Source organism: Roseibium sp. LAB1 (assembly GCF_054658235.1).
The window spans coordinates 56,865-172,207 of record NZ_BAAGIB010000001.1 but is presented as its reverse complement, the minus strand read 5'-3'; the positions used below and the strand labels follow the sequence as shown (position 1 = coordinate 172,207).

Here is a 115,343-nt window from a genome sequence, read left to right as displayed (position 1 = left end):
CTATTCCTGGTTGCCATTGGGGTTGAAGGTCCTGCGCAAGATCGAGCGGATCGTCGAAGAAGAGCAGGCCAGAGCAGGTGCAATCCAGTTGCTGATGCCGACGATCCAGTCTGCGGACCTGTGGCGGGAAAGCGGACGCTACGATGCTTATGGCAAGGAGATGCTGCGCATCACCGACCGTCACGAGCGGGACATGCTGTTCGGGCCGACCAACGAGGAAATGATCACCGACATCTTCCGCGGGTACGTGCGTTCCTACAAGGATCTGCCCCTGAACCTCTATCACATCCAGTGGAAGTTCCGCGACGAGGTGCGCCCGCGCTTCGGCGTCATGCGTGGCCGTGAGTTTTTGATGAAGGATGCCTATTCCTTCGATCTCGACAAGGAATCGGCTCGCCACGCCTATAATCGGATGTTCGTGGCCTACCTGCGCACCTTTGCCCGTATGGGCCTGAAGGCGATCCCGATGAAAGCCGATACGGGGCCGATCGGTGGCGATATGAGCCACGAATTTATCATTCTGGCTGAAACCGGCGAAAGCGAAGTGTTCTGCGACAAGTCGCTGCTGGAGCTGCCGACGCCAGCGGAAGACACCGATTTCTTCTCCGATCTGACACCAGTCGTGACCGAGTGGACGACGCCCTATGCGGCGACGGACGAAATGCATGACGAAGCCGCGTTCAGCGCGCTTCCGGACGAAACCCGTGTGTCGGCGCGTGGTATCGAAGTTGGCCATATCTTCTATTTCGGAACGAAATATTCCGAAGCGATGGGAGCCAAGGTCGCGACTGCAGAGGGCACGGAAGTGCCTGTTCACATGGGCTCTTACGGCGTTGGCGTTTCGCGCCTTCTTGGTGCCTTGATCGAAGCCAATCATGACGAAAATGGAATCATATGGCCGAAATCCGTTGCGCCGTTCCATGTCGGTCTGGTCAATTTGAAGCCGGGCGACGAACTGACGGATCCGGTGTGTGAAGATCTCTATGCCAAGTTTGAAGCTGCCGGCATCGAGGTTCTTTACGACGACACGGACACACGGGCCGGGGCTAAATTCGCCACAATGGATCTGATCGGGTTGCCGTTCCAGGTCGTGGCCGGGCCGCGCGGTCTGAAGGACGGATTGCTGGAGGTCAAGGACCGGGCAACTGGGGAAAAGGAAATGCTTTCCCCGGAAGCCACCTTGAACAAGCTGACCGCGGCATTGACGGACTAATCAAGTCCGGTGATCCTCTGTGTGGGGATTCGGCTGCGGCGACCGGCTGCAGCCAGCCGGTCTGCCGGAAATACTTCGGCCTGAAGGCTGTGCTGAATTTGGGGCTGTGCTGAACTGGATGGACAATGACAGCGGTAGATACGGCGGACATTGACGACGGTCGCAAACCGGCAGCCCCAACGCGCGCATTTTCCGCATTTGAATGGATGATCGCAGGGCGATACCTGCGATCCAGACGGCGCGAAACCTTCATATCCGTCATCGCAGGCTTTTCCTTCGCCGGCATTATGCTCGGTGTTGCGACGCTTATTATCGTGATGGCTGTTATGAACGGCTTCCGGACGGAGCTTCTCGGCAAGATCCTCGGCATCAACGGTCATATGCTGGTTCAACCTATCGACCAGCCCCTGACAGACTATGACGCGGTTTCTGCCCGGCTTCAGGGTGTGCCGGATGTGATCAGTGCGATGCCGTTCGTGGAAGGGCAGGCACTGGTTTCCGGCCCCGCAGGCAACTTTGGGGCCCTGGTGCGTGGTCTTTACGAGAGCGATCTGCGCCGTGTACCGCTGATCGCGAACAATGTCCGGGCCGGGACGCTGGACGGGTTCGATGAAGGCGAGGGCGTTGCCATCGGGTCTCGCATGGCACAACAGCTCGGGATCACACTCGGCGACAATGTCACAATCATCTCGCCACGCGGCAGTGTCACCCCCATGGGGGTTACCCCGCGGCTGAAAGCCTATCCGGTCACCGCAATCTTCGAAATCGGCATGAGCGAATACGACGCGACGTTCCTGTTCATGCCGCTGGAAGAGGCGCAGGCCTATTTCAACATGGATACCAAGGCGACCGGTATCGAAGTCTACGTGATGGACCCGGACAAGGTGGGCATCATGAAGGACACGATCGAGGAAGCCGCAGACCGGCCGACATTCGTGACTGACTGGCGCCAGCGAAATGTCACTTTCTTTTCGGCACTGGAAGTCGAGCGGAACGTGATGTTCATTATCCTGACGCTGATCGTCCTTGTGGCGGCGCTCAACATCATTTCCGGCATGATCATGCTGGTGAAGGACAAGGGCAAGGACATCGCGATCTTGAGGACAATGGGTGCAACGCGCGGGTCGATCATGCGGATCTTCCTGATCACGGGCGCCAGCATCGGCTGTGTCGGCACGCTTGCCGGGTTCGCCCTCGGACTGGTGGTCTGCCTCAACATCGAAAGCATTCGCCAATTCGTTTCCTGGCTGACGCGAACTGACCTGTTTTCGAAGGAACTCTACTTCCTGTCGCAACTGCCGGCAGACATCGACAGCGGTGAAACCATGACGGTTCTCGTCATGGCGCTTGTGCTGTCACTACTTGCGACGGTCTATCCGGCCTGGCGGGCCGCTCGGCTCGATCCCGTCGAAGCCCTCAGATATGAATAGGGAGACGGGAGATGAATATGGCCGTTGACCCGAACCAGGCACCCGGACTGGCGCCAGCCGCCCTGCAACTGTCGGGTATTACCCGCAGTTTCGATGAGGGAAACCGCGAACTTCATATTCTGAACGGTGCAGAGTTGCGCATCGAGGCCGGCGAGATGGTCGCGCTTGTTGCGCCATCCGGGACCGGCAAATCGACCCTGCTGCATATCGCCGGTCTGCTGGAACGTCCGGACGAGGGCGATGTGTTTCTGGGGCCAGTCAATTGCTCGGATCTGTCGGATGACGAGCGAACAGCCATTCGGCGCAACGACATCGGTTTCGTCTATCAATTTCATCACCTGTTGCCGGAATTTACCGCCCAGGAAAACGTGATGATGCCGCAGATGATCCGCGGCCTGCCGCGCAAGATGGCGGCAGAGCGCGCGGACGAGCTTCTGAAATACATGCGTCTTGGTGAACGCGGCAGCCACCGTCCGTCCGAGCTGTCCGGCGGGGAACAGCAGCGGGTCGCCGTGGCACGTGCCGTGGCGAATGCACCGCGTATCCTGCTTCTTGACGAGCCAACCGGGAATCTTGACCCCAATACCGCCGGCTACGTTTTCGACGCTCTGCAGGCTTTGGTAAGGGCGTCCGGCGTTGCCACGCTGTTTGCCACCCATAACCTGGAGCTGGCGGGACGCATGGACAGGGCAATCACGCTCTCCGAAGGCCTGGTCAAGGATCTGTAAGAGGTCTGGCACAGAGATTCCAAGACAAAATCTTTTGTGTTCCCCCTGAAACGGGGAGGCTGTTTTCGACTCCTACAAAACTCTAGAACAAAGCAAAAACCCAAAGTTTTCAGCAAATTTGATTTGCTTGGTGACAAGGGGAACAAAAAGGGCTTGCAATGGGAACAAAAATGGAACATTCTTCAATTACGCAATGAGCAAAGGTTGGAGGGTGTGATGATCCATATCGCTCGTGATTTTGCCGCTTTCGGTGCAATGGTTTGTTTCTGCACGACGCTTGCCGTCTGGGGTGATGTGCTCTTGTCCGTCGGCTGATCATTCCAGCTGACAGGTTGTTGCACCGGCTGGAGAAACCGGTGCGCTGTTTTCGGCGTTCTATCCTATGACCGGCACCCGGCTGCTGACGACGCAGGGTTAGCGCGGACCTCAAAGAACAGCGGGAACAACTCTTTCGGCGTCTCGACAGACTTTCCCGAACGCGCTTCACTTGAGCGCTGATTCTGGAAGATGCTAAGAGAGCGCCATGTCTGGTACAGATCCCAATATTTCTCAGTCTTCCGGCTCAGCCGAGGGTGTCGGTAACGGGGCCGATGGGCCTGGCTATATCCACCTTCGGGTTCATTCCGCCTTGTCGCTGCTGGAAGGCGCCTTGCCAATCAAGAAGCTTCTTGATCTTGCCAAGGCCGACGACCAGCCTGCGTTGGCGATTGCCGATACCAACAATCTGTTCGGCGCTCAGGAATTTGCGACCAAGGCATGGGGTGCCGGTATTCAGCCGATTGCCGCGTGTCAGCTGTCAGTCTTTTTCGACGACGGGTTGGACAGCGGCCGGCGAGGTGAACCTGCGCTCGCCGATGTTGTGCTGCTTGCCATGACGGAAGCCGGCTACGGCAATCTGATGGAGCTAAGCTCACGCGCCTTCCTTGATACGGAAACCGGCCTGAGACCGCATGTTTCCTCCGGGTATCTTTTTTCAAAGTCGGAAGGGGTTATCGTTCTGACCGGTGGCGTCGGCGGGCCGATTGGCGCAGCGCTGCTTGCCGGACGCAAGGACCTCGCAAAAAGCCGGTTGCAGACCCTGGCCGACCGGTTTTCCGGCAGATGTTACATGGAGATCCAGCGCCACGGCATGGAAGCCGAGCGCAAGACAGAAGATGCGTTTCTGGATCTGGCCTACGAATTCGGGCTGCCACTGGTTGCCACCAACGAAGCTTTCTTTCCCAAACGCGAAGACTACGAAGCTCATGATGCCTTGATCTGCATCTCCGAGGGCAGAGTGCTGATTGAGGATGACCGCAGACGTCTGACGCCGGAACATTACTTCAAGAGCCGTGCTGAAATGTGCGCGCTCTTTGCCGATTTGCCGGAAGCGCTGGCCTCGACGGTGGAGATCGCCCGCCGCTGCAGCTTCCGCCCGTTGAAGCGCGCGCCGATCCTGCCTCGTTTTGCCGGGGCGGATGCGGATCCGGAAGAAGCGGAAAAGGCCGAGGCCGAAGAGCTGATCCGTCAGGCCCGTGAAGGATTGCGAGCTCGCCTGGATGTGCACGGACTGGCGCCTGGACTGGAGGAAAAGGATTACTGGGATCGTCTCGATTACGAGACCGGCATCATCGAGCGCATGAAGTTCCCGGGATACTTCCTGATCGTTGCGGATTTCATCAAATGGGCCAAGGGGCAGGGCATTCCGGTCGGGCCGGGCCGTGGTTCCGGTGCAGGGTCGCTGGTCGCCTGGTCCTTGACCATCACTGACCTCGATCCCATGCGGTTTTCGCTGCTGTTCGAACGCTTCCTCAATCCCGAACGTGTGTCGATGCCTGACTTCGACATCGACTTCTGCCAGACCCGGCGTGAAGAAGTGATCCGCTATGTGCAGGAGAAATACGGTCGTCAACAGGTTGCCCAGATCATCACCTTCGGATCGCTACAGGCCCGCGCGGTGTTGCGCGATGTCGGGCGCGTTCTGCAAATGCCCTATGGCCAGGTCGACCGCCTCTGCAAGCTCGTGCCTGCCAACCCTGCAAATCCTGTAACCCTCGGTCAGGCGATCGAGGAAGAACCGCGTCTGCGCGAGGCGGCGAAGGAAGAGGAAATCGTTGAGCGCCTGCTGGGCATGGCCCAGAAGCTCGAGGGGCTTTACCGGCACGCCTCGACGCACGCCGCGGGCGTCGTCATTGGCGACAGGCCGCTGGAACAGCTAGTGCCGCTTTACCGAGACCCGCGGTCCGACATGCCGGTCGCCCAGTTCAACATGAAGATGGTGGAAGACGCCGGGCTTGTTAAGTTCGACTTTCTCGGCCTGAAGACGCTGACGGTTATCGACACTGCAGTGAAGCTGATCGAACGGCGCGGCATTGACGTCGATGTGGCGGCGTTGCCGATTGACGACGAAAAAACCTACCAGCTCCTGGCGCGCGGTGAAACGTTCGGCGTGTTCCAGCTGGAAAGTCAGGGCATGCGCCGCGCAATTGCCGGCATGAAACCGGACCGGTTTGAAGATATCATTGCCCTCGTGGCTCTGTATCGTCCCGGGCCGATGGAGAACATTCCAGTCTACAACGCGGTGAAGCACGGCGAACAGGACCCGGACTGCCTGCATCCGCTGCTCGAACCTATCCTGATGGAGACGAACGGCATTATCGTCTACCAGGAGCAGGTGATGCAGATCGCGCAGGTCCTGTCCGGTTACTCTCTCGGTGAAGCTGACCTTCTGCGCCGCGCCATGGGTAAGAAGATCGCCGCGGAAATGGAAGTCCAGCGGGCGCGCTTTGTCAACGGCGCAGTGGAGCGGGGCATCAACAAGAGCCACGCCGGCACGATCTTTGACCTTGTGGCGAAGTTCGCCAACTACGGCTTCAACAAGTCGCACGCGGCAGCTTATGCGCTGGTTTCCTATCATACCGCCTGGTTGAAGGCGAACCACCCGGTCGAGTTCATGGCGGCGTCGATGACGCTGGATCTCGGCAATACGGAAAAGCTGGGCGATTACCGTCAGGAAGCCCGGCGCATGAAAATCGAGATCGAGCCGCCTTCAATCAACCGGGGGCAAGTCTACTTCGACGTGGCCGACGGCAAGATCCTTTATGCGATGGGCGCCATCAAGGGGGTCGGAGAGCAGGCGGTTGAGCATATCGTTGAAGTTCGCGGTGACAAGCCGTTCAAGAGCCTTGGCGACTTTGCCCGGCGGATCTCGCCCAAGGCGCTGAACAAGCGCACTCTCGAAAACCTAGTGGCCGCCGGCGCATTCGATGAACTTGAGCCCAACCGGGCGCGGGTTTTTGAAGGTCTTGACCGGATCATGGGGCTGGCGCAGCGGACCGAGGAAAACAAGACGCTCGGTCAGGACGAGTTGTTCGGTGGCAGCGATAGCGAAGAACCCTTGCAGCTGGACGATGTCCATGGCTGGACGAACGAAGAAAAGCTTCAACGCGAACACTCCGCGATCGGCTTTTATCTGTCTGCACACCCGATTGACGAATATGCATCTGTCCTCGAGAAAATGCGGGTACAGCCGTGGAGCCAGTTTTCTGAGGCGGTGAAGAAGGGGGCCTCCCATGGCCGCCTTGCCGGCACCGTGGTCTCCATGCAGGAACGCAAGACCAAAACCGGAAATCGCATGGGGATCGCCCGTCTTTCCGATGCAACGGGCCAGTATGAAGCGCTGCTCTTTCGCGAGAAACTCGAACAGTTCCGTGATGCCCTGCAGGCGGGGCGGTCCGTGGTAGTGCTTGTCGGTGCCGACATGCGCGACGATGAACCGTCCCTCAGGATCGAGCAAGTCGATCCGATCGATCAGATGGCAGCCCGTCTGCAGAAAAGCATGCGGGTGTTTGTTCGCGACGAACGTCCGATCCCGAGCCTTGCAAAGCAGCTGCAGGTCCGTGGGGAAGGCGATGTGACGGTGATCGTGCTTCTGGAAAACGGTGCACGGGAAGTGGAAGTCAAGCTTCCGGGCCGTTTCCGGCTGTCCCCGGAAATTGCCGGTGCGCTCAAGGCCGTGCCGGGCGTGACCGACGTACAGGTGGCATGAGGGTAGAACCGCGCCAAAGGCGTCCTGTCGTGCCGGGAGGACCGGTGCGTGACGGATTCCAGGGTGCCGAAATCAGCCGACCTTTCAACCGCCGACCCGGGCGCTATGATAGTCCTTGAGCGCGGTTGCCAGCTGCAACGCAAATCGCGCCGAGGCAACGGGAAGCGTGCGCCCGCGCATCTGGCCCAGGATCAGGTTCCCGGGCGGCAGATCCTTGCTTGAGATCGGCTTGAAAACCAGCGAGCCGTCATCCAGTTCCCTGAGCCCCAGAGGGATCTGGAAACCGATCAGTTTTTCACAAAGGACGTAGTGCCGGATCAGGTCGAAGCTTTCGGTTTCGACAGCGGGGGATACGCGCCGGCTGCCGCGTCTGGCCGCGAAGTCCAGCAGATGCCGGACGCCGTATTTGGTGGTCGCGCCGATAGCGGGCAATCTGCTCCGGCAGGAAATAGGGAACCATCGCCTGGGAACAGGCAATGGAGACATGTCCTCTGCGTTCTCCGGCAAGATCCGCAACCTGGCTCTGCACACGCGCAAGGTCTGAAAGGCTCGCGCGGTAATGATGCAGTAGCAGCTCTCCGGCCGGGTTGAGACGAACGCCTTTCGGCAGGCGTTCGAAGAGCCGTGCCCCAAACTCCTGCTCGAACCTCTGCAGCCGGCGCGTGAGCGCAGATGCCGTCAGGTTCATGTCTTCAGCCGCTTTTCTGATCGAACCGGCCCGGGCAACGGCCTCAATGAGCTGAAATGTGTATAAGTGTCTCAATTCAAACGACTTTGCTCAAAGCGTTGCATTTTTTTCATCGCATCTGTGAATTTATAGCATTTTTCGGAAACAGAAAACACCTGCAAGGTTCGGGAAGCCAATCGCACAGCGGAGTTTCCGAACATGTCCCTACACAGACGCGAATTCCTCAAAGCTGGAGCCGCCGTGGTCGGCGCTCTCCCGTTTTCCCGGTCCCTGTCTGCCTTCGCTGCAAGCGATACCCTGGTGGCGGTAACCGGCCAGACCATCAACAGTCTGGATCTGCACCGCACCGGAACGAACAGGGCGAGCTATCAGGTTGCCATCAACTGTTATGACCGGTTGATTACGTTCGGCAGCAAGACGCTGGACGATGGCAGCGTCTCGTTCGACTATTCGAAGCTCGAACCTGAGCTCGCGGAAAGCTGGACGATCTCCGATGACGGTTTGACCATCACGTTCAAGCTGAAACCGAACGCCGTCTTCTGGGACGGCAGCAAGGTGACGGCGGAGGATGTCAAATGGTCATTCGACAGGGCCGTGTCCGTTGGCGGGTTTCCAAGCACGCAGATGAAGGCCGGTGGTCTTGTGCGGCCGGATCAGTTCGAAGCGGTGGACGAGGCGACCTTCGTCGTCAAGCTCGACAAGCCTTCCAAGCTCTCCTTGCCGGATCTTGCCGTCCCGGTGCCATTTGTCATCAACTCGAAAGTCGCAAAGGCACAGGCGACCGCCGATGATCCCTGGGCGACCGAATATCTTCACACGACGCCGGCAGGGTCCGGGGCCTATAAGGTTGCCCGTTGGGACTCCGGCCAGCAGATCGTTTACGAGCGCTTCGACGAATGGGCCGGCGGCCCCTTGCCCAAGGTCCGCAGAATCATCGTTCGTGAAGTGCCGAGCCCGGCAACGCGCAGGGCCCTCATCGAACGGGGCGATGTGCAGGTATCCTTCGACATTCCGGACAAGGATGCTGCAGAGCTGGCTGAAAAGGTGAAGGTCTATTCCACGCCGATTGCCAACACCATGCATGTGGTCGGTCTGAACTACACCTTCGAGCCGTTCCAGGATCCGAATGTGCGCAAGGCTATCGCCTATGCGATTCCCTACAAGGATATCTTTGAAACGGCAGCCTACGGCCGCGGCGCGCCGCTTTGGGGTGGCGGCGAGACTATCGATGATACTTCCTGGCCACGCAAATCGCCCTACAGCCAGGACATGGACAAGGCCAAGGCGCTGCTTGCGGCATCGGCCTATCCCGATGGCTTTGAAGTTCCGTTGTCGATCAGCACCGACCTGTCGTCCTGGATGGAGCCAACTGCGCTGCTGATCCAGGAGAGCCTCGGCAAGCTGGGAATCAAAACGGAGATCGAGAAGATCCCCGGGGCCAACTGGCGCACGGCCGTGCTCGTGGAAAAGCGCCTGCCGCTGCATCTGGAGAACTTCGGCGGCTGGCTGGATACACCCGACTACTATTTCTTCTGGGCGTATCAGGAAGGCAACCTCTTCAATTCCTCAAACTACCGGAACGAAGAAATCGAGACGCTGACCTCCGAAACCCTTCATATGGCTCAGGACGATCCGGACTATGCACCGAAGATCAAGCGGATGTTCGAGATTGCCATGGAAGACCTGCCGAGGATCCCGCTTTATCAGCCTGCGCTCAACGTCGCGGTCAACAGTGCTGATGGCTATGAGTTCTGGTTCCATCGTCAGCTCGACGTCCGTTCCCTGACGAACGTGGAGAGCTAGGCCATGGCGCGCCGCAGCTCGGCTACATTCAACCGTATCCTGCAGGCAATTCCGGTGCTGATAGGCGTTGTGGTGATCAGTTTCATCCTTACTCGCGCCTTGCCCGGCGACCCTGCAGTGCAATTTGCGGGAGCTGCGGCAACGCCGGAATCCATCGAGGAGGTTCGCCGGTCTCTGGGGCTCGACAAACCACTGCCGGAACAGTTCCTGATCTATGTCGGCGATCTGCTGCGAGGGGATCTGGGGCAGTCGGTTTCGACCGGCCGCCCCGTTGCCACGGAACTTGCGTCCCGCCTGCCGGCGTCGCTTGAATTGACGCTGTCGGCGCTGGTGCTGTCCTGCCTGATTGCCGTTCCCCTCGGTGTTCTGGCAGCGACGCGGCCCGGAACCTGGGTTGACCAGTTGTGCCGCATACTTGTCACGGCAGGTGTATCGCTTCCGACATTCTTTACCGGCATCGTTCTCATCTACGTCTTCTATTACCTTCTGGGTATCGCTCCATCGCCTCTGGGCAGGCTCGATTTCATCTATATCGATCCGCCGAGGGTTACCGGGTTTTTCCTGATTGATGCGGCTCTTGCCGGTGATTGGGAAACCTGGACCGGAGCGCTGAAGCAACTTGTCCTGCCGGCAACGACGCTAGCTCTTTTCACGCTGGCACCGATCGCGCGCATGACACGGGCGGCGATGCTGTCCGCGCTGGCAGCCGACTATGTCAGAACAGCACGCGCTGCGGGTCTCGGTCCGGGGATGGTTCTTTACGGCTATGCGTTTCGCAATGCGCTTCTTCCCGTGGTGACCACTCTGGGTATGGTGTTTTCTTTCGTTCTCGGCGCCAACGTTCTGGTCGAAAAGGTCTTCGCGTGGCCGGGCATTGGGTCCTATGCGGTCGAGGCACTTGTGGTCTCCGATTACGCAGCGGTTCAAGGCTTTGTGCTGGCGATGGCACTACTGTTCGTTGTTCTCAACCTGCTGATCGATCTGTCCTATTCGCTGATTGATCCACGCTTCGGGACATCTTCGAAATGAGTGATACGACCCTGCCACCCGATGTCACCGGTGCCAAACGGAAGACTGACTCCGGAGCCCTGAGCCATACGATCTACGTCCTTCGGGAAAATCCGGTGACGGCACTTTCCTTCGCCATGTTCGCGTTTTTCATTGGGTCGGCAGTGCTTGGGCCTGCTCTGGCTCCCTACGATCCACTGCAGACGAATGCCGCAAGCGCGCTGCAGGCCCCCAGCTGGTCTCATTGGTTCGGAACCGACAGTCTTGGCCGGGATGTCTTTTCAAGAGTGATCGTGGCAACGCGCCTCGATCTGATCATCTCGGTGTTCGCTGTTGCACTCTCCTTCGTGTTCGGGTCGTTTCTGGGCGCAGTGGCCGGTTACCGCGGGGGCTGGCTGGATGTGGTGCTCAACCGGTTGCTGGACACCATCATGGCCTTTCCTTTGTTTGTTCTTGCCATGGGCATCGTTGCGGCGCTCGGAAATTCGATTTCCAACATCATCATCGCCACGGCGATCATCAATATCCCGTTTTACGCGCGGCTGGTCCGCGCCGAGGTGAACATCAGGCGTGAGGCTGGGTTCACGCTTGCCGCCAAGCTCGCCGGCAATTCGGATACCCGAGTGCTCGCGTTTCATATCTTCCCGAACGCCCTGCCACCGATGATGGTGCAGGTTTCACTCAACCTTGGCTGGGCCATCCTGAACGCGGCGGGGCTTTCCTTTATCGGTCTTGGGGTCCGCCCGCCCACACCGGAATGGGGCATCATGGTTGCCGAGGGCGCGAATTTCATCGTGTCCGGCGAGTGGTGGCTAGCGCTGTTCCCTGGGCTTTGGCTGATGCTGGCCGTCTTTACTTTCAACCTGATGGGAGACGGTCTTCGCGACATTGTCGACCCGCGGCGCCGGACCTGAGGAGCTTTGCCATGCTGACCATCAAGGATCTGAAAGTTGCCTTCAAAACACGCCGCGGCGACGTTCACGCCGTCAAGGGCATCAGCTTCGTCCTGGCCAAGGGCGAGCGTCTGGGCATCGTCGGGGAAAGCGGTTCGGGAAAATCCGTCACCTCTTATGCGCTGATGCGCATTCTGGATGCGGGGGGCATGATCAAGTCCGGTGAGGCGGTTTACGACGGCATCGACCTGAAGCAGGCGGCGGAGCGTGACATGCGTGAAATCCGGGGACGGGAGATTTCAATGATCTTTCAGAACCCGCGTGCCGCGCTCAATCCCATCCGGAAGGTTGGGCACCAGCTTGAGGACGTCCTTCGCCAGCATGGCCGGGCGACCAGGCAAAATGCGAAAGCAAAAGCAATCGAGGCGTTGGTGGCCGTCAAGATCAACGAGGCAGCCGAACGCTATGAAGCCTATCCGTTCGAACTGTCGGGCGGCATGTGCCAGCGCATCGTGATTGCGATCGCCCTTGCCTGCGACCCCAAGCTTCTCATTGCGGACGAGCCTACCACAGGCCTCGATATCACCACGCAGAAAGCTGTCATGGACCTTGTCGATGATCTCGTTCGGGCGCGAGAAATGTCGTCAATTCTAATTACGCACGATCTAGGTCTCGCATCCGAATATTGCGACCGCATCGTGGTGATGAAAGACGGTGTCATTGTGGAGGAGGGCAGGCCGTCGAACCTGTTTTCAAATCCCCGTCACGCCTACACAAGGAAACTGGTTGACGCAACGCCGCGGCGCGGGGCCAGCATTCGCTCACTGCTACCGGAAGACCAGCGCGCGCCGTTGGCCGCACGGACAATTGGCAATTCACCGATGATGGAAGTGGTCAACCTGACCAAGACCTACCAGGGCAAATCCGGCCCGGTGCACGCGGTCAAGGGCATCAGCTTCACCATTCGCGAGGGGGAAAGCGTGGGACTTGTCGGCGAATCCGGCTGCGGGAAGTCGACGACGTCCTCCATGATCGTGCGGTTGCTTGATCCGACATCGGGTCACCTGCTGTTCAGGGGCGAGGATATTGCCAGACTCCCGTCGGAAAACTTCGCCCGGCATCCGTTGAGGCAGAAAATTCAGATGGTCTTCCAGGATGCGACGGACAGTCTCAATCCCAGACACACCGCGCGCCAGTCGATTGCCGAACCCTTGAAACGTCTGACAGGGCTGAAAGGTTCGGCCTTGCGCGACCGGGTGGAAGAACTGGCCGATTTGACTGGCTTGCCGAGCCATCTTCTCGACCGGTTCCCTCACCAGCTGTCAGGGGGGCAAAAGGCGCGTGTCGGTATTGCCAGGGCGATCGCTCCGGATCCGGATTTGCTGATTCTGGACGAGCCGACTGCTGCTCTGGATGTTTCCATCCAGGCCATTGTTTTGAACCTGCTTGCGGATCTGCGAGCCAGGCTTGGCATGAGCTACCTGTTTGTCAGCCATGACCTCAATGTCGTGCGTCTGCTGTGCGATCATGTCGTCGTCATGAAGGACGGAAAGGTCGTTGAGGCAGGGGCTGTCGAGACGGTGATGGACACCCCCCGGAACCCATATACTCGTGAATTGCTCACGGCTGCACCCCAGGCGCCGGCGCGAAAAACTGCCGCATAAGACATATTTTGGAAGGACTAGACATGATCCGCGAACTTCCTTTCACGCTTGCCGCGCTCCGGCAGGCCTATGCCGAAGGCTTGCCGGTAGAAGCTGTGATCGAAGAAGCTTTCAGGCGGCTTGATGCTACCGGCGATCCGGGTATTTTCATCCATCAGGCACGAGAAGCTGCACTCGCGGAAGCCCGTAGCCTTGGCGCGCCCGATGGCCGTCCTCTTTGGGGAATTCCCTATGTGGCCAAGGACAATATCGACGTTGCCAACATGCCGACGACTGCGGCGTGCCCGGATTTCGAGTATATGGCCGACTGCGATGCCTTCGTCATTGGACGCCTCCGGCAGGCAGGGGCGATTTGCCTGGGAAAAACCAATCTTGACCAGTTCGCAACCGGGCTGGTCGGGGTGCGCACGCCATATCCCGTGCCGCTGAACGCGGTCGACCCGAAAATTGTCCCCGGAGGGTCCTCGTCCGGTTCTGCTGTTGCTGTTGCCCATGGCATCGCCAGTTTCTCGCTGGGAACCGACACGGCAGGGTCCGGCCGTGTACCGGCAGCGCTCAACGGCATTGTCGGCCTCAAACCGAGCCTGGGTGCATTGTCCGGCTCCGGCCTGGTTCCTGCCTGCCGAACCCTCGATACGATTTCGATATTCGCAATGTCAGTTGCCGATGCGTGGACCGTCTTCGAGGCCGCAGCCAGTTACGATCCGGCTGATGCCTATTCCAGGCGTCTCCCGGCACAGCGCCTGTCCGCCACTCCTGGCACTGTCCGGATTGCCATTCCGGACGAGACATCCCTGAAAACCTTTGGCGACAAGGCACAGGAAGATCATTTCCGGGCAACGGTCGCATCGCTGCGCACTCAGGGAGCTGTTGTGCAGGAGATCGATTTTCAGCCGTTTTACGACGTTGCGAGCCTGCTTTATGAGGGAGCCTGGGTCGCGGAACGGACGGCTGCCGTTGGCAAGCGCCTGACGGACGCGCCGGAGACGCTCCACCCGACGACGCGCGCGATTATCGAGCCAGGCCTTTCGTTGACTGCTATCGATGCCTTCCGAGGACTGTACAGGCTGCAGGACCTTCGCCGACAGTGTGAAGAGCTATTGGCAGAAACTGACTTTCTCTGCGTTCCGACAATCCCGACATTCGTCTCGGTAGAAGAAATTACCGCTGACCCCATTGGCCCGAATTCGGGCCTTGGCACCTACACGAATTTCGTCAACCTTCTCGATCTTTGCGGTATTGCGGTTCCAACAGGTTTGCGACAGGACGGCCGGCCTGGAAGCCTGACCGTTCTGGCCCGCTGCGGTCAGGATGCAGCCGCCGCCGCGCTTGCCGCTACAGTGGAAGCGGGGCCGCTTGGAGCAACCACCTGGGCTCGGCAAAAACCTGCGCTGACCACAAGCGAAATCGCCGTCGATGAAATAGCTGTTGCGGTCTGCGGCGCCCACATGTCGGGGCTACCGCTGAACAAGGAGTTGATTGCTCATGGCGCGCGTTTTGTAAAAGCCTGCAAGACCGCGCCGAAATACCGATTCTTCGCACTGGCAGGCGGACCACCGAAGCGGCCGGGTCTCGTGCATGTCGAAAATGGCTCAGGTGCGTCGATCAATGTCGAGGTCTGGGCAATGCCATTGGAAACCTTCGGCGGTTTCATGGTCGGCATTCCTGCACCGTTGTGTATCGGCACAGTCACTCTGGAAGACGGAACCAGCGTAAAAGGGTTCCTGTGCGAAGGGCATGCGGTTGAAAATGCCGTCGAAATTACGGAGTTGAGGTCGTGGCGGACCTATCTCTCGTCCGCTGCTGCCGCACGTCAGCCTGACATCCCGAACGAGGAATTGGCGGCACAGGCAAGCTGATCGTCGCTCCGTGCCGGATATGAATTACAATCGACGTATCGCGGATACTGAAATGTTGCCTGAGTCAGCAAACTTTCTGCTGCTCCTCGAGTTCAGCCGCAACCAGTGAACCAAGTCGCGCAATGGCGGCTTCCGTTGCGTCCGACCAGACGTCGCCACAACTGAGGCGAAGGCAATTGGCGTAAAGGCCTGACGCGGTGAACAGCCTGCCGGGTGCAAAGCAGATTTTTTCCTTTAAGGATTTTGTATAAAGATTTGTTGTGTCGATGATTTTATTAAGTTCCAGCCAAAGTACAAAGCCTCCGTCTGGACGTGTGGCCCTTGTGCCCATCGGAAAGGACTGTGCGATGGCCCGGCGCGCGCGCTCCACATTTGTTTCCATGACCCGGGCCATGCGGGAGACGTGACGCTCGAAGTCCCGGGATGCCAGAAACTCTGCCAAAGCCAGTTGCGGTGCCGTCGGGTTGCAGATGGAAGCGGCGAATTTGGCTTTGGTTAGCTGGTCTACACGGCCGGGAGCGCGGACCCAGCCGGTTCGATAACCGGGAGCAAGGGTTTTCGAGAAAGAGCTGCAATAAAAGATCTCGATGTCGTGCGGCAGGCTGAAAAACGGTGCCGGACGGCATCCGCCGAACCCGAGGCCGCCATAGGTGTCGTCTTCGATCAAGGGTGTCTTGTGCTGGTCCAGAAGTTTCAGAACCGCCCGTTTGACTGGTTCCGGCATCATTGTGCCGAGCGGGTTGGTGAAGCTGGACGACAAGGCAACGGCGGTGACTGTTCCGGAGTTGAGGGCCTGTTCGAGTGCCGCCGGATCGATACCGTCCCGTGACGTCGGCAGCTCCCAGGCTTTCAGTTTCAGGCGTTCGAGCACCTGAAGCAGTCCGAAATAGGCGGGCGATTCGACGGCGATCGTATCGCCTGGCTGTGTGAGCGTCTGCAGCGCGAGTCCGAGAGCTTCAGTACAGCCGCTCGTGACGACAATCTCATCCTGCGAAACCGTGCTGCCATGCAGGGACATAAGCTTTGCGATTTCTCTTCTGAGATCCGGTAAACCCTGAGCAGAACCATAGGTGTTGAGCTGCTGTCCTTTCGAGCGCAGGAGGCGCGCCTGCAAGGCGTTCAGCGGTTCCGCGGCCAGAAGAGACGGGGCGGGGATGGCGCAACCGAGCGGCACATAGGCCGGGTTGGAGGCATGTTCGAGCATCTCCAGATAGGGGGCCCGAAACAGGACGTTGCGGCTGCTCTCGGGCGGCGTGGTCTTATCGGGTTCGACCAGCCTGCAGCTTGCCGGACGGGTGACGAAATAGCCGGATTTCGCCTGTGCCCGGATATAGCCTTTGTCCTCCAGTTGGGCATAGGCCTGGTTGGCTGTCGACAGGCTCACGGAATAACTGCGCATGGTCCGCCGCAGGGAAGGGAACCTCTCGCCAGGCTTCAAGGTGCCATTGTCGATCAGTTCAGCCAGGGTCTGGGCAATGGACTGGTATTTGAACGAAACCATCTAAACTGTATCTGTTGGTTTTTGAGTTTTTGTATCTGTTTTGATTTCGGGAGAGATGTCAAACCGGGCTGGACATTTCATCAGTCAGGAGTGCCGGACATGGCAATGGAACATCCGATCCGTTTCACGGAAAAATTTGCAAGGCTCGAAGGGCTCTGGTCGCCTCGTGTTGTTGCGGAAATGAACGACTACCAGTTCAAGATCGTCCGTATTCAGGGAGATTTCGTCTGGCATGATCATCCTGAAACGGATGAAACCTTCATTGTGCTCAAGGGAGAGATCCGCATCGATTTTCGCGATCGCGCCGTTGTTCTGGGCGAGGGGGAAATGTACGTCGTGCCGAAGGGTATCGAGCACAAGCCTTACGCTGAATCGGAAGCCGAGCTTCTGCTGATCGAGCCGAAGGGGATTCTCAATACCGGCCATGCGGGGGGAGACAAGACCCAGGAAAACGATCTTTGGATCTGACAAGGTTGTTCGGGCCGGGACTTTTTGTGCGTTCCGGCCCAGCTGACAAGGCAATTCCCGAGGCGCTGTTACTGGCCTGAGGGCCAGATAAATTCAACGCGGATACCACCGGGTTCAGCCAGCATCATGTGCTTGCGCGGGCCTTCGCCAAGAAGCTCCGGCATAAATTCGATCTGAATACCAGGCCACGCCTTCACCTTTTCGGCAATTTCCAGCAGGTCTTCTTCACTTGAGACTTCCAGGGCCAGATGGTGGAGGCCGATATTGGATTTCCTGTCGAAGTCTGTCACAGGCCTTGAGCGGTCTGCCTGCCAAAGTGTCAGGCGGGCGGTACCATCAGAAACGGTTGTTCGCGGATAGTTGTCATCGCGTGCAAGCAGTTTCCAGCCGAGCAGCTCGGTGAAAAAGGCGGTGGTCTGGTCCAGATCCTGGACTGTGAGGCCTAGGTGGTTGATGCCTTTGGTGGTCAAGACGAGATTCCATGAAAAGTGGCGGGGCCATATCCATACACGGTCAGGGTGATTCCGTCCTGCCTGTCAGAGCAACACGATGATTGCAGTTCCGACGATCACTGCGAAAGCGCCAAGAGTGGCAGCAGGCTTTGGCGCTTGTTTTTCTTTCAGCCAGAGAATCGGCAGCACAAGGATTGGAGAAAGCGATCCCAGGATAGCAGCCAGGCCGGCATGGAAATTATTGAAGGCATAAAGCAGCAGTGACGTCGAAACGATGTAGCCAATGACACCGGGCAGGATCGTCTGCCCGAGAAGCGGGACGGTCAGTCGGGTTTTTGGTCGAAAAGCCCGGGCGGGCCACAGTGAGATCACAGATATGATGAAGGCGGCACCAAGCAGCCGGACCGCGGAAACGGCGAGGGGGCTCATGCCTTCTGCCATAGCGGGCTTCACCGCCAGAAAGCCGAAACCCTGACACAGCACCGAAATAAGACCCAGCAGGACAACGGTCCAGATGTGGCCGTTGAGTCTGTCGCAGTCCGATTTTTCATTGCCACCATACTGGATCGCCAGCAGCAGACCGGAAAGGATAACAAAACAGCCAATCACATCCCAGGAGCCAAGGGTTTCGCCGAACCAGAAGAAAGCCATCACGGCAACGATCGGACCTTTCAGCGACAACATCATTTCCGTTCTCCGTGGTCCTCCTCTGCGAAGGCATTCGATCATGGCCAGGTTTCCGGCGAGGATGCCGAAAATCGTGCTCAGAACGAAGGCGGGCCAATGGTGCCAGGGAATGGACGACCAGTATCCCAAGATGGCGCAGAGCAAAGAGACAAGTGCTGCGCAGGCGGTCAATTGGATGCGCGTGAATTCGAACGCGCCAAGACGACAGGCGGGCTTCTGGGCAAGGACGATGCCTGTTGCCCAACCTGTTGAAGCACCGACGGCGGCTGCTATCGGCAGAAGCAGCATGACAGGTGATCCTTATTTTGCTACATATTTTGTAGCAACTTATCAGTGCTACATAAATGATAGCAAGGAAATTTCATGGCAACCTCACTACCCAGGCCCGGGACCCCTGTGCGTGGATCAAAGTCCGGCAAACCCATCATGGCGTTGTTCGATCTGCTTGGGCGTAGCTGGGCACTGGGAATCATCTGGCAGCTCTCGGAGGGCAACCTCACGTTCCGCCAGTTGCAGGAGCACTGCGAAGGTGTTTCGCCGACAGTTCTGAACAAGCGTCTGAAAGAATTAAGAGAATGCGCACTCATCGATCATGAAGGCAGTGGCTATCTTCTGACCGATCTTGGACGGGAACTATTCGGACTACTGGTCCCATTCGGCGGATGGTCGCAGAAGTGGTCGCAGACAGTCTTTCAGAAGACCGAAGACGGGAAATAGGGTGGAACCGGACAAAGTAGGCCGACGATACAGGCAAAGGTCTGCAAAGCTGCGAAACCGGCAAGAAAACCGGTCCTTAGGCCTTGAAATTAAATTTCTTCCCAACTATAAGGCGCGCATTCCACACGCAAGGGGCGGAAACCGAGCTTATCGGGGTCCTTCCGGTGGCCGAAGGGAAATCTCTCCGGTCCACATCCTCTTGCGGAGGTTAAACCGGAAAAACTCAGGAGATAAGGGCCATGGCATTGCCCGATTTCACCATGCGTCAGCTGCTGGAAGCTGGCGTTCACTTTGGTCACCAGAAACACCGTTGGAACCCACGCATGGGTCAGTACATCTTTGGTGTACGCAACGATGTTCACATCATGGATCTGTCCCAGACCGTTCCGCTGTTTCACCAGGCGCTCAAGGCTGTGTCCGACACGGTTGCCGGTGGTGGCCGCGTTCTGATCGTCGGCACCAAGCGCCAGGCACAGGAAGCAGTTGCTTCTGCAGCACGTAACTCCGCTCAGTATTATGTCAACGCTCGTTGGCTCGGCGGCATGCTGACGAACTGGAAAACAATTTCCCAGTCCATTCAGCGCCTGCGCAAGCTGGAAGAAACCCTGTCTTCCGACGCTGCCAACGCTCTGACCAAGAAAGAGCGTCTGTTCATGGACCGCGAGCGTGAAAAGCTCGAGCGGAACCTTGGTGGTATCAAGGACATGGGCGGCATCCCGGACCTGATCTTCGTGATCGACACCAACCGTGAAGCCATTGCCATCCAGGAAGCTCGCCGTCTGGGTATCCCGGTCGCAGCAATCCTCGATTCCAACTCCAACCCGGAAGGCATCACCTATCCGGTGCCGGGCAACGACGACGCCGGTCGCGCTCTGTCGCTTTACTGCGACCTGATCGCACGCGCTGCCATCGACGGTATCTCCCGTGCACAAGGCGCTTCCGGCATGGATATCGGCGAATCGGAAGAAGCTCCGGTTGAAGAAGTTCTTGCTGAAGCTTCCGAAGAAGCTCCGGCTGAAGCAGCAGCTGCTGAGGCTTAAGCCTCTCCTGCCGCGGCGTGCCGCGACAGAAACTGTTGAAATTCGCTAGGCGGGCTGCACTTTGTTGCAGCCCCGTCATAAAGGCGCGGAAAGCCATCGGCTAAACCGTGTCTCATCCGAAACCCCCATGCACGAGGCAATCGATGAGCATTACCGCTGCGATGGTAAAAGAGCTCCGCGAGAAATCCGGCGCTGGCATGATGGACTGCAAGACCGCCCTCACTGAAGCAGGCGGCGATATGGAAGCGGCTGTTGACTGGCTGCGCACCAAGGGCCTGGCCAAGGCCGCCAAGAAGGCGGGCCGTGTGGCCGCCGAAGGTCTGGTCGGTGTTGCTGCTGACGGCAACAAGGCTGCAGTGATCGAGCTGAACTCCGAAACCGACTTCGTTGCTCGCAACGAAGGGTTCCAGGAGCTGGTTTCCAACGTTGCCAAGGTTGCTGTCGGCACCGATGGCTCCGTTGAGGCCGTTTCCGCTGCAAACCTCGGCGGCAAGCCGGTTGCAGATGCGATCACCGATGCAATCGCCACCATCGGCGAAAACATGACCCTGCGCCGCACCGCGGTTCTCGCCGTGAACGCAGGCGTCGTTGCGACCTATGTTCACAGCGCCGTTTCCGACGGCCTGGGCAAGATCGGCGTTCTGGTGGCTTTGGAATCCGCTGGCGACAAGGACAAGCTGAATGGCCTCGGCCGTCAGATTGCCATGCACGTTGCGGCAACCAGCCCGCTGGCTCTGAACACCGACGAACTGGACCCGACCGTTGTCGAGCGTGAGAAGTCCGTCTTCTCCGAACAGGCACGCGAATCCGGCAAGCCGGAAAACATCATTGAAAAAATGGTGGAAGGCCGTTTGCGCAAATTCTACGAGGAAGTTACCCTCGTGAAGCAGGCCTTCGTGATCAACCCGGACCAGACGGTTGAACAGGCTGTAGAGGCGCTCGCGAAAGAAATCGGCGCCGAAGTCAAACTTACCGGTTTCGTCCGCTTCGCCCTCGGCGAAGGGATCGAGAAGGAAGAGCAAGACTTCGCCGCAGAGGTGGCAGCAGCCACCGGGCAGTAAGCTCAAGGAAAAGCGCCGGCAAGTCCGGCGCTTTTTTTTTAGAAAGACAATTTCAAAAAGGGTGCACCCATGACGAATTCCTTGCGCTGGAAACGGATCCTTCTGAAACTCTCCGGCGAGGCCCTGATGGGATCGCAGGCTTTTGGAATTGACCCGGCCATCGTGCAAAGGATCGCCAAGGAAATCGCCGACGCGGTGGCTCTCGGAGCCCAGGTCGGTGTTGTCGTGGGTGGCGGCAACATCTTCCGTGGCGTTGCAGTGGCCGCCAAGGGTGGCAACCGTGTGACCGGTGACCACATGGGTATGCTGGCCACTATCATGAACAGCCTGACGCTGGCCGATGCCCTGCGCCGCCTGAAGGTCAATGCCCGTGTCCTGTCGGCCGTTTCTGTTCCGTCGATCTGCGAGACGTTTTCGCAGCGTGTTGCCGACCGCTACATGGAAGACGGCGATGTGATCGTATTCGCGGGCGGTACCGGCAACCCCTTCTTCACCACGGACAGCGGTGCGGCATTGCGGGCCGCCGAAATGAAGTGCGACGCCTTCCTGAAGGGCACCCAGGTGGATGGCGTTTATTCAGAAGACCCGAAGGTCAATCCGAATGCGGAGCGTTACGAGACGCTTGGTTATGACGAAATCATAACCCGGAACCTGAAAGTCATGGACACCACCGCCATTGCCCTGGCGCGAGACAATTCCATTCCCGTCATTGTGTTTTCCATTCATTCGCCCGGCGCCCTCGTTAGCGTGCTTCAGGAAACAGGCACCTACACCGTCGTGGGTGACTAAAAGTTTTCAGAACCAATCCCGGTTCAAGCTCTTGTGTTTCGGTGCGTTTATGCCATGTTGGCGCGCGCCGAGACTCTATTAAGCCAAGCACAAAACAACAGTGAGGATAAAATGTCGGTAGAAGGTGTGGACCTTGATGATCTGAAGCGCCGCATGCAAGGAGCCCTTTCGGTTCTGAAAACAGAATTTGCCGGTCTGCGTACCGGCCGTGCGTCTTCTTCCATGATGGATCCAATTACTGTTGATGCCTATGGCCAGTCCATGCCGATCAACCAGGTAGCCACCGTCTCCGTTCCCGAGCCTCGTATGCTTGCAGTCCAGGTTTGGGACAAGAGCATGGTGTCAGCGGTTGAAAAGGCGATCCGCGAATCCAATCTTGGTCTGAACCCGGTTGTAGACGGCATGTTGCTTCGCCTGCCGATTCCCGAGCTGAACCAGGAACGCCGCCAGGAACTGATCAAGGTGGCCCACAAATATGCCGAACAGGCCAAAGTTGCGATCCGTCACGTCCGCCGCGATGGCATGGACACCGCCAAGAAGGCGGAAAAGGACGGTGATATCTCCCAGGACGACAGCCGTGTCGCTTCCGATGAGGTGCAGAAGCTGACCGATCAGATGATCGCGGAAGTCGACAGCATGCTGGAGAAAAAAGAGCAGGAAATTGCCCAGGTCTGATTGACCTGGGTAGTGTGAGTTGGGGGAGCATATGAGCGTCAGCCCGGACCGCAACCTGCATGCAACTGCTGCAGATGAAACCGGTGCGAAAATGCCGCGCCACGTTGCCTTCATCATGGATGGCAACGGGCGATGGGCAACCGCGCGCGGTTTGCCGCGGACGGAAGGGCATCGTCAGGGCCTGGCTGCCCTGCGCAAGGTTATCCACCACGCCGGCCGCGTGGGTATTGAAACCATCACGATCTACAGCTTCTCCTCGGAGAACTGGAACCGTCCCCAGGCTGAAGTTTCCTTTCTGATGGGACTGTTGCGGCGCTTCGTTCAGCGCGACCTCAGCGAGCTTCACGAAGCCAATGTCCGCATCCGGATCATTGGCGGACGCAATGATCTTGAGCCGGGAATATTGGCGCTTCTCAAGGAAGCCGAGGACCTGACCCGTCACAACACCGGTCTCAATCTTGTCGTCGCCTTCAACTATGGTGCGCGGTCCGAAATCGTGCGTGCGGCTCAGGAGCTTGCGAAAAAGGTTCAGGCAGGGGAAATGAAACCGGCCGACATAACCGAAGATGCTATCACCGAGGCGCTGGACACATCCGGTCTGCCGGATCCCGACCTTATCATACGCACCAGCGGTGAAATGCGTTTGTCAAACTTCCTGCTCTGGCAGGCGGCCTATTCGGAATTCTATTTCTGTGATCTTAACTGGCCGGACTTCGACGAGTCGGCCTTCGACAAGGCTTTGAGTTGCTTCAGCAGCCGCGAGCGCCGGTATGGCGGCCTTGACGCCAAGGCCAACTGACCTCCGGCTTGAGCAATGGCAGAACCAGATCAGCACCCGAAAAAACTTTCCGACCTTCGCCTCAGATTCATATCGGCTCTTGTTCTGGGTCCTCTTGTTCTTCTGATCACCTATCTTGGCGATTTACCCTTTGCCGCGCTGATGCTGGCCGCGTCCGGGCTGTTCCTCTGGGAATGGTTTTCGATAACCGGGACACCGGCAAGGTCCGCAAGTGCGCTTGCCGGGTTCATCACGCTAGCGTCAATCGGTATCCTGAGCATTGCCGGGCATCCGGGTCTTGGTCTTGCAGCCATGGTCTTGGGAGCTTTCGGTGCTTATGCAGTCGGCGGCTTTTCCAAGGCCGGCAGGTGGGCGATCGAGGGGATAGTCTACAGCGGACTGGCCCTGTTTTCCCTGCTTGCGCTTCGCCAGGGGAGTGACGGGCTGCTGGTCTCGTTTTTCCTGCTTTTTGTAGTGTGGGCAACCGACATATTCGCCTATTTCACCGGGCGGGCGCTTGGTGGCCCCAAGCTCTGGCCTCGTGTTTCACCAAAAAAGACCTGGTCCGGTGCCGTTGGCGGGCTCGTGCTTGCCACGATGTTTGGCACGGGGGTCGCCTTTGTCGCGAACGCGCAGGACCTTGTTCTGTGGGCATTGCTGGCTGCTGGTCTGTCGATTGTCTCACAGGCCGGAGATCTTCTGGAATCGGCCATCAAGCGGCGGTTTGACGTCAAGGATTCCAGCAAGCTTATTCCCGGACATGGCGGCATCATGGATCGTATCGACGGGCTGGTTGCGGCTGCAATTTTCGCTGTTCTGATCGGCCTTGCTGCCGGCGGTACCCTTGGGGACCCGATTGCCGGTCTCGGTCTGACCTGAGTTTGGAGTAACTGGCATGGCAGCTGCCACTGCGGCACGCGACCCTGGCGCGAAAATCCGGATCACCGTTCTGGGCGCCACCGGGTCTATCGGTCAGAGCCTTGCGGACCTCATTGAGAGAAATCCTGAACGTTATGAGGTCGTGGCGCTGGTCGCGAACCGGAATGCGGCAGGCCTTGCGGATATGGCTCAAAAGCTGCGAGCCGGTTCGGCTATCCTTGCAGAGGAAACCTGCTATCCGGAGCTCAAGAACCGGCTGGCAGGCAGCGGCATTTCGACGGGGGCCGGGGAGGCGGCCGTTCTGGAAGCGGTCGATCGGGACACCGACATCGTTGTTGGAGCAATCGTCGGTGCGGCAGGACTGAAGCCGACAATGGCGGCAATCAGGCCCGGGCGCCGGATTGCACTTGCCAACAAGGAATGCCTTGTTTGTGCGGGCGATCTTTTCATGGCGCAAATCCGGTCAACCGGTGCTGAACTGCTTCCGGTCGACAGCGAGCACAATGCCATCTTTCAGGTGTTTGAAACCGACAAGGCCGACATGGTCGAGAAGGTTATTCTGACTGCATCGGGCGGCCCTTTCAGGACGGCCACGAAGGCGGATATGGTGCGCGTTACACCGCAGCAGGCGCTCAGGCATCCAAACTGGGACATGGGCGCACGCATTACCATCGACAGCGCGACCATGATGAACAAGGGTTTCGAGGTCATTGAGGCCTCGCATCTCTTTCCGGTTTCGCACGACCAGCTTGGAGTGCTTGTTCATCCGCAATCGACTGTGCATGGCCTGGTTCAATACAAGGATGGTTCACTGCTGGCCCAGCTTGGCAGTCCGGACATGCGCACTCCGATCGCCCATTGTCTTGCCTTTCCGCACCGGATGAGCGTTCCCGTGAAACGACTGGATCTCGCAGAACTCGGGACGCTGACTTTCGAAGCTCCGGATCTCGACCGGTTCCCGGCGTTGCGTCTGGCGCTGGAGTCCATGCGGTCAGGGGGCATGGCGCCTGCGGCACTGAATGCGGCGGACGAGATTGCCGTGGATGCATTCTTGAACGGACGTATCGGGTTCATGGATATTCCTGCTGCCATAGAAGAGGTGCTTGATGCCATGGCTGCAGGAGGTTTGCTGAGGGAAGCGGCCAGCGTCGAAGACGTTCTGGCCCTCGATGCCGAAGCCCGACAGAAAACATCAGATTGGATCGGGACGCGGACCTTGGGGTGTTGAAGGCCCTGAAAATTTGGTCACCGACCATTAACACGCCGTAATTTTCCTTTTAGTACAATCCTTCAAAACAATCCTAGCTGCGCAGGATCGGACACATTTCATGGATCTTCTCGCCTCCGCCTATTCACTGATAGTCGGCACCATCGTTCCCTTTCTTTTTGTTCTGACGATTGTCGTCTTCTTCCACGAACTGGGCCATTTTGCGGTGGCCCGCTGGTGCAATGTGAAGGTGGATGCTTTTTCCGTCGGCTTCGGGCGGGAGCTTTTCGGCTTCAACGACCGAAAGGGGACCCGCTGGAAACTCTGCTGGATTCCTCTTGGTGGCTACGTCAAGTTTGCTGGCGATGAAAACGCTGCAAGTGTTCCCAGCCGCGAAGCAATCGAACAGATGAGTGAAGAGGACCGTAAAACCGCGTTTGTCGCCAAACCGGTCTGGCAGCGCATGGCCGTTGTCGCGGCGGGGCCGATTGCAAACTTCCTTCTCGCGATCGTGATCTTCACGGCCCTGTTCGTCACCTCCGGCAAGCAGGGTTTCGAGCCTGTTGTCCAACAGGTCTTTGCAGGCGGTGCTGCTGAGCGCGACGGTCTCCTGGCAGGCGATCTCGTCAAGGAGATCGATGGCCGGCCGATCCAGACCTTCGGTGAAATGCGCCAGATCGTTCTCATGAGTGCGAACACGCCTCTCGTTTTCGAAGTCGAGCGGGATGGCAAAGACGTCACTTTGACCGTGACGCCTGATGCGAAGGAAAAAGAAGTCTTTTTCGGCGAAAAACAGGTGGCGGGCGATATAAGTCTGCGCGGTGTTTCCGATCCGTCCCATCTCGTGCATATCAAGTACGGGCTTGGGGAAGCTGCCCTGGAAGGCACGGCGGAAACCTGGCGCATCATCGAGGGAACGGTCAACTACATCTGGGGCATCATTTCCCAGCGGCAGTCAGCCGATCAGCTCGGTGGACCAATCCGGGTCGCGCAGATTTCCGGTCAGGTCGCAGATCTCGGATTCCTGCCGTTGATCTCTCTTGCAGCTGTGCTTTCTGTCAGTATTGGTCTGATCAACCTGGCACCGGTGCCGATTCTGGACGGAGGACACCTTGTCTACTTTGCTGCCGAAGCCTTGCGTGGCAAGCCGCTCAGCGAAAGGGTGCAGGACGTTGGATTCCGGATTGGACTGGGGCTCGTTCTCATGCTGATGGTGTTCGTCACATGGAAAGATATCATGCGGCTTGTGGGCACCAATTCATGACACCCGTGACATTGACGCAACGTCTTCAGATTAAATCGCTTTCAGCCCGGAAGGGCGGTTGCGTTATCGGGAAAAACCTATAAAACACTCGTCGGTTCCGAGAATCTGCTGGGGTGAGTGCGGATTCTCGGGAGGGGTATTAAAAACAAAGGCATAGCGCAATAATGCAGCGATTGCAGAGACTTACACGGGCCGTACTGTTGGCGGTGGCCGTATTTTCGATCGGGACGGTTTTGCCGAAAGCTTTCGGGCCGGTGTCCCTGGTTTCACAGGCACAGGCAGCGGTGGCCAGAAGCATTGACGTGCGTGGCAACACCCGTGTCGAGGACGAAACCGTTGTCAGTTACATGACCATCGTTCCCGGGCGCTCCTACAGTGCGTTCGATGTCGATGAGTCTCTGAAGGCGCTCTACGCAACCGGCCTTTTTGCAACGGTTGACATCACCCCGCGTGGCAGCGTTGTCGTCGTGACGGTTACCGAGAACCCGATCATCAATCGGGTGTCCTTCGAAGGGAACCGGAAGATCAAGGACACAGCGCTGGAAACGGCAGTGCGGTCTCAGCCGCGCTCGATGCTGTCCCGCGCCAAGGTTCAGGCTGACGTTCAGAACATTCTTGAAGCTTACCGCCGCTCCGGCCGCTATGGCGCGTCCGTCGAGCCGCAGATCATCGACCGTGGTCAGAACCGCGTCGATCTCGTATTCGAGATCAACGAAGGTGCCAAGACCGGCGTCGAGCGGATCAGCTTCATCGGCAACTCTGCATTCAGCGACGGTCGTCTGCGGGATGTCATTCGTACACGCGAAAGTGGCCTTCTGAGCTGGCTGCGCAGCACCGATACCTACGATCCGGACCGTCTGGCCGCGGATGAGGAGCTGCTGCGCCAGTACTACAACAAGAAGGGCTATGCGGATTTCCGTATCGTCTCCACCAGTGCGGATCTCGATCGCGAGCAGAACATCTTCTACGTGACGTTCACTGTTGAAGAAGGCGAGAAATACGAGGTCGGCGACGTCGAGATCGTCTCCACGATTGCTGATGTCGATCCTGAGGATCTTCGTCGCCTGATCCGCACCAAGAGTGGTCAGACCTTCAACTCCCTGCGCGTTGAACAGTCCGTCGAAGACATCACGCTGCGCGTATCGGAAGAAGGGTATGCATTTGCCCGTGTCCGTCCGCGTGGTGCTCGTGACTACGACAACAACACGATTTCCCTGATCTATTACATCGAAGAAGGCCCGCGTGCCTACATCGAGCGGATCAACGTGATCGGCAACGACCGTACTCGCGAGTATGTCATTCGCCGCGAGTTCGACATTGCCGAAGGCGACGCGTTCAACCGTGCGCTTGTCGACAAGGCCGAACGGCGTCTGCGCAACCTCGGATTCTTCGAGAAGGTATCGATCACCACGCAGCAGGGCAGTGCGCCCGATCGTGTGGTCGTGAACGTTCGCGTCGAAGAAAAGCCGACCGGTGAAATCTCCTTCGGTGTCGGTTACTCGACGGTTGACGGTGTCATCGGCGACATTTCCCTGACCGAGAAGAACTTCCTGGGTCGTGGCCAGTTCGTGAAGCTTGCTGTCGGCGGCGGTACGGACACCCAGTCCTACGAGTTCCGTTTCGTCGAGCCGTTCTTCATGGGGCGCCGCGTTGCTCTTGATCTGGATCTCTACCGCAAGGTTGATGACGCCAACGACTACCGTTCCTTCGATCAGGAAAAAACCGGTGGCGGGTTTGGCTTCACGTTGCCTCTGCGGGAAGATGAACTGACAGTCCGTCTGTTCTACAACATCTTCCAGGAGCAGAACTCCGATCCGGACAACAACTCGACCAACATCAACAACTGCGATACCGCGAGTCTTTCGCTGGCAGTGTGTGACTCCCTCGGTACCTACCTGACATCGCTTGTCGGTTACGAGCTACGCTACAACACACTCGACCGGATCTCGGACCCGTCGGATGGTATCTATGCCTCCTTCGGTCAGGAAATCGCCGGTCTGGGCGGCGACAGCTTCTACATCAAGACCGAAGCTCAGGCTCGTGCCTACAAGGAAATCCTGGCTGACTACGGCCTGATCGGTAGCTTGTCGGTTCGCGGTGGTAACATCATGGCCCTCGGCGATGAGCGTCTGCGGGTGTCCGAACAGTTCATGCTGGGTGGCAATCTCGTCCGCGGTTTCGAAAACCAGGGTATTGGTCCTCGTGATGCGACGACCGACGATGCCATCGGTGGTCGGTTCTACTTCGCGGCAACTGCCGAAACCCGGTTCCCGTTCCCGGTCATTCCGAAGGAATTCGGCCTGAGCGGTGCGGTGTTCGCCGACGCGGGTTCTCTGTGGGATGCCGACAGCAGCCTGGTGAACCTCGTGGATAACAATGGTGGCCAGATCGACTCGAACGACTTCAACGTCCGTGCGTCGGTTGGTGCAGGTATCCGCTGGAACTCTCCGTTCGGACCTCTGCGGGCAGACTTTGCTTACCCGCTGGTCAAGGATGACTCCGACAAAACGCAGATTTTCCGGTTGAGCGGCGGTACGCGCTTCTAAACTGCGGTCACATAGGATAAAAAACGGCCGCCGATCCGATCGGCGGCCGTTTTTGTTGGCTGGCAAGAAGGATAACATCATGTCCGAGCCAAAATTTTTCGATTCTCCGGCTCCGGTCTCACTTTCCGAAATCGCCTCCTGGGCGGAAGCCGAGATCGTTCGGGGCGAACCCACCCTGGAAATCGTGGGTGTTGCGCCACTGGAAGATGCCACACCAGGTGCCTTGGTTTTCTTTGACAACACCGCTTATCTGAAACAACTGGATGGCACGACGGCAGCTGCTTGTCTGGTCAACAGGAAGCACAAGGACAAGGTTCCGGAAGGTGTCGCCGTTCTCGTATGCGCAGATGCCTATCGTTCCTGGGCAAAGGTGCTCGCCAAGCTCTATCCTGCAGCGATGGTTCCGATCGAAGCCGGCGCTGCTTGGATTTCGGAGCGGGCAGTAATTGATCCGGCTGCATCCCTTGAAGACAATGTTACCGTTGAACCAGGTGTCGTCATTGGTGCCGGGGCGGAGATTGGTGCCGGCACGGTCATCCGGGCCAACGCTGTCATAGGGCAGGGCGTCAAGATCGGCCGGGACTGCGTTATCGGTCCCAATTGTACGGTTCAGCATGCTGCACTTGGCAACCGTGTCTACATGCATCCGGGCGTTTGCTGCGGCCAGGATGGCTTCGGGTATGCAATGGGCCCCATGGGGCACCTCAAGGTTCCGCAGGTCGGTCGTGTGATCATTCAGGACGATGTTGAGATAGGCGCCAACACAACCATCGACCGCGGAGCAAACAGGGACACGATTATTGGTGAAGGCACCAAAATCGATAACCAGGTTCAGATCGGTCACAATGTGGTTGTTGGCCGCCACTGTGTAATCGTTTCTCAGGTCGGTTTGTCCGGTAGTTGCACTCTCGAGGACTTTGTCGCCATCGGCGGGCAAACCGGCGTACGTGGCCATGTGACAATCGGAATGGGATCCCAGGTGGCGGCGGTCAGCGTTGTCAACGACGATCTGCCAGCCGGAGGACGCTACGGGGGCACGCCTGCAAAGCCGGTAAAGCAGTGGTTCCGTGAAGTCGCGGCCGTTAGAAAGCTTGCAGAGCGCGGCGGCGGATCGTAAACGGATTACAAACAGAACTTTGCGGCGGCCATTCGCCAAGGGGTATTATATGGAAGACGCAGAAAACAAAACACTTGCCAGCGCAGACATCATGAGAATCATGAAGCTTCTGCCGCACAGGTATCCTTTTCTACTGATCGACAAGATCATCGAAATGGATGGCGACGACAGCTGCATCGGCATCAAGAACGTCACCATTAACGAGCCGCATTTCACGGGACATTTCCCGGAAAGACCCGTTTTCCCAGGTGTGCTTCTGATCGAAGCGATGGCACAGACGGCCGGGGCGCTTTGTGTCCATGCCCGTGGCGTCGATGCGCCGCCGCAGCTTGTTTATTTCATGACGATCGACAAGGCGAAGTTCCGCCGTCCGGTAGAACCCGGCGATCAGGTTCATTTCCACGTCAAGAAAATCAAGCAACGATCAAACATCTGGAAATTCGACGCTGTCGCGAAGGTCGACGGCAACAAGGTTGCAGAAGCAGAAGTCAGCGCCATGCTGATAGATGCGTGAGGACATATGACTGACATCCATCCAACGGCCATAGTCGAAGACGGGGCCGTGATCGGCGAGGGGGTTCACATCGGGGCATATTCGATGGTTGGCCCGAATGTGAAACTCGCTGACGGAGTTATCCTGGAATCGCATGTCGTCGTTACAGGCCACACGAGTGTGGGCGCAAAGACGCACATATTTCCTTTCGCGAGCATTGGCCACAAACCGCAAGACCTCAAGTTTTCAGGCGAAGTCAGTTTCCTTGAAATTGGCGCCAACAACCAGATCCGTGAACATGTCACCATGAGTCCGGGAACTGAGGGTGGCGGGGGCTATACCAGGGTGGGCGACAATTGTCTGTTCATGATGAGCTCGCACGTCGGCCACGACTGCCTGGTCGGCAATCACGCCATTCTTGCGAACAACGCCACGCTTGCAGGGCATGTTGAACTTGCCGATTTCGTGATTCTGGGTGGCTTGAGTGCCGTCCGGCAATGGTCGCGTATTGGAACGGGTGCGATCGTGGGCGGCATGACCGGTGTCGAATTCGATGTGATTCCCTACGGCTCAGTGATCGGTGATCGTGCTCGTCTTGCCGGGCTCAATCTGGTTGGTCTCAAGCGTAAAGGCTTGCCGCGGGAGCAGATTCACGCCTTGCGTGCGGCGTACCGTGCGCTGTTCGAGAGCAGCGAAGGAACGTTGCGCAGCCGGGCGGAAGCCGTGGCAACGGAAAACGCCGATCAGCCTTTGGTCAAGACGGTCACCGATTTCATCCTTGAAAAGGAAGACCGCCGGTTCTGCACGCCGCGCAGCGAAGGCTGACAAATGGCAGAGGCAGATACGGGTATGGAACCACGCCTCGCCCTGATAGCGGGCAACGGTAGCCTGCCCTGCCAGATTGCCGACGCACTCGCCAGTGCCGGACGCGAGTTCAGGATTATCGCCATCAAGGGCGAGGCGGATGCGCGTACACGTGCTCAGGCGGACACGGAACTCGGCTGGGGCGAAATCGGCCGGCTTTACAAATTTCTAAAAAAGACAGGGTGCCGGGACGTGCTTTTGATTGGAGGCGTGTCCAGCCGCCCCGATTTCACGTCCATTCTTGGCGATTTCGGTACCTTGAAACGATTGCCGACAATCATCCGGGCTCTTGCCGGTGGAGACGACAGTCTGTTGACTAAGGTGATCCGCCTGTTTGAAGTCGAGGGGTATCGGGTCGTGGGGATCAAGGATGTAGCGCCGCAACTGCTCGCTTCAAGCGGCGTGCTTGGCCGGGTGCAGCCGAACCGGGGTGATTGGCTGGACGCCGAGCTGGCGTTAAGGGCGACCGAGAAGCTTGGAGAGCTTGATATCGGCCAGGCGGCCATTGCCGTTGGCGGACGGGTTGTTGCGCTGGAAGGCGCGGAAGGAACCGACGCCATGCTGCAACGCTGTGCCGAGCTCAAGCGCATTGGCCGCATCCGTGCGAAGGGACGTGCCGGTGTCCTGGTCAAGACCGCGAAGCCAAACCAGGACTTGCGAGTGGATCTTCCAACTGTCGGTCCGAAAACCATTGATTTGGCGGTCGCCGCGGGGCTCGCAGGCATTGCTGTTGAAGCCAGCGGAGCGTTGATTGCGGAAAAGGAAGAAACACTCAAAAAGGCAGACGCCGCCGGTCTCTTTGTCATCGGCATAGAGCATGGTTTTGAGTTCGGCGTTGCCACCTCTGCGCATCCGGATGAGCGCAAGTGATTAACGGCAAGATGCCTACCATTTGTATTGTCGCCGGCGAAGAGTCAGGCGACCAGCTTGGCTCAGAGTTGATGAAGGCAATCAACGAACGGCTGGGTCTTGGTGTTCGTTATTGCGGTGTCGGCGGAGAACGTATGACATCTTTGGGCCTCAGAAGCTTCTTCGAGATGTCAGACGTTTCCGTCATGGGGCTGACGGCGGTGCTTGCCAGACTGCCGTTGATTGTCAGGCGCGTTTACCAGACCGTGAACGCCGTGATAGCAGCCGATCCGGATGTTCTGGTTATCGTCGATAGTCCGGATTTCACACACAACGTTGCCAAGCGTGTGCGAAAGCGGGCGCCACATATTCCCATCGTCGGCTATGTGTCACCTTCCGTCTGGGCCTGGCGCCCGGGCCGCGCTCGAAAAATGAGCGTCTATGTGGACGACCTACTGGCTCTGCTGCCGTTTGAACCCGATGTGCACCGAAAGCTCGGTGGTCCGCGCACGCATTATGTCGGCCATCCTCTAAGTGAAAACGCAAGCGAGCTGCGTCCTTCGGAAGGTGAAAGAGCGCCGGTCGACGGCGACGAAAAGTTCCTGCTGGTGCTTCCAGGCAGCCGGCGAAGTGAGATTGACAGGTTGCTGGATGACTTCGGTGCGACTGTTTCACGCGTCAGGGACAAGATCCCCGGCCTGAAGGTAGTGTTGCCAGCCGTGGCACACTTGGAAGACAGGATCCGTCAGGGCACTGCCGGATGGCCGGTTCCGGTTGAGGTTGTCACGGGGCTCGATGCAAAACGGGCCGCGTTCCGAAAGGCGCATGCTGCGTTGGCCGCATCGGGAACGGTATCGCTTGAACTGGCTCTGTCAGGTGTTCCGATGGTTGTTGCCTACAAGGTTGACTGGTTCTTCCGACGGATCAAGGAGCTCAACCAGATCTTCAAATTTTCAAGCGTCGATTCCTTTGTGTTGCCGAACATTATCCTAGGAACCAAAGCAATACCGGAGTTCCTCGATGAGGAAGTGAAACCGGTCGTGCTTGCAGACCATCTTGTCGAGTTGCTCAAGAACAGTCCTGAGCGCCAGCAGCAGATGGAGCATCTGCATAGACTTGACGACGTCATGCGATTGCCGGATGGTCACAGCCAGCGCGGAGCAGCAGCTGATGTGGTGCTTGCTGCTATGAAGACAGACACCTGACGATTTCGTCGTTGCGCGCATAGGCGGCGGGAAAAAGTTTCACGACATCTTCAAAGCCGGGCAGTCGTTCGTAGGCGAGGGCAGGTATGCCGGTTTCCCTCATGGTGATTGTGATTTCCCGGCAATCCTTACGTCCGGTGCGCACCAGAAGAAAATCGCAATGTCCCGAAATCGGCCGGCATTGCGTTTCGTGTGCGATCTGCCTTGCCGTGGTGTCTCTCATGGCGGCTAGACGAGCCGACATTTTCCGGAGCTCTTGATACTTGTCGAACAGTCGTGTCGCCATGGCGGCCTGAACGTGACTTATCAGACTGCTTATGCGTGTCTGGAGAAAATGCTCGGCAGCCGTCTCATGACAGAGAATGTATCCAAGCCCAAGGCCGGCAAGACCGCTCTTCGCGGTACCGCGCAACAGCACCAGATTGGGATATCTCTCCAGAAAGGCGAGACGGTGTTCCGGATCGTTCGCGAAGAGGATGTAAGCCTCGTCCACAAGCACCAATCCCTCTCGTTCTCTTAGGAGGCGCTCCAGTTCGCAAGCTGAAAGATTCAATGAAGTCGGATTGTTCGGTGCACTCAACAGGACCGTGTAATGCGGAGGAGACTTGCTGATGAGCTCGTCCAGTGTCGCAAATCTGGCCTGCGCTATGCCGAGTTTTGTCAGGGTTTTGTCGAACAGAAAGAAATCTCGGCATAGGGTGCAAACGGGATGGTTCTTGGAACGGGTGAGTAACAGCTGTTCCAGGATCTGGATTGCGCTGTGACCAAATATGATCGAGGCAGCGTCTGGTATTGCGAGAGCATTGCGCGCGGTTGTCTCGGCTTTTTCGTGAAGGTCCTGTCCATGATCGGCAAGAACACCGGCGCTGACAGCGCCTGCGATGTATCCGGCCAACGCTTGAATTTCCGGTTCGAGGGACACGGGCCACCTGAAGAGTTCGTGGCGTTCTATCAGAAGATGATCCAGTCTGAAAGGAGCTGAAACATTCGGCTGTTGAAGGCGGTCATTGACCGGGCAAAACTGGTTCATGGTGCAGATACCGTCCGAAGACCGCTTCGCAGTCGCTGAAATATTTTCGCGTGAAAAGAATGTGGGTGTGCCAGAAGATGTCGACCACTTGCGTCGGCTGCAGGGACACATCTGTCGTTGCAGAGCCTGTGTTTTCAAGCATCTGCTGCTGCGCCGACTTCAGGAATGTCCTGTAGGCTTCTTCCACTTGCCGGGCCGAGGATTCAGGCCAATTGTACCCGCCTGCGGCCTCGTCCGCGGTCAGCTTGGTAATGATACATTCAAGGTCCAGATCATCCACGGAATCTGACGCAAGAGTACTTACGGCTAATTGCATCTGCCACTCTCTCTCAACAGACCCGTTCCCCGGGGCAAGGTGAAACTCCACCTTTGGCCCGGGAAACAGGTAAATTCTCTCAGGCGCCTATTTCTTTTCGGCCGATTTGCGGTCGATTGCTTTGCCTTCGGTAGGGGCGTCGATATGGACTACACAATGACCGCCGTAACAAAGGGCCTTGCTTTCAGCCTTGTGGATGTCCTGAGGAAAGCGGTTTGCCTGCTGGTAGAGTTTCAAGAGATTTTTCATGTGATTTAGCCCTTTCAAAGAAAGCGGGATCAGAAAAGGTAATTGTGATGTGGGTGAATAGCGCCGCGCTAGGAAGCCGACATTTCTACGTGGCCCCGGCAGGTGCCATCCGAAAAGGTTCCGCGGAACAGCGCTTCACCTGCAAGACCTGTTGCCCACAGTTCCGCTGATACAGGGGCGGTTTCACCTGCGAAGGTCATCAGATAGGTGTTGTGAAAAGAAACGACGCCCATGTTTTGGGAAACCTCGTTGCTCAGAACCTCGAACGCGTGTCCGTTGTCCGTCACCCGATGCTTGTCGCCCTTGTCAGTGGGGCTGGATTTGTAGCCGTCGCCATAACGCTTGGTGCACACTGACATGTCACCGTCTGACGCGACTGTTGTGACCTTGTCAAAAGTGAGCGTAACTTCGGCCGCAATTGCAGGCAAGCCACTAAAGCAAATAGCAGCCGCAAGTGTAAGTGATCGAATATTACCTGACATCATAATTTTCTCCCTTCATTTCAAATCTTGAAATGACAGGGAAAGCGTAACAGTAATTTTTTTGTAGGCTATATGAATAGAAAGCGAACTTTCGCATAAACTAACTTTAGGTGAATGGTGATTTAATCGATAATATTTTATCGGGTATTTATGGGTATATTATTTTTATTGTTCATTTTGATAAGTGTATGTTTTTCATTCGATAATGGAAAATACCCATAGAAAGAGAAAATCTCAAAAAGCAAAAACTTTGTGCTGAAAATTAAGATTCGTAGCAGGCGCGTGCCCGAATAAATGTCCTGGGGTGACTTTGGGGCGAGACGGAACCTGCCCATCAAAGAAAAACCGGGAGCGAAACGCCCCCGGTTCTTGAAACGCAAATAAGAATTTGGCGCTCGGATCAGGCGTTGGCCACATTGTCCAGGAAGTGTCCGACTTCGCTTTTCAGGATATCGGTCTTCTGGGACAATTCGCTCGATGCACCGAGCACCAGATTGGCATTCTGGCTGGTCTGGGCTACGGCCTGTGACAGGTCCGACATATTGGTCTTGACCGAACCTGTTCCTTCCGCAGCGCGCTGAACGTTGATGGAGATCTCGCTGGTTGCAGAGCCCTGCTGTTCAACGGCAGCGGCAATGGTGGAAGTGTATTCGTTGACTTCTTCCATGGTCTGCGTAATCGCCTCAATGGCGACCACAGCATCCTTGGTCGCGTTCTGGATTTCGGAAATCTGCGAGCTGATTTCCTCCGTTGCCTTGGAAGTCTGGGTAGCCAGTTCCTTCACTTCGGCCGCGACCACCGCAAAGCCCTTGCCGGCTTCACCAGCGCGAGCTGCTTCGATGGTGGCGTTGAGCGCCAGAAGGTTGGTCTGCTCGGCAATTGCCTGAATCAGGCTGACGACTTCACCGATCTTGGTGGCCGCTGTCGACAGGCTTTGAACCTTTTCATTGGTAACCTGTGTGCCCTCGGTTGCCCGGTCGACAACCTGAGTGGTCTGGTTTACCTGACGGGAGATTTCCTGGATTGAGGCGGCCAGTTCCTCGGCGGCACTGGCAACCGTCTGAACGTTCTGGGTTGCTTCGTCGGTCACACCATAGGTGCTGTCGGCCAGGCTGGAGTTCTGGCTGGCGATAGCACTCAAATCCTGGGCAGTGCCATCCAGCGTCTGCGCTGTTTCCGCAACAGAGCCAAGCACTTCGGTCGCTTTTTCTCGGAAGTTGGAAATCAGAGCCTCGATGCGAGCCTGGCGCTCGGCACGCAGCTGCTGGTCTTTCTCTGTTTCAGACTGAAGGCGCAATCTTTCTACCGCATTGTCGCGGAAGACCTGCATGGTACGGCTGATGTCGCCAATTTCATCACCACGCCCGGTACCGTCGATTTCGACATCCGTGTCGCCTTCGGCAAGACGGGACATGGTCGCAGTCGTCCGGCGGAGGGGACGCGTCACTGCGAAATTGAGTGCGACAGCCATGCCGACACCGGCCAGGGCAGCAGTCAGAAGGGCGAGACTGATGACGCTAAGGGCGCTGGAGCTGGAGGCCTGAGCAGCTGCGCTCTGGTTGGCGGAGATAGTCGAGATCTGCGTCTGAACAGTCTGCGACAGCTCCGTCATGGTATCGATCTGACCTGCCAGCTGGAACTGGTTCGAAGCCAGTTCGGAGAATCTTGCCGAGAAGCTGTCGATGGAGCTCTTCACTGCCGGGACGATGTCCGAAATCGCAGGGAAGTCCTTTGCACTGGATTCGAGCCGTGTGGCCAGCTTGTTGAGGCCTTCGATGCCGGTGGTGACGGTTTGCTGCGAGCTATCGCTTGGCGACAGCATGAAATAGAAGGCGGCCGCCTTTACGGCGTTGGCGTCGGCCTCGATCTGCATGACCGTATCTGCAACGCTGTCGACGACATAGAAGCGCTGATTGATTTCGTCTGCCTGGGTATAGACGTTGTCGATCGCCACATTCGCCTGGGAACGGATTTCCTTTACATCGGATACGAGCTGTTCGAAGCCGGCCTTGGCCGCATCAGTCAGATCGAAGATCGCAATGTAGTCCTTGGTCTCGGTCAGTTTTCCAAGTGTTTGCTCAAGTTCGGCTGTTTTCGATGCAAGCTGCTGGAACTTGGCCGGATCGACACCGTCAAAGCTGTTTGCTGCCATCTGCTTGGCGGACGGGACGAGCAGGGCTACGCGATCCTTGATGTCCGCCAGCTGCTTGGCGTTGTTGGCTGCGGCGTTGAACAGGTTCTGAAGAGTGAGAGACTCCTCCTGGAAACCGGCTGCTGCCTGACCAACCTTGTTGGCAAGTACGAGCGTTTTGCGCGCGTTGGTTTCATCCTGACTGACGCCGTCTCGCGCCATCAATGCCTTGCCAAGAATTTCCGAGGAAATCTTTTCAAGGTTTTGCACGGCGCCGTCGAGTTGTTGCTGCTTGTCGGATTGTACCTGAGTCAGACCGACGACCTTTTCAAAGGCTCTACGGAAATTCTCAACGGCTGCGGCGGCTTCGGCAACGGGTGTCTGAGCCTGAGGATCGGACTTGAGCTGGTTCTGGAGCGTTTCCAGCTCTGAACTCAAGACACCAATATCCGAGATGGTGGCTTCTGCGGCCTGAAGGTCCTGTGTAGACAGGAAGCTTTCCTTCTTGCTCGCGAGACTTTGCAGTTGGGCGATTGCCGAGGTCGACTGTTTGGCAACTTCCATGCGTTCCGACAGGGTCATGACGCTGTAAGCGCCGACACCACCGACGATACCTGTAAGAGCAACAACAGCGGCAAAGCTGCCGCCGACTTTCACGCCAAACTTCAGATCAGAAGCGAACTTCAGGAAATTCATGGTAACCCCTCGAGACCCCAGCGTGTTTCACACGTGCTATTTGATGGAGAGGATAAGCAATGATTCCTTATTAATTGTAAAAAGTTCTGATATTACGTCAAATTTAAGAAAAGAATTTGCTTAATACTTGAGAACTATAGAATAAGTAATAAAACTAAAAATTTAGTAGAGAGATGTTTGCGCCAGCGTAGATCATTTTTGTTTCGGTTTGTTTTTGGGAAATAATTCCGGTCGGTATTAGCGAATGAATTATGTTGCATGAAAGCCCTATTTGCATTGGTGGGCATATCGGGAAAAATATTTCTTGTTTTTGTCGTGGTTCCTTTGGGTCAAAAAAGAAAGAGGGCGCCCTGCAACTAAGCAGGACGCCCTTTTTTATGTTCAGTGCGGAGCCGAAACGCAACTGCGACCGGCGTGCTTGCGGGCTCCTCCCAGGCCTTAGCGGCGCTGGTCGATCGGCGTGTAGTCGCGCAGTTTCTCACCTGTGTAGAGCTGACGCGGACGGCCGATGCGCTGGGACGGGTCTTCTACCATTTCCTTCCACTGTGCAATCCAGCCAACGGTACGGGCCAAGGCGAACAGGACGGTGAACATTGTAGTCGGGAAGCCGAGCGCGCGCAGCGTGATGCCCGAATAGAAGTCGATGTTCGGATAGAGCTTCTTCTCGACGAAATACTCGTCGTTGAGAGCGATCTTTTCCAGCTCCATCGCGACGTCCAGCAGCGGATCGTCCTTGATGCCGAGTTCGCCGAGAACCTCGTGCGTGGTTTTTTGCATGATGCGCGCGCGAGGATCGTAGTTCTTGTAAACACGGTGACCGAAGCCCATCAGGCGGAACGGGTCGTTCTTGTCCTTGGCGCGAGCGACGTATTCCGGAATGCGGTCCACGGAGCCAATTTCGGACAGCATGTTGAGGGCTGCTTCGTTGGCGCCGCCATGTGCCGGTCCCCAGAGGCAGGCAATGCCTGCTGCGATGCACGCAAACGGGTTTGCGCCGGAAGAACCCGCCAGGCGTACCGTAGACGTGGACGCGTTCTGTTCGTGGTCCGCGTGAAGTATGAAGATGCGGTCCATGGCGCGAGCCAGGACCGGGTTCACCTTGTATTCCTCACAAGGCACCGCAAAGCACATATGCAGGAAGTTTGCTGCGTAGCTCAGGTCGTTGCGCGGATAAACAAACGGCTGTCCGACATGGTACTTGTAGGCCATTGCGGCAATGGTCGGCATCTTGGCGATCATGCGCAGAGACGCCACCATACGCTGATGCGGATCGGTGATGTCGGTCGAGTCGTGATAGAAAGCGGACAGAGCGCCAACGGTGCCGACCATGACGGCCATCGGGTGGGCGTCGCGGCGGAAGCCGGAGAAGAACCGGTTCATCTGCTCGTGGATCATCGTATGATAGGTCACACGATTGACGAAGTCGTCCTTCTGGGACTTCGTCGGCAACTCGCCATAAAGCAGCAGATAGCAGGATTCCAGGAAGTCGCCGTGGTCGGCGAGTTGCTCGATCGGGTATCCACGGTAAAGCAGCGTGCCTTCGTCACCATCAATATAAGTGATCTTGGACTCGCAGGAGGCGGTGGAGGTGAAGCCCGGGTCGTAGGTGAACATGCCCGTGTCCTTGTACAAGGACGAAATGTTCACAACCGACGGTCCGATGGATCCTTCAAGAACGTCGAATGCGTGGTCGTTACCACCGACATTGAGCTTGGCGTTGTTGTCGGCCATTCAGAAACCCCTTTACGTTAACCGGATGTGCCGTCCTGGTTCGACCCTTCTGGTGATGGGTCCCGTTTCCGGTTGCCGGACCAGCACTGGAGAATTTTTCGCGTCTTGCGTAGCCCATTTACTGCACTGCCGCAAGCTGGCCGATATAACGCTTTGGTCAAAGACGCATTTCGCGTGTCGGGGTGACCGCCGGAAGCTTGGCTTTTGCCTGAATTTGCATCCGGCGGTGCTTAAACTCAGGCCGCCTGATCCTGAATTCTGGCAAGGGATTCTTCCCGGCCCAGAGCAATCAGGACGTCATAAATACCCGGTGATGTGCCGCGGCCCGTCAGTGCGGCGCGTAATGGTTGCGCCACCTTGCCAAGTTTCAACTCCTTGCCTTCTGCATAGGCCTTAACCGCTGTTTCCAGCGGTTCAGCACTCCAATCCGAAGCGGCTGAAAGCACGCCATGCAGATCCTTCAGGATCGTCCGGGCATCGTCATCAAGGATCTTCGTGGCCTTTTCGTCGGTATCCAGCGGGCGTTGACGCCATAGATAGGAAGCGCTTTCCGTCAGTTCGACCAGAGTTTTGGCGCGTTCCTTCAGGCCGGGAAGGGCGGTGAGCGCAGTTGTCTCGTTATTGCCATCAGCGAGCCAGGAGAGAACCTGGTTGCCGCCTTCGGCGTGTGCGAGATAGACCTTCCAATGGCTCAGCAATTCGCTGTCCTCGGTCGCACGCATGTAGTGGCCGTTAAGGTTTTCCAGTTTCTTGAAATCGAAACGTGCAGCCGACTGGCCGACAGCGTCGAAACCGAACCACTTGATCATGTCTTCAAGCGAAATGATTTCCTCGTCACCATGGCTCCAACCCAGACGGGCCAGATAGTTTCGCATGGCTTGAGGCAGATAGCCCATCTCGCGATAGGCTTCTGCCCCGGTCGCACCGTGGCGCTTGGAGAGCTTTGCCCCATCCGGCCCGTGAATGAGCGGAATATGTGCCATTGCCGGCACTTCCCATCCAAGAGCCTGGAAGATGAGCGTCTGTCGGGCCGCGTTGGTCAGATGATCGACACCGCGAATGATGTGCGTGATGCCCATGTCGTGATCGTCCACCACGACAGCATGCATGTATGTCGGCGTACCGTCGGAGCGCATCAGCACAAAATCATCCAGATCCTTGTTCGGGATCACGACGCGGCCCTGGACCAGGTCGTCAACCACAGTCTCGCCTTCCTGGGGGGCCTTGATGCGGATGACCGGATCAATGCCAACAGGGGCTTCGGATGCATCGCGCTCGCGCCAGGTTCCGTCATAGCGGGGCGGCTTGCCCTCGGCGCGGGCTTTCTCGCGCATGGCATCAACTTCTTCCGGCGTGCAATAGCAGCGGTAGGCCGTGCCGTTTGCCAGCATTTCCTCAACCACTTCCTTGTGGCGTTCGACGCGGGAAAACTGGGAGATTGGGTCTCCCTCCCAGTCGAGTCCAAGCCAGGACAGGCCGTCGATAAGTGCGTCCACCGCTTCCTGTGTGGATCGGGCCCGATCCGTGTCTTCGATCCGCAACAGCATCTTGCCGCCATGATGACGGGCAAACAGCCAGTTGAAGAGCGCGGTGCGGGCACCGCCGATATGCAGGAACCCGGTCGGGGACGGGGCGAAGCGCGTGACGATTTTCTGTGCCATGGTGCTTTATGAAAGTCTCTGTCAGTATGACGGCGCGGAGCGCGCCGGATTGGTGGCGCGGTCTTAGCACAGGCTTTGGCGAGGCTAAATAGGGGCGCCTGCCATTTCTTGGACCTAACGGGGAACTGGGGTGACGTCACGGTCCGGACCGCAGGATATCACTGACAGCCGCATGCAAACGGCAACCATTGACAGTGCGCGCGCAGATTTATTGCCCGGCACAACCGGGTCGGATGGACGTGAAGAGCCACGCCCGTGGATGACAGGTGGTCAAACGCGGGCAAATTTAGCTGGCAATTTGACGGCAGAACGTCTTTGGGATTCTCAGGGGCTCCTGTGGTGTGCTTTCGCGTTTGCCGCTGGCATCGGAATTTACGTCTGGTTGCCTGAAGAGCCGTCCTGGATCTTGTTGACGGTTATGGTCTTGATTGCCGGGGCAGTAGCATTGCGACCTGGGCGGCGTGGCGCCTTGGCCATTTCCGCCGTGCTTTGGTTGGCTTTCTCCTCCGGTCTGGCAACTTCAAGTTTCCGCACCGCTCTTGTGTCGACGCCGCGCCTTGCCGAACCGATGAATGCGGAAGTAACTGGCTACGTTGAAGAGCTTGATGTTGGTTCGTCGGGTGTCCGGCTCGTGCTCGCAGTTGCTGCCGTCGATGGGCATCCGGCAGAATTTCTCACGTTTCCGGAAAAGGTGCGCCTGCGCGTTCCTGCAGATAGCAAAGTGCGAGTTGGGGACACAGTTCGTGTCAGCGCACGCCTGTTTCCACCGGCCGGTCCGGTCTTTCCGGGAGGATACGACTATTCCTTCCGGGCCTTCTATCAACGGATCGGTGCTACAGGGTTCAGTTTCGGACCTCCGCAGATCCTCAAGTCTTCGGAAGGTGAACTTGAGCTTCGCCCCGCTGTCGCAGTCGCAAAACTTCGAGGCGATCTTGCCACGCGCATCAGGGCCAGCCTGGGCGAGGGGCCTGAAACTGAACTGATTGTCGCTTTGCTTGTTGGTGACAGGAGCGGAATTGCAGAGGAACAGGAAGACGTTTTGCGTGCGGCCGGGCTGGCTCATATTCTTGCAATTTCCGGCCTCCATATGGCGCTTTTCGCTGGTGGGGCCTATGGGGCGGTTTTGCTGCTGTTTTCGCTGGTGCCAGTCCTGACGTTAAGGTGGCCCGTTCACAAGTGGGCGGCAATCTCAGCCCTTGGTGCCGCGGTCGTCTATCTGCTTCTGTCCGGTGGGGCGGTTGCCACCCAGCGCTCGTTCCTGATGATTGCAATCGTCTTTGTCGGCATTCTGGCGGGCCGGCGAGGGCTGACCCTGCGCAGTGTTGCGCTTGCGGGTCTTGTTCTACTTCTGATCGCGCCGGAGCGCCTGTTTTTTCCGGGCTTCCAGATGTCCTTCGCTGCCGTGATCTGTCTGGTTGCTGTTTATGACCTATGGCGGCAACGCGATCGGACGGGATATTCGGGAGAAAGACCGACCAGTTGGGTTATGGCAACCGGTCTTTTTCTCGGCAAATGGATTGCCGGGCTGTTTGTAACAGCATTGGTCGCGGGTCTGGCAACCGGCATCATCGGAGCGCATCATTTCAGTCGCATCGCGCCATACGGCCTTGTCGGCAACCTATTGGGAATGCCGATTTTCTCGCTGCTGGTAATGCCCATGGGTGTGCTCGCATTCGTCCTGATGCCATTTGGGCTGGCTGCGTTGCCTCTGTGGATCATGTCTTACGGCATCTCGCTGCTCTTGAAGGTTGCTTCCTTCACGGCGGCCCTGGATGCCGGCAGTGGAGCTTCGGGCAGGCTGGATGGAACGGCTGCATTCCTTCTGTTGTCAGCTCTCTTTGCAGGCCTGTTGGTACCAGGCAGGAAACGCCTGCTTGCCGCGGTTCCACTTCTTGCCGGTGTTTTGATTGTCATGACAACCCGGCCACCCGACATCCAGATTGCCGCAAACGGCTCTCGTATTGCCGCTCGGGACGAGGCGGGGGCACTACGTTTCGCCGCAAGGGGCAGAACCTTTGCAACGGATCTCTGGCTGCAGTCGGAAGGTGTTTCTGACAGCGCGATTTTATCGCGCAAGATGAAGTCGCCTCAAAGGAAATGCGATGATGAGGGGTGTGTCGTCAGGGCTTATGGTCGTGTTGATAAGTCTGAAGGAACAGAAGACAGGCCAACATTTCTTGCGGTTGCTCAACCAAGGACAATTGAAGCGTTTCAGATGGATTGTCGATACGCCGATTTGATCGTGACCGATCTAGTCGCCCCAAAGAACTGTGGCGTGGGGCTTGTCCTGGATCAGACGACGCGCGCTCTGCGAGGAGCGATATCCATCTGGTTGTCCAGGACCGACATCTCAGGCAGCACCGTTGGCTCTTCAGGTCATGACAGCGCAGAAAAGCGCTCGCCTGCGGAAAAATGGAAAATAGAAAAACTGAGGTTTGCCATCCCTGACCCACCGCGCCCTTGGCATCGACCGGGGACGGTAACAAGAGAGGGATTGCGGCAGGTTGAACGCGCTTCGAAGGCCGAAGCGCGTGCAGACGAGTGATGCCTCAATACTGGCGGAACAGGGCGACAAGGCGCCCCTGGACGCGAACGCGGCCCGGTCCGAAGATTCTCGTTTCATAAGCCGGGTTCGCCGCTTCAAGCGCAATGGAAGCGCCTTTCTTGCGTAGCCGTTTCAAGGTGGCTTCCTCGTCGTCCACAAGTGCGACGACAATATCGCCACTGTCGGCGCTGTCGGTCCGGCGTATCAATACGGTGTCGCCATCCAGGATACCGGCTTCGATCATGGAATCACCGCGCACTTCCAGAGCATAGTGTTCCCCCCGGCCGATCAGGTCCTGCGGCACAGTGATGGAGTGGCTGTGGGTTTGAATGGCCTCGATCGGCACACCGGCGGCAATCCGGCCCATGACGGGAATTTCCGTGACGCCAATTACAGGTTCCGGTGCCGTTTTCACCGGCTCCGGTTTGCCAAGGGAACCTTCGATGACTTCCGGTGAGAAGCTGCCGCGTGGACGGGGCGCGCCCAGCCCGGGTGCAATTGAGTCCGGAAGACGAACAACCTCCATGGCCCTTGCCCGGTTTGGCAGGCGCCGGATGAAACCTCGTTCCTCAAGAGCCGTGATCAGGCGGTGAATGCCGGACTTGGAGCGCAGGTCGAGCGCATCCTTCATTTCGTCGAAAGAGGGCGGCACACCGGTTTCTTTCAGTCTTTCGTGAATGAACATGAGCAGTTCGTACTGCTTGCGCGTCAGCATGTAGGCGTCCCCTGACCGAGAAAACATCTGGTACAAATCAAGAACATGGTACCTGTTCTCATTGTGTTCTGCAAGGGTAAATGTTCTCTTACTGTTCTTGGCCTCGCGGGAGGCGCGGGGTTCAATTCTTCCGCGGTTTCGCCGTATCCTGGTGTGCTGAGCAGGTTTTGATCAGCAATTCGCAGGTGACCAGCGTCGGCGCGCCGCCGGAAGTGAGAACGCCCTGATGTAGCCCACCATTGAGGTCGACCGCTCGTATGGGAACGCACAGCTTTTGATTTGGCTTCGCGCCTGCGTTCGGACAAAGCAAAATTTCGGATATCAGACCTGTCATCGGGGCGGAGTCGCGAAACGTCGCTCCGGCAAGGCTGCCCAGTCCATGGACTTCGTAGGACGAAGCTTCCAGAAAATGGGAAAGGTCGCGGATGCTGTCAGTCAGGTCGGTAAACGGTGCGAGCGTTGTGATGAGGGCATTTTCGTCGACATGCCGGGAAGGTTCTTCGTCAGGCTGCACACGAAACAGTGTGAATTCTGTCTCCGGGTCCAGCGAGGCAACAAATGCAGCACCTCGCAAACCGTTACCCTTGATAGTGCCTGTCCGGGCCACAATGAGCGTGTGGGGCAACAGGTGCCCAAGATGGTCACTGCCACCCTCGTGCCAATAGGCGTGGACATGGGCAAACCAGTCGCCGTCCTTCTTGCCTACAATGGCAACCGCAGTTTCGAGCGTCGCGCCAGCGGAAGAATGGGTGTCGCTGTACCAGGCCGCATGCCGATCATCCAGCGCACAGGCCGGCTTGACAAAGTCAAACGCTCCGAGCGTCAGCCCTGAAAGGTCGAGCACAGCAGAACTGAGGCCGTTCCGCTCGACATAGTCTCCCAGCACTTTCAGCAAGGGGGCGCGCTCTGTGACTTCAATCTCGACAGGTTCAGCCCGGCATTTGGCGTATGGCAACCGGTTTTCGGCGACGGGGCCTGGATGCCGGATGTCGGCAAGTGTTTTTGGTGGCGGCCGTCTCATAACAGGCCTTTTTCGATCAAGTGCTCCCGCACCAGTTTCTTGGTGATCTTGCCATAAGCGCTTGTCGGCATTGCCGGAATGAAGAGATAACGGGCAGGCATCTTGTAGCGCGCGATCTTTCCGCTGAGGAAATCCGATAGAGACTGAGGGTTGGGCGACTTGTCCGGGGTTGCCACACAAACGGCGAGCCCGACTTCGCCCCATTGCCGATCCGGAACGCCAAGGATTGCGACTTCGGAAATGTCCGGGTGCGTGAGCAGGACTTCCTCGACCTCCTTCGGGTAGACGTTGGAGCCGCCCGAGATGTACATGTCCGAGGCTCGGCCGGTGAGGAAAAGATAACGTTGCTCGTCCATATGGCCGATGTCGCCTGTTCGGAACCAGCCGTTTCTGAAAGACTTTCTGTTGGCCTCGCCGTCTTCCAGATATCCGGCACAGACAGCGGCGCCGATGACGCAGACTTCTCCCGTTTCATTAGGTGGCAGGTGGTTGCCGTCTTCGTCCTGGATCGAGACCTCGATGCCTGTGCGCTCGGTACCGCAGGTGCCACTGCGTGTCTCAGGTCCGTCCTCCAGAAAATGATCCTGCGGCCGCAACACCGTGATGTTGCCGGTGACTTCACCAAGCCCGTAATACTGAACCAGGACGTGACCCAGTTTCTTGAGCGCCAGCTTCTGGTCCTCCCGGTACATGGGAGCCCCGGCATAGATGACGTGGCGAAGGCTCGTATGATCGAAACGATCGACCGAAGGATCTTCCACCAGGCGTTTGACGATGGTGGGGACCGTAAAGAGGTTGCTGACCCTGTGTTTTTCGATCAGCTCGAACGCTGTAGAGGGATTGAAACCGCCTCCAGGCAGAAGGACGTTTGTGGACCCGGCCGAGAGCTGGACAATCAGTTGAAGTCCTGCACCGTGCGACAGAGGTGCTATGACCAGCGAGGCATCCTGTTCCGTGGTGCCGGGCAACAGGTCCGCCATGTAGTTCACGCAAACGAAGCCGATTTGTCCGTGACTGAGTACCACAGCCTTCGGGCGCCCCGTCGAGCCTGAGGTAAAGAACAACCAGCAAGGATCGTTGTAGTCCACGATCTCGTTTGAATGGACTTGCCCCAGGTAACGGGAGACGAGATCCTCATACTCGGTGCCGAATTCGCTTGTGCCTATTGTGATACAGCCCGTCAGCGTTTCAACTGAATTTCGCACGGCTTCCGCTTGCGCGCCGAAATCCGCGTCGCACAGAAATACTTTCGCCTTCGCTTTTTCCGCGGCGTAGGCTGTCTCTCCGGGAGCCTGACGGAAATTGCAGGGCACCCAGACAGCTCCCAGCCGGAAAGCTGCCAGCATGATCTCGATCATCTGATGAGAGTTCTGTGCCTGAACCAGCAAACTGTCGCCCTTGGAAATTCCGAACTCGGATTGGAGCGCTTTGGCAAGGGCTGAGACACGCGAATCGACATCCGACCAGGTCCAGGTGCGGCCATCCTGGACAATCGCTGATCCGGAGGGCCAGCGGGCAGCGTTCCTGGACAGAAAATGCGCCAGATTGGCCACGCGATTGGAACAGCGCTCCACCATCTAAGTTTGCCTCCCGGTTACTGGTTTTTTCAGACGTTAGGTTGATGTCAGTCTGTTTGACAAGTTGAGATTGGCAATCAAGCCGTTCCGCTTTCTAGGTAAATTGTGCAAGGATGCCGGCAACCTGTTTCGATGTTGGTCTGAGGATTTCGTATGAGTGAGATGACGATTACAGATTGGGACGATGCATATTCAAACGCCGCCTATATTCCCGGCGCTGATGATTTTATTGTGCGCTGGGCGAAAGACGCTGAAACCTTCCGGAAAAGCTGGGTCGAGAAGGATCTGGATGTCGTTTATGGCGAGGGAGCCCGTCAAAGGTTTGACGTGTTTCGGCCGGAGAGAAAGTCCAAGGGGCTCGTCGTCTTTGTGCACGGGGGGTACTGGCTAAGATTCGACAAAAGTTACTGGTCGCATTTTTCGAGTGGCTGTCTGGCCAAAGGTTGGACCGTGTGCATGCCATCCTACGACCTGGCACCTGATGCGCGGATTGGAGATATCACCCGGCAAATTTCCGTCGCGATCACGAAAGCGGCGGCCCGTGTTGCGGGACCGATCCGTCTTGCCGGTCATTCCGCCGGCGGGCATCTGGTGACGCGAATGATCTGCGAAGATACCCGGCTGCCGAAAGAGGTTCTGGATCGGATCGAACGGGTCGTTACCATCAGCGGTCTGCACGACCTTCGCCCGCTCAGAAACACCGTGATGAACAAATCCTTCCAGATGAGCGAAGAGGACGCCTCCGCCGAGAGCGCCGCATTGATGCAGCCCGTGGCAGATTGTCCGGTTGTCGCCTGGGTTGGTGGCGCGGAACGTCCGGAATTCCTCAGGCAATCGAAACTTCTTGCCGATGCCTGGCCGACAGCAACCTATCGGGAAGATGCGGACCGCCATCATTTCGATGTCATTGACGGACTGAAAGACCCGTATAGCGAGTTGACCGAAACCCTGCTGGCCACTTGAGCCAATTGCGAGGAAACGCATATGCGTACTGAAAGCGACAGTATCGGTGAGATAGACGTACCGGAGGACAAATACTGGGGCGCGCAGACACAGCGCTCCCTGAGGTATTTCTCCATCGGCAGTGACCTGATGCCGATAGAGCTGATCCACGCCTATGGCATCTTGAAGAAGGCGGCTGCCCTTTCAAACGAGGAGCTGGGGTTGCTGCAGGGAGAGCTCGCGAGTTTGATTGTCAGAGCGGCAGACGAGGTCATCGAGGGTAAGCTGGACGATCATTTTCCGTTGCATGTCTGGATGACCGGTAGCGGTACCCAGACCAACATGAATGTGAATGAGGTAATCTCCAATCGTGCCATCGCACTGGCAGAGGGCGTACTTGGTTCCAAGGACCCAATCCATCCCAACGATCACGTGAATCTGTCCCAGTCCTCCAATGACAGCTTTCCCGCAGCCATGCACATGGCCGCTGCTCTTCAGGTGACGCATCGTCTTCTACCGGGTGTTCAGACACTCTGCAAAAGCCTGCAGGACAAGGCTGCCGCATGGGACGACATCATCAAGATCGGCAGAACGCACATGCAGGACGCCACGCCTTTGACACTTGGGCAGGAGTTTTCCGGATATGCGGAAATGTTGCGGCAGGACATTGGGCGTATCCAGTTTGCACTCAAGGACGTCTATGGTTTGGCGCTGGGTGGAACCGCTGTCGGGACGGGTATCAATGCACATCCACGCTTCGCGGAGTTGTCCGCCACCCGGATCGCGGAATTGACCGGATTGCCGTTCTACAGCGCCCCGAACAAGTTTGCGGTTCAGGGCGCGCATGATGCACTGGTCATGTTGAGCGGCGCCCTGAAGACACTTGCAGTTTCCCTGTTCAAGATCGCAAACGACATCCGCCTTCTATCGTGTGGGCCCCGCTGCGGTTTCTTTGAACTGAAAATACCGGCCAACGAACCCGGGTCCTCGATCATGCCAGGCAAGGTCAACCCGACACAGTGCGAGGCACTGGCGATGGTCGCAGCTCAGGTCATGGGTAACGACGTAGTGGTCGGGATCGGTGGCGCCAGTGGCTACCTGGAGATGAATGTCTACAAACCGCTGATGATCAACGCGATCCTGCAATCGGTGAAGATCATGGGCGATGGCTGTGTCAATTTCACCCGGTTCCTGGTTGAAGGCATGGAACCCAACGAAAAGCGCATCAAGGAATTTCTCGACCAGTCCCTGATGCTGGTGACCGCCCTCAGTCCGGTCATCGGCTATGACAAAGCCAGTCATGCGGCACATCATGCTTTCGAACATGATCTGACCTTGAAGCAGGCGTGCCTTGACCTGGGCTTTGTCAGTGCTGAGGATTTCGACCGGGTCGTCGACCCCGCAAAAATGGTCCAGCCGTCGCTTTGAGCGCAGCGACTGATTTCCTATTCGCTCTTGCACAGCGCGCTGGGCTGATCAGCTGCCAACTACAAGAGGTCACGCTGTGCAAGATTGCGCATTAGGGAGCTGATACCGAAAGTCCATTCCGGGCATTCCGTCGAAAGCCGAACGGTGTTGCAAAGACGGCCAAGGCCAGGGCTTTCGATGGTAACGACGTCGCCCAGTTTGTGGGTAAAGCCTTCTCCGGGAACGTCTCTGTCCTGAGTCGGGGCAAAGAGGGTTCCGAGAAACAGCATGATACCGTCGGGATACTGGTGGTGCCGGCCCAGGGTCTGGCGAACCAGATCCTGAGGGTCCCGACTTATCTCCTTCATTGAAGATCTGCCCTTCAGAACAAAGCCGTCGGTTCCCGTCACGGTCAGGTCCAGTTCTGCCAGACGGACGTCATCCAGCGAAAAGGTCTTGTCGAACAGTCGGATCATCGGTCCGATCGCGCAGGATGCGTTGTTGTCCTTTGCTTTGGACAAGAGCAGGGCCGAGCGGCCCTCCACATCGCGCAGATTGACGTCATTGCCGAGTGTGGCGCCGACAACAACTCCTTTTGAGGAGACGGCCAGAACCACTTCCGGCTCCGGGTTGTTCCAGCTGGAGACGGGGTGCAGTCCGACGTCAGCTCCGGGGCCAACGGACGACAGAACCTGGGCCTTGGAAAAGACCTCAGCGTCCGGGCCGATGCCGACTTCCAGGTATTGGCTCCAGAGGCCTTCGGAAATCAACGCCTGTTTGACTTTGGCAGCTTCTTCCGAACCGGCACGCAGGTTGCGCAGGCTGTCGCCGATGGTTGCGCCAACCCGCGCGCGGATTGCTTCGGCCTTCTGCGGATCGCCTGCCGCTTTCTCTTCAATCACGCGTTCGACCATTGAGTTGGCAAAGGTCACTCCGCAGGCCTTGACTGCCTGCAGGTCGCAAGGTGCAAGGAAATGAAGACTGGAGGGATCGCCACTGGATCCCGCAGCAACCGAGTCGAGAGAACCAAGATCTTCCCCCTCTGCCGTGGCGACATAAACTGCCGGATCCGGCATTTCGCAGATATCCCGAAGGGTGGGGGCTGTTTTTGAGGTGATGTCGATGACGCGGTTTTCGCGCAGTGTAACAACGGCAGGTCCCTCAGCATCGGGGCGCCAGACACGACCCAGAAAAGTGCCGCGGGAAAGTTCGGTCTCTGAATAAAAGTTCATGGCGTTTCCGTATCGGCCGTTTGGCCGTCATTGTTGGTTTTGCCTAATCTGCTAGGAAAAATCTCACTTGTCCAACAAATGTGAAAACGTCGAAGTCACCGGGAGGAAATCCCTTTGCCTCAGGTATTCCGTCGCGCAGGACAGTCTGCCAGACCGTGTTTGTCTGACAGGATCAGGGAAGCGGCGGCGCAGTGATCAGTCCTGAAACGTTGAATCGACGAGTTTGTCCGCCATAGCCTTGTTTTGCACCAGCATGTCTTTCATGCGTCCACGTGCAAGCTCCGCGTCACCGGAATCGATGGCTTCAGCGACGCCGACGTGATTGCGGCGGGCAAGTTTTTCTTCCGGAGGCGTTCTTTGCGACGCCGCGTAGGAAAAAAGCATGACTGCATAAACCAGATTCTGGAGCTGGGAAAGCATCTGATTGCCACTGGCCTGCAGGATCGTGGCATGGAACATGTAGTCGGCGCCGATCATGCTTTCCTGACCGTCCAGCGGATGAATGGCCCGTGCGGCCGCCAGGATCTTGTCGCGTTGTTCGCGGCTCGCATTTACTGCGGCAAGCGCCGCTGCTTCCGGTTCAAAAATCAATCTGAGGTCGGTCGCTTCCGCATAAATTCTTGCGGTTTGAGGGCTCTTCGGGTCATGCCAGCGAATGACGTCCGGATCGAGAAGGTTCCAGTCATCAAAGGGGCAGACTCGCGAGCCATATCTGCGGGCTGTTCGCACAAGCCCCTTGCCGCACAGAACCTTTATGGCTTCCCGGACGACTGTCCTCGAGACGCCGAGACCCTGGACCAATTCATCTTCGCGCGGGAGGATCGCGCCGGTCGGATAGTCTCCCCGTGCAATCTTTTTTCCCAGATGTTCGACTGTGTCTTTGACTGCCCCTGTTGGCAGCGATGTGAGGACCTTGTCCGGAAGTTCGAAGAAGTTACGTTTTTTATTATCCATTCAACAGACTCGGGCAGTCGGGTCCTCCGTTTCGGTCATGAACGGCGAGACCGGCGTTGCGTCCTGCGCATGTTTTACAAGCGAATTTTATAAATTACTAGATTTATTAACCTTCAACGACGTTCAAGGAAGCTAATTCGTCGGATTTAGAACTGTTTTATGTCGGTGTCGCCTGAATTGTTGATCATTCAATCAAGGAACTTGGGACGCTCCTTTCAAATTTGTAGGACAATTACTGGGCGGCTAGCCGTCCAGAGCATAAAGCCTTTGCGCCAGTTTTCTCACGCCGGTGTTCTGGAAATGACGTATACTTGCTGGTGGCACCAGATAAACGACTCCTGCAGCCAGGCCGTTTCGCCAGCGCAACTGTACTTCAGCAACAGTTTTGGGAACCGCGTCGAAGACGTAGAACTCGTCCGGCAGGTCGGTCACCTCGTTCAGCACGAGGCGGATACCGCCATCCGAAATATCCCGGATCGTGCAATCGCAAATAAATTCATTGTCCAGGCTTGCAAGCTTCGCCGGGCGAAGTCTTGTCCGTTGGCGTGGATGAAGGCGTCGTTGAATTGCAGCGGCGATTGAGTCCCGTTTGGCGGAAAGAAATGAAAACATGGCACAACCTCAGTTGTTCGGTCTTGATGGGGCAAGCGGTCTCGCTGGCCTTGGAGGCTCTGGTCTGCCGGGAGCGGGAAGTGCAGGGCGGTAGCTGGGGTCTCCCAGTGTCGACGGGCGGTGGGTGACAGGAGACTGAGCGTTCCGGCACAGACGATACGCAAGATCGTAAAGTCCTCGCCAGCCAGCGGGTGTGCTGCCTAGGTTGTCCAGAACCGCCAGCGCGCCACCGGTCAAGGCACCTCTGCGAGCCCCGCCAGGACCTCGCCAGGCACCGCCAGCAACTGCACCTTCCATTGCTCCGTCGACTATCGGCAGATCCGACTGGTCAGGATTGATATGTGCATCTGCATACGCTTTTGCGTAAGCGTTGCAGTCCGCGAACTGGGCCGAAGCCGGAGGTGTCAGGCAGGTGGCGGACAGAAAAATCACGGCCGGCACAAGTCCGTTTCGAAGAAACCGGACGCGGCGCAAAAGGTCTTCGCAAGTTGGTGCGGGGCGGGCCAAGTGTCCGTCTACTGATATTGCGCAGGTCTGTGGCGTGACCCGTTTCATGCGCTTCTCCCAAATACGGGTTTCAGAACGGGCAGGGGACGCCCGCGCAAGCAATGTATGCACACTGGAGATTGCGCGAACCTTGTGCCGCAGAGACCCTGGCAGCCCGTCTGACGAATGGTTTCGGGCGAACAGTTTCGGGCAAGCTTGGCTGACTATCCCTTGGGCAACCTGAGCCGATAGGAGGTCTTCGATGGAACCCGTGTTCCTGACCAAACTCGTTTCGAATAGCAATGACTGGCTGTCCGTCCGCCAGGCGACCATTGCCGAGAACATTGCCAACGCGAATACGCCAGGCTTCCGCTCCAAGGACCTGGAACCGTTCACCACGGTGATCAGCAAAACCCAGCTTGCCATGACGGCAACCCATGACGGCCATCTGGGCCAGACAATGGAAGCCGCGCGCAAATCCGATGTCGAAAAGGCGGATAGCTGGACCGTCACGCATTCCGGAAATTCCGTCAGTCTGGAGCAGGAACTCATGAAGGCAGGTGAGGTCGCGCGCGATCATTCGTTGAACGCCAGTATCGCGAAGTCATTCCACCGCATGTACCTCTCTGCAGTGAAATCCTAAAGGAAAACAGTCATGTCCGATCCGCTTTCCGCAACCTTGCAGATTTCCGGCGCTGGCCTGCGGGCGCAGTCTGAACGCCTGAGGGTGGTGTCCGAAAATCTCGCCAACGCCCGTTCGACCGGTGAAGCTGCCGGTGATGATCCTTACCGGCGCAAGACGATCACTTTCGAAAGCGAATTCAGCCGTGCCGTTCAGGCCAATCTGGTGTCTGTGAAGGGCATCGGCGAGGACAAGGCCGAGTTCGCAGTGGAATATGATCCCGGTCATCCGGCCGCTGACGAGAACGGCTACGTGAAGATGCCGAACGTCAACACGCTGCTTGAGCTGGCCGACATGCGCGAAACCAATCGCTCTTACGAAGCCAATCTGAAAGTCATGACGCAGGCCCGCGAGATGGTCATGCGCAACATTGACCTGTTGAGGAACTGATCATGATCAATGAAATCTCCGCGCTGACCTCGTCGACCGACGGTGTCCTGAAAGCAGCGTCCACCACACGGTATACGGCAGGCACACCGGACCTGGGCGGCACAGGCGCTGTCGGCGAAACCAGTTTCTCCGATGCGATGGCGAAGGTGTCTACCGACGCGATCGACAAGATCAAGCAGGGCGAGGCGGCATCGATTGCCGGCGTCGACGGCCAGGCTTCGGTTCAGCAGGTGGTCGAGGCCGTTATGGCAGCTGAATCGACCCTCCAGACCGCGATTGCCATCCGCGACAAGGTCGTGAGCGCCTATCAGGAAATCAGCCGCATGTCGATCTGATCGGGGTGAATGCCTCGACAAGTGATTGCAAATACCAGGAGAAATTCCATGAAAGCCCTTGCTATCGCCGCGACCGGCATGAGCGCCCAGCAGACGAATGTCGAAGTGGTTGCCAACAACATCGCCAACATGAACACGACAGCCTTCAAGCGGTCCCAGGCTGAATTCTCGGACCTACTCTATCAGGCTGAACGCTTGCAGGGAGTGCCGAACCGGGGTGGTGAAGATCCGGTGCCGGAAGGTGCTCAGCTCGGTCTGGGTGTTCGCACCGCGGGGATCCGCAAGCTACATGCTCAAGGCTCGCTGACCAACACCGGCAACCAGTTTGATGTTGCACTAGACGGACGGGGCTGGTTCGAAATTACCGGACCTGACGATGAAACGCTGTTTACCCGGGCTGGCTCCTTCAACAAGAACGCGGACGGAAGACTGGTGACCATCGATGGTTATGCGGTTGAGCCGGCGATCATCATTCCGGAAGAAACCATTGAGGTTGTCGTCAATGAATCCGGTCAGGTCTATGCCAAGGTCGACGGTGAAATGACGCCGCGCGAACTCGGGCAGCTGACGCTTTCCAATTTTGCCAACGATGTCGGTCTTGAGCCGGTTGGCGGCAACCTGTTCCGTGAAACCGAGGCCTCCGGCACTCCTGTTGCAGGTGTTGCGGGTGACCCGGGTTTCGGAGTGGTGCGTCAAGGGTATCTGGAAAGCTCCAACGTTGATCCGGTAAAGGAAATCACGGCCTTGATCAGCGCCCAGCGCGGCTATGAAATGAACTCCAAGGTCATGAAAGCCGCGGACGAGATGGCTGGTACAGTCACCAACGGCATTCGCTAACAGGGGTTGAGACGATGTTGATCCGATCCTTGTTCCTGACGTTGGCGCTGGCGTTCGGCACCGCGGCGGTCCATGCCGCCGGAGGTGTCGACCTCCCGGTGCCGCGCCAGACTATTCAGGCAGGAACCGAGATATCCCACCAGGATCTGATCGAACGATCGTTTCCGGGGCGGACGGCACAGCAATTCGCCGTGTCGACCCACAGGGGACAACTGGTTGGCATGGTTGCGAGGCGCACGTTGCTGCCGGGGCAGCCGGTTCCGATCAATTCGGTTGAAAAACCGGTTCTTGTTCGGCGCGGCGAACCGGCGCGGCTGGTCTTCCGGGAGCAGGGACTGGTCATCATCATGCAGGTGGAAGCACTTCAAAACGGCGGTGCCGGCAACTTCGTGCGTGTTCGCAATGTCGACAGCGGCCTGGTGGTTTCCGGACGGGTTCAAGAAGACGGCACCATACGTGTGGAGAACTGATTTAATGACCCGGATACTCGTTTTTGTCCTGGCTGCACTGATGGCCTTGCCGGTCTCGGCAATGTCCATGGTCCGGATCAAGGACATCGCCAATCTGCAGGGTGTGCGTGACAATCAGCTTGTTGGCTATGGCCTCGTGATCGGCCTGAAAGGATCTGGCGATACGTTGCGCAATTCGCCCTTCACGGAGCAATCGCTGCAATCGATGCTTGATAGTCTGGGTGTCAACGTCCGCGACGCACGGTTGAGAACACGTAACGTAGCAGCGGTTGTCGTCACGGCAGAAATGCCGTCCTTCATTGGTCAGGGGTCGACGATCGACGTGAGTGTATCTTCACTTGGCGATGCGACTTCACTTGCCGGTGGCACTCTTATCGCCACACCTTTGCTCGGTGCGGACGGACAGATCTACGCGGTCGCACAGGGACCGGTCGCAGTGTCCGGTTTTGCCGAACTGGGCCAGGCAGAAAGTCTGACACAAGGTATCCCCACAGTTGGACGGGTTCCGAACGGCGGTCTGATCGAAAGAGATTTGCCAGCTAAATTTTCTCAGATTCCCAGTCTTGTCCTGGAGCTTTCCAACCCTGATTTCCGTACGGCGGTGCGCATTACCGATGCAATCAACCGTTACACCCGAGAACGCTATGGCGTTAAGGTAGCCAAGGAGCGCGATTACCGCACGGTGGTGCTCACGCCGCCACAGAACGTCAGTATCACGCGATTCATTGCCGAGATCGAAGCCATCCGGGTCACGCCCGACCAGACGGCGAAAGTTGTCATCGACGAGCGCACCGGCACCGTCGTTATCGGCAAGGATGTTCAGATTTCGACCGTAGCGATTACGCATGGCAACCTAACGGTTCGAATTTCCGAAGCTCCTGAAGTGTCCCAACCATCACCGTTTTCGCAAAACGGTCAAACCGTCGTCGTGCCGAGAACGTATGTCGATGCTCAGGAAAGTGGTGGTCAGCTTGCTGTCGTCGGCGGGACCGACCTGCCAACGCTGGTGCGCGGTCTTAACCGGATCGGTTTGCGTCCCACCGGCATCATCGCGATCCTCCAGGCAATCAAGACGGCCGGCGCACTGCAGGCAGAACTTGTGGTTCAGTAGTGTTTCAAAGTTGATCCTGGCCAAAAATCCGGACTGAATGCCTTTGGCAGATACGACGGACACGTTCCACTTGCCGTGTAACACCAATCCTGAAACGCCGCTTTTCGAAGCGGCGTTTTTTTGCGACAGCCCCACGCAAGCTCGATCTCCGATTGTGCGGTCAAAGAGGTACTGCACAAGGGAAGGCCTAATGCCACGACATTTGGACCGCGGCCGCACATTCACGCTTCTGGTGCTTGCGGCAGTTTCGATCACATTCGGTGGCCAGGCCGTTGCCCAGGCGCCGCGCCAGAAGCCCCAGGCACGGGAAAGTGCCGTTGCGCTCGTGCCACCCCAGGACAGCGAGCTCTATTGCAAGAACATCGCCGAAGCTGCTTCCGATGCGCGCATCAAGTGGCAGACCTGGAAGCTGATCAGTCTGGAAGCAAGCCTGCGGGACAGGATTGAAGAATTGCAGCGCAAGGAGCGCGAATTCGAAAAATGGGTCGAGCGGCGCGAAGACCTTCTCAATGAAGTCGAGGACCAGGTGGTGTCCATTATCGGGCGCATGCGTCCGGAAGCAGCTGCTGCTCAGCTGCAGACGACCGACGAGGAAGCAGCGGTGGGTGTTCTTCTGAAACTGAAGGCCCGTGTTGCCAGCAGCATTCTCGACGAGATGGAACCTTCCCGTGCTGCCCAGCTGACCCAGTCGATGATGGGCCTGACCCATCCCGAAATACAACGGAGTTTCTGATGCGCGCTTTTGTGATCTCCCTAGGAGCTGCGATGCTGACCGGTTGTGCCGGGCAGTTGGAAGACGTTGGCCGCGCGCCGGAGATGTCTCCGGTGGGCTATGGTCTTGCCGTTCAGCAGCCGGCGGCATACCCGCTCAGCACCTTCGGGCAAGGCACCGTCAAGGATTACAACTCCTTGTGGGCCAGTGGCCGCGACAATTTCTTTGCAGATCCGCGCGCCAAGAAAGTTGGCGACGTTCTGACGGTGACCATCCAGATCAACGATCGCGCCAATATGGACAACAGTTCGGATCGCAGACGCACCTCCGATGTCGGGTGGGGTGGTACAATGGATTACGACTGGGACGGTATCGGGCACGGCGGCAGCGGCAATCTTGGCGTTGATTCCGGCTCCGGTTCCGCAGGTTCCGGCTCTATCGACCGGTCGGAAGAAATCCAGCTGTCCGTTGCGGCCGTAGTCACGGATCGTCTGCCGAACGGCAACCTTGTGATATCCGGATCGCAGGAAATGCGTGTGAACTTCGAAATGCGCATTCTGCAGATCGCGGGCATTGTGCGTCCGCGGGATATTCAGGCGAACAACACCATTCCTTACGACAAGATTGCCGAAGCGCGGGTCTCCTATGGTGGCCGCGGCAGGATTACCGAAGTTCAGCAGCCGGCCTGGGGTCAACAGATCTACGACATCGTGACGCCCTTCTGAGCCCTTCCTGAAAGTATCGGAAAGACCCAAATGCCCAATATCATCGAAGTTCCCTTTGAAGGTGCCCAGGAAAGCCAGCGCAGTTCCAGTTTCGTTGCAGCCCTGGTGCTGCTGACACTGATTGGCGGCGGCGCTGGAGCGGGCCTTGCGAAATATGTCGCAGACTTCACGGAAGAAGAAGTTCACGGCCGGCTGCGGCAGCAGCAGAGCTTCACCGAGACACTGCCGTTCTCTCCTTCCACACGCCTGCAGACGCTGGAGCCGCTGGTGACAAATCTGGCGTCACCGGAAGATGCCTGGATACGGCTTCAGGCCTCCATTCTCCTGGAAGAAGATCCCGACGGAGATGTCGGCGTTCTGAAGAAGAAGATCGAGGATGATTTCCTCGGCTACATGCGCACGCTGACCCTGTCTCATCTTGAAGGGGGCATCGGCCTGCAGCACTTGCGCGAAGATCTCACCGAACGTGCCCAGACCCGCACCAAAGGGCAGGTCAACGAAGTCATTCTGGAATCGGTGGTTATTCAATGAGCCGTCTTTTTGTTTCCGGCCTGATACTGGTCGCGATGACGGGGGCGGCTGCAGCCCAGGTGCCGGACCTGTCGGCATTGCTGCCTGCCGGAGAGGCCAGCGCCAGCGGGCGCATCATTCAGATGATCGCGCTGTTGACGGTACTCTCGTTGGCTCCGGGCATCCTGATTATGGTCACAAGCTTCACCCGCTTCGTGATCGCTTTCTCGTTTCTGAGGTCCGGTATCGGCCTTCAGACGACGCCTGGAAACCTGATCCTGATTTCGCTGGCCCTGTTCATGACATTCTATGTGATGGCACCGACCTTCGACAAAGCCTGGGACCAGGGTGTCCAGCCGCTCATGAACAATGAGATTTCCGAGGACGAAGCTTATGTGCGGATCACCACACCGTTTCGGGATTTCATGTTGAGCCAGGTGAGGGAAGAGGATCTCGTCCTCTTCGACGATCTTGCCGCGGGACGGGTCACGGACAACGAAGCGGCGTCTGCCGAGGAAGTCGAACTGCGCGTATTGATCCCGGCTTTCATGATCTCCGAACTTCGCAGGGGTTTTGAAATCGGATTTCTGATCGCGTTGCCTTTTCTCGTGATCGATATGATCGTGGCGACGATTACGATGTCCATGGGCATGATGATGCTGCCACCGACGGTCATATCGTTGCCCTTCAAGGCCTTGTTCTTTGTTTTGATTGACGGATGGAACCTTCTGGTTGGCAGCCTTGTGCGGTCATTCCTGTAACCGACGGGGGCGTCGTGGCTGAAAAGGGCGGGGCAGATAGGCTCCGCTCTTTTCGTATTTCCAACCCTGTCGCATGCGATTAAATCTTGCGACTTTTCTGCTCGGTTTGTCGAAATCGGAAAAAGTTCAAATTGCCCGCATTGACGTAAGCTTCGCGCAAGATTGGGCCGCTAGTGTCAATTTCACAGCAGGTTGAACCACAATCTACCCACGGTTCAAAAGCATGACGCTGTTCCTGTTGTGCCGGTGCAAACCCGGCATGTCCCAATCCAGTATCCACTTACATATTGAAGGGACATATCATGTCTAGCTTGATGACGAACGCTTCCGCAATGACCGCTCTGCAGACCCTGCGGAACACCAGCGCAAACCTGGCCGAGACGCAGAACCGCATCTCTACCGGTTATCGCGTTGCCGGCGCGGAAGACAATGCTGCCTACTGGTCCATCGCAACCACCATGCGTTCCGATAACATGGCTCTTAGCGCCGTTGAAGACTCTCTGGGTCTCGGTGCTGCGACCGTCGACGTCATGTACACTGCTATGGACAGCACCGTTGATGTCATGAACGAAATCAAAGCCAAGCTTGTTGCCGCCCGTACTCCGGGTGTCGACCGCGGCAAGATCCAGTCCGACATCAACGAGCTGCAGAACCAGCTTAAGTCAACTGCCGAATCCGCTGTTTTCAACGGTGAAAACTGGCTGTCTTCCGACGTGACCACCGTTACGTCGAAAGAAATCGTCAGCTCCTTCACCCGCGTCGGTGGTGCGGTTTCCGTTCTGACGACCACGGTCGATATCACCGCTACCCAGCTCTATGACACCACTGGTGGTGGTACCGGTATCCTTGATCGTGCTTTGACGAACGGTAACGTTGTCGACACCATCGATATCTCCGCTCTGACGGACAGTGCTGCCGACCTGACCACTCTGGAAGGCATGATCTCGGACGTCGATGAAGCTCTCGGCCTCATCACAGACTCCGCAACCCTGCTCGGTTCCACCAAGAAGCGCGTTGATCTGCAGAAGGATTTCGTGTCCGCTCTGATCGACTCGATCGACCGTGGTGTCGGCCAGCTCGTGGATGCTGACATGAACAAGGAATCGACCCGCCTCCAGGCTCTGCAGACTCAGCAGCAGCTCGGTATCCAGGCTCTGTCGATCGCCAACCAGGGTTCGCAGAACATTCTGTCCCTGTTCCGTTAATCCAACCAGTTTATCTGACCGGATTTCCAGGCAAGAGGACCGCGCCCTTCGGGGCGCGGTTTTTTTGTGTCCAGAATTCCCGTCTTCAGGCCCGGGTGACAGGCTCGCGCAAGGTCCAGTTCCGATAGTGGGTCAAACAGAACGTTACGTGCATGAAGGGGTTATGCATGCCGGGTCGTGAACACGCCGAAAAACTTTGGGCAAACCTGATGGAACTGGGAGTGCGCAGACTTGTCGCGCTCGCTTTAATCGGACTCGCTACAATCGCGACCGTCGGCGCGGGAGCATATTACTTGAGCCGGCCGGAACAGACCGTCCTCTATACGGGTCTCGACGGTGAAGACGTCACACGCATCGGCTCCGCGCTGCGGGATGCCGGCATTCCTTTCGATATCAATTCGGAGGGGACCGCTGTCATGGTCAGCCACGCGCAGACCGCCAAAGCACGCATGCTTCTGGCTGAAAAAGGCCTGCCGCGCGGTGCCAACTCCGGCTACGAGCTCTTCGATGAGCTGGGCTCGCTCGGACTGACGTCCTTCATGCAGGAGGTAACGAGGGTGCGAGCGCTGGAAGGCGAGCTTGCGCGAACCATTCAGCTCATGAAGGGGATCCGTGCCGCACGCGTTCATATCGTGTTGCCGGAAAAAGGGTCATTCCGGCGTGATCAGCAGCCACCGTCGGCATCTGTCGTCATCCGCTCCGACGTGCCAGATGATGTAAGAACCGCCGATGCCATCCGTCACCTGGTTGCCGCCGGGGTGCCGGGCATGCAAGCTGACAAGGTCACGGTGCTCGATACGTCGGGTGGTATTCTGGCGGCCGGCAAGGATCCAACCAAAGCCTCCGCCGGCCAACTCGCCAGCCTGGAAACGGCTGTCAGCAACCGGATCCAGGAAAACATCCGAAAGACCCTGACACCTTATCTTGGCCTGGACAATTTCGAGGTCAGTGTCGCCGCCGAGCTCAATACGGACCGCAAGACAATTGCGGAGACGATTTTCGATCCGGATTCACGGACAGAACGGTCTATCCGGACCATTCGCGAAAACGAGAACGCTCAGAACTCCAGCGTCTCGGCACCCACAACTGTCGAACAGAACCTTCCTGAAGAGGATGTGTCCGCAGACAACGGTGAGCGCTCAAGTGAAGAAAACGAGCGGCGCGAGGAAACCGTCAACTACGAGATCTCATCCAAACGCATCGAGACGTCTCAGGATGGCTATCGTGTCGACCGTCTGTCCATTGCAGTTCTGGTGGACAAGTCCCGCCTGGCCCAATCTCTCGGTGGCGAGCCTACCCAGGCTCAACTTCAAGAACAGCTGGTTGAGATTGAAGCCCTGGTCGCGTCCTCCGCAGGTATCGAAAAGGAACGGGGAGACCTTGTGAAGGTTGCAGTCGTCGACTTTGTCGATGGCGGCCGCGCCATGGAGCCGATTCCGCCGATCAGCATCACTGAATATCTGATGCGTCAGTCGGGCAACATCATCAATGCGCTCGCCATCCTGACCGTATCGATGCTGGTGATCTGGTTTGGTCTGCGGCCTGCCGTTGCTGCCCTGGTGCCGCAAATGGCCAAACCGCAGGTCGAAATGGCCGAACTCGGCATGCTGCCTGAAACTGCGGAAGGGGCTGCCGAAGCGGTCGACGGCGAGCAGACGTTCCTGTTGCCACCGGATCATTCCGACATGCTTCAGGACCTCAACAGCAGACGCAACAAATCCGCACTCAGGAAGCTGGAATCCTTGCTGGAATTCAACGAGGAACAGTCTGCCGCGATCCTGCGCCAGTGGCTCTATGAATCGGAGCGCATCTAATGACCACATCAATCGCCTCCCATATTCCCGTCCTGGCCGCCTCCCGTTTCAAGTCCTTTGGTGCGTTTGATCCCGCCCTCGTGGATGTTCTGGAACCTTGTGAAGAAAGACCACCCGAACCGAGCCTCGAGGAACAGCTCCTGGCCGAATACGAACGTGGCCTGGCCGAAGGCAGCGAACGGACGATGGTGCATTTTCAGGAGATCCTGGAGCAGGAACGCGAAGAGCACGCACGAAGCCTCAACGATGAGCGTGCTCGGTTCGACATGCGGGAATCGGCCAACGTAAGCGCGTCGATCGAAGGGTTTCTCGATGTGATGGAGCAGCGGATTTCCTATTCGTTGGCCAAGCTTTTGCAGCCCTTCCTGACCGAGAGGATCGTCGATCAGCTGGTGGATGCCTTTGCCGGCAACCTTCGACAGCTGACCGAGGAAACCGACGGGAAGATGATCAGGCTACGCGGACCGGAAACACTGGTCAGTCGTGTGCTGGAGCAGTTGCCCGCCCTGCGTGACCGGATCGACGTGCAGCATGCAGATCAGGTCGAGCTGGTGGCTTTGCTTGACGAAACAACCATCGAAACACGGCTCGGACAATGGCTAGGCCAGCTTGAAGCCTTGAAAGGGGAGGCAGACTGATGTTGGACGGCGTCCCGAATGAAATCGTAATTGTCCGGCGCAAGAACAGCTGGGAAGACGATCAGTTGCCGCACGGCGTCTGGAAGATCGCTTATGCGGATTTCATGACTGCGTTGATGGCGTTTTTCCTGGTGATGTGGCTGATCAATGTGACCGACGACAGCGTGCGTCGCGGCGTTGCGCAGTATTTCAACCCGGTCAAACTTGCTTCCACGGCCCCGAACCGCAAGGGCCTGAACGATCCCGAGATCAACGGTGATACCAACGAAGCCGGTACCAAGCTGTTCACCGGCAAGTTGGGCGGGTCTGATGCACCGGTCGATCAGGATGAGAACTTCGGCGATGGGCTGGACAAGGGGCACAGGCTGGAGGAAGCGGTCGAGATACCGGAGATGGGTGGTGCGCCGGCCTCGGGGCAGTTTACGCAGACCCATTCGGAATCGATCCTGTTCACGGATCCCTATGCCGTTCTCGACACCCTGTCACAGAAAATCCGTGTCGCTGATGCGCGGGAAGACAATCCCAAGGGGATCGGTACCGGGCTGCAGAAGAATGAAGGCGTCCAGGGCGGTCAAGCCTATCGGGATCCCTTTGATCCGATGTTCTGGCAGTTCCGCCCTGGCCGGGGCGTCGCCAGTGCCGAGGCCGCTCCCGACGTAAGCCTGCCGGGCGATGGCTCCGCGCCTTCTTCCCAAGCTCTGGCCGGTGATTTCGCTTTTGCGGCACCGTTCGAAGATGGCACGCAATCAGACACTGGCGTTACCCGTAAGAACGGAAACGCTGCCCCTGGAAATGGGCCGAACAATGGGGACCACATGGCGGAACAATCCGGAACGACGTCTCTTGAATTTGTTGGTACCGGAGCACTTCCCGAAAACGGGGATAGGACGGAGCAGGTCGTCGCTCATGTGCTTGGCAAGTCGCTTGAGGCGTCTTCGACCGAGGTTGTCGTTGAAGTTCAGGCAGAGACCGTCATTGGTACTGGATCCGGAGACGGCGAGGGCACCTACGAAGAAGACTTCACGGAAAGCAGCGCCGAGGTACTGGTAGCCCGTCTTTCAGAGGTTCTCGCCCAGACCGAAGGCACAGTTCTTGAGGAAACCGCCAGCCAGATCACGGTGACGAGAGAAGGTGAAGGTGCCTTGATCAGCCTTACCGACGACCAAAACTTCGGTATGTTCGCCATCGGGTCTGCCGAGCCGCGCCCGGAACTCGTCAAACTGCTTGAGCGGATTGGCAAGGTGGTTGCCGAAACTCCGGGACAGATCGTCATCAAGGGGCATACGGACGCGCGCCCCTTCCGGAGCAAGACTTATGACAACTGGCGTTTGTCGTCGGCACGTGCCCACATGGCTCTGTACATGCTCACTCGCGGTGGGGTCGGCAAGGACAGGTTCAACCGGGTCGAAGGATATGCCGATCAGGATCTGAAAGTCCCGTCCGATCCTCTTGCAGCTTCCAACCGGCGGATCGAGATCTACCTGCTGGAGGTAGCACGGTGATGCACGTGTTGTCCGTCATGAGATCATCTGCATCGGGTTTGTTGCTGGTCTTGCTGGTTGCCGTTGTCTCGGCATCGGCAGGCTGGGCACAGCAGATCGGCAAGCAGACGTCGGATCCGCAGCCCTATGAAATGATCCGGGCACTTCAGTCCCTTCAGGAACAGATCGCCGAGGGCAATAGCCACGCGATGAAGGCGCAGCGGGCGTTGCTGACAAAGATGGACGCAAGGTTCGTCGTGTTGCCGGCTGATGTCTGGCAGGAACCGCGCAATGCTCGCGCCGCCGTCATTCATCTCCTGAGTGGCGGGCATCCCGACGTGATGCGCTATCTGCTGTCACTCGATCCGGCGCCCGCTGTCGATCGCAAGCTCATGGAAGCATCACTTGCCTATGTCGAAGGCCGGGAAGAGGACATGGAGGCGCTTTTGGTGGAGATCGATCCGCTGGAACTGCCGGCCAGTCTTGGCGGCCATGTCGCACTGGTCAAGGCTGCTCCCTACATCCGCTCGGACCCGGCAAAGGCGATGGAACTGCTTCAGGTCGCCAGCCTGTTGATGCCTGGAACACTCGTCGAGGAGGCCGCTCTTCGCCGGGAAGTGTTCGTTGCCGGCATGACCGGCAATGTCGATCGATTTCGGGTTCTCAGTATCCGGTATCTGCGCCGGTTCCGCACGTCCGTATATGCCGGTGATTTCCGCAGGCGGTTTGCCCTGTCCCTGGACACGCTCGGCTTTGTCAAAAGCGAAGACAAGTTCGCGCTCCTGGATAACGTACTGCACGAATTCGATGCCGATAGCAGGCGCGGTCTTTATCTTCGGCTGGCCCGTTCCGCCCTGCTGGCAGGCCATCTGAATGTCGCGCGAAAGGCGACGGGTGAAGCACTGACCCTGACTGTAGACGGAACCAAGGAAAACGAAATCCTGAAGATCTACCTCGCAGCGACCCGTCTCGATCCGGACTTCATTACCGCCAACAGAGACCTCCTGTGGTCGATCGACAAGTCGATCCTGACAGTGCAGGACCTTGCGATGCTCGACGGTGTCTACACCGTGCTCAACTCGGTAAGGCATTTCCCGGAGCCGCCGCCCAACGTGATCGGCGAGTTCAACGTCGCGAGCAACATGGACGCTCCTGAGGACCAAAGCTGGGTAACCGCTGACATGGAACTTGCAGATGTTTTGTTGCGCAGGACGGGAAAGTCCCTCGCACAATTGGGAGAACAGTATGAGCGTTAACACTCAGGCATTCGCTCCGACTGCGCCGAAGTCCGGGAAGTCGATGGACGCTGCACCGGGCGAGCGCGGGCAAGCCTCTTCCAAAGAGGCCGTGGCTGCATTTCAGGCCGTGATGCAGAACATGAAAAAAGGTGATGCGGCTGCGGAGGATGCAACCGGCAATCCTGGCTCCGAAACGGGCAAACAGGCGGACGGAGCAACCGTCGACGAAAGCGGCGCTCGCGGTTCCGGAAAGGAGCAGGCGGGTGGCGCGGTCGCGTTTTCGACAAGCAATCTTGTCGACGCCCTGCGTCAGGCATCCCAAAACGCGCTGTCGCGAAAGGCGAAGGATGGCGAAGGCGTGGATGGAGCAACGGATGGACAATCGGACCCGAAGGCCGAAACCATGCTGCAGACACCGGGAGCACACGTCGGCTTGTCGTTGAACGCCGTCCTGGCTGGAAAGTCTGGACAGGGGGCTTCGGCGCAGGCTCAGGCACAATCGGCAACCGCCCGTATGCCTGCCGTCTTGCAGGGGCAGGCAAACGGTGCGCCAATCGCTGATCCTGATGGACCAGGCCAGACCGGTTCATCTTCACTGTTCGCGCAGTTCGGCGTCGAACCGGAGACGGTCTCCGATGGCGAGGGACGTGGGAAGGTTGGCCGGTCCATGTTGCCGGAAGAAGCCGCTGGTACAGTCAAGGTTCTGCGTCAGGAGACGCACTTTGCGCCGAACATGCGACTGTCGCCGGCTCAGCAGGTCGGTGATCAGATTGCCGCTGCGGTGAGGGACATGGCTTCCAGCTCCGCATCACTTGACGGTGGTATATCTGCCAAGGCGGAAGGCCCAGTTCTGAAAACACTGGATATCCAGCTCACACCACATGAACTGGGCACCGTGAAAGTGTCTCTCAGGATGGTTGGTGATACCGTGGAAGTGTCGCTCGTCACCAGCCGTGCGCAAACTGCTGAACTCCTGAAGCACGACAGGCAACTGCTCGATCAGATGCTCAGGGCGACCGGGTTCAAGGCTGATGCCATCACGATCCAGGCCGGAGACGACCGGATCCAGGTCCAGGCGGGAAGCAACGCTTCAGGCACGCAAGCCCAGAACCAGAACGGCGCAGGCGGCGGCAATCCGTTTGATGGTCAACCGCAGAGCTCAGGCAACGGCGCCGGGCAGCACAATGGACGCCCGGGTCAAAATTCCCGTGAAGACGCGTATCAGGCTTCTGAAACAACGAGAGGAAAAGGTCATGAGGAAGCTTCTGACATCAGCCTTTCTGACGGCATCTATCTTTAGTGCACTCGCCGTTAACGTGCCTGCGGCTGCCGAGACCCAGAACGTTTGCGAACGCGAGATGATCTCGGCAGCGCGAAAGTACAACGTGCCGCTCGGCGTGCTTTATGCGGTCGGGCTGACGGAAACCGGGCGCCGCAATTCGCTGTATCCGTATGCTCTCAATATCGAGGGAAAATCGGTATTTCCGCCCAGCCGCCAAGCCGCGAAGCAGGATGTGATTGATGCGCAGCAGCACGGCAAGAAACTGATCGATATCGGCTGCATGCAGATCAACCATCATTACCACGGCGACCAGTTCCGCTCAGTGGACCAGATGCTGGAACCACGTGCAAATGTGCAATATGCCGCAAGGTTTCTGAAGGACCTGAGGCGGCGCCAGGGATCCTGGACGATGGCTGTTGCCCGGTATCACGCGGGGCCGAATAATGATCCCGCGCAAAAACGGTATGTCTGTACAGTGATCCGGAACATGGTTGCTTCCGGTTTTGGAAATTGGACACAGCAGTCCAAGCAATTCTGCGGCGCCTGATTTCTAAAACGCACCGGACAGCTTGCCCGGTGCCTTCGTTTTGTTTGATAGTTAAAATTTTACATAATTAAGTATCTGAATGGAAAGAATAAATATTTTCTCGCAACAGCTTCGCGCAAGTTAGGTCGGTTTGACTGTCTCCAGTTGAATTGGACACAGGAGACCTGTCATGGGCCTTTTCGGAGTTATGCGCAGTGGCGTTTCCGGCATGAACGCACAGTCGAGCAAGCTCGGCACCGTTGCCGAAAACATTATGAACTCGAGCACGACAGGCTATAAGCGTGCCCAGTCGGAATTTTCCTCACTGGTCGTTTCGCAAGGGGCCGGTTCGTTCAATTCGGGCGGCGTCGAGGCTCACACCCAATACCAGGTTTCCAAGCAGGGAAACATCAGCTTCACCACGTCGAAGCTCGATCTTGCGGTGGATGGCAACGGCTTCTTCGTTGTCGGCAACGAAGCAGGTGAAAGCTTCCTGACCCGTGCCGGTCACTTCGTGCCGGATGGGGATGGCTATCTCCTGAATACGGCCGGCTATTATCTCCAGGGCTATCCGATCACGGGCAACACCGCGCCAACAACCGTTGCCAACGGTCTTGGTGGCCTGGAACGGATCAACATCACCCAGAACCAGCTGGAAGCCACTCCCACAAGCGAAGCGTTCCTGCGCGTGAACGTGAGTGAAGATGCGGCGATTGTGCCGGCGGCGGATCTGCCGTCGGCCAACGCAGCAACCGCGAGCTATTCCCACAAGACGTCCATGATCGTGTACGATAATCTCGGCAACGAGGTGAAGCTGGACGTCTACTACTCCAAGGTCACGGAAACAGCTGCCGACAGTGATTGGGAAGTCACGATCTACAACGCAGCAGATGCCGCACCCGGTGGCGGATTTCCCTATACCGCTCCGGCATTGAACACCCAGACGCTGACTTTCGACGTCACCACAGGCAATCTCACCGGTGCCAGTGCGACCGCAATCAATATCGCGGTTCCGAATGGCGGCACCTTCGACCTCGATCTCGACCAGTCGACCTACCTGAATGCCGATTTCACGGTCACCAACGTTGATGCGGACGGGAACGCCCCCAGTGCGGTGAAGAACGTCGAATTCTCCGACGACGGCACTCTGTTTGCGATCTACACCAACGGTGATCGCCGGGCGATCTACAAGATCCCGCTGGCGGATGTACCGAGCCCGGACAGGCTCTCCAACAAGTCTGGCAACGTCTACAGCACGTCCTTCGATTCCGGTGACGTCCGGGTCGGGTTCGCAGGCGAGGGCGGTCTGGGCAGCATCAAGGTTGGGGGGCTTGAAGACTCTAACGTCGATCTCGGCAACGAGCTTACCTCGATGATCGAATCCCAGCGCACCTACACGGCCAATTCCCAGGTGTTCAAGGCCGGTTCCGACCTGCTTGAGCAGCTTGTGAACCTGGTCCGCTAACACGGCTCCCCCGCCAACCGGAAAGTTATTGTCATGAGTTTGTCTGTAGCCCTCAAAGTCGCCCAATCTGCGCTGGCCGCAAGGCAGACAGAATCCTCCGTGGTTTCGCGAAACATTGCCGGGGCTCAGGATCCCGGCTACTCCCGCAAATCCGTTCTGTTGAGCCAGACCTACACCGACAGCGGTCAGGCCGGAGGCCTCAAGGTCGACGGCATCGGCCGGGTGACAGACAGTGCGCTGTATTCGTCGCTCCTGTCGTCTACCTCCACCGGATCCTCTCAGGAAGCCGTGTTGGCGGGCCTTACCCGTCTCGCTGAAACCACCGGCGATACGCAGAACCATATGTCCGCGGCTGCAAAGCTCGGTGCATTGAAATTGTCGCTTCAGAATTATGCTTCCGATCCGAGCAACGCAATCCAGGCTCAGGATGTGTTGCAGGCTTCCAAGGACATGGTGCAGACGCTCCAGTCAGGAACCGCGCTGGTGCAGGATGTACGCACCAATGCGGATGCGGACATGGCGACATCCGTGCGCGAGATCAACACGCTGTTGAAGCAGCTCGAAGACCTCAACTCGGTCATCGTGCGGGGAACGCAGTCGGGGGCAGACGTGACCGATGCGCATGACAGCCGAGACCAGGTTCTGCTCAAGCTGTCCGAGGAAATTGGTATCACCACGCTGAACCGCAGCAATGGAGATATTGTCGTCTACACGGACAGCGGTGTGACGCTGTTTGAAACCAAGGCCAGAGCGGTCACCTTCGAGCCGACCATTGTCTATGGTGCCGCGACAACCGGTAATTCCGTGATGGTGGATGGCGTTCCCGTGGCGGGGCCGGGCGCACTCATGGAGATCAAGTCTGGCAGGCTGCAAGGTCTTGCGGAACTGCGCGACGAAGTTGCCGTGACCTATCAGAGCCAGCTCGATGAAATCGCGCGTGGTTTGATCGAAGCCTTCGCCGAAAGCGATCAGAGCGGTGGCGGTAACCCGGATCAGGCAGGCCTCTTCACATGGTCCGGAGCACCGGCTGTGCCTGCATCCGGCACACTGATCCCCGGCCTTGCTGCTGAAATCGTCGTCAATGCCAACGCCGATCCGGATCAGGGCGGCGACCTGGACAGGTTGCGCGACGGCGGCATCTCCGATCCGTTCGATCCCAACTACAACTACAACCCGTCCGGCGCTGCCGGGTTTTCTGACCGATTGCAGGAACTGGTTTCCGCCTTTGACACCGACACCGTTTTCGACAGCGGCGTGGAACTGGATCCAACCGACACGTTGTCCGGCTTTGCTGCTTCATCCGTCAGCTGGCTGGAAGCGGGCCGAAAGACCATGACCAGCAATGTCGAGGTGCAGACCGTCATTCTCAGCCGGACGGCTGAAAACCTCAACAACAAGACCGGCGTCAACATCGATGAAGAAATGACGCTGCTTCTGGAAATCGAGCGCTCCTATTCAGCTGCCACGCGGCTCATCAAAGCCGTCGACAGCATGCTGGAAGACCTTCTGGCCGCGGCGAGGTAACCGTCATGAAAACCACCTATATCTCCACGATCACACTCGCCGATGCTTCACGCCGGCAGATCCAGAACCAGTCCAGCCTCGTTCAGAAGCTGAGCATCGAGCTGTCCTCCGGCCGCAAATACGATGTCGGCCTGGATCTTGGAACCAAGACCGGCGAGAGCGTGTCGATTCGCTCCGAGTTCCATTTTCTCAATGGCATCATGGACACCAACGCGCTTACTGCGTCGAGGCTCGATGTCAGCCAGGCGGCGATGGGCGACATTCTGACAGATGCACAGGACTTTCTGGCGACGCTTGTGGCCCTGCGCGAGAACAACGGCAGCTCGGATATTGTCAAGGCAGATGCCGTCGGCAATCTGGAGCTTCTGACGTCCCGTCTGAACACGCAGCTCAACGGCAATTTCGTCTTTGCCGGCATCAATACGGACCAGGAACCCTTCGCGGACTATTCCGACCCGACGTCTCCGAACAAATTGGCCGCCGATGCAGCGTTTCTGACCGAGTTCGGCATCGCGCAATCCAATCCAGGTGTTTCCGGCATTACGCCGGCAGCCATGTCCACGTACCTCAATGGTGCCTTCGACGCGATGTTCCAGGACCCAGCCTGGGGAACGTCCTGGTCGGGCGCATCCAGCAACGTGATGGTCAGCCGCATTTCGGCGAGTGAAACGGTTTCAAGTTCCGTCAGCGCCAACGAACAGGCCTTCAGGGACCTGGCCGCGGCCTACACGATGATGTCCGACCTCGGTAACGAAGACCTTGATCCAGAGACCTGGAAAGTGGTGGTCAACGAGGCGATCGAGAAGCTCGGCACCGGTATTGCCGGTGTCACCAGCCAGATGGGTAAGCTCGGCAATGTGCAGGAGCAGGTCAAGCTGGCGAGTGAACGGTTGAAGGTGCAGACCGACATCCTGAACCGACGCATCAACGACCTTGAAAACGTCAATCTGGAGGAAACGTCGGTGCGTCTCAACACGGCTCTGACGCAGCTTGAGACCACTTATGCGGTCACGGCGCGCATGCAGGGTCTGAGCATCCTCAACTACCTGTGATTTTAGCCGAATGTCTGATTTTTCGTATCAAACCCAACCTTGAGAGGGCCCATGTACAATCTGTCTTACGCTGAGGTTATGGACGATCTTTGCTCTGACCAGCGGCTCAACGAACATGAGGCAATGTCGATCGTGATCGGCAAGCTCAACGTCGCCCAGGAGCGCGGCGTCAAGTCTCCCGAAGCCGTCGACGCGCTGTTCTACACACGGCGCCTGTGGAGCTACTTCCTGGAACACCTGGCGGACGATGCCAACGAGTTGCCGATCGAAACGAGAGCCAATCTGATCTCCGTCGGCATCTGGGTCCTGAAAGAGGTCGAATCCCTGCGCCAGTGGGAGCAGGAGGACTTCTCCGACATCATCCAGATCAATTCCATCATCCGCGACAGCCTGGACGGTTAAACTCATGAAAATCGGTTTGAAAGCGGGCGAACGCCTGTTCATCAACGGTGCGGTGATCAGGGCGGAACGGAAAACCAACATCGAACTGCTGAACGATGCCGTATTTCTGCTTGAAGCCCATGTGCTGCAGCCCGAGGAGGCGACGACGCCGCTTCGCCAGCTCTACTTCATACTCCAGACCATGATCATCGATCCGGCAGCCGCAGGTGCGGTTCAGGACATGTTCCATCTTGTGCTGGGTTCCGTGAAATCGGCGTTCTCGAACAAGGAGGTGCTGATGCATCTCGACAAGGTCGAGGAGCTTGCGAAAACGGATCGGTGGTTCGAGGCAATGAAGGTTGTGCGTGCGCTTTATCCGCTGGAGGCAAGCCTGATGCTGGCCGAAAAGAACCGGCGCGCGCAGGAGACCCGGCAGACCGCAACCCGGCCGGCGCCAAGGGAAAATTTTCAGTACGGCCCCCGGCTGGCCGTTGTTTAAGGAGTGATTAGATGACCAGTGTTGAAGGCGTCAGCGCCACCCAGGGCGTTGCCTCGACTGCATCCGCGCAGAAGCAGCTGACTGTCGACTACGACACCTTTCTGCATCTGATGATGGCTCAGATGCAGAACCAGGATCCGACCAATCCAATGGACGCATCCGAGCAGCTCGCGCAGCTCGCAAGCTTCAGCCAAGTTGAGCAGTCTATTCAGACCAATGCCAAGCTTGGAACGCTTTTGACCAACCTTTCGTTCGGTCAGGTAGATGATCTGATCGGGCGGACAGTAACCGACGCCAACGGTACGACGGGTGTCGTGGAAAAGGTCGAAGTCTATTCCGACGGTACAGTGCTCGCGCTCGACAACGGTCAGGGTGTTCTGCTTGGGCCGGGTGTAACCATTTCCTGAGCGGATGGAATGACATGAATGAAGTTGATGCCCTGGACCTGGTCCGGACTGCCATCTGGACGATCCTCGTTGGATCTGCCCCCGCGATCGTACCGGCGATGATTGTCGGTATCGGAATTGCTTTGCTGCAGGCCCTGACCCAGGTTCAGGAAATCACACTTACCTTCATTCCAAAGATCGTGGCAATTCTGGTCATGATCGTGGTCGCCGGGCCTTTCATCGGCGGCCAGATCTACTCGTTGACGACCTTGATCTACAATCGGATCGAGACCGGGTTCTAACAACCCAACCTTCTGACAATATCGTGTCATCCCGGTTTGCCGCATAAGCGCCAAGACCGGGATCAAGTATTCTCAGTCGTCTGCGTTCTGGAAAGCGGTAGCGCAGGTGGTTACTGGATGCCGGCCGTCGCCGGGATGGCAAGGAAGATGCATTTCTCGCATCTGTTTCGCCTTGAAATGCGACCTGCTTCAAGTACGCGCAATGCTCTCTCCCGATCCTGGAGCAATCATCTTCGGTCGAGACGTACGAAGTTTCCCGAACAAGCCTTCCGATTTTCTTCTCAGAAAAAGCTTCGCGCAAGCTTCAAGGGCGAGGTTGTCAGGTATCAGACCTGCAGCAGAGAGAAGGCATGACAGACACCTCCCTTTCGCCGACTGCCGACGGTACGCCGGACAGCCGCCGCGACGTTGGCTTTGCCATCGGCATCGTCCTCATTCTGGCAGTCCTATTTCTCCCGATTCCGACGTTTCTGATCGACATTGGCCTTGCCATGTCAATCGCGCTGTCGGTGTTGATTCTGATGGTCTCACTCTGGATCCAGCGGCCGCTTGATTTCTCATCCTTTCCGACGATCCTGCTGATCGCAACCATGCTGCGGCTGTCGCTCAACATCTCGACAACGCGCATGATCCTGGCCAATGGTCACGAAGGGCTGAATGCTGCCGGATATGTGATCAACGGCTTTTCGCAATTCGTCATGAGCGGTGACTTCGTCATCGGTCTGATCGTTTTCGCGATCCTGATCATTGTCAACTTCATGGTCATAACCAAAGGCGCGACCCGTATCGCTGAAGTCGGAGCTCGCTTTACCCTGGACGCGATCCCGGGAAAGCAGATGGCGATCGATGCGGATCTTTCCGCCGGTCTTATCGACGACAAGGAAGCACAAAGCCGGCGCAAGGAGCTGGAGGAGGAAAGCTCCTTCTTCGGGGCCATGGACGGGGCTTCCAAATTCGTGCGCGGAGATGCAATTGCCGGCCTCATCATTACGGCCGTCAACGTTCTTGGCGGCATCGTCATTGGCGTCACCCGCTATGACATGACGGTCTCGAACGCGGCGGACGTCTTCACCAAGCTTTCCGTCGGCGATGGTCTTGTTTCGCAGATCCCGGCGCTTATCGTTTCGCTTGCCGCGGGTCTGCTTGTCTCAAAAGGCGGTACCAGGGGCTCGACCGACAAGGCGGTTCTCGGCCAGCTTGGTGGTTATCCGCGCGCCCTTTTCGTGGCGGCGATACTCATGGCGATCTTTGCGTTGATGCCGGGTCTGCCCATGTTGCCGTTCCTTCTGCTGGCCTGCCTGATGGGTTTCATCGGTTACGCAATCCCGAAACGCCTCGCAGCGGCGAAGAAGGTCCAGGACGACAAGAAACGCGCGGCCGATGAGCAGGCCAAGCTTGAGGAGAAGGACTCCGTCAAGGAGACGCTCAAGTCCGCGGAAGTCGAACTGGTTCTCGGCAAGCAGCTGTCTGCGGAACTGTTGACGCGCACCGGAGAACTGTCTCGCCGTGTTGCCAAGATGCGCCGGAAGTTTGCCGAGCAATATGGTTTTGTCGTGCCAGACATCCGTGTCACCGACAGCCTGACACTTGATCCGAAAAGCTATCAGATCAAGATTCACGGCACCATCATCGCGTCACAGCATCTGAAGGTCGGCGAACTGCTGGTCATCCCGAACAATGACGAGGCGCTGCCGGTGCCGGCGGACCAGACGCGCGAGCCGGCATTCGGGATGCCTGCCTACTGGGTTCCTCCCGCTTACAAGGATGAACTCAAGCGCCGCGGCATGACTCCGGCCGAGAACATCACGGTCATCCTGACGCATCTGAGTGAAGTGATCCGCAACAACCTGCCGCAGCTGCTGTCCTACAAGGATATGCGCAAGCTGTTCGACAGGCTGGACCCGGAATACCAGAAGCTTCTCGACGATATCTGTCCGGCGCATACGTCTTTCTCGGGGCTGCAGGCTGTTCTCAAGCTTCTGCTGGCAGAGCGGGTGTCGATCCGGAACCTCAACCTCATCCTGGAGGCCGTTGCCGAGATCGTACCGCATGTGCGCAGGTCGGAGCAGGTGGTGGAACATGTGCGCATGCGCATTGCCCAGCAGATTTGCGGAGACCTGGCCGAAGGTGGACCGCTGAAAGTGCTGCGTCTTGGAAACCGGTGGGATCTTGCATTCCACAACGCCTTGAAGCGGGACGGTAAGGGCGATGTCATCGAATTCGATATCGAGCCGCAGCTGGTGGAGGAATTCGGTACGCAGATGTCTGACGCCGTCAAGAAACACATGAAGGACGGTAGCCGATTTGCCGTAGTCGCAGCCCCGGACGCCCGTCCTTATGTTCGCATGATCGTGGAACGCATGTTCCCAACCTTGCCGGTGCTTTCGCATCTCGAAATCGCCCGCGGTGTCGATGTCGCTGCGCTCGGAAGTGTCTCGTGATTTCCGGCGGCCTCTTTTTCAGCACCTTCAGCTCTTCGCTGCTTCTGGCAGTGTTCCTGCTGTTCTGCCGTATAGGGGCCTGCCTGATGGTGATCCCCGGGTTCGGCAGCAATCGTGTGCCGGTGCATGTTCGTCTCTACATCTCGCTTTCCGTTGCGCTTGCCCTGTCTCCGTTGCTGGCGCCTGGTGTGCAGGCGTCCCTGCCGGACGAACAGCTTGGCACTGTTGCGGGTTTCATTGGAGCGGAATTGCTGACCGGGGCTTTTATCGGCTTTCTCGGCCGGATCTTTCTGGCTGCCTTGGAAACGCTGACGACACTGGTGTCCATGGCCATCGGTCTGTCCAACATGCCGGGAATGCCGATCGACGGCGTGGATTCCCTGCCTCCCGTTGCAAACCTTTTCACGGTTACGGCAACGGCAATGGTGTTCATCACCAATCAGCACTGGGAAATTCTGCGCGGTCTCGCAGCGTCCTACGAGGCGATCCCGCCGGGACAACCTCTGGCGGCGGTGACGGGTCTTGAACAGTTTGCCGAACAGTTGGGCAAGACCTTCATCCTGGCGCTGCGCGTGTGCAGTCCGTTCATTGTCTACACGGTGGTCGTCAACTTCGCCGTCGGCCTTGTCAACAAGCTGACACCGCAGATCCCGGTCTACTTCATCTCCATGCCGTTCGTGATCGCCGGCGGTCTCTACTTTCTCTATCTCGTCATCGCGGAGGCCATCATGATCTTCCTCGACGGCTATTTCACTTGGCTCCAGATAGGTTAGGTCGATCCTGACCGTGAAAGGTTCCTGTTCGATGGCACGAAAAAGTCAGGATATCGAACGTTTGTTCCGGATGCAGAAGCAGATCTTTCTGTTTTCGTCATGGCTTCTGCAGAAACTCGATGCCCAGGTCTATCAGTTAAACGAGAAGGAACGGCGCATCCTGCTGGCCTTGTCGAATGGCGACCTGGCACAGCACGACCGGTTCATCGCCAATGCTGCTGAACGGTTGAGACGGATCATCGAGGAGATGTCACGGCTCAGCGAGGCGCGTGCAAAGGTGAATTCAGAGTACGATCGTCAACGGCTGATGCTGAAACTGATGGCCGAGCGCCTCGCAAAAATGCGTGGTGAGGAACAGCGCGCCGAAGAAGAACGAGATCTGATGGACCTGCTCGACCGCCGCTACGGCTGACAGTCGACTTCGGTGAAATGGACACAATCCGGCACTGCAGACAGGGTCGCGCAAGCCTCCCGCAAGCTGCGCGGGTTACACCTCAGGACGCAAACAAGGTTCGGTATACGTGTATTGCTTGCCTTGCCCTGTCACCTGCCGGGCCTTGTTTGCACCCCACGGTTTTCGAGGAGTTCAGAATGGCGATTTCGCCTCCTTCAGATCTGATCCTGGATGTTTCCAAGGCTGCCGATCCGGTTAGCCTTGCCGACGCCACTAATCGCCTCAGATCCATTTCCGCGGGTGGACCGGGGGACGGCTTTGCGCTTGCCTATGCCGGTGCAACAAACCGGGCAGGGGCGTCAGAGGGTAGTTTCCGGACCGCCGGTTACGGAGGACCGGCTGCAAAGTCCCCGGCCGAAAAATTCGAGGCCATGATCCTCAGCCAGTTTGTCGAAACCATGCTTCCGGACAACTCGGAAGCGGTGTTCGGTTCGGGAACCGCCGGAGAAATCTGGAAATCGATGCTTGCCGAACAGGTTGCCAACCAGCTTGCTGCCAGCGGCGGCGTCGGCATCGCCAGCCTGATTTCAGATACGCTTGATAAGGGAGTTAAAGCCTGATGGACGCTGCCAATGATGTTGACTTTCAGGACGTCACCGTGACCGATCTCGCGCTTCAGGAGTTCACGCCAGATCCTGTACGGTCCATGCCGCTGGTGATTGCGGTTCGCCGTGCCATCGGTGCCGTGCGCGACGAAACCCGGGCGCTGCGGGCCAATCCGACCGCGGATCTGAAAATCTTCGAATATGGCAAGAGCCAGGCCCTGCTGGATCTGTCCAGGGCGCGCTCGCTTGTCCCGCCAGGGTCCTTTTCGCAGGAACTGCGCGACGACATCGCCGAGTTCAAGGACGTGCTTGATGAGAATGTCGGGCTGTTGCAACTGCATATGAATGCGGTGACGGAAGTTGTCGGCATGATGTCCAAAACAATGATCGACTACGAATCCGACGGCACCTACCAGGCACCGTTTCCGGAGCGGGCGCGATGATAAAGATCTTCGTCGCCGGCCTGTGGATGTCTGCCACCATGCTGGCCTCCGGTTACGGTACCACGCAGTATTTCGCAGCCCAGAAACGGGTCGGTGATGACGAGCCGGCGTTTGTGGGCCTGGACTATGAGACCGTGAACCCGGTCAATGTGCCGATCCTCTTCGACGGCACACTGCAGGGGTATGTGGTAATCAAGATGGTCTTTACCGCAGACGGCGATACGCTGCGCCGCCTGCCTGTGCCTCCGCATCCCTTTCTGGTGGATGAGGCCTTCCGGGTGCTCTACTCGGATGAAACACTCGATTTCCGCAGTCTTGAGCGCTACGACCTCGAAGCCTTCACAGAGCGTCTGAAGAAATCGACCAACGCACGCCTCGGCCGACCGGTGGTGCATGACGTCCTGGTGGAGGAATTCAACTATTTCGACAAGGCTGACGTGATCACGCATTGACCCACTGGATCCGGGCCTTGTCTTGAAAACCTGCTTCTGCCGCCTCCCAGGCAATTGGCGTCCAGTTTCGGCTGGGCGCATTTTTTTTGCGTCAGGTCTTCCCGCTTACCCACAGTCTTGGTTGAATGGGGGCAATCAGGAAGTTCTGACGACAGACAGCGAAGGGAAGGGCATTTCATGCCAGATACGATTCCTTTGAAAAAGGTCACGGTATCAAGCAGCTGCGCCTCGGTTGTTCTGACATCGGACGACATCCAGCTGTTGGAAACAGCGGTTGAATTTATGCTCTTTTCCGATTTCGGAGATGGTGAGCAGGCGAGCGAAATGCGGCATGTTGGCAGAAGTCTGCATGAAATTATGGAGCGCTTGTCTCCCCTTTTGGGAGAATGAGCGGGAAGGCCCGGTACCGAAAATACCTGTGTCCTTCGGCAGCCTGTTTTCCAGCGTTGTCTGCTGTTGCCGGTGTCACTTATCTGGATCGAAAATCGTATCGATGGCCTGGAAGATGGTTTTGTAGACCCCAATTTCGTCCTTGGCAAAATCGCCGTGGGGAATTGCCCTTTTTGCTTCGGCGATCAGGTCGGCCTTGATGTCTTCAAGATCAACGCCAGGATTTCCAGACTGATTTGAAAGCTCGACATGCAAGCGCTTTGCGATCCCTGCGTAGGCGACGATGGCGGTCACCATGTGAGCGGGATCCTCCGGTATCTGGATTTTCTTCATGTCTATGCTTTCTGGATCTGACCCTAGTTTTCAATCGACGAGGGCATGCCGGCGCAAGTGCGTTCTAGCATGACTTGTCATTTTGATAGGGCTTGAGCTTAATGTCTTTTGGCGGACAGTTCGAGAACTCGACCTATCATCTCATCGCTTCCTCGAACATGAGCGAGCCCGCAGCATTCGAAAGCGCAACCGGCATGAACCTTCCCGTCATTGACGTCAGCCCTCTTCTTTCAGGCCAATCAGGCGGCCTGGAAAAAGTCGCCTACGAAATAGGCCAGGCGGCCCGGGAGATCGGCTTCTTCTACGTGACGCATCACGGCATCCATGCTGGCCTGATCGATCGGACATTCGCCGCGGCCCACGAACTCTTCGCCTTGCCGATCGATGCCAAGATGGCACTGACCAAAGATTTCTTCAAAACCAATCGGGGTTATGTCCCCATGGAGGGTGAGGCTCTTGATCCGGAGCGGCCGTCGGACCTGAAGGAGGCCTTCAACATCGGTTGGGACCTGGAGGCTGACGATCCGAGGATTTTGTCCGGCGAACCCTTCCGAGCAGTGAACCAGTGGCCGACTATCCCTGGATGGAAGGATGCGCTGCTGGCCTATTTCGACGCGGTCTGGGGGCTTGGTCGGCAGATGCACCAGGCGATTGCCGTCGACCTTGGAGCGGAAACCAACTTCTTTGAAGACAAGCTCGACGCACCACTGGCAACCCTGCGCCTGCTGCATTATCCGCCGCAGCCGGCAAAAGCCAGGGAAGGCCAGGTTGGAGCGGGGACACATACGGATTACGGCAATCTGACCCTGCTGCTACCTGATCACGTGGGCGGACTTGAAGTGCGGCGCCGGGACGGTGCCTGGCTGAAAGCGCCGACACTGGAGGGGGCCTTCATCTGCAACATTGGAGATTGTCTGATGCGCTGGTCCAACGACACCTATGTCTCGACCCCGCACCGGGTTGTCAACGACAGCGGCAGGGAACGCTATTCCATCGCCTTTTTCCTGGATCCGAATCCGGACGCAGAGGTTGCCTGTCTGCCCGGGTGTCAGTCGTCGGAGCGGCTGGCGAAATATCCGGTGACTTCTGGAGCGGAGTATCTGCGCTCGAAGTTGGATGCAAGTTATGAGAAGGTCAAGCAAAGCAACAATTGAATGTTTCTTTCCGAAGAAATAATCGTTGTTGTTTTTAGTGTCATAATCGAAGAAACTGTATATATTCTAATGGGATATCTTGAAAATCAACGAAAGCAATTGCGCCTGTGAAGAGAGCTGAAAAACAGCTTTTTCTTCGAGCACTAACCAGGAGCGTGTGGGTAACGGTCGTAACCTTCCTTTTCGTTTTTGTGTTTTGGGGTCTGTTTGCTCTTGGTTCCTTGTTTTAGCTTGCAGGAACCGTCTCCGCAGACCCGTTGGTTTCGGTTCCTCTGCACCGCAATTCAAGCCGTGTCGGATAACGCTCTTACCTCAACCTTGCATCCTTCAGTGCCTCGAGAAGCAGCTCAGTTTCCTTTTCCTTGTTTCCGCCGGCGTCCGGAACTTCGACGTAGGACACGTTGACGGCATTGTCGGGCCAGGCGAGGACAGCGGTGAAATAGATCCAGACGCCCTTGTTGAAGAATTCCAGATCCAGCGAAATTCGCGGCGTGGTTTCCCACTCGACATCCGCCTGTGCAGCCATGGAATATCGCAGGGAGCCTTCCTTGAAGAAGAGCTCTGCCGACGTCTTGATCAATTCTTCGATATTGCCGTGCTGATCGGTCCGGATGTAGGCGACGAAATCGACCACATCCACCAGTTTCAGATCCTCGATGAATTCGGTCAGAGCGGAGGCTATCGCTTCCTGACGCTGCCGGTCGCATTCCAGTGGCGACGGTTTGTTGCCGTTGCCTTCAGGCATGTCGTGCATTCCCCGGACCTCCAAATACATTAAATTATACAGCAGTTTTGGTCTGGCGTGAGTACACGTAGCAAATGATTTCCGCAACTGCTCTGTAGAATTCCGGCGGGATCATCCTTTCAACTTCTGTAGCGGCGTAGAGAGACCGCGCCAATTGTCGGTCTTCGATCACGGGAATATTGTTCGCCTCGGCGATCTCCCTGATCTTCAGTGCAATCAGATCCTGCCCCTTGGCTACAACAACCGGCGCGGGGTTTTGGTCCCCATCATAGCGCAAAGCGACTGCGAAGTGTGTCGGATTTGCAACAATCAGGGTTGCCTGCGGCACGGCGGACATCATGCGGTTCCGTGCCCGGTCCCGGGCGAGTGAGCGCTGGCGAGCCTTGACGATCGGGTCGCCTTCCATCTGTTTGTGCTCGTCCTTGATCTCCTGCTTGCTCATGCGCAGGTTCTTGCGCCAGTGCGAGCGTGACCAGAGAACATCGACAGTGACCAGTAGAATAGTAACGATGCAGACGCCGGCGATCAGCTTCATGGAAATCTGAAGGATTGCTTCAGGCAGTGCACTTGGATCTGTGAACATGGCGTTGATCAGTTCCGCTTCGTTCGCCCGGAACTGGCCATAGACGATGGCGCTGACCGTGGAGAATTTGAAGACTGCCTTGAGAAACTCCACAAGGCCCTGGGCTCCGAATATCCGGCTCCAGCCCTTCGCAATCGAGAGCTTTGAGACATCCGGCTTGATGCGGTGAAAAACGATACTGGGAGAATTCTGCAAGAACGCGGATGCCAGGCCGGATACCGCGAGCAGCGCGACAATAGGCGCGAGGAACACCATGACCTCGATTGACACCGCGTGGCTGAGCAACAATGCGTCGGCGCTGTTTCCAAGATCCACTCCTCCCGAAAGGTCCAGAAGATGCGTCAGTGTTTGGACGAGTTGACGCGATGCCGAGGTCACAACGAAACTGCCGATCAAGAGGGCTGCGATAAAAGTCGCCAGAACAGGGGCTTCCCGCGAGACCGGGGTGTTGCCCTTTTCTATGGCATCGCTGATCTTTTTCTCGGTCGGTTCCTCTGTTTTTGAATCCTTGTCTTCTTCCGACATCCAGCCACCCGCTGTTCCGGCTCAGAGCTCTTTGGACCGCTTGCAAGAAAAATCAGGCAAAGTAAGCGCCTTCGTCCTGTTTCGGATTGAGCTCGATTTCGCCGCGGGAGGCCATCTCCAACGCGAGGTTGGTGATCGCGCTGCGCGCATCCAGAACATCGCGTTGTGCTGCCGGTTCGCCTGCAGCCAGTTCGTGCTCGGCGATGCGACGTGCGCGAGACGTCAGCGAGGACAGGATCACTTCGCGGAACTGGGCATTTGTGCCTTTCAGTGCCAGAACGATCCGGTCGGTCGGGATTTGATCGAAAATTGCCATGCGGGTCCGGGCATTGAGATTGGTGATGTCGTCGAAGGTAAAGAGCAGGCCCTTCAGAAGTTCCGCCGTCTTCGGCTTGACTTCGTTGAGGTTCTCCAGGGCGTCTTCCATGTGTTCGCGGTCCATCTTGTTGAGAATGTCCGCCATGCGCGCATGGGAGTCAGCTTCCAGGGTGCCGGAAAGGTTGAGCATGAAGTCCTCATGCATCGTCTTTTCGACGTCGCGCATGATTTCAGGTACCACCGCCTTGATCGAGAGCATGCGCCGCACGAGAGAATTGCGCGTCTGGTTGTTGATCTGACCGAGAACCTTTGCGGCTGCGCTCGGCTTTATCTTCGTCAGTATCAGAGCGGCGGTTTGCGGGTGTTCCTTCAAGAGGTAGTTCGCAAATACCGTTTCGGAAACCGTGGTCAACCGGTCCCAGATGGACCGGTTGGAGTTGCCGAGTACGTCTGACATGATGTCGGCAAGCTGGTCGTCCGGCAGAACGCCTTCCAGCATTTTCTCCACTTCGTTTGCCGAACCGTAAAGCGTCGTGCCGTGCGAGAATTGCTCGATGAATTCCTCAGCCAGCCGGTCGAGCTCTTCAGATGCCACCGTTCCGAGCTGGGCCGCGGAGACGGTGATCATCCGGATTTCTTCCTGGTCGAAATGCCGGAGCAGCTTCTGTGAACTGGTCTTGCCGAGCGACAGCAGCAGGGCAGCCACGCGTTGTGTTCCGTTCATCCTGCGGGCAGGCGGAGCCGGCGGCTTGGCCAGGTTGGCAGCGGTCGCAGCGGCGGCGTTTGCGGAGTTCATCATTTTGTCACTTCAATCCTAAGGAGAAAGCCTTGGGCAAACCGGAGAAGGTGGAGCCGGAGTGATCCGGCTTCAGATGTCCAGACCGCCGGCCTGGGCGCTGATGATCTCCGTCAGCGAAACGCCGAAGCGGGAATTGTCGTCTTCAACGACCACCACTTCACCCCGTGCGATGACACGGCCATTGACCACTATGTCGATCGGTTCACCGACACGGTGATTAAGCGGAATGACAGCGCCCCGGCCGAGTTTCAGAAGATTGGACACCAGCATGGTTGCGGACCCCAGAACCACCTGGATATTGACCGGAATTCCAAGGATGGTGTCCAGATTACGGTCGTCACCAATGGTGTCGCTACCCTGGTTCTTTTCCGGCGACTCGACCTTGGCGAAGCTTGCGGCATCTGCCGGACGGGTTTTCGGGCCTTTTTCAGCGTCGATATGATCGATAATGGTGTCGGACATTACATCTTATCCTTCTGGTTCATGGAGACCGTGCGGAACGGGCTTTGCAGCGAGTTGTCTATGCGGTGGACCCGTGTCGGTGCGGGTTGGATGGGCTGGCCGCGATGAATGGTTGTTTCCTTGCGGCTTCCGGCGAGAGCTGCACCGGCTGCAGCCGCAGCGGACTGGTCGCCTGAAGTGTCTTCGGCGAAGATGTCGATATCGTCCCGGACGGGTGCATAGCGTTTCGGGTCATGCAGGACGGCGGTCGCCTTGGAGAGCTCCTTCAGCTCCGCGCGCAGCACGGATTGCTGGCGTTTTGCCTCACGGGTCAGACCGTCGATTTCTGCGATCAGCTCTCGTGCATCGTCCATCCTGTTGCCAAGAGCGTTGAGGATCTGGGCACCCTTGACGTTGATCTCCTGGATTGAGACCTCGATGCCGTCGAGCGCGAGGGCGGTCTGATCGAAGATACGCTGGTAATCTTCGTGGTAGCTGCCAAGACGGCGCAGTTCCCGGTGCATGGCAAGCATCCGGATCGTGGTCGCGACCAGCGCGAGCAGGAGGACGCCATCAACGATTGCGGAGATCATCGAACAGATCCTTTTCTTCCTCATGGATGAGCTCATCGATCTGCAACGTGTAGGATCCGTTCAGCTGTCCGAGTTGGCAGGTGAAGACGGGTTGATCGTTGCAGGCCAGTGTGACCGGAGAGCGTGCCGTCGCCTGTAGTTCGATGACCTGTCCGACTCTGAGGTTCGACAGATCACCGAGCGACATTTCGCGTTCTTCGAGAATGGCTTCCAGCTTGACTTCGGTTCGCTGGATCTCGTTGTGGAAATGCTGGGTCCACTGTTTGTCGCGGCTCGACATTTCACCGGACAGTACCTGGGACAGGCGTTGCCGCAACGGGTTGAGCGTGGAGTGCGGCATGACGATGAACACTTCGCCGCCGCGGCCGATTGCCTGTTGCAGCAGCCGGGCAACCACGGCCGGGTTGTTCCGCCGACCGACAACCGCGAAGTCCATGCGGCTTTCGATGCGCTCGATCTTCAGCGTTGTTTCGGCAATCGGGGCAAAGCTCTCGGCCAGTGCTTTGGAGGCTACCTCGAACATGGTGCGCGCGATCCGCGTTTCGATGTTCGAGAAGGGGCGCTCGTCGTCGATAGGAGGCTCGGTGCCGTCAGCACCGAAGAGGACATCCACCAGTGTGAAGATGAAGTCCCGGTCGAAGCCGACGAGTACACGGGCGTCCCATTCCGGAGAATAAAGCACCGCGACCAGAGCATTGGATTCGAACTCGTCGAGGACGTCGCCGATGCGATTGTTTTCAACGTAGCTTACCGAGATGTAGGACGGTGAAGGGGACTTCTGGCGCATGGCGTCGGCCATCAGGCGGGCCATGCGGTCGAACACCACCGGAAGCATCGGCAGGCGGTCAACGGAAATCCCGGCGGCATCCAGCAGACGGTCGGCGATCATCGCGCGTTCGGAGCTGGAAGCATTGGAGCTTGCGGTTGCTGCTTCGATCATGGCTTAGGCCGCTCCCTGCAGGTCCTGGACGTTGTCGGCGCCAGCGCCGCCTCCGGCACTCATGGTCTCGTTCTCGACTTCATCGATTGTCGGGCGGTCGTAGTCGGAAATGGTCTTGCGACCGTGTTCCAGGGCGATCTGCGGATCTGCGCCGTTCATGAAGGCAAGCAGGGTCTGTTTGACGACAATGTAGGTACGCAGGCGGCTCTCACGGACGTTGCGGATCTTGGAAGCGATCGGGCCGAACAGCGAGTAGGAGAAGAAAATTCCGACAAACGTGCCCACGAGTGCTGCACCAATCAGACTGCCCAGCAACTGGGGAGACTGGTCGATGGCGCCCATGGCCTTGATGACACCGAGCACGGCGGCGATGATGCCGATAGCGGGCAGCGCGTCAGCTATGCTGCTCATGGCATGGTACGGCTTCATCTGGTCGCGGTGGATCGTGTGAAGTTCTTCGTCGACCAGCGCCTCAATTTCATGAGCGCGGGCATTTCCGACGATGATCAGCCGGAAATAGTCGCAGATGAAGGTTGTCAGGCTGGCATTGCGCAGGACCGACGGATACTTCTGGAAAATCGGTGAAGTATTCGGGTCTTCGATGTGCGGCTCGACCTGGTTGCGGCCCTTGGCGCGCAACTCACGCATCAGGCCGTAAAGAAGTGCCAGAACATCTAGATATTCCCGCTTGTTGGGAACTGCGTTGCGCAGCGCATCCGACACGGCAACCAGGGTTCCCCTGATTACTTTCATTGGATTGGCAACGACAAAAGCACCGATAGCGACGCCAAGAATAATGACGAGCTCCCACGGCTGCCAGAGGACGGAGACCTTGCCTCCGAGAGCGGCAAAGCCGCCGATAAGGGACGCGCCCGCTATGATCAGGCCGATAAGAATAGTCACCTAACAGCTCCCAACTGGTGTGGATTGCAACTCTGATTGGGAGGACGCTAGCGGCCGAGACTTGCCTGAAGCTGACGCGCAAATGCCTTTTGAAAATCATCACCGGCCGTCAGCCTGGCGTAAGGTTTGCGAGTGACTGTTTCCCGAACGCCTGCCCACCATGGGCCCGCTATGGGGATAGAACCATGATCAATACATTGAGCCAGGTTCAGCTGGTCAGAACCAATATGGAACGCTCGCTGAAGACGGTCGCAGCGGACCCTATGGTCGAACGTCAAACCGAATATTATCGCGAGAACATCCGCAATATTAAGTCCATCGACGAATTCCTGGCTGATGATCGCATCTTCAACTACGCGATGACTGCCATGGGTCTGGAGGACATGATCTACGCCAAGGCATTCATTCGGAAAGTGCTGGAAGAAGGCACGGACGAACGTGGCGCCTTTGCCAATCAGCTGGCCGACACCAAGTACAAGAATTTCGCCGAAACCTTCAATTTCAAGCGGTATGGCGAAACGACGACTTCTTTCGCCCGGACGCAGGACGCAATTGTTCAGAAGTATCATCGACAGACACTGGAAGTGCGCGAGGGTGAACAAAACCAGGGTGTCCGTCTGGCGCTCTACTTCGAACGCCGTGCGCCCGATATCACCAACGCGTACGATGTTCTGGCCGACCGCGCGCTAGCCGAGGCCGTTTATACTTCGCTTGGCCTGCCGCAGGAATTCGCGATGACCGACATCGACAAGCAGGCTGCCTATCTGGAAGAGCGTCTCGATTTCAGCAAGTTTGGAGATGCCGATTATCTTGCGAAATTCCTCAACCGGTTTTCCGCTCTTTATGATCTCTCGAACGGCCCGACAGGAAGCACGTCGCCGACATTGGCGCTGTTCGGCAATGGTCGAGGTGTCATTCCGATGGGCGAGGGGCTTCTGGCCAGTCTTCAAAATTTCCGTCTCGGAGGCTTTTGATCCATGGAATCCGCTCTCTACGTTGCACTCTCTGCGCAAGTTGCCCTGTCCAACCGCCTGGAAACGGTGGCTCGTAACGTCGCAAACATGAATACCGCCGGCTACCGTGCGGACGAAGTCAAGTTCGCCGAGCTGGTCTCAAAGGCGGGGCAGGACAAGGTCAGTTTCTCTACCGGTGGTGAGAAGTACATTTCGCGGCAGTACGGCAGTTTGAACAAGACCGACAACCCGCTGGACCTCGCCGTGGAGGGCGAAGCCTGGTTCGCGATCCGTGATCTCAACGGCAACCTGTCCTATACAAGGGACGGACGTCTGCAGATCGGTTCGGACGGAACCTTGCGTACCTTGACTGGACAGCAGATCCTGGGATCCGGTGGACAACCGATCGCGCTCGATCCGGATGCCGGAACGCCCTTGATCACACAGTCGGGCGAGATTTCTCAAAACGATGTCGGGATAGTCGGGCAGGTAGGGTTGTTCCTGATCCCTGACGATGCCCAGCTCACGCGCGCCGAAAACTCGGCAGTCATTCCAGACAAGCCGGTTATCCCGGTGCAGACCTATGACAGAAACGGGGTCCGCCAAGGCTACGTCGAAGGGGCGAACATCAATCCCGTTCGCGAAATGACCAAGATGATCATGATCTCACGTGCTTTTGAAAGTGCGACGAAGATGATCGACACCAGCAACGAAAGCCAGGAAAAGGCCATTCGCGAACTGGGGGCAACTTCATGACGGCCGTGGATGCAACACAGGCAGTCGGCAAACCGCTGGACCTAAATACAGTTATGGATGGACCGGGCGTGAGAACAGCGCGCGCCGGTTCGCATACTCAGGCTGAAAAATCTTCTTTCAGCTTTGGCGACTTCATCGATGTCGTCAATCCGCTGCAGCATATTCCGGGGATCGCCGAACTTTACCGTTCCGTGACAAACGACGAGATTTCGGACAACGCACGCAAGGCCGGCAATGCTCTATATGGGTTCGCGCTTGGGGGGCCTGTTGGCCTGGGGGCCATGCTTGCCTATAACGAAGTCGGCGACCGCATGAAAGCAGGTAGTGAACCGCAAACCCCACAGCCAGTCGCAGTGGCAGAAGCCGCTCCTGCAAAAGAATCCAACCCTGTCAGTGATATCCCGGTGCCGGCGCGCAAACCCGGAATTGCGCCGGCAACTACTGAAAAAGATCAGACAGCTTTGTCACCCATGCTCGGTGAAACGGTGGCGTCGGCAGGTCTCAGGAATGCGTCGCCTCAAGCACTTGTCGATCTCCTCCACACTGGTGAGGCGGCAACCGGGCAGAAGACAGACGCAACAAAACCGTTAGGCAAGCCAGGAACCGCAGATGCTTCTTCCGTCTCCTATCTGGAGATGCCTGAGGGCGACGCAGCCATCGGACCGGTTATGCCTGACGAGCAGGGACTTGACCGTCTGGCGTCACACAAATCCAACCATCTGCCACTCGATGTCTTGAAAGCTCTGCAGGAACGCCATGCCGAACGCTCCGCATCTGAACGCACTTGACCAAATCTCCGCGTCGCTGGTGGCCCTTGAGACTGAAATAGGGCCGGTAAAACTCAGCGGGCGGGTTACCCAGGTTTCTTCCGAGTCCATCCGTGTCTCCGGGCTGTCCCGTGTGGTCTGCCTGGGTGATCTGGTGCAGTTCGAAGGACGTGCCGGCATTCGGCAAGGCGAAATCATCCGCCTTGACCAGAAGGATGTGGTGATCAAGCCGCTTGAGCGGGTGACCGACATCGGCATCGGCAGCGTTGCTTCCGTGATGGGCGGGCTTGCCATCCATCCGGACATGAGCTGGCGCGGGCGGATCGTGAATGCGCTCGGTGAACCGATCGACGGAGCCGGAGCGCTTGCCCATGGGGTCGAAGCGTTTCTCCTGGATCGAGCACCTCCACCTGCGATGAACAGGAACAAGATTTCCGAAGGCGTTCGAACAGGGGTGCGGGTGATCGACCTGTTCACCCCGCTCTGCGTCGGTCAGCGTGTCGGCGTTTTCGCTGGGTCTGGTGTCGGCAAGTCCACCTTGCTCGGCATGCTGGCCGGGTTCGGTGATTTCGATACGGTTGTTGTCGGTCTGGTTGGGGAACGAGGCCGCGAAGTACGAGAGTTCATCGACGATATTCTCGGTGAGACATTGGCGCATTCCGTCGTTGTCGCTTCGACTGGTGACGAAAGTGCCATGCAGCGCCGGCTGGCGCCCAAGACGGCAATGAGTGTCGCGGAGTATTTTCGCGCCCAAGGCCACAAGGTTCTGCTCATTCTGGATTCCGCCACCCGTTTTGCACACGCCGCGCGGGATGTGGCGCTTGCAGCCGGCGAGCCACCGGTCGCGCGCGGGTTTCCGCCAAGTGTCTTTGCCGATCTTGCCCGTCTGATTGAACGGGCCGGACCGGGCAGCAACGGTGAAGGGTCGATCACCGGGATCTTTTCCGTACTTGTTGACGGTGACGACCATAACGATCCGGTGTCCGATGCCATCCGAGGCCTTCTGGACGGGCATATCGTCCTCGACCGGCAAATTGCGGAATCGGGTCACTATCCGCCTGTCAGCGTGTTGAAATCCACATCGCGTCTGGCAGATCGTGCGTGGACGCAGGATCAGCAGGATCTGATCCACCGTATCAAGGGGCTGATCTCCTATTACGAGGACACCAAGGACCTCCGCCTGATGGGGGGCTTCCAGACTGCGGGCGATGAGAAACTGGAAAAGGCTTGCAGGCTGGTACCCAGGATCTACGAGGCGCTGCGACAGCGCTCGGACCAGGTGGCGCCCTCCGATCCCTTTGCTGACTTGGCTCAGGCTTTAGCTTCCGATACGTAAACTATTTTCCACATCTCTAGTATAAATACGAAATTGCCGCCTTGTCAGGCGGCGATTTTTGTATATATCAATGTTACATCTTATTAAGGATCGTGGAAAAACGCGGTACTTGGCATTTTAATAAATTTTTCTCTCAGTTTGTTGGTAATGTCCTCGATTTTTTATTTAGTTTTCTATGTGGATATAAGAACTTCCGCCACTATAATTTCTGAAATAGTTGTCTGGTTAGGGAAGAAACGTTGACCTTGTGAAGCTCCAAAATTACGGATTCTACATTGGTAAAATCCAAGGGGCTGATATGTTCATAATAGTAGACTCACGAGAGATAGTGACCGCAGGCTATGCCTCGGCATTCGACCGGGAAGGCTATGCCTCCCTGGAACTTCAACCATCGGAACTTTTAGACTGGCTTGAAATCACCTGTTCTCAGGATCTGGGTTCGGTTGATGCAATCCTGCTGGGAGAGTGTGAGGAAAGGTGCGGCTACGTTTCGTCGATCCGCAGCCGGTGTCCGGAAGCCCAGATCGTGGCTTTGGAAGATACCGGCAACCTTGAGAGCACACTCGATCTGTTCTCTGCAGGAATGGACGACGTCTTGAAAAAGCCGGTTCATGTCCGGGAGATCATTGCCCGTGTCGGAGCCTTCCGCCGCAGGATCACTTCCCGGAACAATTCCGCAGGCACGGGAGCAATCGAAGTGTTCTTCGACGGTCGCGATCCGGTCGTTGGAGGAGATGTCATGGAACTGCCGCGTCGCGAACGCCGCATTCTGGAGTATCTCGTCAAGAACAAGGGGCGGCGTGTTACCAAGACCCAGATTTTCAACGCTGTGTACGGTGTGATGAATGATGGCGTGGACGAATGTGTCGTTGAGAGCCACATTTCAAAGTTGCGCAAGAAACTGCGGAAGAAACTGGGATACGACGCAATCGAGTCGACACGCTATATCGGCTATATGCTGAAGGACGCCACATCCACCAAGCAGAAGGTTGCAGACACCCGGCGTCAGGTCCAGGCCTCGCCAGCAACAGCGCACGCAGTCGAAATGGTTCCGACAGATGCACGCGCTTCCAGCAAGCCGTTCTTGTCGGTGGTCAATGCCTGATCGGAATAAGCTCCGGTTTTGAAGACCTTGCAAGGAACAGTAAATTGCAATGTCAACGATCGAGCGGACTGGCATGAGAGTTTTGCCGGAAACAATTGCATGATGCGATGCCGCTCAAATTCGTCGAGTTCTAGACTTTTACAGATGCAAGACTTGCTATTTCGATACAGAAAGAAGGCAGTTTCAATTTACAATTGATTTTTATGGAAAATTTAGAAAACCTACCCAGAATATACGACACACTGACGCTCTGATCACACGACATCCGCCGCGCGGGTCTGTTGACGGGGCAAGGGGCTATGTTGATGTGTCTGTGAATCAAGTATTGAAGAAACGGTCCGCAGAGGCGGTTCGGTTTTCGTCCTTGACCGGAAGCCATGTGAACCTGTTGTTTGGCTGGTTTTATATGAGCGGGTACGGACACCATGATTTGAGGTGGGCGTTTTGACACTGAACGGCACTACGTCGTTGCCATACACTCCAAAGGAGATGGGCCGGGCCAGCCTGTCCCGGACCTTCATTCTTTATACTCTCGGTCTGTTTGCCGTTCTCGGCGTCATTTTCATCGGCATCCTCACCAAGATCACCTGGGACGCTTCCCACGCGCGCGCCATTCGGGTGACCGAGGCCTTTTTTCAGGCAACGAAGCGTCCGTTCGAGCGCGCCATCTGGACTGTCAATGCAGATGCGACGCTGCAGCTTATCCGCGGGCTTGAAAGTCTCGAGGTTGTCGAGAAAGTCTGGGTCGAAACACCCGATACAGGTAATTTCGGTGAGCCGGTCGTCGGCCCTCGCGCGGCCGAGGCGCTCAGCTATACGCTCAATTCGCCAAGCACCATTCTGCACAAGGATGCCATCGGTCAGGTGTTCATTCTCATTGACCGAAACACAATTTCCTATGAGATCGTCTCCACCGTCGGCTTCATCGTCACGGCGATCATCGTCTATCTGCTCCTGCTTGCGCTGGTTATCAGGACCGTCTTTCGCCGTCTCATCGGGCAGCCGCTTTCCGCGATTGTCGAATATCTGTCGACACCGCGCCTGATCGAAGATCCTCCCAAAGCCGAACTTATGCCGGGACGGGCCGACGAGATCGGCATTCTGGCCGCCAGCCTCCAGTCCATGGTTCAGCGCCGCCATCTGGATTTGCAGAAGATTCAAGAATACCAGACCAACCTCGAGGACCTGGTGGCCCATCGGACGGAGCAGCTCAAGTTGGTGCAGGAAGAGCTCATTCAGGCAGACAATCTCGCCGCCCTTGGCGCGCTTGTGGCCGGGGTCTCTCACGAATTGAACACACCTCTTGGCAATGCATTGATGGCGGCGACGACCATCAAGGATTCAACCGGTTACTTGCGCACCGAACTGGAAGAGCAGAAACTGAGCAAGGAAGCGCTCGAAAACGAAGTCGAACGCATTTCCGACACGGCTCAGATCATCGAGAAAACGCTTGGCCGGGCGCGTGAACTAGTGGGTAATTTCCGGCAGGTGGCGGTTGACCGGCAGAGCGAGAAGAAACGGGCTTTCAATTTCGACCACATCATCCGTGAAACGCTCGCAACATTGCAGCCGACGCTCAAGAAAACACCCTTCAAGGTAGAGCTTGATCTTCGTGCGGACGAAATCATCGACAGCTATCCCGGCGCTGTCAGCCAGCTCGTCTCGAATTTCGTCGAAAATGCGATCAAACACGGTTACGAGGGGCGTAGCGAAGGTTTGATCAAGTTGTCCTCCCAGGTGATTCATCCGAAGGACGTGGGGGGCGGCAATTCGAAAGAACGCAAGATTATCTTCAAATGCCAGGATTTCGGTGTAGGCATTCCGGAAAAGAATCTGAAAAAAGTATTCGAGCCCTTCTTCACGACGAAGTTCGGCAAAGGAGGATCCGGTTTAGGGATGGCGATTTGTTACCAACTGGTCACGGAAGCCCTGAACGGAACCATCTCCGTGTCTTCGAGTTTCGGCTCAGGTACGGAATTCATAATCGAATTCCCGGCCATGGCTGTTCAGGACACCAGGAAGCCGCTCGGACAGAAGGTGCATTGACATGGTGATGGACTTTCTCGCCCCCTCAGAGCCTGAAGTGAAGAAGATCACCAAGGCACCCTGGAAGATCCTGATCGTCGATGACGATCCCGATGTGCATGAGGTCACCAAGATTGCGGTTGGCGGATGCATTTTCGAAAATCGTCCGTTTGAACTGTTGCATGCCCTGTCGGCTCAGGAAGCCCGGGAAATTCTGGTAAAACACTCGGATATTGCTGTCGCGCTCGTTGATGTCGTCATGGAAAGCGATACGGCAGGACTGGGGCTGGTAAGCTGGATTCGCTCCGAACTCGGCAATCATTTTACGCGGTTGATCTTGCGCACCGGTCAGCCGGGCTATGCGCCGCAGACCGACGTGATCATGAAGTTCGATATCGATGGCTACACCGAAAAGGCCGAGCTTTCGAGAACCAAGCTGATCACGGCCATCGTCACCGGTCTGCGTGGCTACAAGCTCGTCATGTCGCTTGAGACCAATCGCAAGAAACTCAAGCAGTTGAACGAACATTTTGCAGCGATCGTGGAGAAGAACGCGCTGAGCGAATTCGCTGCAGCTGTGCTGAAGCATTTTACGGTTCTGGTCGGTCAGCCTGTCGATAGCTTGTTGTGCGGCCTGGAAACGCTTCCCGACTATGGATCATTCGACAAGTCGAATATCCGTGTTCTTGCCGCCACCGGAAACTTTGAAGACAAGATCGATCTGCCGGTGGAAGTGATCAGCGACGACGCCATCCGCAATGCAGTGGCAAGGTGTGTTGAAAGCCAGGCAAGCTGTGCGTCGCCCAAGGGGCTGGCGCTGCCGCTCGTTACTCGCAACGGCATGACAGGTGCGCTCTATCTCGGCATTTCCGAGGAACTTCTCGAAGAACTTGTCGGGGCGGAAGTGGTGCAGCTTTTCGTTTCCAATGTTGCGCTTGGATATGAGAAGACGGGGCTCCTGGAACATATTCGCAATCTGGCCTACGTCGACCGCATCACCGGCCTTTCGACTTTTTCCGGGTTCATCGAGACGTTTCAAAGACATGCGGCCAACGGATCGAAGCTCCTGGTCGTTCATTCCGACATCCATCGGTTCCGGGTCATTGTAGACGGGATTGGCGACGAAAAGGCCGGTGCCGTTCTGAAACGGACGGGCCACCGGCTGTCGCAGACGTTTCCCGACGCACTCACCATTGCCCGTAAGGAAAAGGACGAGTTCCTGATCCTCCTGAAGGGCGGTGAGGAAAACACGATTCAGGATGTGGTTGCGCGGGTCGAGGAAGCTTTCCAGCAACCGATTACGCTGGAAGACAACCAGATTACGCTTCGGCTTCGACTGGGGTTCGCCTCGACACACACCGAGGCGCAAAGCGCAGAGCAACTGGTGCGCTTTGCCTCCATAGCGCTCAACGACGTTCGCCAGAAGGGTGTAACCAACCACGCGGTTTTTCATCCGCTCATGCAGGAAGCTGCCTTTGAGCGTCTGCGGCTCGCTTCGCTTCTGACCGGATCCTCCAACCAGACAAAATTCTCGCTGAACTATCAGCCGATCATGCTGGCGCGGGATGAAAGCCTTGCATCCTTCGAAGCCCTGATGAGGTTCCGTACGCCGAACGGAACGTTCCTCAACACGGCCCGGATGATCGAAGCTGCCGAAGCAAGCGGTCTCATCACCGAGATCGGTGCCTGGATGTTCAAGACGTCCTTCGCCGAATTCAAAGGTTTGTCGGAAATATCCAACGACGTTCGCCTGAATGTGAACCTGTCGCCCAGGCAGGTTCAGGCCAACCGGATTTACAAGGACATAGAGGATGCGGCCTCGGCAGCCGAATTGCCTCTTGACCGACTGGTATTTGAAGTAACGGAAGGTCTGTTCCTGAGTAACGATCAGGTGACCTTGTCCTTGCTGACCTGGCTGCGCGACAAGGGGGCGCGTATCGTTATCGACGATTTCGGCACCGGGTATTCCTCGTTCAGTTACCTGCGCAAACTTCCCGTCGACGGTATCAAGATCGACCGGAGCTTCATCATGAACATGGATCAGGATGCAGATGCGCTTGCTGTTGTGAAATCGATCATCGCGGTTGCGCAGGCCCTGGATCTGAACGTCACTGCAGAAGGTGTTGAAACGGTGGCACAGAGAAACATCATGCAGGAGCTTCATTGCGACTACCTGCAGGGCTATCTGTATGCCAAACCCCTGGCGATGACGGAACTGTCCGGTTTCATCCAGAAGGCCGTCGAGCCGGGCGTGGCCTTCGGCTAAAGCAGTTTATCCGTTTGCGTATCCAACTCTGGCCGGAACTGTCAGGACAACTGCGCCAATGTGGCGCATACTGTGGTAGCTAGGTCATAATTAGGTTGGAAGAGACCAGACAGCCCGCCAAGGATTGCGTTCTGCAATTCTGTTCACATAAGCGATTGAAAATTTGTACGAAACACGCTCTCATGCGGGAAAACGTGTTTGCGACGAACGCGGCAATCGCGTTGAATGTCGACTGAACCTTTGCAAAAATGCGCCAAAGCGCAACTTGGGGAGAAAACATATGGATATGAGCGGCTCCCACCGGATTCCGGCCAAACGGGAAACCGTTTGGCAAGCGCTGAACGATCCGGACGTCCTGAAGGCCTGCATCCCAGGCTGTGAAAGCCTTGAAAAGACCTCAGACACCGAAATGACCGCCGCGGTCACTTCGAAAATCGGGCCTGTCAAAGCCAAGTTCAAAGGTGAAGTCACCCTTGAGAACATCAACCCTCCGGAAAGCTATACGATCGCGGGTGAAGGCAAGGGCGGTGTCGCCGGATTTGCCAAGGGCTCAGCGGATGTAAAGCTAACAGAGGACGGTGACGAAACCATACTGTCCTATGAAGCCAAGGCCCAGGTCGGCGGCAAGCTCGCCCAGCTTGGCAGCCGGCTGATCGATTCAACCGCGAAGAAGATGGCGGAAGAGTTTTTCACGAAGTTTTCCGAGATGGTCGGCTCGCCGTCTGGGCAGGACGGAGCTGCAGCCAGTGTCGATGATGATCTGGATCCGGGCGTGGCCGAAGAGGCCAAGCGGATCGCAATCGAGGATTCGCCTGGTGAAGTCATGCATGCGATCGAGGATGCAGAGCATGCGGTCGAGGAGAAGATCCATCAGGCGGAACAAAATATCGAAGCCGCTGCGGGACGCAACGTGTTCGGCGGCCCCATGGTTTGGGGGCTTGTATTGCTCGCAGCCGTAATTGTCGTGCTTGCACTTGCAAGTTGACCCGGCCGGACAAATCTTGAAATGATCGGGCTCTGACAATTTTGGACGCGCCAGAGCCCCAGCACAAAACACGGTGACAAGCCGGGAAATTAGGTCAGTGGAGCACAATCTGGTTTGATTGGTCTTCCATACGCTGGTCTGGACCGGGCTTTCAAAAGATCTCGCCTGTAATCGTTTGCAGGCAGTCGTTCTTGAAAGCGCTGGATCAGGGAATTTCATGAGGGAGAGGAATTCATGTCGAAAGTATCGATGGTATTGAACGGCAAGACGGTTTCGGCTGATGTCGAAGACCGGACGCTGCTCGTATCGTTTATCCGGGATGTGCGCGGACTGACTGGCACGCACGTGGGCTGCGACACTTCGCAATGCGGTGCCTGCGTCGTGCATGTCAACGGCAAGGCCGTGAAATCCTGCACCATGCTTGCCGCCCAGGCAGACGGTGCGGACGTGGTGACACTTGAAGGGATCGGTACCGCCGATAACCTGCATCCGGTTCAGGCGGCCTTCCGCGAACACCACGGGCTTCAGTGCGGGTTCTGCACACCCGGCATGATCATGACCGCCGTGGACATGATCAACCGTCATGGCGCCGGCAAACTCGACGAGGCAACCATTCGCCACGAGCTTGAAGGTAACATCTGCCGTTGCACCGGTTATCACAACATCGTCAAGGCGATCAAAGCCGCCTCTGATCAAATGGCCGGCATGGCTCAGGCTGCCGAATAACGGCACCGGTCTGAACTCCCAAAAATGATGCGCGGATCCGTTCGCGCAGCAGGACAGCAAGACCTATCAACCGAAAGTGATGCCGGGAGGAACGGGCATCTTCGGATTGACCGCCAGGTCTTGAGAGACAGCTGCCTGACAGGCAGACGCCGGATTGTCCGGCATGTGGAGGATTTCCGGTCCTGGCGGAGCCGGAGCAGATATTCGGGAGAGAAAAAATGGCTGTTGAGGGGATTGGCGCCCGTGCCTTGCGTAAGGAAGACAAGCGCTTCATTACAGGCAAAGGCAAATACACCGACGATATGACCATGCCGGGCATGGGGTATGCCGCGTTCGTTCGCTCGCCGCATGCACATGCAAAGGTCACGGGAATTGATGCGAGCGCAGCTCTGGCGATGCCGGGCGTTGACGCTGTTCTGACAGGCGACCAACTGGTCGGCGATGGCATCGGCAACCTGATCTGTGGCTGGATGATCCATTCCAAGGACGGTTCACCGATGAAGATGGGCGGCTGGCGCGCCCTTGAGCCGGAAATCGTTCGCCATGTTGGCCAGGCGGTTGCAGTCGTTGTTGCCGATACACAGGCACAGGCACGTGATGCCGCCGATGCAGTCGTCGTCGACTACGAGGAACTTCCTGCCGTCATCGATCCGCTGGAAGCGATGGAGGCTGGCGCTCCCCAGATCCATCCGGAAGCTGAAGGCAACCTGATCTATGATTGGGAAATCGGCGATGAAGCTGCCACGAACGCAGCTTTCGAGAACGCCGCCCATGTCACGCGCATGGAAATCCATAACAACCGTCTTGTTCCGAACGCAATGGAGCCGCGGGCTGCGCTTGCCGGTTACGACGCGGCCGAGGAGCACTATACGCTCTACACGACCTCCCAGAACCCGCATGTGGCCCGGTTGGTGTTGTCGGCCTTCTACAACGTTGCCCCGGAAAACAAGCTGCGCGTGATTGCACCTGATGTCGGCGGCGGCTTCGGTTCCAAGATCTATATCTATCCGGAAGAAATGGTCTGCCTTTGGGCATCCAAACGCGTTGGCCGGCCGGTCAAGTGGGTGTCTGACCGGACCGAAGCCTTCCTGACGGATGCGCATGGCCGCGACCACCGGTCGGAAGCAGAACTCGCCCTCGATGCTGACAACAAGATCCTTGGTCTCAGGGTCAAGACCATCGCCAATCTCGGCGCTTACATGTCCCTGTTCTCGTCTTCGGTGCCGACCTATCTTTATGCGACGCTTCTGTCGGGGCAGTACGATATCCCGGCGATCCACGCCAATGTGAAGACGGTCTATACCAACACCACACCGGTTGACGCCTATCGTGGTGCTGGCCGGCCGGAGGCGACCTACCTTCTGGAGCGGATCATGGAAACGGCGGCACGCGAAGTTGGCCTGTCGCCAGCGGAGTTCCGCCGCAAGAACTTCATCCGCTCGTTCCCGCATCAGACGCCAGTGATCATGTGTTACGACGCTGGCGACTATGACGCGACACTGGATGCCGCGTTGAAAGCTGCCGACTATGACGGCTTTGCTGCCCGCAAGGCGGAGGCTGCTTCCCGTGGCAAACTGCGCGGCATTGGTCTGTCCTGCTACATCGAGGCGTGTGGTATCGCACCGTCCGCCGCGGTTGGTTCGCTTGGTGCCGGTGTCGGCCTTTGGGAATCTGCCGAAGTGCGGGTGAACCCCGTCGGGTCGATCGAGGTGCTGACAGGCTCGCATAGCCATGGTCAGGGACACGAGACCACCTTTGCCCAGCTGATCAGCGAACGTTTCGGCCTGGATACCAATTCGGTCTCGATCGTTCATGGCGACACCGACAAGGTGCAGTTCGGCATGGGAACCTACGGTTCACGGTCCGGTGCCGTCGGCATGTCGGCAATCGTCAAGGCACTCGACAAGGTCGAAGCCAAGGCGAAGAAGATCGCAGCTCACCTGATGGAGGCCTCCGAGGGAGACATCCAGATCGAGGGTGGCGAGCTGAAAGTTGCCGGTACCGACAAGAAACTGACCTTCACCGAGGTAGCCCTTGCAGCCTATACGGCTCACAACCTGCCGGAAGGCATGGAGCCTGGCCTGAAGGAAGGCGCGTTCTACGATCCGACCAACTTCACCTTCCCGGCGGGAACCTATGTCTGTGAAGTCGAAGTGGATCCTGAAACGGGCAAGACGGAAGTTGTCAATTTCGTCGCGGCTGACGACTTCGGCAACATCATCAACCCGATGATCGTTGAAGGTCAGGTCCATGGCGGCATTACGCAGGGCATTGGACAGGCGCTTCTGGAAAACGCGTCTTACGATGAAAACGGCCAGCTGCTGACGGCATCCTACATGGACTACTGCATGCCGCGTGCCGACGACGTACCGTCCTACAATCTGTCGACGCATGTGACGGCCTGTCCGGGCAACCCGCTCGGCATGAAAGGCTGCGGCGAAGCGGGCGCCATCGGTTCACCGCCGGCCGTGATCAATGCGATCACGGATGCGATCGGGGACAACAGCCTGTCGATGCCGGCGTCACCGGAAAAGGTCTGGGCGCTGTACCATGCCGGCATGAAACAGGCGGCCGAGTAACGCCACAATCGGGATTTGCGGGCGGGACAATCCGCCCGCCATTTAAAAGTTAGAAATCCGGGGAGACCCAGCATGTATGAAACGACGTATCACAAGGCCGGATCGGTTGCAGAAGCCGCCTCATTGATGGCCAGTGCCGATGACGGCAAAATCCTTGGTGGCGGTCAAACCCTGCTGCCGACCATGAAACAGCGGCTAGCCGCTCCGAGTGACCTGGTCGATGTGACCAAGATCGCGGACATGTCAGGCATCAGCGCCAACGGCGATGGTGTGACCATCGGCGCAGCTACAACCCATTTCGAGGTGTCATCTTCCGATTTGGTGAAGCAGAAGCTTCCGGGTCTGGCTTCACTGGCCGGTGGCATCGGCGACCCAGCTGTCCGCCACATGGGGACCATTGGCGGTTCGATTGCGAACAATGACCCCGCAGCGGACTATCCTGCTGCACTTGTGGCTCTCGGGGCGACCGTTGTCACAAGCAAGCGGGAACTGGCAGCCGAAGAGTTCTTCACCGGCATGTTTGAAACAGCCCTAGATGAAGACGAAATCGTCGTCGCAGTCCGGTTCCCTGGAGCTGCGGCCAGTGCTTATGCCAAATATCCAAACCCGGCATCGCGTTATGCCATGGCAGGCGTCTTTGTCGCCAAGGGCAGTGACGGTTCCGTCAAGGTTGCGGTTACGGGTGCAGGGCAGGGCGGTGTCTTCCGCATGTCGGCCATGGAAACAGCACTTGCCGGCAATTTTTCTCCCGACGCCGTCGCGGGCATTGCGCCGGATGCGGACGATCTTCTGTCCGACATACACGGGTCTGCTGCCTATCGCGCAAACCTGGTCACAGTCATGGCAAAACGGGCTGTCCAGAAGGCGTAACGAACCTCCCGGTAACCTGAAAGAAAACCCGGCCGATAAAAATCGGCCGGGTTTTGTTTTTCTGGCGTAGATGGGGAATGCTTGCCTTGCTGATCCTGTCCAGCAAGCTGGCTTCTTGTCAGGATCCCCGACCGGACTGTAATGGAACCTGTCACACTGACTGTTGCCGTGTTTGTCAGAGCACCAGTATGGGCACTTCAGCGCCGGCTTCCAGAGCCGGTGCATGAGGCGGACGAACCACAAGCGCACCAGATTTTGCCAACAGGTTCAGCATGGAGCTGTCTTGACGGGAAAACGGCGTTACGATCAGTCGGTCGTCCTCGGACTTGGACAGCGTTGCCCGTACATAATCCTGCCTGCGATCATTTTCTGGCAGTGGGGCGGCGAGGGTGGCGCGTTGCGGGCCGGATTGTTCCGGCGTCTGGCCGAGCATTGCCTGCATGAGCGGCTTCAGGAACAGCAAACCGCAGATGAGACTGGAGACAGGGTTTCCTGGCAGCCCAAGCACCTTGGTGCCGCCCAGACGTCCCGCCATCAGGGGTTTGCCCGGTCGCATCGCAATTCGCCAGAACGCCAGGTCCATGCCTTCCTGTCCTAGAACATCCTGTACGAGATCGTGATCTCCGACTGAGGCGCCGCCAAGCGTGACCAGAATATCGGCCTTCCCTGTGATAGCTCGTCTGACATGGTTCGCCAGCGCCACCGGCTCGTCCGGCGAGATGCCGAGGTCCAGCGGTTCGCCGCCGCAATCTTCGACCAGTGCAGCAATCCCGGCATGGTTTGACGCTATGATCTGATCCGGTCCCGGTTCCATTCCCGGTCGAACGAGTTCGTCCCCGGTTGCCAGGATCGCGACCCTGGGCCGGCGATGCACCGGCAAAGCGGCGTGGTTCATGGCGGCCGCGAGGGCAAGGTGACGGTAGGCTAGTTTGAGCGGTGGTTGAAGCAGGACATTGCCTGCTGAAAAATCCAGCCCGGCGGGCCGCACGAATGCACCTTTCGCGGGATTTTCCAAAACGGTTATGCGTTCACCGTCTCGCTCCGCGTTTTCCTGTATCAGGATCGTGTCCGTGCCGGCCGGTACCGGTGCACCTGTAAAGATCCGCACCGTTTCGCCAGCGCGAACCGTTCCGGAAAATCCATGCCCGGCAGGAGCTTCGCCGACAACTGTCAAGGAGGTGGGGGCGGCTGTCAGGTCGTCATGGCGAATGGCGTATCCGTCCATGGCCGATGCTGCGAATGGAGGTTGCGTCCGTGTGGAGACGAGCGGTTCAGACAGGTATCTGCCGTTGGCGTTCTCGAGCGGAACGAACTCTGTTTCCAGGGGCTCTACTCCTGAAAGCAGTTTCGTCAATGCATCGGCGACAGGCATCAGGCTCATCAGGTGCCACCCAGGCTGCCGTCTTTGTCGATCGTCCAATGACCGGACTTGCCCCCGGCCTTTTCAACCAGCCGGATATCACCAATGACCATGCCTCTGTCGACGGCCTTTGCCATGTCGTAGATGGTCAAGCAGGCCAGTGAGCACGCGGTCAAAGCCTCCATCTCGACACCAGTCTGGCCACTGACCTTGGTTGTCGCCGTCACAATCAGGCCGGGCAGATCTTCATCCGTGTCAATGTCGATGGACACTTTGGACAACATCAGCGGATGACAGAGCGGGATCAGTTCGTGTGTCTTCTTGGCCGCCAGGATGCCGGCTATCCGTGCTGTGCCGATAACGTCACCCTTCTTGGTGTTGCCGGACCGGATGAGATCCAGCGTCTCCTGACGCATGGTGACTGTTCCGCGTGCGACGGCAACTCGGTGCGTCACGGTTTTTTCGGAAACATCCACCATATTGGCGAATCCTGTCGCATCCAGATGGGTCAGTTTGGGGTCCCGATCGGCCATGTCCGTTCAGACTGTCTCGGAGAGGGCCGGGCGGGCCAGGAGTGTTCTGGTGGCCGAGGCGACATCATCCTGGCGCATCAGGCTTTCACCGATCAGAAACGTCGAAATGCCGACCTTGTTCATCCGGGCCAGATCAGTCGGGGTGAAAAGTCCGCTTTCTCCAACGATGATCCTGTCGTCCGGAATACCGGGAGCAAGGTCTTCACTTGTTTCCAGCTTGGTTTCGAAGGTTTTGAGATTGCGGTTGTTGATGCCGAGCAGGCGGGACGACAACTTGAGGGCGCGTTCCAGTTCTTCCGCGTTGTGGACCTCGAGCAAGACGTCCATTCCCAGGTCGAGCGCGGTGTCTTCAAGAACTTTGGCCATGTCGTCATCGACAGCGGCCAGAATGATCAGAATGCAATCACCGCCCCAGGCTCTGGCTTCATAAACCTGGTAGGGATCGTAGAGGAAGTCCTTGCGTAGCGCTGGCAAGGCTACTGCGTCACGCGCCGCGGTCAGGAATTCCGGCTTGCCCTGAAACGACGGTGCGTCTGTCAATACAGAGAGACAGGCTGCGCCGCCTTCTTCATATGCCTTGGCCAAAAGCGGCGGGTCGAAATCTTCCCGGATCAGGCCCTTCGATGGGCTGGCCTTCTTGATTTCGGCAATAAGCGCGTAGTCACCGGCTGCATGCTTGGCTTCGATCGCCTTGCGGAACCCGCGCGGAGCACTCACGTCAGCGATACGAGCCTTGAGATCGTCAATCGACACAGACGCTTTGGCGGCGGCGATTTCCTCACGCTTGTAGGCTTCGATTTTTTGAAGGATATCAGCCATGTCTTATCCGTTCGACGCTGCGATCAGCTTTTCCAGAGTGTCGGCAGCAGAGCCGCTGTCAATGGATTGAGCCGCCATCTCGACACCGTCTCTCAACGTTTCCGCCTTGTCTGCAACAAGCAAGGATGCAGCCGCATTGAAGAGGACCACATCGCGATACGCGTTTTTCGCTCCTGCCAGAACGTCTCGCAGCGCTTTAGCGTTCTCCGAAGGAAGCCCGCCCTTGAGATCTTTCGGATCGGAAATGGCAAGACCGACATCCTGTGGCGAGATTTCAAAGGAGCGGATCGTCCCGTTCTTGAGTTCGGCGACGGCGGTCGGACCGGTTGTTGTAATTTCATCCATGCCATCTGAGCCGTGCACGACCCAGGCTTTTTCCGAGCCAAGTTCGCGAAGGGCTTCCGCCAGAGGGGCCACCCATTTGAGGGCAAACACACCGACCATCTGTCGCTTGACACCTGCCGGATTGGTCAGCGGACCGAGCAGATTGAAGATCGTGCGCGTGCCGAGTTCCATGCGGGTTGGCCCCACGTGTTTCATGGCTGCATGGTGTAGCGGGGCGAACATGAAACCGATTCCCGCCTTGTTAATGCAATCGGAAATCTTCTTGGCATCTATATCGATGTTGACGCCGAGTTCTGCAAGCGCTTCCGCCGCACCGGACTTTGATGACAGCGACCTGTTGCCGTGCTTGGCGACCGGAACACCGCTGCCGGCAACGACAAGTGCCGTGCAGGTCGAGATGTTGTAGCTGCCGGAATTGTCACCGCCCGTTCCCACGATATCCATCGCGTTGGCCGGAGCTTTCACGGGGATCATCTTGGACCGCATGGTGTCGACAGCACCCGTCACTTCGGCAATGCTTTCACCGCGCACACGCAAGGCCATCAGAAATCCGCCGAGCTGTGACGGCGTGGCGGATCCCGACAGGATTACCTCAAAGGCTTCGCGGGCTTCTTCAGGGCTCAAGGCGTGGCCGTCCGAAACCTTGGCAATGAGGTCCTTGAATGTGCTCATGTCGTCATTCCATTTTCAAACAGATCAATTCCGGTCCAGCCCGATCAACTGGGCGATGCCGGCATTGTTGATTTCAACACCTGCCTTGGTTTCCTGGTCGGAAATGAACTGACCAAGCAACGTGTCCTGGATCTGCTGGGATAGCTGTTGCCCCAAGGCTGCCACCTGCGGCGCTTCGGTCTGGAATTCCGGAACATTCGAACCGGTAACCTTCAGGACAATCCGGCCATTGCCATCGCCGGTTTCGGTGACGGCTGCCGTTCCGACGGGGCCGTTGAACACAGCCGAGACGGCATCCTGTCCAAAGTCTCCGGACGGCGTGTTCCGCTTCAGATCTGCGGCGGATTTCACTTCAAGCCCGGTTTCCGCGGAAAGTGCGATGAACGGTGTGCCGCCTTCCACTTTTGCCAGGAGGTCGGCCGCGGTATTGCTTAACCGCTTGGCAAGTTCATCCTTCTTCCAGGCGGCAATAACGTCATCGCGGACTTCGTCCAGCGTGCGTTCGCGCGAGGGAATAACCTTGGCAACGTCGTACCAGAGGAACCCCTGCTCGCCGAGCTGCAGGACGTCGTTTTCAATGCCGATATCGCTGTCGAATGTTCCCGCAACAAGGCCTTCCGCGTCAGGTAGGGTTGCAGGTTTGCCGTCTTCACCGTTTCCGGATGCATCGAACGCGGCCGGAGTTTCAACCGTCAGTGAGAACCGTTCGCCGACTTCATCCAGCAGGGCACCGCCGGCGCGGGCATCCTCAACTTCATCGAGCAGATCAAGGATTTCCCGTTCGGCCTGTTCCTTGGCCAGGCTCTGGACGATTTCATCCTTTACCTCTTCGAACGGCTTGGTGCTTTCGGGAAGAATTTCTTCGACGTTCAGAATGACTGTCGAGAAACGGCCTTCGACGGCGCCACTTGTTGCACCTTCTTCAAGGCTGAACGCGGCGTCACCGATAGCCTCGTCCAGAAAATCGGCTTTCGCCATCTCCCCGAGGGCAACATCATTGTTGGCAAGGTTCCGTTCGCTCATGAGGTCGTCGAAGGTCTTGCCATTCGCAATCTCCGCGGCTGCTTCTTCAGCAGCCTGCTGGGAAGGGAAGGACATCTGGCGGATCTTGCGCCGCTCCGGCTGGAAGAAATCTTCCGCGCGCCGTTTGAACTCGGCACGTGCGTCTTCTTCTGAAATGTCATCGGGGCGCGCCAGGGAGGTCGGCGTCAGCGCGACATATTTGATTTGGCGGTACTCGGGAGCGCGGAAGTCATCCTTCTTCTCTTCGAAGTAGGTGGTCAGGACGCCCTCAGCCGGATCCTCGATGTTTCCGATGAAGTCCGGCGTAACGATCAGATAGTCCGCGCTGCGCGTTTCGTTCTGATAGGCGTCCAGCGCCTCCAGGTACGTCATCGGCGCTTTCATGCTTCCCGCGATACCTTCAGCGAGCTGGGCGCGTTCAGCGACCTTGCGGCGTTCGACGACATATTCGTCGTCCCGATAGCCGCTTGCCTGCAGAACCTGTTGCAGACGGTTCTTGTCATATCGGCCGCCCGGTCCCTGGAAGGCTGGATCGCTCTGGATAATCGTGGCCAGGCGTTCATCCGAGACACCGAGCTTCATGTCTAGCGCGGTGTTGTTCATCGCCGCTTCGGCAACAAGCTTGCCAAGCGTTTGCTGAGGAACTCCGATAGCCGCACCTTCTGCCGGCGTCAGCTGGCGGCCGAACTGCTGAGCCAGCCGCCCGAGGTCCTGCCTGTAGGCCCGGTCGAAATCGAACAGGGAGACTTCCGTGTCGCCAACCTTGGCCGCGGTGTTCTGGCCGACATCGGTCAGAAATCCGCTAATGCCCCAGACGGCAAAGCTCAAAATCAGCAGAGCAATAAACAGTTTGGCAACCCAGGTACCAGCGCCCTTGCGCAGCGCGTCAAGCATGACGACTCCCGTATTCTACTTCTTTCCGGCAGCCGGTGTTGCCGGCTGAATTCAGAACCGGCCTAGGCCGGAGCGGGCGGATCATAAAGACGCCGCGCCGCCGCCGCAAGGCGGCCTTTTACAAACTTCGGAAGGGATTTGGGTTTTCCCGTCTTCTGGGTGATTGCAACGCATCAGCGCTTCTGCTCTATAGGCGGCAAATCATGGATCATGCCGTGGGAGACACTGAATATGAGTGCAGCGATCAAGCCGCTGGTGGCCGGGAACTGGAAAATGAACGGCCTGAAGGCTAATCAGGCCGAAGTCTACAAGATGATTGCCGGAATCGGCGACGATCTGGCGGATTCGGTCGATGCGATGATCTGCGCTCCGGCGACGCTGATTGCTGCCATCGCCGACAAGGCCGGTAAAGGATCGCTTTCGGTAGGCGGTCAGGATTGCCATATGGCAGCTTCTGGCGCCCACACCGGCGATATCTCCGCCGAAATGCTTGCCGATGCCGGCGCGAAAGCCGTGATCGTAGGCCATTCGGAGCGGCGGACCGATCATGGCGAAAGCGATGTTGACGTCAACGAAAAGGCCAGGGCAGCCTGGCGAGCCGGCCTTGTCGCCATTATCTGCGTCGGGGAAACGGAAGCCGAACGAAAGGCCGGGCAGGCGCTTGCAATTGTCGAACGTCAGCTGAACGGGTCCGTTCCGGACGGTGCTACGGCCGAGAACTGCGTGATTGCCTATGAACCTGTGTGGGCCATCGGCACCGGTTTGACCCCGACTGCGGGTGATGTGGAAGAAATGCACAAGGCCATGCGGGACAATCTTTCAGGCCGGTTCGGCGAAGAAGGCGCTTCCATGCGACTTCTGTATGGTGGTTCGGTCAAACCGGGGAATGCCCGGGAACTTATGGCTGTCGCAAATGTTGATGGTGCGCTGGTTGGCGGGGCGAGTCTGAAGGCAGAAGACTTCCTCGGTATTCTGGCCGCTTATTCTTGATGACACCGAATATATTGTGCCCGGCCTTGAAGCTTCTGTGACGAAGGCGCAATTGAAGGGTAGAAAGCTGGCGGCGTCTGGTGTAGAAGGCCGCCAATCTTGAATTCAATGAAGAATGGCGTTCGATGGAAACCGTAGTCATCGTAATCCACTTGATGGTCGTCCTGGCCCTGGTGCTTGTTGTCCTCCTGCAGCGCTCCGAAGGCGGTGCGCTTGGCATCGGTGGCGGAGGCGGCGGTCTGATGTCCAGCAGGGGAACTGCGAACATTCTGACGCGTGCAACCGCCGTTCTGGCGGTGGCTTTCTTCGCCACTTCGCTGACGCTTAGCCTGATTGCCAAGAATCAGGACCGCCCGGGTTCGATTCTGGATGCCGTGCCGACGGCAACTCAGGAAGTGCCGGCCACGACGGACGGTTCTACCGAAGGCGGTTCAGGTGGTGTTCTCGATTCGTTGAAACAGCTGAATCAGCAGCAACCTTCCGGACCTCAGGTCCCGGCCGCGCAGTAAGGCGGCCGAACGGGTCTTCAGGCCCATTCATCCGACATATGCCCTGCGGTTTAACTCGCAGGGCATTTTTATGTGTTGAGAACGCAACTCCCGAGTGGCCAAGACGCCCTCGGCAAGGATATGGTATTGGTCCATGGCGCGATACATTTTCATCACTGGCGGCGTGGTCTCCTCGCTTGGAAAAGGTCTTGCTTCTGCGGCACTGGGCGCATTGCTCCAGGCCCGCGGATATAAGGTCCGACTCCGCAAACTCGATCCCTATCTGAACGTCGACCCGGGCACTATGAGCCCGTATCAGCATGGCGAATGCTTTGTGACCGACGACGGAGCGGAAACAGACCTCGATCTCGGCCACTACGAACGGTTCACCGGGCGTCCTGCAAACCAGCAGGACAACATTACCACCGGCCGGATCTACCAGGACATCATAGCCAAGGAACGGCGTGGCGATTATCTGGGCGGAACGGTCCAGGTCATTCCGCATGTGACCGACGCGATCAAGAACTTCGTCGTGACCGGTAACGAGGGCTACGATTTTGTCCTTGTCGAAATCGGTGGAACGGTGGGCGATATCGAAGGGCTTCCGTTCTTTGAGGCGATCCGTCAGCTCGGTAATGATCTTCCACGGGGCGACGTTGTCTATGTGCATCTGACCCTGATGCCCTACATTCCAAGTGCCGGCGAAATGAAGACGAAGCCGACGCAGCACTCGGTGAAGGAACTGCGTTCCATCGGTATTCAGCCGGACATCCTGATGATCCGCTGCGATCGTCCGATCCCGGAGACGGAAAAGCGGAAGCTGTCGCTGTTCTGTAACGTTCGCGAGAGTGCGGTCATTCCTGCTTACGACGTCAAGTCGATCTACGACGTGCCGATTGCCTACCACAAGGAAGGTCTTGACGACGAAGTGCTGGCAGCGTTCGGCATCAAGGGCGCACCCGCACCGGTGCTTGACCGTTGGAACGGCATTTCCCAGGCGGTTGCCAATCCGGAAGGCGAAGTCAAGATCGCAATCGTCGGCAAATACACTGTTCTGAAGGATGCCTACAAGTCGCTGATAGAGGCGTTGGTCCACGGCGGTATCGCCAACCGGGTCAAGGTCAATCTCGAGTGGATCGAATCGGAAACCTTCGAGAAGGAAGATCCGAGCCCGTACCTGGAAGGTGTGCACGGCATTCTCGTGCCGGGTGGCTTCGGGGAACGAGGCGCTGAAGGCAAGATTGCCGCGGCCAACTTCGCGCGCACGCGCAAGATCCCGTATTTTGGTATATGTTTCGGCATGCAGATGGCGGTTCTTGAAGCTGCCCGCAATCTTGCCGGCATCACGGAGGCAAACTCCACCGAATTCGGTCCGGCGAAGGAGCCTGTGGTCGGCCTGATGACCGAGTGGACCAAAGGCAACCTGAAGGAAGTGCGCGATGCTGAAGGCGATCTGGGCGGGACGATGCGCCTGGGCGCTTATCCGGCAGCCTTGAAGGCTGGGTCAAAGATTGCGGAAATCTATGGGACGACCACGATTTCTGAGCGTCATCGCCACCGGTACGAGGTCAACATCGGCTACCGTGATCAGCTCGAGCAATGCGGACTTATCTTCGCCGGGACATCGCCTGATGGCGTTTTGCCGGAAACGGTTGAAATCGCGGATCATCCCTGGTTTGTGGGAGTTCAATATCATCCAGAACTGAAGTCACGCCCGTTCGATCCGCATCCGCTGTTCGCATCGTTCATCAGCGCAGCGGTTCATCAGGGCCGTCTGGTCTGACCGGACAGGGCGGGAAGGGGACAGGAAACATGGTGCGCGGGCTCGATCACCTCGTCGTTGCGGTGAAGGATCTTGAGGCCGCGGGCCAGGCCTGGAGCGATCTCGGCTTCACGGTAACACCCGAAAACCGCCATTCCTGGGGAACGGCCAATCGATTGGTCCAGCTCGACGGTTTCTTCGTCGAGCTTTTGTCCGTCGCTGATCCTGAACTCATTTTCGAAGCTTCTGACGACGTTTTCTCATTCGGGGCTTTCAATCGTGATTTCCTGGGGGACAGGGAAGGCGCCAGCATGCTGGTGCTGGACAGTGTCGATCCGCAGAAGGACAGGGCCGATTTCCGAAAGGCCGGAATGAGGCTCTACGAGCCGTTTTCCTTTGAGCGCACAGCTAATCTATCCGATGGCAGCAAGGTGCAGGTTGCTTTCGACCTCACGTTCACAAGCGATCCGCTTGCTCCGGAGATCGGTTTCTTCACTTGTCACAACCGATTCCCGGAAAATTTCTGGAAAGAAGCTTTCCAAGACCATGCCAATGGCGCTGATAACGTCAAGGCAGTCTATTTCGTCGCCGGAGATCCTTCGGATCATCATGAGTTTCTTGGCGGGCTGACAGGTCAGCGCGAAATGCGCGCCAGCAGCCTGGGACTGGCACTCAAGACGACGCGGGGTGTCATATCCGTTCTGACGCCTTCGGCCTACGCGTCACTGGTTGGTGCCGAGGCGTCCGAACAGGTTTCCGGTCCCTTGCCGCAAATTGCTGCTCTGGAGATCGGCTGCAAGAGGTTGGCGGAACGTAAGATCATCCCGGCAAGCCAGCTTTTCGGTTTGACATTGATCCTGACCCCGGAAGTGACGTAGCCGAACGTTCTGGTTTGTTCCAGCAATAAGGCAGACGCTTCTGCCAGCTGGACATTCCCGGTCTGGCTTCGATGAATTTCTCGATCATCTCTATTTTCAGGGGCAGTAATTTGAAGATTGGCAACCCTGCTTCTCCAATCTCGTAATGCATACGTGACTTTGGAAACGTTCAGGAATTTTTCACCCAAGACTACACGTCGGGGCACTATTCGCTTGTTGAATCAACCAGTCCTTTTATAGTGAGCTCCAATTATGCGCCTTGACCTGAAGGTCGGACTGCGGAGTTCCCGAATGACTTTTTTGCCTTTTGTCTCTTTCCCTCGCAAATTCGCACTTGTTGTTGCCACGTCGGTTTTGCTGGCCGCGTGCTCCGACGAGACGCAAAAGGCCGCACCGGCAGCGCCGCCACCTTCAGTCAGCGTTGCCAAGATCGTCTCACAGGATATTCGCCAAAGTGCCCGCTTTGTCGGTCAGGTTGCCGCGATCGACAAGGTCGATCTGATGGCCCGGGTCAAAGGGTTTCTGGAACAGAAAGCCGTGCCTGACGGATCCGTCGTCAAGAAAGGCGACCTGTTGTTCACGATTGAAAAAGCCCAGTATCAGGCAGCACTGACAAAAGCCAAGGCTGATCTGGCAAGTGCAAAAGCAGATGCGGCGCTTAAGACCGCCGACGAGAAGCGAGACAGGGACCTGAAGGACAAAGGTCACCTGTCGGAAGCTGCCTACGAAGCGACCCTGGCACAGAAGCAGCAGGCGGAAGCATCGGTGGAGGCGGCACAGTCCTCGCTTCAGGAAGCTGAACTCAACCTCAGTTACACGGATATTTCCGCACCGTTCGACGGTCAGCTCGGCAAGACCACCTACAGTGTGGGTGAGGTCGTCGGACCGACGACCAGCTCTCTTGGCAGCCTCATCAGCCTTGCCCCTGTCTATGTGAATTTTTCTGTCAGCGAGGCGCAGTACCTGAACGCGGTCAAGACCCACGGCATCAATCCGGCAGATATCGAGCCGAAGGAATCTCCCGATCTCAAGCTGGTTCTGCCGAACGGCCAAAACTACGATGAAAAGGGCAAAATCGTCTTCATCGACAATCAGGTCGATACGGCAACCGGCACCATCTCGTTCCGAGGTCAGTTCGACAACAAGGACACTCGTCTGATCTCCGGAACCTATGTGACCGTGGTTCTTGAAGCACCCAAGACGGAAACGGCCCTGGTCGTTCCCCAGGCAGCTATTCAAAGGGACCAGGAAGGCGCGTTCGTACTGGCGATCACGGCGGACAAGAAAGTCGAACAGCGCTACGTCACGCTCGGGCAACAGGAAGGGACGACTTTCGTCGTCACCAAAGGCCTGAAGGAAGGCGATGAAGTCATTGTCGAAGGCTTGCAGAAAGTGCGCCCCGGCGTGGTTGTGAACCCCGTTCTTGCTTCTAAGCCGGCGGAGAAAAGCTAAATGTTTTCACGCTTTTTTATCTACCGGCCGAAATTCGCGCTGGTCATTTCCATTGTGATCACGATTGCCGGTGTGCTCGGCTATCTGTCGCTTCCCGTTGAGCAGTTTCCGAACATTACTCCGCCGGTGGTCAACGTCGCCGCGACCTATACCGGTGCCAATGCGGAGGTGCTTGAAGAAACCGTTGCCGCTCCTATCGAGGGCCAGGTGAACGGTGTCGACGACATGATCTACATGCAGTCGACCAGCAACGACAGCGGCAGCTATTCGCTCAACGTCACTTTCGCGGTTGGGACAGACCCGGATATTGCAACGGTCAATACGCAGAACCGGGTCAGCCAGGCCACCAGCCAGCTGCCAAGCGATGTGACCAACAACGGCGTCACCGTACAGAAGGCCAGCACGAACATGCTGCTGGTCATCACGCTCTTTTCGCCGAACGGCAGCTACGATCCGGTTTTCCTGTCGAACTATGCTTCCATCAACCTGAAGGACTCTCTCGCCCGCGTACCCGGGGTCGGTCGTGCGGACGTGATGACGGATTTTTCCTACGGCATGCGCATTTGGCTCGATCCCGACAGGCTTGCAAGTCTGGGCATGACGCCGACCGATTTCATCACCGCAGTTCGTGACCAGAACATTCAGGTGGCCGCCGGTCAGATCGGTGCGCCTCCGGTTCCGGACGGGCAGCAGTTCCAGTACACCATTAAGGCCAAGGGCCGCCTGTCGTCGCCGGAAGAATTTGAACAGATCGTGCTGCGGACCGGTGCTGACGGCGCCGTTGTGACGATTGGCGACGTTGCCCGGGTGGAACTCGGCGCGCAGGTCTACAATGCCTCGGGTGAATACAACAGCAAACCTTCCACGGTTCTGGCGGTGTACCAGGCCCCGGGAGCGAACGCGCTTCAAGTGTCCGAAAACGTGCTGGCTCGGCTCGACGCGTTGGCGAAGGACTTCCCGCCAGACATGGAATATGGCGTTCCCTTCAACACCACGGATTTTGTTCAGGCGTCGCTTGACGACGTTATCACGACGCTGTTCCTGACGTTCCTGCTGGTTGTCTCGGTGGTGTTCATCTTCCTTGGCAACTGGCGAGCGACGATCATCCCGACTGTCGCTATTCCGGTGTCTTTGATCGGTACGTTTGCCGTTCTTCTGGCTCTCGGCATGACGCTGAACACGATCTCGCTGTTTGCGCTCGTCCTGGCGATCGGTATCGTGGTGGATGATGCGATTGTTGTAGTGGAAAATGTTGAGCGCATCATTTCCGATGAAGGATTGTCGCCGAAAGAGGCCACCACAAAGGCGATGGAACAGATCACCAGCCCGGTGATTGCAACCACGCTGGTACTGCTTGCGGTGTTCGTTCCGACGATCTTCATGCCGGGCATCACCGGACGGCTCTACTCGCAGTTCGCGGTGACCATCTCGGTCTCTGTGTTGATTTCCTCGATCAACGCGCTGACGCTCTCGCCGGCCCTCTGCGGCCTTATCCTCAAAGCACGCTCCGGTCCACCGCGGGGCATCATGGGGCTGTTCGACCGGGGTATAACCTCTGTGCGCAACGGCTATACGGCAATCGTTCGCCGTCTTGTCCGGTTCGCCATCATGGGGCTGGTGGTCGTTGCCGGAGCGGTTGCCCTAATCGTTACCCTTGGCGGGTCACTTCCCCAGGGCTTTCTGCCGTCGGAAGACCAGGGCTACCTGATGGTCGACGTTCAGCTTCCGGACGGAGCTTCGCTACAGCGGACCGAGACCGTAACCAAGCAGGTGGTCGAACTCGCCTCGAAGACCGCGGGTGTCGAAGACGTTGTTATCGTCAACGGCTATTCCATCCTGAACGGCGCAACGTCTTCAAACGCAGCGCTTGTGATTACGACCATGAAGAACTGGGACGAACGTCAGGCTGCCGATCTTCGTATTGACGCGATCCTTGGAAAGTTCTGGGCTGAATTCTCAACCATTCCTGGCGCCAATATCATCGCCTTCAACCCGCCGCCTATTCCGGGTCTCGGTACAACGGGCGGGGTTCAGGTGATGTTGCAACAGACTGGTGGCGGCTCACCGCAGGATCTGGCATCGGCACTTGGGTCGCTGATCTATTCGGCCAACCAGAGCCCCGCGGTGGGCAGGGCCTACTCGACCTTCCGGGCCAACGTGCCTCAGGTTTTCATCGATCTTGATCGCGAGAAAGCCAAGACGCTCGGCATCAATGTGTCGGATGTCTTCACCACGCTGCAGGCCTATCTGGGTTCCTACTATATCAACGACTTCAACATCTTTGGCCGTGTCTACAAGGTCATGATTCAGGCTGAGGGCAAGTTCCGCGATCGGGTGGAGGACATCGGTGCGCTCTATGTACGTGCGAGCGACGGCACAATGGTTCCCATGCGCAGCATTTTGACAACACAGAACGTTCTCGGTCCGCAGATTCTGACCCGCTACAACATGTTCCGTGCCGCGGCTGTTATGGCTGATCCGGCGCCTGGGGCCTCTACCGGTGTCGTCATCAACGACGTCAACGCCGCGGGCGCTCAGGCTCTTCCGGATGGATACTCCCTTGAGTGGACAGGAACGGCGCTGCAGCAGCTCGGCTCTGGGCAGATTGTTCTTTTCATCCTGCTGCTTTCAATCCTGTTCACATACCTGTTCCTGGTCGCCCAGTATGAAAGCTGGACGATGCCGGTTGCGATCCTGATGTCGGTCTCGTTCGCGATCCTCGGTGCGCTTGTGGCGGTGTTCGCGACAGGAGGTGACGTCAATCTCTACACTCAAATCGGCATGATCATGCTCGTGGGGATGGGGGCGAAGAATGCCATTCTGATCGTGGAATTCGCGATGGAGCAGCGCGCTGACGGTAAGTCGATCAGGGATGCGGCCGTCGAGGCGGCGCATTTGCGGTTCAGAGC

108 protein-coding genes and 1 pseudogene (2 of these 109 cut by a window edge) are annotated in these 115,343 nt (G+C 57.4%); 78 read left to right on the top strand and 31 right to left on the bottom strand.

The features are described from left to right. The 4 genes from proS to dnaE form a co-directional block, all read left to right on the top strand. A protein-coding gene (proS, locus tag ACYQ54_RS00815; protein ID WP_460078467.1) for a proline--tRNA ligase crosses the window boundary here: on the top strand, positions 1–1,213 show its 3' portion. Its footprint begins 116 nt before the window's first position; only the last 1,213 of its 1,329 coding nucleotides appear in the window; the start codon falls outside the window, past its left edge; the stop codon is at positions 1,211–1,213. Between the two features lie 125 nt (positions 1,214–1,338). Continuing rightward, positions 1,339–2,643: a lipoprotein-releasing ABC transporter permease subunit gene (locus tag ACYQ54_RS00810; RefSeq protein ID WP_460078465.1), complete on the top strand. Its 1,305-nt coding sequence runs from the start codon at positions 1,339–1,341 to the stop codon at positions 2,641–2,643. 11 nt (positions 2,644–2,654) lie between these two features. Next, positions 2,655–3,371, top strand: a complete 717-nt coding sequence (locus ACYQ54_RS00805) for an ABC transporter ATP-binding protein (protein WP_460078462.1) — start codon at positions 2,655–2,657, stop codon at positions 3,369–3,371. Positions 3,372–3,894: 523 nt separating this feature from the next. After that, positions 3,895–7,398: a DNA polymerase III subunit alpha gene (gene dnaE, locus ACYQ54_RS00800; RefSeq protein WP_460078460.1), complete on the top strand. Its 3,504-nt coding sequence runs from the start codon at positions 3,895–3,897 to the stop codon at positions 7,396–7,398. An 84-nt stretch (positions 7,399–7,482) separates the two neighbouring features. Here dnaE and ACYQ54_RS00795 read toward each other — a convergent pair whose 3' ends face one another. Continuing rightward, positions 7,483–7,830 (bottom strand): type 2 periplasmic-binding domain-containing protein, encoded by a 348-nt coding sequence (locus ACYQ54_RS00795; RefSeq protein ID WP_460081726.1) that lies wholly within the window; start codon positions 7,828–7,830, stop codon positions 7,483–7,485. Positions 7,831–8,032: 202 nt separating this feature from the next. Next, positions 8,033–8,086, bottom strand: a pseudogene (locus ACYQ54_RS00790) (hypothetical protein); the annotation flags it as partial. A 198-nt stretch (positions 8,087–8,284) separates the two neighbouring features. Between ACYQ54_RS00790 and ACYQ54_RS00785 the strand changes: the two are divergent. From ACYQ54_RS00785 to atzF, 5 genes are read left to right on the top strand one after another with little or no spacing between them, the layout of a single operon-like run. Then, positions 8,285–9,889, top strand: a complete 1,605-nt coding sequence (locus ACYQ54_RS00785; protein ID WP_460078458.1) for an ABC transporter substrate-binding protein — start codon at positions 8,285–8,287, stop codon at positions 9,887–9,889. Positions 9,890–9,892: 3 nt separating this feature from the next. Then, positions 9,893–10,918, top strand: a complete 1,026-nt coding sequence (locus ACYQ54_RS00780; protein WP_460078457.1) for an ABC transporter permease — start codon at positions 9,893–9,895, stop codon at positions 10,916–10,918. Then, positions 10,915–11,811, top strand: coding sequence for an ABC transporter permease (locus ACYQ54_RS00775; RefSeq protein WP_460078455.1), 897 nt, complete (start codon positions 10,915–10,917; stop codon positions 11,809–11,811). The genes ACYQ54_RS00780 and ACYQ54_RS00775 overlap by 4 nt, the downstream gene beginning before the upstream one ends. An 11-nt stretch (positions 11,812–11,822) precedes the next feature. Continuing rightward, positions 11,823–13,454 carry a dipeptide ABC transporter ATP-binding protein gene (locus tag ACYQ54_RS00770; RefSeq protein ID WP_460078452.1) on the top strand — a complete coding sequence of 544 codons (1,632 nt, stop codon included), beginning with the start codon at positions 11,823–11,825 and terminating at the stop codon, positions 13,452–13,454. Between the two features lie 23 nt (positions 13,455–13,477). Further along, positions 13,478–15,313, top strand: coding sequence for an allophanate hydrolase (gene atzF / locus ACYQ54_RS00765; protein ID WP_460078451.1), 1,836 nt, complete (start codon positions 13,478–13,480; stop codon positions 15,311–15,313). Between the two features lie 64 nt (positions 15,314–15,377). Here atzF and ACYQ54_RS00760 read toward each other — a convergent pair whose 3' ends face one another. Further along, positions 15,378–16,814: an aminotransferase-like domain-containing protein gene (locus ACYQ54_RS00760; protein ID WP_460078449.1), complete on the bottom strand. Its 1,437-nt coding sequence runs from the start codon at positions 16,812–16,814 to the stop codon at positions 15,378–15,380. A gap of 99 nt (positions 16,815–16,913) precedes the next feature. Here ACYQ54_RS00760 and ACYQ54_RS00755 point away from each other — a divergent pair, with 99 nt between their 5' ends. Next, on the top strand, positions 16,914–17,282 hold the full coding sequence (locus tag ACYQ54_RS00755; protein ID WP_460078448.1) for a cupin domain-containing protein: 369 nt from the start codon (positions 16,914–16,916) through the stop codon (positions 17,280–17,282). Positions 17,283–17,350: 68 nt separating this feature from the next. Here the strand turns inward: ACYQ54_RS00755 and ACYQ54_RS00750 are convergent, their stop codons facing one another. Together ACYQ54_RS00750 and ACYQ54_RS00745 are read right to left on the bottom strand one after the other, a co-directional pair. Next, positions 17,351–17,752: a VOC family protein gene (locus ACYQ54_RS00750; RefSeq protein ID WP_460078446.1), complete on the bottom strand. Its 402-nt coding sequence runs from the start codon at positions 17,750–17,752 to the stop codon at positions 17,351–17,353. 66 nt (positions 17,753–17,818) lie between these two features. Continuing rightward, positions 17,819–18,709, bottom strand: a complete 891-nt coding sequence (locus tag ACYQ54_RS00745; RefSeq protein WP_460078445.1) for a DMT family transporter — start codon at positions 18,707–18,709, stop codon at positions 17,819–17,821. A gap of 75 nt (positions 18,710–18,784) precedes the next feature. Here ACYQ54_RS00745 and ACYQ54_RS00740 point away from each other — a divergent pair, with 75 nt between their 5' ends. From ACYQ54_RS00740 to lpxB, 15 genes are all read left to right on the top strand, one after another. Continuing rightward, the gene (locus tag ACYQ54_RS00740; protein WP_460078442.1) at positions 18,785–19,138 is read left to right on the top strand and encodes a winged helix-turn-helix transcriptional regulator; all 354 of its coding nucleotides are present in this window, start codon (positions 18,785–18,787) and stop codon (positions 19,136–19,138) included. Between the two features lie 239 nt (positions 19,139–19,377). Beyond that, entirely contained in the window at positions 19,378–20,178 is an 801-nt protein-coding gene (gene rpsB, locus ACYQ54_RS00735; protein ID WP_460078440.1) for a 30S ribosomal protein S2, read from the top strand. A 143-nt stretch (positions 20,179–20,321) separates the two neighbouring features. After that, a complete protein-coding gene (gene tsf / locus ACYQ54_RS00730; RefSeq protein ID WP_460078439.1) occupies positions 20,322–21,239 on the top strand; it encodes a translation elongation factor Ts in 918 nt (305 codons plus the stop codon). 69 nt (positions 21,240–21,308) lie between these two features. Beyond that, positions 21,309–22,028: a UMP kinase gene (gene pyrH, locus ACYQ54_RS00725; protein ID WP_460078436.1), complete on the top strand. Its 720-nt coding sequence runs from the start codon at positions 21,309–21,311 to the stop codon at positions 22,026–22,028. A gap of 111 nt (positions 22,029–22,139) precedes the next feature. Further along, positions 22,140–22,703, top strand: a complete 564-nt coding sequence (gene frr / locus ACYQ54_RS00720) for a ribosome recycling factor (RefSeq protein ID WP_460081634.1) — start codon at positions 22,140–22,142, stop codon at positions 22,701–22,703. Positions 22,704–22,734: 31 nt separating this feature from the next. Then, positions 22,735–23,502, top strand: coding sequence for an isoprenyl transferase (locus ACYQ54_RS00715; RefSeq protein ID WP_460078435.1), 768 nt, complete (start codon positions 22,735–22,737; stop codon positions 23,500–23,502). A 15-nt stretch (positions 23,503–23,517) separates the two neighbouring features. Then, positions 23,518–24,360 (top strand): phosphatidate cytidylyltransferase, encoded by an 843-nt coding sequence (locus tag ACYQ54_RS00710; protein ID WP_460078433.1) that lies wholly within the window; start codon positions 23,518–23,520, stop codon positions 24,358–24,360. A 16-nt stretch (positions 24,361–24,376) separates the two neighbouring features. Continuing rightward, entirely contained in the window at positions 24,377–25,588 is a 1,212-nt protein-coding gene (locus ACYQ54_RS00705) for a 1-deoxy-D-xylulose-5-phosphate reductoisomerase (protein WP_460078432.1), read from the top strand. A 100-nt stretch (positions 25,589–25,688) separates the two neighbouring features. Further along, complete coding sequence (gene rseP / locus ACYQ54_RS00700; RefSeq protein WP_460078430.1) at positions 25,689–26,831, top strand: RIP metalloprotease RseP; 1,143 nt, start codon at positions 25,689–25,691, stop codon at positions 26,829–26,831. Between the two features lie 164 nt (positions 26,832–26,995). After that, positions 26,996–29,377 (top strand): outer membrane protein assembly factor BamA, encoded by a 2,382-nt coding sequence (gene bamA, locus ACYQ54_RS00695; RefSeq protein WP_460078428.1) that lies wholly within the window; start codon positions 26,996–26,998, stop codon positions 29,375–29,377. A gap of 79 nt (positions 29,378–29,456) precedes the next feature. After that, positions 29,457–30,494 carry a UDP-3-O-(3-hydroxymyristoyl)glucosamine N-acyltransferase gene (gene lpxD / locus ACYQ54_RS00690; RefSeq protein WP_460078426.1) on the top strand — a complete coding sequence of 346 codons (1,038 nt, stop codon included), beginning with the start codon at positions 29,457–29,459 and terminating at the stop codon, positions 30,492–30,494. 49 nt (positions 30,495–30,543) lie between these two features. Further along, a complete protein-coding gene (fabZ, locus tag ACYQ54_RS00685; protein ID WP_460078424.1) occupies positions 30,544–31,008 on the top strand; it encodes a 3-hydroxyacyl-ACP dehydratase FabZ in 465 nt (154 codons plus the stop codon). A 6-nt stretch (positions 31,009–31,014) separates the two neighbouring features. Next, positions 31,015–31,812 (top strand): acyl-ACP--UDP-N-acetylglucosamine O-acyltransferase, encoded by a 798-nt coding sequence (gene lpxA / locus ACYQ54_RS00680; protein ID WP_460078421.1) that lies wholly within the window; start codon positions 31,015–31,017, stop codon positions 31,810–31,812. A 3-nt stretch (positions 31,813–31,815) separates the two neighbouring features. Then, positions 31,816–32,721 carry an LpxI family protein gene (locus tag ACYQ54_RS00675; RefSeq protein ID WP_460078418.1) on the top strand — a complete coding sequence of 302 codons (906 nt, stop codon included), beginning with the start codon at positions 31,816–31,818 and terminating at the stop codon, positions 32,719–32,721. A gap of 11 nt (positions 32,722–32,732) precedes the next feature. After that, a complete protein-coding gene (gene lpxB, locus ACYQ54_RS00670; protein WP_460078416.1) occupies positions 32,733–33,905 on the top strand; it encodes a lipid-A-disaccharide synthase in 1,173 nt (390 codons plus the stop codon). On the opposite strand, the gene ACYQ54_RS00665 is transcribed toward lpxB, so the two are convergent. After that, a complete protein-coding gene (locus ACYQ54_RS00665; RefSeq protein WP_460081632.1) occupies positions 33,886–34,530 on the bottom strand; it encodes an aminotransferase class I/II-fold pyridoxal phosphate-dependent enzyme in 645 nt (214 codons plus the stop codon). The two genes, lpxB and ACYQ54_RS00665, sit on opposite strands and share 20 nt — an antisense overlap. Before the next feature lie 135 nt (positions 34,531–34,665). Between ACYQ54_RS00665 and ACYQ54_RS00660 the strand changes: the two genes are divergently transcribed. Beyond that, positions 34,666–34,887: a hypothetical protein gene (locus tag ACYQ54_RS00660; protein ID WP_460081724.1), complete on the top strand. Its 222-nt coding sequence runs from the start codon at positions 34,666–34,668 to the stop codon at positions 34,885–34,887. A gap of 22 nt (positions 34,888–34,909) precedes the next feature. On the opposite strand, the gene ACYQ54_RS00655 is transcribed toward ACYQ54_RS00660, so the two are convergent. From ACYQ54_RS00655 to gltX, 6 genes are all read right to left on the bottom strand, one after another. Continuing rightward, entirely contained in the window at positions 34,910–35,251 is a 342-nt protein-coding gene (locus ACYQ54_RS00655) for a glycine-rich domain-containing protein (RefSeq protein WP_460078415.1), read from the bottom strand. Positions 35,252–35,338: 87 nt separating this feature from the next. Then, complete coding sequence (locus tag ACYQ54_RS00650) at positions 35,339–35,488, bottom strand: hypothetical protein (protein WP_460078413.1); 150 nt, start codon at positions 35,486–35,488, stop codon at positions 35,339–35,341. Between the two features lie 80 nt (positions 35,489–35,568). Then, a complete protein-coding gene (locus ACYQ54_RS00645) occupies positions 35,569–35,859 on the bottom strand; it encodes a hypothetical protein (RefSeq protein ID WP_460078411.1) in 291 nt (96 codons plus the stop codon). Between the two features lie 523 nt (positions 35,860–36,382). Next, positions 36,383–38,809, bottom strand: a complete 2,427-nt coding sequence (locus tag ACYQ54_RS00640; RefSeq protein ID WP_460078409.1) for a methyl-accepting chemotaxis protein — start codon at positions 38,807–38,809, stop codon at positions 36,383–36,385. 438 nt (positions 38,810–39,247) lie between these two features. Further along, positions 39,248–40,540, bottom strand: a complete 1,293-nt coding sequence (gltA, locus tag ACYQ54_RS00635) for a citrate synthase (RefSeq protein ID WP_460078407.1) — start codon at positions 40,538–40,540, stop codon at positions 39,248–39,250. A gap of 236 nt (positions 40,541–40,776) precedes the next feature. Next, positions 40,777–42,201: a glutamate--tRNA ligase gene (gene gltX, locus ACYQ54_RS00630; protein WP_460078406.1), complete on the bottom strand. Its 1,425-nt coding sequence runs from the start codon at positions 42,199–42,201 to the stop codon at positions 40,777–40,779. A gap of 172 nt (positions 42,202–42,373) precedes the next feature. On the opposite strand from gltX, the gene ACYQ54_RS00625 reads away from it, so the two are divergent. Then, a complete protein-coding gene (locus ACYQ54_RS00625) occupies positions 42,374–44,746 on the top strand; it encodes a ComEC/Rec2 family competence protein (RefSeq protein WP_460078404.1) in 2,373 nt (790 codons plus the stop codon). A gap of 4 nt (positions 44,747–44,750) precedes the next feature. On the opposite strand, the gene lexA is transcribed toward ACYQ54_RS00625, so the two are convergent. The 3 genes from lexA to ACYQ54_RS00610 all read right to left on the bottom strand — a co-directional run bounded on the left by lexA (position 44,751) and on the right by ACYQ54_RS00610 (position 48,059). Then, positions 44,751–45,461: a transcriptional repressor LexA gene (gene lexA, locus ACYQ54_RS00620; RefSeq protein ID WP_460078401.1), complete on the bottom strand. Its 711-nt coding sequence runs from the start codon at positions 45,459–45,461 to the stop codon at positions 44,751–44,753. 121 nt (positions 45,462–45,582) lie between these two features. Beyond that, positions 45,583–46,482 carry a PPC domain-containing DNA-binding protein gene (locus ACYQ54_RS00615; protein WP_460078400.1) on the bottom strand — a complete coding sequence of 300 codons (900 nt, stop codon included), beginning with the start codon at positions 46,480–46,482 and terminating at the stop codon, positions 45,583–45,585. Next, positions 46,479–48,059: an acyl-CoA synthetase gene (locus tag ACYQ54_RS00610; protein WP_460078397.1), complete on the bottom strand. Its 1,581-nt coding sequence runs from the start codon at positions 48,057–48,059 to the stop codon at positions 46,479–46,481. The genes ACYQ54_RS00615 and ACYQ54_RS00610 overlap by 4 nt, the downstream gene beginning before the upstream one ends. Before the next feature lie 153 nt (positions 48,060–48,212). Here ACYQ54_RS00610 and ACYQ54_RS00605 point away from each other — a divergent pair, with 153 nt between their 5' ends. Together ACYQ54_RS00605 and fumC are read left to right on the top strand one after the other, a co-directional pair. Beyond that, positions 48,213–49,022 carry an alpha/beta hydrolase gene (locus ACYQ54_RS00605; RefSeq protein ID WP_460078394.1) on the top strand — a complete coding sequence of 270 codons (810 nt, stop codon included), beginning with the start codon at positions 48,213–48,215 and terminating at the stop codon, positions 49,020–49,022. Between the two features lie 21 nt (positions 49,023–49,043). Continuing rightward, positions 49,044–50,429, top strand: a complete 1,386-nt coding sequence (gene fumC / locus ACYQ54_RS00600) for a class II fumarate hydratase (RefSeq protein ID WP_460078392.1) — start codon at positions 49,044–49,046, stop codon at positions 50,427–50,429. Positions 50,430–50,488: 59 nt separating this feature from the next. On the opposite strand, the gene ACYQ54_RS00595 is transcribed toward fumC, so the two are convergent. The 3 genes from ACYQ54_RS00595 to ACYQ54_RS00585 all read right to left on the bottom strand — a co-directional run bounded on the left by ACYQ54_RS00595 (position 50,489) and on the right by ACYQ54_RS00585 (position 53,206). Further along, positions 50,489–51,640 carry a fumarylacetoacetate hydrolase family protein gene (locus ACYQ54_RS00595; RefSeq protein ID WP_460078390.1) on the bottom strand — a complete coding sequence of 384 codons (1,152 nt, stop codon included), beginning with the start codon at positions 51,638–51,640 and terminating at the stop codon, positions 50,489–50,491. 195 nt (positions 51,641–51,835) lie between these two features. Beyond that, positions 51,836–52,594 carry a FadR/GntR family transcriptional regulator gene (locus ACYQ54_RS00590; RefSeq protein WP_460078388.1) on the bottom strand — a complete coding sequence of 253 codons (759 nt, stop codon included), beginning with the start codon at positions 52,592–52,594 and terminating at the stop codon, positions 51,836–51,838. A 243-nt stretch (positions 52,595–52,837) separates the two neighbouring features. Beyond that, positions 52,838–53,206, bottom strand: coding sequence for a PilZ domain-containing protein (locus ACYQ54_RS00585; RefSeq protein ID WP_460078387.1), 369 nt, complete (start codon positions 53,204–53,206; stop codon positions 52,838–52,840). 748 nt (positions 53,207–53,954) lie between these two features. On the opposite strand from ACYQ54_RS00585, the gene flgB reads away from it, so the two are divergent. The 31 genes from flgB to ACYQ54_RS00430 all read left to right on the top strand — a co-directional run bounded on the left by flgB (position 53,955) and on the right by ACYQ54_RS00430 (position 79,516). Next, entirely contained in the window at positions 53,955–54,335 is a 381-nt protein-coding gene (gene flgB / locus ACYQ54_RS00580) for a flagellar basal body rod protein FlgB (RefSeq protein WP_460078385.1), read from the top strand. 12 nt (positions 54,336–54,347) lie between these two features. Then, positions 54,348–54,764: a flagellar basal body rod protein FlgC gene (gene flgC, locus ACYQ54_RS00575; protein WP_006934658.1), complete on the top strand. Its 417-nt coding sequence runs from the start codon at positions 54,348–54,350 to the stop codon at positions 54,762–54,764. A 2-nt stretch (positions 54,765–54,766) separates the two neighbouring features. Continuing rightward, positions 54,767–55,099, top strand: coding sequence for a flagellar hook-basal body complex protein FliE (locus tag ACYQ54_RS00570; protein WP_460078383.1), 333 nt, complete (start codon positions 54,767–54,769; stop codon positions 55,097–55,099). Positions 55,100–55,147: 48 nt separating this feature from the next. Then, the gene (gene flgG / locus ACYQ54_RS00565) at positions 55,148–55,936 is read left to right on the top strand and encodes a flagellar basal-body rod protein FlgG (protein ID WP_460078381.1); all 789 of its coding nucleotides are present in this window, start codon (positions 55,148–55,150) and stop codon (positions 55,934–55,936) included. Between the two features lie 14 nt (positions 55,937–55,950). Beyond that, positions 55,951–56,406 (top strand): flagellar basal body P-ring formation chaperone FlgA, encoded by a 456-nt coding sequence (gene flgA / locus ACYQ54_RS00560; protein WP_460078379.1) that lies wholly within the window; start codon positions 55,951–55,953, stop codon positions 56,404–56,406. A gap of 4 nt (positions 56,407–56,410) precedes the next feature. Then, complete coding sequence (gene flgI, locus ACYQ54_RS00555; RefSeq protein ID WP_460078376.1) at positions 56,411–57,517, top strand: flagellar basal body P-ring protein FlgI; 1,107 nt, start codon at positions 56,411–56,413, stop codon at positions 57,515–57,517. 190 nt (positions 57,518–57,707) lie between these two features. Beyond that, positions 57,708–58,250, top strand: a complete 543-nt coding sequence (locus ACYQ54_RS00550) for a MotE family protein (protein ID WP_460078374.1) — start codon at positions 57,708–57,710, stop codon at positions 58,248–58,250. Beyond that, entirely contained in the window at positions 58,250–58,954 is a 705-nt protein-coding gene (flgH, locus tag ACYQ54_RS00545) for a flagellar basal body L-ring protein FlgH (RefSeq protein WP_460078372.1), read from the top strand. Before ACYQ54_RS00550 ends, flgH begins: the two co-directional genes overlap by 1 nt. A gap of 30 nt (positions 58,955–58,984) precedes the next feature. Next, positions 58,985–59,485, top strand: coding sequence for a flagellar basal body-associated FliL family protein (locus ACYQ54_RS00540; protein WP_460078371.1), 501 nt, complete (start codon positions 58,985–58,987; stop codon positions 59,483–59,485). Continuing rightward, positions 59,482–60,225 (top strand): flagellar type III secretion system pore protein FliP, encoded by a 744-nt coding sequence (gene fliP / locus ACYQ54_RS00535; protein ID WP_460078369.1) that lies wholly within the window; start codon positions 59,482–59,484, stop codon positions 60,223–60,225. Before ACYQ54_RS00540 ends, fliP begins: the two co-directional genes overlap by 4 nt. Before the next feature lie 302 nt (positions 60,226–60,527). After that, positions 60,528–61,430, top strand: a complete 903-nt coding sequence (locus ACYQ54_RS00530) for a flagellin N-terminal helical domain-containing protein (protein WP_031268437.1) — start codon at positions 60,528–60,530, stop codon at positions 61,428–61,430. A gap of 167 nt (positions 61,431–61,597) precedes the next feature. Next, positions 61,598–63,244, top strand: coding sequence for a flagellar basal-body MS-ring/collar protein FliF (gene fliF, locus ACYQ54_RS00525; protein ID WP_460078366.1), 1,647 nt, complete (start codon positions 61,598–61,600; stop codon positions 63,242–63,244). After that, a complete protein-coding gene (locus ACYQ54_RS00520; protein ID WP_460078365.1) occupies positions 63,244–63,882 on the top strand; it encodes a hypothetical protein in 639 nt (212 codons plus the stop codon). The genes fliF and ACYQ54_RS00520 overlap by 1 nt, the downstream gene beginning before the upstream one ends. Beyond that, positions 63,882–65,384 (top strand): MotB family protein, encoded by a 1,503-nt coding sequence (locus ACYQ54_RS00515; RefSeq protein ID WP_460078363.1) that lies wholly within the window; start codon positions 63,882–63,884, stop codon positions 65,382–65,384. Before ACYQ54_RS00520 ends, ACYQ54_RS00515 begins: the two co-directional genes overlap by 1 nt. Then, on the top strand, positions 65,384–66,619 hold the full coding sequence (locus ACYQ54_RS00510) for a chemotaxis protein (protein WP_460078361.1): 1,236 nt from the start codon (positions 65,384–65,386) through the stop codon (positions 66,617–66,619). Before ACYQ54_RS00515 ends, ACYQ54_RS00510 begins: the two co-directional genes overlap by 1 nt. Beyond that, complete coding sequence (locus ACYQ54_RS00505) at positions 66,609–67,901, top strand: flagellar hook-length control protein FliK (RefSeq protein WP_460078359.1); 1,293 nt, start codon at positions 66,609–66,611, stop codon at positions 67,899–67,901. Before ACYQ54_RS00510 ends, ACYQ54_RS00505 begins: the two co-directional genes overlap by 11 nt. Beyond that, positions 67,855–68,430, top strand: a complete 576-nt coding sequence (locus ACYQ54_RS00500) for a transglycosylase SLT domain-containing protein (RefSeq protein ID WP_460078356.1) — start codon at positions 67,855–67,857, stop codon at positions 68,428–68,430. The genes ACYQ54_RS00505 and ACYQ54_RS00500 overlap by 47 nt, the downstream gene beginning before the upstream one ends. 169 nt (positions 68,431–68,599) lie before the next feature. After that, on the top strand, positions 68,600–69,874 hold the full coding sequence (locus ACYQ54_RS00495; protein WP_460078354.1) for a flagellar hook protein FlgE: 1,275 nt from the start codon (positions 68,600–68,602) through the stop codon (positions 69,872–69,874). A gap of 33 nt (positions 69,875–69,907) precedes the next feature. Then, entirely contained in the window at positions 69,908–71,398 is a 1,491-nt protein-coding gene (gene flgK / locus ACYQ54_RS00490; protein ID WP_460078351.1) for a flagellar hook-associated protein FlgK, read from the top strand. A gap of 5 nt (positions 71,399–71,403) precedes the next feature. After that, positions 71,404–72,450 carry a flagellar hook-associated family protein gene (locus tag ACYQ54_RS00485; protein WP_460078349.1) on the top strand — a complete coding sequence of 349 codons (1,047 nt, stop codon included), beginning with the start codon at positions 71,404–71,406 and terminating at the stop codon, positions 72,448–72,450. Between the two features lie 51 nt (positions 72,451–72,501). After that, positions 72,502–72,852, top strand: a complete 351-nt coding sequence (flaF, locus tag ACYQ54_RS00480; RefSeq protein ID WP_022998513.1) for a flagellar biosynthesis regulator FlaF — start codon at positions 72,502–72,504, stop codon at positions 72,850–72,852. A gap of 4 nt (positions 72,853–72,856) precedes the next feature. Then, entirely contained in the window at positions 72,857–73,330 is a 474-nt protein-coding gene (flbT, locus tag ACYQ54_RS00475) for a flagellar biosynthesis repressor FlbT (protein ID WP_460078347.1), read from the top strand. A gap of 11 nt (positions 73,331–73,341) precedes the next feature. Continuing rightward, positions 73,342–73,737, top strand: a complete 396-nt coding sequence (gene flgD, locus ACYQ54_RS00470; protein ID WP_460078344.1) for a flagellar hook assembly protein FlgD — start codon at positions 73,342–73,344, stop codon at positions 73,735–73,737. Between the two features lie 14 nt (positions 73,738–73,751). After that, complete coding sequence (gene fliQ, locus ACYQ54_RS00465; RefSeq protein WP_022998516.1) at positions 73,752–74,018, top strand: flagellar biosynthesis protein FliQ; 267 nt, start codon at positions 73,752–73,754, stop codon at positions 74,016–74,018. Positions 74,019–74,368: 350 nt separating this feature from the next. Beyond that, a complete protein-coding gene (flhA, locus tag ACYQ54_RS00460; RefSeq protein ID WP_460078342.1) occupies positions 74,369–76,459 on the top strand; it encodes a flagellar biosynthesis protein FlhA in 2,091 nt (696 codons plus the stop codon). After that, a complete protein-coding gene (gene fliR, locus ACYQ54_RS00455; RefSeq protein ID WP_460078339.1) occupies positions 76,456–77,232 on the top strand; it encodes a flagellar biosynthesis protein FliR in 777 nt (258 codons plus the stop codon). The genes flhA and fliR overlap by 4 nt, the downstream gene beginning before the upstream one ends. Positions 77,233–77,263: 31 nt before the next feature. Further along, positions 77,264–77,644, top strand: coding sequence for a flagellar biosynthesis protein R (locus ACYQ54_RS00450; RefSeq protein WP_460078336.1), 381 nt, complete (start codon positions 77,264–77,266; stop codon positions 77,642–77,644). Between the two features lie 179 nt (positions 77,645–77,823). Next, a complete protein-coding gene (locus ACYQ54_RS00445) occupies positions 77,824–78,246 on the top strand; it encodes a rod-binding protein (RefSeq protein ID WP_460078334.1) in 423 nt (140 codons plus the stop codon). Beyond that, positions 78,246–78,674 carry a hypothetical protein gene (locus ACYQ54_RS00440; RefSeq protein ID WP_460078331.1) on the top strand — a complete coding sequence of 143 codons (429 nt, stop codon included), beginning with the start codon at positions 78,246–78,248 and terminating at the stop codon, positions 78,672–78,674. Before ACYQ54_RS00445 ends, ACYQ54_RS00440 begins: the two co-directional genes overlap by 1 nt. Next, positions 78,671–79,126, top strand: a complete 456-nt coding sequence (locus ACYQ54_RS00435) for a hypothetical protein (protein ID WP_460078330.1) — start codon at positions 78,671–78,673, stop codon at positions 79,124–79,126. Before ACYQ54_RS00440 ends, ACYQ54_RS00435 begins: the two co-directional genes overlap by 4 nt. Before the next feature lie 177 nt (positions 79,127–79,303). Further along, entirely contained in the window at positions 79,304–79,516 is a 213-nt protein-coding gene (locus ACYQ54_RS00430; protein WP_460078327.1) for a hypothetical protein, read from the top strand. Between the two features lie 75 nt (positions 79,517–79,591). Here the strand turns inward: ACYQ54_RS00430 and ACYQ54_RS00425 are convergent, their stop codons facing one another. Further along, positions 79,592–79,849 carry a hypothetical protein gene (locus ACYQ54_RS00425; RefSeq protein ID WP_460078326.1) on the bottom strand — a complete coding sequence of 86 codons (258 nt, stop codon included), beginning with the start codon at positions 79,847–79,849 and terminating at the stop codon, positions 79,592–79,594. Positions 79,850–79,950: 101 nt separating this feature from the next. Between ACYQ54_RS00425 and ACYQ54_RS00420 the strand changes: the two genes are divergently transcribed. Then, the gene (locus tag ACYQ54_RS00420; protein ID WP_460078324.1) at positions 79,951–81,003 is read left to right on the top strand and encodes an isopenicillin N synthase family dioxygenase; all 1,053 of its coding nucleotides are present in this window, start codon (positions 79,951–79,953) and stop codon (positions 81,001–81,003) included. Between the two features lie 307 nt (positions 81,004–81,310). Here ACYQ54_RS00420 and ACYQ54_RS00415 read toward each other — a convergent pair whose 3' ends face one another. From ACYQ54_RS00415 to motA, 7 genes are all read right to left on the bottom strand, one after another. Next, positions 81,311–81,757 (bottom strand): hypothetical protein, encoded by a 447-nt coding sequence (locus ACYQ54_RS00415; RefSeq protein WP_460078322.1) that lies wholly within the window; start codon positions 81,755–81,757, stop codon positions 81,311–81,313. Between the two features lie 25 nt (positions 81,758–81,782). Beyond that, positions 81,783–82,856, bottom strand: a complete 1,074-nt coding sequence (gene flhB / locus ACYQ54_RS00410; RefSeq protein WP_460078320.1) for a flagellar biosynthesis protein FlhB — start codon at positions 82,854–82,856, stop codon at positions 81,783–81,785. 52 nt (positions 82,857–82,908) lie between these two features. Continuing rightward, a complete protein-coding gene (locus ACYQ54_RS00405) occupies positions 82,909–83,973 on the bottom strand; it encodes a flagellar motor switch protein FliG (protein ID WP_460078317.1) in 1,065 nt (354 codons plus the stop codon). Positions 83,974–84,042: 69 nt separating this feature from the next. After that, positions 84,043–84,435, bottom strand: coding sequence for a flagellar motor switch protein FliN (gene fliN / locus ACYQ54_RS00400; RefSeq protein WP_460078314.1), 393 nt, complete (start codon positions 84,433–84,435; stop codon positions 84,043–84,045). After that, entirely contained in the window at positions 84,435–85,007 is a 573-nt protein-coding gene (locus ACYQ54_RS00395; protein WP_460078313.1) for a hypothetical protein, read from the bottom strand. Before ACYQ54_RS00395 ends, fliN begins: the two co-directional genes overlap by 1 nt. Beyond that, positions 84,988–85,947 carry a flagellar motor switch protein FliM gene (locus ACYQ54_RS00390; protein ID WP_460078311.1) on the bottom strand — a complete coding sequence of 320 codons (960 nt, stop codon included), beginning with the start codon at positions 85,945–85,947 and terminating at the stop codon, positions 84,988–84,990. Before ACYQ54_RS00390 ends, ACYQ54_RS00395 begins: the two co-directional genes overlap by 20 nt. Before the next feature lie 3 nt (positions 85,948–85,950). Further along, entirely contained in the window at positions 85,951–86,850 is a 900-nt protein-coding gene (gene motA / locus ACYQ54_RS00385) for a flagellar motor stator protein MotA (RefSeq protein WP_460078308.1), read from the bottom strand. A gap of 185 nt (positions 86,851–87,035) precedes the next feature. Between motA and ACYQ54_RS00380 the strand changes: the two genes are divergently transcribed. The 11 genes from ACYQ54_RS00380 (at position 87,036) to ACYQ54_RS00330 (ending at position 101,218) form a co-directional block, all read left to right on the top strand. Next, positions 87,036–87,824, top strand: coding sequence for a DUF1217 domain-containing protein (locus tag ACYQ54_RS00380; protein ID WP_460078307.1), 789 nt, complete (start codon positions 87,036–87,038; stop codon positions 87,822–87,824). Between the two features lie 3 nt (positions 87,825–87,827). Further along, a complete protein-coding gene (gene flgF / locus ACYQ54_RS00375; protein ID WP_460078305.1) occupies positions 87,828–88,559 on the top strand; it encodes a flagellar basal-body rod protein FlgF in 732 nt (243 codons plus the stop codon). Further along, positions 88,556–89,347, top strand: a complete 792-nt coding sequence (locus ACYQ54_RS00370; RefSeq protein WP_460078303.1) for a hypothetical protein — start codon at positions 88,556–88,558, stop codon at positions 89,345–89,347. The genes flgF and ACYQ54_RS00370 overlap by 4 nt, the downstream gene beginning before the upstream one ends. Then, positions 89,316–90,662 (top strand): FliI/YscN family ATPase, encoded by a 1,347-nt coding sequence (locus tag ACYQ54_RS00365; RefSeq protein ID WP_460078301.1) that lies wholly within the window; start codon positions 89,316–89,318, stop codon positions 90,660–90,662. Before ACYQ54_RS00370 ends, ACYQ54_RS00365 begins: the two co-directional genes overlap by 32 nt. Positions 90,663–90,990: 328 nt before the next feature. Next, positions 90,991–91,767 carry a response regulator transcription factor gene (locus tag ACYQ54_RS00360; protein WP_460078299.1) on the top strand — a complete coding sequence of 259 codons (777 nt, stop codon included), beginning with the start codon at positions 90,991–90,993 and terminating at the stop codon, positions 91,765–91,767. Between the two features lie 468 nt (positions 91,768–92,235). Further along, positions 92,236–93,813: a sensor histidine kinase gene (locus ACYQ54_RS00355; protein ID WP_460078296.1), complete on the top strand. Its 1,578-nt coding sequence runs from the start codon at positions 92,236–92,238 to the stop codon at positions 93,811–93,813. A 1-nt stretch (position 93,814) separates the two neighbouring features. Continuing rightward, positions 93,815–96,058 (top strand): bifunctional diguanylate cyclase/phosphodiesterase, encoded by a 2,244-nt coding sequence (locus ACYQ54_RS00350; RefSeq protein ID WP_460078295.1) that lies wholly within the window; start codon positions 93,815–93,817, stop codon positions 96,056–96,058. 280 nt (positions 96,059–96,338) lie between these two features. Then, entirely contained in the window at positions 96,339–97,043 is a 705-nt protein-coding gene (locus tag ACYQ54_RS00345) for an SRPBCC family protein (protein ID WP_460078292.1), read from the top strand. Between the two features lie 234 nt (positions 97,044–97,277). Continuing rightward, positions 97,278–97,769: a (2Fe-2S)-binding protein gene (locus ACYQ54_RS00340; RefSeq protein WP_460078290.1), complete on the top strand. Its 492-nt coding sequence runs from the start codon at positions 97,278–97,280 to the stop codon at positions 97,767–97,769. Between the two features lie 218 nt (positions 97,770–97,987). Next, positions 97,988–100,348, top strand: a complete 2,361-nt coding sequence (locus ACYQ54_RS00335) for a xanthine dehydrogenase family protein molybdopterin-binding subunit (RefSeq protein WP_460078288.1) — start codon at positions 97,988–97,990, stop codon at positions 100,346–100,348. A gap of 72 nt (positions 100,349–100,420) precedes the next feature. Continuing rightward, a complete protein-coding gene (locus ACYQ54_RS00330) occupies positions 100,421–101,218 on the top strand; it encodes an FAD binding domain-containing protein (protein ID WP_460078287.1) in 798 nt (265 codons plus the stop codon). 175 nt (positions 101,219–101,393) lie between these two features. On the opposite strand, the gene ACYQ54_RS00325 is transcribed toward ACYQ54_RS00330, so the two are convergent. From ACYQ54_RS00325 to ACYQ54_RS00305, 5 genes are read right to left on the bottom strand one after another with little or no spacing between them, the layout of a single operon-like run. Beyond that, positions 101,394–102,599, bottom strand: a complete 1,206-nt coding sequence (locus tag ACYQ54_RS00325) for a molybdopterin molybdotransferase MoeA (RefSeq protein WP_460078285.1) — start codon at positions 102,597–102,599, stop codon at positions 101,394–101,396. Next, positions 102,599–103,111: a cyclic pyranopterin monophosphate synthase MoaC gene (gene moaC / locus ACYQ54_RS00320; RefSeq protein ID WP_460078282.1), complete on the bottom strand. Its 513-nt coding sequence runs from the start codon at positions 103,109–103,111 to the stop codon at positions 102,599–102,601. The genes ACYQ54_RS00325 and moaC overlap by 1 nt, the downstream gene beginning before the upstream one ends. Before the next feature lie 6 nt (positions 103,112–103,117). After that, a complete protein-coding gene (trpC, locus tag ACYQ54_RS00315; protein ID WP_460078281.1) occupies positions 103,118–103,930 on the bottom strand; it encodes an indole-3-glycerol phosphate synthase TrpC in 813 nt (270 codons plus the stop codon). 3 nt (positions 103,931–103,933) lie between these two features. Next, positions 103,934–104,947, bottom strand: coding sequence for an anthranilate phosphoribosyltransferase (gene trpD / locus ACYQ54_RS00310; protein WP_460078278.1), 1,014 nt, complete (start codon positions 104,945–104,947; stop codon positions 103,934–103,936). Between the two features lie 24 nt (positions 104,948–104,971). Further along, the gene (locus tag ACYQ54_RS00305) at positions 104,972–106,864 is read right to left on the bottom strand and encodes a peptidylprolyl isomerase (RefSeq protein WP_460078276.1); all 1,893 of its coding nucleotides are present in this window, start codon (positions 106,862–106,864) and stop codon (positions 104,972–104,974) included. A 231-nt stretch (positions 106,865–107,095) separates the two neighbouring features. On the opposite strand from ACYQ54_RS00305, the gene tpiA reads away from it, so the two are divergent. The 6 genes from tpiA to ACYQ54_RS00275 all read left to right on the top strand — a co-directional run. Further along, positions 107,096–107,854, top strand: coding sequence for a triose-phosphate isomerase (gene tpiA / locus ACYQ54_RS00300; protein ID WP_460078273.1), 759 nt, complete (start codon positions 107,096–107,098; stop codon positions 107,852–107,854). Positions 107,855–107,979: 125 nt separating this feature from the next. Next, positions 107,980–108,363 (top strand): preprotein translocase subunit SecG, encoded by a 384-nt coding sequence (gene secG / locus ACYQ54_RS00295; RefSeq protein ID WP_460078272.1) that lies wholly within the window; start codon positions 107,980–107,982, stop codon positions 108,361–108,363. Positions 108,364–108,496: 133 nt separating this feature from the next. Next, positions 108,497–110,125 (top strand): CTP synthase, encoded by a 1,629-nt coding sequence (locus ACYQ54_RS00290; RefSeq protein ID WP_460078270.1) that lies wholly within the window; start codon positions 108,497–108,499, stop codon positions 110,123–110,125. Between the two features lie 29 nt (positions 110,126–110,154). Next, entirely contained in the window at positions 110,155–110,982 is an 828-nt protein-coding gene (locus ACYQ54_RS00285) for a VOC family protein (RefSeq protein WP_460078268.1), read from the top strand. A 291-nt stretch (positions 110,983–111,273) separates the two neighbouring features. Then, complete coding sequence (locus ACYQ54_RS00280; protein ID WP_460078265.1) at positions 111,274–112,434, top strand: efflux RND transporter periplasmic adaptor subunit; 1,161 nt, start codon at positions 111,274–111,276, stop codon at positions 112,432–112,434. Beyond that, positions 112,435–115,343 carry the 5' portion of an efflux RND transporter permease subunit gene (locus ACYQ54_RS00275; protein ID WP_460078264.1) on the top strand. The gene runs 247 nt beyond the window's last position, so 2,909 of the gene's 3,156 nt are visible here — the first part of the coding sequence; it begins with the start codon at positions 112,435–112,437; its stop codon lies beyond the right edge, outside the window.

Coding starts and splice junctions, on each gene's coding strand:
- ACYQ54_RS00810 (WP_460078465.1), top strand. CDS start 1,339: ATGACAGCGGTAGATACGGCGGACATTGACGACGGTCGCAAACCGGCA.
- ACYQ54_RS00805 (WP_460078462.1), top strand. CDS start 2,655: ATGAATATGGCCGTTGACCCGAACCAGGCACCCGGACTGGCGCCAGCC.
- dnaE (WP_460078460.1), top strand. CDS start 3,895: ATGTCTGGTACAGATCCCAATATTTCTCAGTCTTCCGGCTCAGCCGAG.
- ACYQ54_RS00785 (WP_460078458.1), top strand. CDS start 8,285: ATGTCCCTACACAGACGCGAATTCCTCAAAGCTGGAGCCGCCGTGGTC.
- ACYQ54_RS00780 (WP_460078457.1), top strand. CDS start 9,893: ATGGCGCGCCGCAGCTCGGCTACATTCAACCGTATCCTGCAGGCAATT.
- ACYQ54_RS00775 (WP_460078455.1), top strand. CDS start 10,915: ATGAGTGATACGACCCTGCCACCCGATGTCACCGGTGCCAAACGGAAG.
- ACYQ54_RS00770 (WP_460078452.1), top strand. CDS start 11,823: ATGCTGACCATCAAGGATCTGAAAGTTGCCTTCAAAACACGCCGCGGC.
- atzF (WP_460078451.1), top strand. CDS start 13,478: ATGATCCGCGAACTTCCTTTCACGCTTGCCGCGCTCCGGCAGGCCTAT.
- ACYQ54_RS00760 (WP_460078449.1), bottom strand. CDS start 16,814: ATGGTTTCGTTCAAATACCAGTCCATTGCCCAGACCCTGGCTGAACTG.
- ACYQ54_RS00755 (WP_460078448.1), top strand. CDS start 16,914: ATGGCAATGGAACATCCGATCCGTTTCACGGAAAAATTTGCAAGGCTC.
- ACYQ54_RS00745 (WP_460078445.1), bottom strand. CDS start 18,709: ATGCTGCTTCTGCCGATAGCAGCCGCCGTCGGTGCTTCAACAGGTTGG.
- ACYQ54_RS00740 (WP_460078442.1), top strand. CDS start 18,785: ATGGCAACCTCACTACCCAGGCCCGGGACCCCTGTGCGTGGATCAAAG.
- rpsB (WP_460078440.1), top strand. CDS start 19,378: ATGGCATTGCCCGATTTCACCATGCGTCAGCTGCTGGAAGCTGGCGTT.
- tsf (WP_460078439.1), top strand. CDS start 20,322: ATGAGCATTACCGCTGCGATGGTAAAAGAGCTCCGCGAGAAATCCGGC.
- pyrH (WP_460078436.1), top strand. CDS start 21,309: ATGACGAATTCCTTGCGCTGGAAACGGATCCTTCTGAAACTCTCCGGC.
- frr (WP_460081634.1), top strand. CDS start 22,140: ATGTCGGTAGAAGGTGTGGACCTTGATGATCTGAAGCGCCGCATGCAA.
- ACYQ54_RS00715 (WP_460078435.1), top strand. CDS start 22,735: ATGAGCGTCAGCCCGGACCGCAACCTGCATGCAACTGCTGCAGATGAA.
- ACYQ54_RS00710 (WP_460078433.1), top strand. CDS start 23,518: ATGGCAGAACCAGATCAGCACCCGAAAAAACTTTCCGACCTTCGCCTC.
- ACYQ54_RS00705 (WP_460078432.1), top strand. CDS start 24,377: ATGGCAGCTGCCACTGCGGCACGCGACCCTGGCGCGAAAATCCGGATC.
- rseP (WP_460078430.1), top strand. CDS start 25,689: ATGGATCTTCTCGCCTCCGCCTATTCACTGATAGTCGGCACCATCGTT.
- bamA (WP_460078428.1), top strand. CDS start 26,996: ATGCAGCGATTGCAGAGACTTACACGGGCCGTACTGTTGGCGGTGGCC.
- lpxD (WP_460078426.1), top strand. CDS start 29,457: ATGTCCGAGCCAAAATTTTTCGATTCTCCGGCTCCGGTCTCACTTTCC.
- fabZ (WP_460078424.1), top strand. CDS start 30,544: ATGGAAGACGCAGAAAACAAAACACTTGCCAGCGCAGACATCATGAGA.
- lpxA (WP_460078421.1), top strand. CDS start 31,015: ATGACTGACATCCATCCAACGGCCATAGTCGAAGACGGGGCCGTGATC.
- ACYQ54_RS00675 (WP_460078418.1), top strand. CDS start 31,816: ATGGCAGAGGCAGATACGGGTATGGAACCACGCCTCGCCCTGATAGCG.
- lpxB (WP_460078416.1), top strand. CDS start 32,733: ATGCCTACCATTTGTATTGTCGCCGGCGAAGAGTCAGGCGACCAGCTT.
- ACYQ54_RS00655 (WP_460078415.1), bottom strand. CDS start 35,251: ATGCAATTAGCCGTAAGTACTCTTGCGTCAGATTCCGTGGATGATCTG.
- ACYQ54_RS00645 (WP_460078411.1), bottom strand. CDS start 35,859: ATGTCAGTGTGCACCAAGCGTTATGGCGACGGCTACAAATCCAGCCCC.
- ACYQ54_RS00640 (WP_460078409.1), bottom strand. CDS start 38,809: ATGAATTTCCTGAAGTTCGCTTCTGATCTGAAGTTTGGCGTGAAAGTC.
- gltA (WP_460078407.1), bottom strand. CDS start 40,540: ATGGCCGACAACAACGCCAAGCTCAATGTCGGTGGTAACGACCACGCA.
- gltX (WP_460078406.1), bottom strand. CDS start 42,201: ATGGCACAGAAAATCGTCACGCGCTTCGCCCCGTCCCCGACCGGGTTC.
- ACYQ54_RS00625 (WP_460078404.1), top strand. CDS start 42,374: ATGCAAACGGCAACCATTGACAGTGCGCGCGCAGATTTATTGCCCGGC.
- lexA (WP_460078401.1), bottom strand. CDS start 45,461: ATGCTGACGCGCAAGCAGTACGAACTGCTCATGTTCATTCACGAAAGA.
- ACYQ54_RS00615 (WP_460078400.1), bottom strand. CDS start 46,482: ATGAGACGGCCGCCACCAAAAACACTTGCCGACATCCGGCATCCAGGC.
- ACYQ54_RS00610 (WP_460078397.1), bottom strand. CDS start 48,059: ATGGTGGAGCGCTGTTCCAATCGCGTGGCCAATCTGGCGCATTTTCTG.
- ACYQ54_RS00605 (WP_460078394.1), top strand. CDS start 48,213: ATGAGTGAGATGACGATTACAGATTGGGACGATGCATATTCAAACGCC.
- fumC (WP_460078392.1), top strand. CDS start 49,044: ATGCGTACTGAAAGCGACAGTATCGGTGAGATAGACGTACCGGAGGAC.
- ACYQ54_RS00595 (WP_460078390.1), bottom strand. CDS start 51,640: ATGAACTTTTATTCAGAGACCGAACTTTCCCGCGGCACTTTTCTGGGT.
- ACYQ54_RS00590 (WP_460078388.1), bottom strand. CDS start 52,594: ATGGATAATAAAAAACGTAACTTCTTCGAACTTCCGGACAAGGTCCTC.
- ACYQ54_RS00585 (WP_460078387.1), bottom strand. CDS start 53,206: ATGTTTTCATTTCTTTCCGCCAAACGGGACTCAATCGCCGCTGCAATT.
- flgB (WP_460078385.1), top strand. CDS start 53,955: ATGGAACCCGTGTTCCTGACCAAACTCGTTTCGAATAGCAATGACTGG.
- flgC (WP_006934658.1), top strand. CDS start 54,348: ATGTCCGATCCGCTTTCCGCAACCTTGCAGATTTCCGGCGCTGGCCTG.
- ACYQ54_RS00570 (WP_460078383.1), top strand. CDS start 54,767: ATGATCAATGAAATCTCCGCGCTGACCTCGTCGACCGACGGTGTCCTG.
- flgG (WP_460078381.1), top strand. CDS start 55,148: ATGAAAGCCCTTGCTATCGCCGCGACCGGCATGAGCGCCCAGCAGACG.
- flgA (WP_460078379.1), top strand. CDS start 55,951: ATGTTGATCCGATCCTTGTTCCTGACGTTGGCGCTGGCGTTCGGCACC.
- flgI (WP_460078376.1), top strand. CDS start 56,411: ATGACCCGGATACTCGTTTTTGTCCTGGCTGCACTGATGGCCTTGCCG.
- ACYQ54_RS00550 (WP_460078374.1), top strand. CDS start 57,708: ATGCCACGACATTTGGACCGCGGCCGCACATTCACGCTTCTGGTGCTT.
- flgH (WP_460078372.1), top strand. CDS start 58,250: ATGCGCGCTTTTGTGATCTCCCTAGGAGCTGCGATGCTGACCGGTTGT.
- ACYQ54_RS00540 (WP_460078371.1), top strand. CDS start 58,985: ATGCCCAATATCATCGAAGTTCCCTTTGAAGGTGCCCAGGAAAGCCAG.
- fliP (WP_460078369.1), top strand. CDS start 59,482: ATGAGCCGTCTTTTTGTTTCCGGCCTGATACTGGTCGCGATGACGGGG.
- ACYQ54_RS00530 (WP_031268437.1), top strand. CDS start 60,528: ATGTCTAGCTTGATGACGAACGCTTCCGCAATGACCGCTCTGCAGACC.
- fliF (WP_460078366.1), top strand. CDS start 61,598: ATGCCGGGTCGTGAACACGCCGAAAAACTTTGGGCAAACCTGATGGAA.
- ACYQ54_RS00520 (WP_460078365.1), top strand. CDS start 63,244: ATGACCACATCAATCGCCTCCCATATTCCCGTCCTGGCCGCCTCCCGT.
- ACYQ54_RS00515 (WP_460078363.1), top strand. CDS start 63,882: ATGTTGGACGGCGTCCCGAATGAAATCGTAATTGTCCGGCGCAAGAAC.
- ACYQ54_RS00510 (WP_460078361.1), top strand. CDS start 65,384: ATGCACGTGTTGTCCGTCATGAGATCATCTGCATCGGGTTTGTTGCTG.
- ACYQ54_RS00505 (WP_460078359.1), top strand. CDS start 66,609: ATGAGCGTTAACACTCAGGCATTCGCTCCGACTGCGCCGAAGTCCGGG.
- ACYQ54_RS00500 (WP_460078356.1), top strand. CDS start 67,855: ATGAGGAAGCTTCTGACATCAGCCTTTCTGACGGCATCTATCTTTAGT.
- ACYQ54_RS00495 (WP_460078354.1), top strand. CDS start 68,600: ATGGGCCTTTTCGGAGTTATGCGCAGTGGCGTTTCCGGCATGAACGCA.
- flgK (WP_460078351.1), top strand. CDS start 69,908: ATGAGTTTGTCTGTAGCCCTCAAAGTCGCCCAATCTGCGCTGGCCGCA.
- ACYQ54_RS00485 (WP_460078349.1), top strand. CDS start 71,404: ATGAAAACCACCTATATCTCCACGATCACACTCGCCGATGCTTCACGC.
- flaF (WP_022998513.1), top strand. CDS start 72,502: ATGTACAATCTGTCTTACGCTGAGGTTATGGACGATCTTTGCTCTGAC.
- flbT (WP_460078347.1), top strand. CDS start 72,857: ATGAAAATCGGTTTGAAAGCGGGCGAACGCCTGTTCATCAACGGTGCG.
- flgD (WP_460078344.1), top strand. CDS start 73,342: ATGACCAGTGTTGAAGGCGTCAGCGCCACCCAGGGCGTTGCCTCGACT.
- fliQ (WP_022998516.1), top strand. CDS start 73,752: ATGAATGAAGTTGATGCCCTGGACCTGGTCCGGACTGCCATCTGGACG.
- flhA (WP_460078342.1), top strand. CDS start 74,369: ATGACAGACACCTCCCTTTCGCCGACTGCCGACGGTACGCCGGACAGC.
- ACYQ54_RS00450 (WP_460078336.1), top strand. CDS start 77,264: ATGGCACGAAAAAGTCAGGATATCGAACGTTTGTTCCGGATGCAGAAG.
- ACYQ54_RS00445 (WP_460078334.1), top strand. CDS start 77,824: ATGGCGATTTCGCCTCCTTCAGATCTGATCCTGGATGTTTCCAAGGCT.
- ACYQ54_RS00440 (WP_460078331.1), top strand. CDS start 78,246: ATGGACGCTGCCAATGATGTTGACTTTCAGGACGTCACCGTGACCGAT.
- ACYQ54_RS00435 (WP_460078330.1), top strand. CDS start 78,671: ATGATAAAGATCTTCGTCGCCGGCCTGTGGATGTCTGCCACCATGCTG.
- ACYQ54_RS00430 (WP_460078327.1), top strand. CDS start 79,304: ATGCCAGATACGATTCCTTTGAAAAAGGTCACGGTATCAAGCAGCTGC.
- ACYQ54_RS00425 (WP_460078326.1), bottom strand. CDS start 79,849: ATGAAGAAAATCCAGATACCGGAGGATCCCGCTCACATGGTGACCGCC.
- ACYQ54_RS00420 (WP_460078324.1), top strand. CDS start 79,951: ATGTCTTTTGGCGGACAGTTCGAGAACTCGACCTATCATCTCATCGCT.
- ACYQ54_RS00415 (WP_460078322.1), bottom strand. CDS start 81,757: ATGCACGACATGCCTGAAGGCAACGGCAACAAACCGTCGCCACTGGAA.
- flhB (WP_460078320.1), bottom strand. CDS start 82,856: ATGTCGGAAGAAGACAAGGATTCAAAAACAGAGGAACCGACCGAGAAA.
- ACYQ54_RS00405 (WP_460078317.1), bottom strand. CDS start 83,973: ATGATGAACTCCGCAAACGCCGCCGCTGCGACCGCTGCCAACCTGGCC.
- fliN (WP_460078314.1), bottom strand. CDS start 84,435: ATGTCCGACACCATTATCGATCATATCGACGCTGAAAAAGGCCCGAAA.
- ACYQ54_RS00395 (WP_460078313.1), bottom strand. CDS start 85,007: ATGATCTCCGCAATCGTTGATGGCGTCCTCCTGCTCGCGCTGGTCGCG.
- ACYQ54_RS00390 (WP_460078311.1), bottom strand. CDS start 85,947: ATGATCGAAGCAGCAACCGCAAGCTCCAATGCTTCCAGCTCCGAACGC.
- ACYQ54_RS00380 (WP_460078307.1), top strand. CDS start 87,036: ATGATCAATACATTGAGCCAGGTTCAGCTGGTCAGAACCAATATGGAA.
- flgF (WP_460078305.1), top strand. CDS start 87,828: ATGGAATCCGCTCTCTACGTTGCACTCTCTGCGCAAGTTGCCCTGTCC.
- ACYQ54_RS00370 (WP_460078303.1), top strand. CDS start 88,556: ATGACGGCCGTGGATGCAACACAGGCAGTCGGCAAACCGCTGGACCTA.
- ACYQ54_RS00365 (WP_460078301.1), top strand. CDS start 89,316: ATGCCGAACGCTCCGCATCTGAACGCACTTGACCAAATCTCCGCGTCG.
- ACYQ54_RS00350 (WP_460078295.1), top strand. CDS start 93,815: ATGGTGATGGACTTTCTCGCCCCCTCAGAGCCTGAAGTGAAGAAGATC.
- ACYQ54_RS00345 (WP_460078292.1), top strand. CDS start 96,339: ATGGATATGAGCGGCTCCCACCGGATTCCGGCCAAACGGGAAACCGTT.
- ACYQ54_RS00340 (WP_460078290.1), top strand. CDS start 97,278: ATGTCGAAAGTATCGATGGTATTGAACGGCAAGACGGTTTCGGCTGAT.
- ACYQ54_RS00335 (WP_460078288.1), top strand. CDS start 97,988: ATGGCTGTTGAGGGGATTGGCGCCCGTGCCTTGCGTAAGGAAGACAAG.
- ACYQ54_RS00330 (WP_460078287.1), top strand. CDS start 100,421: ATGTATGAAACGACGTATCACAAGGCCGGATCGGTTGCAGAAGCCGCC.
- ACYQ54_RS00325 (WP_460078285.1), bottom strand. CDS start 102,599: ATGAGCCTGATGCCTGTCGCCGATGCATTGACGAAACTGCTTTCAGGA.
- moaC (WP_460078282.1), bottom strand. CDS start 103,111: ATGGCCGATCGGGACCCCAAACTGACCCATCTGGATGCGACAGGATTC.
- trpC (WP_460078281.1), bottom strand. CDS start 103,930: ATGGCTGATATCCTTCAAAAAATCGAAGCCTACAAGCGTGAGGAAATC.
- trpD (WP_460078278.1), bottom strand. CDS start 104,947: ATGAGCACATTCAAGGACCTCATTGCCAAGGTTTCGGACGGCCACGCC.
- ACYQ54_RS00305 (WP_460078276.1), bottom strand. CDS start 106,864: ATGCTTGACGCGCTGCGCAAGGGCGCTGGTACCTGGGTTGCCAAACTG.
- tpiA (WP_460078273.1), top strand. CDS start 107,096: ATGAGTGCAGCGATCAAGCCGCTGGTGGCCGGGAACTGGAAAATGAAC.
- secG (WP_460078272.1), top strand. CDS start 107,980: ATGGAAACCGTAGTCATCGTAATCCACTTGATGGTCGTCCTGGCCCTG.
- ACYQ54_RS00290 (WP_460078270.1), top strand. CDS start 108,497: ATGGCGCGATACATTTTCATCACTGGCGGCGTGGTCTCCTCGCTTGGA.
- ACYQ54_RS00285 (WP_460078268.1), top strand. CDS start 110,155: ATGGTGCGCGGGCTCGATCACCTCGTCGTTGCGGTGAAGGATCTTGAG.
- ACYQ54_RS00280 (WP_460078265.1), top strand. CDS start 111,274: ATGACTTTTTTGCCTTTTGTCTCTTTCCCTCGCAAATTCGCACTTGTT.